The organism is Pantoea sp. SGAir0175 (genome assembly GCF_043547855.1).
Genome location: NZ_CP028082.1, coordinates 112,773 through 228,115, shown reverse-complemented (window position 1 = coordinate 228,115; position 115,343 = coordinate 112,773). Strand labels below are relative to the sequence as shown.

Below are 115,343 nucleotides of genomic sequence, written 5' to 3'. Positions count from 1 at the left end.
CTGATTCCCCCTGTGCCGGCCTGGTACAACCATCCGGCCACGATTGCCGATGTGGAAAATCATATCGTGGGTCGCGTGCTGGATCAGCTTGGCATCGACACTGCTGGCGCCACGCGCTGGCAGGGTTTGCATCCCGCCAGTGATGACCTGACACTCTCAAATTAAGGAACAGCCTATGTCAAACACATCTCCCTCTTCGCACAGCAGTGAGGTTTACGATCTGCGTTCTGCCATTGAACTGCTGAAACAATTTGATGGTGAGTATATTGAGACCGATGAACCGGTGAATCCCGAAGCGGAACTGTCCGGTGTCTATCGTTACGTTGGCGCGGGCGGTACCGTGATGCGTCCCACGCAGACCGGACCGGCGATGGTGTTTAATCACATCAGAGGTTACGACAACTTTCGCGTACTGATTGGTTTGCTGGCTTCACGGCAGCGCGTGGCGCGCCTGCTAGGAGTGCCGAAAGAAAAGCTGGCGCATCTGTTGCGTTCATCGGTACATAACGCCATAGCACCGGTGGAAATAAGCCAGCAGCAGGCAGTTTGTCAGGAAGTGGTGCACCTCGCCACGGATGACGGTTTTGATATCCGCCGCCTGCTGCCCGCGCCAACCAACACGCCTGAAGATGCCGGCCCCTATTTCACCATGGGGATGTGTTATGCCGCCGATCCGGAAACCGGCGAACATGACGTCACTATTCACCGCTTGTGTGTGCAGGGCAAAGATGAGATCTCGATGTACTTTGTGCCGGGCCGCCATCTTGATCAGTTCCGCATTAAGGCTGAGCAGGCGGGCAAAGCGTTGCCGATTACCATCAGTATTGGCGTCGATCCGGCCATCGAAATTGGTGCCTGTTTCGAGCCGCCGACCACACCGCTCGGTTTTGATGAGCTGGCGATAGCCGGGGGCTTGCGCGGTCGGGCGGTTGAGCTGGTTAAGGGTGTCGCCGTTGATGCCCGCGCCATTGCCCATGCAGAGATCGTGATTGAGGGTGAACTGGTGCCGGATTATCGCGTACAGGAAGATCAGCATACCCATAGCGGTAAAGCGATGCCGGAATTCCCGGGTTATACCGGTGAAGCGCAGGCGGCAGTGCCGGTGATTAAAGTCAAAGCCGTGACGCACCGCAAAAATCCCATCCTGCAAACCTGCATCGGACCGAGCGACGAGCACACCAATCTGGCCGGAATCCCGACCGAAGCCAGCATTCTCGATATGGTTGAGCGTGCGTTACCGGGTCTGGTGAAGAATGTACATTGCCCTTCGCCAGGCACCGGGAAATATGTTGCGGTGCTGCAAATCAATAAGCGCGGCCCACAGGATGAGGGACGCCAGCGTCAGGCTGCCCTGCTGGCTTTCTCGGCCTTTTCAGAGCTGAAGCACGTGTTCCTGGTCGATGAAGATGTTGATGTGTTCGACTTAAATGACGTGATTTGGGCGATGACCACGCGTTATCAGGGCGACGCGGATACCATCTTCATTCCCGGCGTGCGCTGTCACCCGCTCGATCCCTCACAGGATCCGGCCTTCAGCAACTCGATTCGCGCTCATGGCATCACCTGTAAAACCATTTTTGACTGTACGGTGCCGTATGACCTGAAACACAACTTCCAGCGCTCGCAGTTTATGGAAGTCGATGTTTCACGCTTCATTCCAGGTTTTAACCGTTAATCACTCACTGCCCGCCAGGCCTGCGCCTGATTGCGTCCGCTATGCTTGGCCTGGTACAACGCCGCATCAGCATGCTCGATCAGGTTGCCGGCCTGATCGTCATGCCAGGTGGTCGCACAGCCCGCGCTGAGCGTCACCTGCGCATCGGGCAGTGCGGAGGCGGCGTGAGGCAGATGCAGGTCAGCAATCACCTGTACTGCCTGACGCGCAATATTCAGCGCCGCCTGCTGATCGGCACCGGCGAGGATGATGGCAAACTCCTCGCCGCCATAGCGCGCGACCATGTCGCTCTGCCGTAGCTTAAGGCGTTTGAGCGCGTCGGCCACCTGGCGTAAACAGTGATCGCCTGCCACGTGCCCGTAGCGATCGTTGTAGTGTTTGAAGTAGTCAATATCCATTAATATCAGTGACACCGGTGCTGATTTTTCCCGCAGATTATGCAAAGCATTCTGCAAAAAGCGGTCAAACTGTCTGCGGTTAGCCAGACCGGTCAGCCCATCGAAAAACGCCAGCTGATCAAGATGATGATTGGCATCGGCGAGGTCGTTTTTTAGTTTGAGCAGCGCTTCCTGATAATGCTGGCTATGCCGAGCCTGACGAATGACAAACAGTCCCAGCAGGATAATCGCGACCAGCAGCGCCACGTTCAGGGAAATATCCTGCAGTCTTCCTTTCACCCAGCGCAGATACAGATTGCGCTTGTCGTAACCGGCCGCGACCACCAGCGGATAGCGTTCTGAGCTGGCGAAGCCGAAGATGCGCACCTGGCCATCCAGCGCCGCGTTCCACTCGCCGCTGCCGCGATCGGCTTTCACCAGCATCTGCTGGAACAGATGGCTGGCGGAGAGACTCTTGCCGATATAGCTGTCGGGCATCGGACGGGCATAAAGCACCGTGCTGTCTGCCAGCATCAGTACCAGCACGTCGCGCGGCCCCAGTTCGTAGTAACTGTAAAAACGGCGGAAATAATCCACTTTAATGGTGGCTAACAGGATGCCTTTGAAATCACGCGCTGCATCGCTGACGCGCAGAGAAACCGGAATAACCAGATCGCCAGTGCTGCGGCTGCGGATCACCGGGCCGATGTGCAAACTGTCACGGCTGTTGTTGCGGTGATAGCGGAAATATTCACGGTCAGAGTTGTTGGTGCCCACCGGCACGCTGCGCGTGGAGGTGGCGATCCAGCATCCCTGCTCATCATAGTAAAACAGCCCATGCAGCTGCGGCAGACGGCTTTGCAGATCGCGCATAATCTGGCTCAGGTTGGCGGCGTTTAGCTTTTCCAGCGGCTGCGCCTGCAGGTCGCGCTGCACTTCACGCAGGGCCAGTTCGGTCTGGAGCACGGTATCTTCCGCCTGACGTGACTGTGACAGGGAAAGATTGACCGCCATCTCTTCCGTCTGGCGCACCGCGCCGTGCCAGTCTTCGCGCAGCGTCCACAGGGTGAGCGCAATGATCGCGCATATCAGCAATCCGCCGGACAGCAAAATACTGCGCAGCAGCGAGGAACCTGAAATGATTGCCGCTTCATTTTTCCTTTTAAACGTCATGTTTCACCCTGTTGCCGTGTTAACGCTAAGTTAAGCACATAATCAGCGACGGGATTTTCAGGATTAAAGACGGTAATGATGTCAGGCGTGGCGATGGCCACTGGACGACGGGTGAATGCTGCATAAATCGCCAGCGATCAGTTCGCCCAACCCTGGATTGAACGCGGCGAACTCAGGCAGGTACTGGGCGAGTGGTCTGCGGTATTTTCAGGACTTCATCTCTATTACGTTAACAATCCCCATATGTCGGCCTCGCTGAGAGCGTTTATTGACCAGTTAAAATCCTTTGTCGCGGCGAGGCGTTGAAATCAGCAAGCGCCATGCTGCTGGTCCCGCCACGAATATTAAATCACGCTAATCATTAACCCTGCTGTCGTTCCGGTTGTTACCGCCGGTATTTTCTCCCCTGTAACGCGCCTTATCCCCTGCCGCCACGCTTTTCTGAAGATCTAAATTTGCAGCAAAAATTTATTCAATCATTAAATTATATTTATTATATTAGCGAAACTTTAATGTGGACTGGTTGAGGATTACAGTGCATTTAACAAGGAAATCAGTGATTAGCAGCGCTATCTCTGATGGCGTACTGACAAAAAGAACCCACAGAATGTGCAGGATACTTAATGGTATCGATCAGCGCATTAGCATTACACCGGCAAGCGGATTGATTGACTTCCTTAAAGGGATGGAGGTGACCAATGAACAGTACCGGCGCAGTGGAATCGTTAAGGAAAAACGCTCAATTTTTCTCTATAACGAAGGGCTGCTGAATCCGGAAAGCACGCTGTTTCTCGCCCGCAAAGGCCAGGATATCCTCGGCACGCTAAGCGTCATCGCCAATCACAATAACCGTTTGCCGTGCAGCAAACTTTTTCGTGAAGAGATGGCCGCCCTGCAGCTGGAAAAGCGCAAAGTGGTAGAGCTTGGCACGCTGTCGGTACGCTATCAGGCAGACAGTGAAAATATTGTGTTTATGCTGTACCTGAAAATCATGATCTACACCATTTTCATTGAACAGGTGGATGACATCTTTATCCAGGTCAAAGAGAAGGTTGCTGCGTTTTACGAGCGCAATTTCCTGTTCAAACAGGTCGGCGGCACCAAAAAGCACCCGGATTACAGTGACCTTAACGCCACGCTGCTGCGCGTGGACGTGAAAAGTATCCGCGACAAAATTTATGAGCAGCAGTGTTATGGCCCGATGGGCTGGCTGCGCATGCTGCGTGAACTTGGTTTACTGCAGCACTACCGCACGCTGAGCCAGCAGTGCCACAGCTGCCCGCGCTTTACGCCAGATCAGCGGGACGCGGAGCTCTATCAATATCTGTGTAATCTGTGACGGTGCCAGCCGTCCCTGCACCGTTTCGATTTTCACACAGATTACTTGCCGGCATGGCTATCCACGTCGTGCTGCAGGAAGAGATCCTGAAGCCATTCGATGAAGACCCTGACTCTGGGTGATAGCTGTCGGTTGCGCGGATACAGGACAGAGACGGGAGACGGTTCAGGTGGAAAGGCTTTGAGCAATTCGACAAGCGCCCCCGTCTTCAGATCATCTTCCACGTGATAACGCGGCACCTGGATGATGCCGAGACCCATGCGCGCCACGGATACAAAGGTATCAGCCGCATTAACGGTAATTGAAGTTTTGATCGTCGTGGTGATGCGCTTGCCGTCCACCCTGAATGCCAGAGGGAGTATGCCGCTGCTGCCCGTGGTGCGAAATCCGATCATCCTGTGGCCGGAATGCAGTTCATCCGGATCCGACGGAAGCCCGAACCGGGAGACGTAACCGGGCGAAGCGACCGTGACCTCTTCCAGCGTGGCGACGCACCGTGCGATCATATCACTGTCCTGCGGCGTTCCGACACGCAAAACACAATCAATTCCCTCACGCACCAGATCGACCAGCCGGTCACCCTCGCTCAGATAGATTTCGATATCAGGATAAGCTTCGAGGAAACAAGGAAGATGCGGCAGAACAAAATGTCTTGCCAGCGTGCCATGAACATCGACACGCAGCAATCCCTTCGGCCGGGCGCCGGCAAACGCCCCCTCGGCATCCTCGATATCGTCCAGTATAGAAACGCAACGCTTGTAATAGGCTTCACCGTCCAGCGTCGGGCTGACGTGACGCGTGGTGCGTTCCAGCAGCTTGATCCCGAGGCGCGACTCAAGTTGCTTAATCGCGTCCGTTACGGTCGAACGTGGCAGGCCGAGATCTTCCGCCGCCCTTGTGAAGCTGCGGCGCGCTACCACACGCGTGAAAACGCGCATCGTATCAATTCTGTCCATGGCATTGTTCGTCATTATCGGATTCTGATACCAGATAGTGACTGATTATACGGAAAAGATACAGTGCTAGAGTTTCTCCGTGTTCAGGCGCGATACCGCGCGAAAATAGGAGAATATCTATGTCTGCTTCAGAGAAAGTTGCAATCGTAACCGGTGCATCCCGCGGAATTGGTGCCGCCATTGCCAGGCAGCTTGCTACGGACGGCTTTGCCATCGTGGTGAACTATGCCGGCAACGCAGAGGCTGCTGCCGCCGTGGTTGAGGAGATCGAAGCCGCCGGTGGCAGAGCCATCACCGCGCAGGCGGACGTTGCTGATGCCAGCCAGGTCAAACGCATGTTCGATTTAACCGAGTCTGCGTTTGGCGCTATTGATGTGCTCGTCAATAATGCCGGCGTAATGATGCTGTCTCCGCTGGCCAGCGCCGACGATCAGAGTTTTAGCAAGCAGATCGACATCAATCTGAAGGGAACGTTTAACACCCTGCGCGAAGCGGCAAACCGCCTGCGTTCTGGGGGACGCATCATCAACTTCTCCACGTCGGTTGTCGGGCTTAAGCTTGAGAATTATGGCATCTATGCCGCGACCAAGGCGGCCGTCGAAACACTGACAACCATCATGTCCAAAGAGATGCGCGGACGCAGCATCACCGTCAATGCCGTCGCGCCCGGTCCGACTGCGACCGACCTCTTCCTCAACGGGAAAAGCGATGAACTGATCGCGCGCATGTCCAAAATGAACCCGCTGGAACGCCTCGGCACCCCTGAGGATATCGCCAGTGTTGTTTCTTTCCTCGCCGGATCACAGGGCAGCTGGATGAACGGACAGATCCTGCGCGCCAATGGCGGAATGGTCTGAGCCGCAAACTGCAGATTGAGTCAAAGGAGTACTGTTATGTCTCAGAAGATTATCCTTGTGACCGGATCGTCAAGCGGCTTCGGTCGCCTGACTGCCGAAGCGCTGGCTCGTGCTGGCCATACCGTTTATGCATCAATGCGGGATATTGCGGGCCGTAATGCCGCAAATGTCCGCCAGTTAAGCGAACTTTCCACGCGGGAGGGAATTGACCTGCGGCCGCTGGAACTTGATGTTCAGAGCGACATATCTGTTGATGCTGCCATTGAAACGGTAATATCCGACGCCGGGAAGCTCGATGTGGTGGTACACAATGCTGGCCACATGATGTTCGGCCCGGCCGAAGCCTTCACGCCAGAGCAGTTCGCCCAGCAATATGACGTTAACGTGCTGGGAACGCAGCGCGTCAACCGGGCCATACTGCCGCATATGCGCTCCCGACGTGAAGGCCTGCTGGTCTGGATATCCAGTTCCAGCGTGACCGGCGGCAAACCGCCCTATCTGGCCCCTTACTTTGCCGCCAAAGCGGCGATGGATACGCTTGCCGTTCAGTATGCGCGCGAGCTCAGCCGATTCGGCATTGAGACGACAATCATCGTGCCGGGAGCCTTTACCAAAGGGACGAACCATTTTGCCCATTCAGGAAGTCCTGCCGACACCGGGCGTGTCGCGGAGTATGAAGCAGGTCCTTATGCCGGATTCGGCGATGTTGTGCAAAAGGCCTTTGCGGGGATAGTGCCGGAGGATGCCGATCCCGCGCGCGTTGCAGCACAGATTGCCGATGTTGTCGGTATGCCTTTTGGTACGCGTCCATTTCGTGTGCATAACGATCCGTCCGAAGACGGCGCGAATATCGGCTTTGCGGTCATCGACCGTTTGCGCGCCGAAATGCTACATCGGGTTGGACTGTCCGATCTTCTGACACCAGCAAAAGCACCGTCGTGTGAAGGATAACAGGCGTGACCGGCGGGATCGCTCGCCGGTCGCTTTAACACGCAAACAGGAGCGCCGGAAATGCACACCGTTGTCATCCTTATCTGTGGCTTTGCGCTATTTGGCATCTTCCTGGCATTTGGATGGCTCTGGCATTTAGAACCTTTTCCCAGTGAGTTAACCACGAAAAGTTTCATCGCCGTCTGGGTGATAATCGCATTCATCAACATGTGGACAGGTATCAACAAAGCCGGCTATGCGTTCAGTGAAGAATTGTCCGTACTGCCGTACGTGTTGCTGCCGCCGGTCATCGCTGCCGGTTTTGTGCTGCTTCTCTGGTAAATTGATTACAAGTAACCAGCAAGCATGACTAATGACGTAAGCTGCTGTTTTAAAGTTAAGTTAACTAACATCGAAACATGATTCGCAGATGGCGATTTATCGCCTGTTTTCGGGTAAACTTACCGGTGATGTTATGGTGAATTTTAAGGATGAAATCCATGAAAATTAGCGAAGAATCACTGCTGGAGTCCGGCTTCAGTCATAAAGATATCCAGAAAATTAAAAATAATACCGAAAATTACGGTGGTTCAATGGGTGATACCATCCAGGATTTGGCAAATCGCTTTATCATAGCGACTTTTGTTGTAACGGGTTGCCTTGCCGTTTTTGTTTTGCTGGTTCTCTTTGGTTCAGCTGAAAACCTTTTCGCTGGCTCTGTCGGGCTACTTTGCGGTATCGCGGTTGCAATATTTGTACAACCGCCGGTGCTTGCCTATAAATCCTGGCGTTATAAAAGAATAAATCGGAGTTAGGTTCAGTTATTCTCAGGGGTCAAAAGGTCAAAAATGACTTTTGCTTTTACACCATAACCAACAATTTTCATCGTTAATTTTGGTTTGCTCATGGTTTCAACTTTTCGGTAATAATCCCGAGGAAGCCATCTGAATAATCGCCACGCACCAGGCTTTCTTGCAAGACCAAAAATACTATAAACACTAGCACTCAAGGTTACTGCATTATAAAATGCCAGCCCTGATTCAGGTTTAAAACCCAGATACTTAGCAGCCTCCATAGAACTGTCTGCAAATATTCCCTCTGATTTGGATTGTTCGCCGTAACGAAGATGGCTGGCCTCTTTTGTGATCCCATTAATACCATCAACAAAAAGTATCGCCCCGGCAAGTATTCCTAAAGGAGTCATTGTCGACATCATGATCATTCCGCCAAACAGCGCTGCACCTGATACCACAATATGAACAGCAGAAATCACATAACCGACAATTTTGTTATTTTCCCGGACGAACTCCACTTTGGCGTAAAGTTTCGCAGTATTCCTGCGCAGCATTTGCCCCTGCTCTGCAAGATTTTCGGTCTCTGCCCTGAGGTTTTCTACGCAGGCCATGCACTCTTCATCAGACTTTGCTCGCCGGGCGATCGAGAACTGCTCTTCAATCACATCCCTTATTTCCTGCACAAACTGGAGTCGTGTAAGTCCATCCCTGATGTGAAACCCGGCTTCACGGTTAGCCGTTTCAATCAGCTTACGGGCTTCAAGATTGACCATCGATTCTGCCCAGGCCCTGTTGCGCCCATTTGAACGCATCATTGCGAGTAGTGCTTCATCCATTTCACAGTTCCTTTGATTAGCCGATGATTCGATAATACTTAATCAGATCCCTCTTTAACATGAGGAGTTATTTTGGGCCGCTGGGTTTACGCCTGTCCAGAATTCCTTAGCGTTAGCTTGCATTCTGTTTAGCCTCAGCCCCTGGTTTGAATAAATGGCGCTAGTTAGCCTTACTGGCACGTTAGCCGAATCAGGCACCATTACATCAATTACTAATAGTATGTTGTAATTAATGGGTGTCATTGCCGCTTACATCTGACATTGCTGCAAATCCGGCTGCAGCTCCTATGCTGTAGGGAGTCATTAACGTGCGGATATGAGGTATGCATGAGTTTACTGTTTAGCGCGACGCAGCTTGGCGAGTTGTCGCTGGAAAATCGCATTGTGATTGCACCGATGTGCCAATACTCAGCGGAAGAAGGTCAGGCAACGGCCTGGCACCGCATTCATCTGGGCCAGCTGGCGCTCTCCGGCGCGGGACTGCTGATTATCGAGGCGACGGCGGTGGAAGCCATTGGCCGTATCACGCCGGGCGACCTGGGGTTATGGGACGACGCCACTGAAGCCGCGCTGGCCAGCGTGCTGGAGGACGTGCGGCGCTACGCTACCCTGCCGATTGGCATTCAGTTGGGTCACGCCGGGCGCAAAGCGTCCTGTGCTGCGCCATGGCAAGGCGGTGCGCAGCTCTCTGAGGAACACGGCGGCTGGCAGACCGTGGCGCCGTCTGCGCAGCCGTTTGCACAGGATGAGCGTCCACCGGCCGCACTCAGCAAACAGGATCTGGCGCAGCTGAAACAGGCCTTTGTTGATAGCGCCCTGCGCGCGGTACGCATCGGCATTCAGCTGGTCGAACTGCATGCTGCGCACGGCTATTTGCTGCACCAGTTTCTGTCGCCGCTCAGCAACCAGCGTGACGATGAATATGGCGGCTCATTAGAGAACCGTCTGCGTTTCCCGCTTGAGGTGTTTAAGGCGCTGCGTGCTGCGCTGCCGGCGGAAATCCCGGTTGGCGTGCGGCTGTCTGCCACCGACTGGATCGAGGGCGGCTGGGATAATCAGCAATCGATTGTTTTCAGCCAGCAGCTCGAAGCCGCAGGCTGCGCCTACATTCACGTCTCCAGCGGGGGCCTGGCACCGCAGCAGCAAATCAGCGTGGGCCCTGGTTATCAGTTGCCGTTCGCCCGCGAGATTCGCCAGCAGGTCTCGATTCCGGTGATTGGCGTGGGGCTAATTACCGAACCGAAACAGGCCGAGCAGGCGCTGCAGGAGCAGGATGCCGATTTGATTGCGCTGGCACGCGCGGTGCTGTATGACCCACGCTGGCCATGGCACGCCGCCGCCGAACTGGGCGCGCAGGCCAAAGCGCCGCCTCAGTACCTGCGTTCCGAACCGCACGGCCTGAAAGGCACATTGATCAGTAACCAGTAATCCGACTGACCGGCAGCCGCCCGGTTGCCGGTTCTGCTCTGGGAAATTTCACAGATTTCAGCCCGTTGTGCGCCTCTGCACGCTTTTCGTTTTATGCTTCTTCTGCCAATCAACCAAAAGGAAGATAAAATGAAATTGCAGCATTATTTACTGGGCGGCGCGCTCTGCGCTTTCAGCGTGAGCGGCCTGGCCGCCGAGATGAAAAATCCCCTGAGCGTGCACGTGCTGAATCTGCAAACCGGTGTACCGACCGCAGGTATTGAGGTCGAGCTGGATAAGCAACAGGGTGAAGAGTGGGTGAAACTGGCGCAGGGCACTACCAACGAACAGGGACGTATTCCGGCGCTTTACCCGGCGGGCCAGAAGGCGCAGACCGGGATTTACCGCGTAATTTTTAAAACCGGTGACTATTACAAAAAAAACAGTCAGCCGACCTTCTTCCCGGAAATCCCGGTGATGTTCAACCTGGATAATGCCGATCAGCACTACCATATTCCACTGCTGCTCAGTCAGTACGGCTACTCCACCTATCGCGGCAACTAAGCAAAAAAGGCGCTGCGGACGGTATATTTATACCAGTACGTTTTGTTGAACCGTTGCCTCGTTAAGCGATTGAATCAGGCAGGAGAATCTCTATTTCGTTGCTCCTGCCCATTACAAGGTAAGCCTGTTTTTTTCGGCTGGTGTGATTGCTATAGCGTGCTGGCTGACGCATTAAAAACTGCCTGACTGCTGAGCTGGGTTCTGTGAAATCCAGCGCTCTGTTTTCACTCTGCTTTCATCGGTTGCCGGGTTAAAGAGCATCATCGTCAAATCCGGCCGGCCTTCAACAGAAAAGGTCGAGAACTCCAGGGCAATCGTCCCCATTTGCGGATGATGCAGCACCTTAAACCCTTCGCCATGCCCGGCCACATCGTTGTTACGCCACAGGCGGGCGAAGTCAGCGCTTTGAGCGGATAGCTCCTCAACCAGTCGATCAATTTCCTCTGAAGCACCCAGGCGCGCGGCATCCGCCCGAAAGGCGTTGACGATGAGACGGGCCACGCCCTCCCAGTCGTCTTGCATCCCCCGCGCTTCCTGATCGGTAAACAGCAGGCGCAGAATATTGCGCCGCGCGGGCGGGAGTTGCCCATAATCCTTCAGCACAACCGTCGCCGGGTGATTCCATGCCACCACATCCCAGGTGGCGGTTTTAATAATCGCCGGAATCGTCAGGCTTTCCAGTACGCGTTGCAGCCGTGGGGTTATGCTATCGGACCGACTTACCCGGTTTTCTGGTGGATGCCCAAACGCGAGGATAAACAGATGATCGCGCTCGGGAGACGTAAGCCGCAGCCCGGCAGCAATGCGGTTCAGTACCTCACGCGAGGGCGCTCCCCCGCGGCCCTGCTCAAGCCAGGTGTACCAGGTCGGGCTGATATTCGCGAGCTGGGCAACTTCTTCGCGGCGCAGGCCCGGCGTACGTCGGCGGCCGGGCAAAAAACCAAACGAAGCCGGGTCAATTGCCAGCCGGCGTGCCCTTAAAAACTCACCCAGCGGATTTTCAGAAAGCAGCGTCATAAATCACCCTGTTAATGTTTATACCCTGATAACCTCACTACTTTAATAGTAAAAGATCCGCGCTTACGCTGTCGCACTAAATCACTCAGGAGACAGGCTATGCGTATTTTTATAACGGGTGCGACGGGCTTTATCGGCTCACGCGTTGTATCGGCCCTGCTGGCTCGCGGCCATCAGGTGACCGGTCTTGTACGTTCAGAAGAAGCGGCTCAGCAGTTAAACGATAAGGGCGCCACAGCCCAGCGCGGTACGCTGGAAGATCCCCAGGCGTGGATTGCCGGCATTGAACAATGTGATGCGGTGATTCACACCGCTTTCGATCATGATTTCAGTCGTTTTGTCGAAAATTGCGAAAAAGACCGCCGCGTTATTCGCGCGATTGGCTCTGTATTGCAGGGCAGTCAGCGTCCGCTGCTCATCACTTCTGGTACCGGAATGGGTGATGACGGCAGCGGCCAGCCCGCTCTTGAGCAGAATTTCAACCCGGCACACCCTAACCCACGCGTCGCCTCGGAGCTGGAAGGCACTAAGCTCCTTGAGTCGGGGATCGATCTACGTGTGGTGCGTTTACCTCAGGTTCACAACACCGAACGTCAGGGATTAATCAGCTATTACATCGCTCTTGCCAGGGAGAAAGGCGCGGCAGCTTATATCGGCGGAGGTGAAAACGCCTGGTGTGCGGCACACGTTGATGACGTGGCCGGGCTGTACGTAAAAGTGCTTGAGCAAGGCGAACGCGGCAAACGGTATCATGCGGTAGCAGAGGAAAGTATTGCCTCACGGCTGATTGCTGAAACCGTAGCAGCAGGCCTGGGTATTCCTGCCGTTTCGCTGAAACCCGATCAGGCCGCGGAGCATTTCGGCTGGTTCGCCGCTTTCGCCAGGCTGGATCTGCGTGCCAGCGGTGCCTGGACGCGTCAGCAGCTCAACTGGCAGCCCAACGGACCGGGTCTTATCGCTGATTTAAGCAGAGTGAATTATTCAACCCAGTCGTAGCCCCAGCGCCGGGTAGCGGCGCAATTCATTGCATAATTTCAACGCTGCGGCGGGTGGATTAGCGCGATAAATCGCGCCGCTACGAGCTGGTGCTGTGACCGTAAGCGGTGCAATTCATCGCACAATTTACAACAGCGCGGTGGCCAGATTCGCGCGATAAATCGCGCCGCTACGAATAGTGTGCAGCCTCACCTCTGAACCCATGGCTCACGCCACTCAGGCCGCAGCAAATTGCGGTAACACACCCAGCCAGCTCAGCGTCCATGCCAGCACATTCAGCACGCCGAAAAGCAGCACCAGACCAATCGCCAGTGGCGTACGCGGCCGATCGGCAAAGCGCTGTTGCGCACGCCGCGCCAGCAGCGCGGGAATAATCACCGCCCACAGCGTGGCAAACAGACCGGCAAAGCCGATAGCGGCGACGAAGCCATGCGGCCACCATAGCGAAGCGAGCAGCGGCGGCAAAAATGTCAGGCAGGCGGTTTGCAGCCGCGCGCGCGGCGAATGCCCCCAGCCGAGGCGGTCGGCGATGAAATCAAACAGGCCTGCCGTCACGCCGAGAAACGAGGCTATCACCGCAAAATGTGAGAACACCGACATCATCAGCGATAACGCGCGCACGTGCAGATGATCGCGCAGCGCGGCCATCAGCGCGGCAATATCTCCGCCCTGCTGCACGATGTCAGGAAACACAGCGCGCGGCAAATTCCCCATGGTGCAGACAATCCAGAACAGGTACAGCGCCAGCGACATCAGCGTGCCCAGCACCAGCGCGCGTGTCACCGGCCACTCGCGGCGCTGATAATAACTCACCAGTCCGGTGATGTTACCGTGATAGCCGAAAGAGGCCAGACAGAACGGCAGCACGCCCAGTGCGTAAGGCCAGTAGCTGTCTCCCGGCGCAGCGGCAGCGAACAGCGAGGGCACGTCTACCTGGGTTAACAGCCCGCCGAACAGCAAAATCAATAGCAGGATTTTTGCCAGCACACAGAACGTCATCAAACGACTGACGCCGGTAGTGCCGAGCCACACCACGGCGGCGACACACAACGTCAGCGCTATTTTGGCCCCGGCGGTTGAGAGCGGCACGCCAAGCTGATTCAGCGAGTGCTGGTAAACCGGACCGCTGGCTGAAATATAAGCGTAGGTGAGAATGCCCAGCACAAACAGAATGCTGAGGCCATTGATGCTGGCCCAGCCGCGCCCAAGTAAATCGCGCGTCAACGTATCGTAGCCCGCGCCCGGCGGATAATGCAGGCTGACACGCATAAACAGCAGCCCGGAGAGCAGCATTGCGCCCCAGCTGATGCCCAGCAGCAGCAGCGCCCAGCCAAACCACGCCCCGGCCATCACAATCGGCAACGTAAACATACCGGCGCCCACTACCGTCCCACAGATGATCATGGCGCCCCACCATACCGAGGGCTGGCGGCGCGCCATTACGCTCTCCGTCATCACACTTTTCCTTGCACAACATAAAGGCGGCGATGATACACGGGATCGGTAACAAATGTGAGGCGCGGCGGTGACTGAGGGGAAGATGGCTGTCAACAGGTGACAATGTCACATAAAGGCGCACCGGTTAGGGTGCGCCAGCCGCGATGTGACGGGATTAACGATAGAAAGCCGGACGTGGCGGCATGGTAATCGGGACAATGTCACCGTTGTTCTGTGCCGCAACACAGGCATCGGCCGCCACGGCGGCGGCATAGCCGTCCCACGCCGACGGGCCTGTCATATTGCCCGACAGCACGTTGTTAATGAAATCCTGCAGCTCAACGTCATAGGCAGCGATAAAACGCTTTTTCCAGTCGGTCAGAATGCCGGTGGAGAGCTGCGCCGCATGACGGGTTTGCACCGACATCGGTTCAGGCAGGCGCGCAATGCCGCTCTCGCCAACCACCTCACACTGTATGTCGTAACCATAGGCGCAGTTCACGAAGATCTCGACATCAATGCGGATGCCCTTCGCGGTTTCCAGCAGCACAATCTGAGGATCCTTCAGGTGCGATGACGCGTGGCGGGTCTTGCGTGGGTAAATCACCTGCGCACTGACGTAATCATCGTTCAGCAGCCAGCGCAGCACGTCGAGTTCATGGATCAGCGTATCGGTGATCGCCATATCGGTGGTATAAGCATCGCCGACCGCCGGATTGCGGTGCGCGCAGTGCAGCATCAGCGGCTCACCCAGGGTGCCGCCGTCGATAACCGCTTTCAGCGCCCGATAGCCGCTGTCGTAGGGGCGCATAAAACCCACCTGCACCAGCTTTTTGCCCGCGGCAATTTCCGCTTCGACAATATTCATACAGCCCTGCGCGGTCACCGCCAGTGGCTTCTCGCAGAATACCGCTTTGCCGGCTTTAATGGCTGCCAGCACAAACTCTTCATGCGTCGGGCCCCATGAGGTGACCAGAATGGCCTGCACCTCCGGCGCGGCGATTAAATCGTGCGCGTTGTCGTAAATCTCCGCCTGCAAACCGAGCTCGCTAATCACCTGCTCACAGTTGTTGCGATTGATATCATTAAGCGCGACCACGCGCGCATGCTGCAGCACCTGGCTGCAGCGACGAATGTGTTCACGGCCGATAGCGCCAGTGCCGATTACACCAATATTGAGTGTCATGCGAGGTTCCTTCAGCAAAATGCCGGATTGGTTAGTGGTTGAGATAATCAATGCTGCTGCGGATTTCGCGCGCAATATCCTCAGCACTCCAGCTCTCCATCACCGAAGAAAACGGCTCGAAAGCATAAACACCGCGATAGCCCATCTCTTCCAGGCGCTGCACCTGCTCGCGGGATTTCAGCAGGTCATCCGCGCTCAGCATGATGCGCTCTTCGTCGGTGAGTTGATGAGTCGGGCGCGCATCCGTTACGCCAGAGAGATGCACCAGGCCGATGTGATTCACGTCTACGCCACCGGCGAAATCCTGTTCGGCGCCTTCGTACAGGTGATGATGGAAGGTATCCAGCACGATGTTGAACGGTACGCCGGCCTGAGCGATAAGCTGCTGCGCCAGCGCGGCGGAGCGCAGTGAGCTCTGCGGAAAACCGAGCGGTTCAACCAGCCCGGCAACACCATATTCGGCAAACAGCGGCGCCAGGGTTTGCAGCGCCTGTACGGTTTGCTCATTACTCACCGACGTCCCATCATTGAGCGGACAGAGCACCAGCGCTTTCGCCCCGGTGGCGCGCGCATCGGCTAACAGCGCGCGCGTTTTTTCCAGCACCGCATCATCTAACTGGTTGAAGGGATACACCGCGTTGATGGTTTCGATCTCAAGCTGATGCTGCGCTGCCAGGCGACGAACTTCCTCACCGCCTGCGCCGTCGGTCACGCTGCCGCTTTTCATATCATTGCGTATTTCAACTTTATTTAATCCCAGCTGTTGCACCAGCGCGAAGAATTCCGCCATGCTGAGATGAGGAGCAATTTTACGGTTAACACAGAATCGGTCACTGCTTATTTTGTAGGTCATGATCTTTCCTGGATAATAATCACTGGGTAAGGTTCTGTTTGCTGCAAGGTACTGACATGCCCTGATAGTAAGGTATCTTTTTTGCCCGCTCTGCGGCTTCTTTGAGTGATTTACATCAGCCTGAGCGCCCTCACATTTAGCCTTTGCCGTCATACAGTTCATAGAAATAGTGTTCGACCTGTTCCAGGCTGCGCCCTTTGGTTTCCGGAATAGCGCGCAGTACAAACAGGGCGCCGCCGATCCCGATCACGGCAAAAGTCAGGAAAGCCCCGGCCAGGCCAAAGGCGGCCAGCAACAGCGGGAAGGCCATGGAAATGGCGAAGTTGGCAATCCACAAGGCAAAAACGGCACCGCCCATGCAAATGCCGCGCATGCGCGCCGGGAAGATTTCCGACAGCAGCAACCAGGTGACCGGTGACAGTGCGCCCTGCTGAAAACATAAAAACATCAGCATTCCGGCCAGTACCAGATAGGCCCGCAGCAGATTAACCGCACCACCGGCGTGATACTCCGGCATTAGCAGGCACACCGTGGCGATAAAGAACAGGCAGGCGGTACAGCCCATCTGCCCTATCAGCACCAGCGGACGACGGCCAACCTTACCGATTATCACGATCCCCACCAGCGTCATGATTACCGAGATCACGCCGTTGGCGATGGTGGCGAACAACGCCGCATCGTTGCTCAGGCCGGTAGCAGTGAGCATGGTTGGCGCGTAGTACATGATGGTGTTCACACCGGTCAGTTGCTGGATGGCGGCAATGCCAATTCCCAGTAAAAACACTTTGCGCAGCCATGGCGTGCGCAGGTCACGCAGGCGACCTTTGCCTTGCTGGCGATGCTCTTCGATGGTCTCTTCGATCTCCTCCAGCTCCCACTCTACGTCCTCCGCCGCCCGGGTTTTCTCCAGCACCCTGCGCGCGGCATCGGTGTTGCCGCGCATGACGTGCCAGCGTGGACTTTCCGGCATAAAGATCATCCCGATCCACAACAGCACGGCGGGTACGGTGGAGATGGCCAGCATCCAGCGCCAGGTATGTTCGCCACCCCAGATTTCATTGAAGGTGGCATTGGAGACATAGGCCAGCAGCTGGCCAGAGACAATCATCAGCTCCTGCAGCGTCACCAGTTGACCGCGTTTATTCGCCGGGGCAATTTCTGCGATATACACCGGCACGGTGGCAGCCGCCCCGCCAACGGCAATACCGAGAAACAGGCGTGACGCAATCATCGTCACCACATCAGGTGCGAAGGCAGAGCCGACCGCGCCGAGGGCAAAAATAAAGGCCAGCGTGATGATGATTTTGCGGCGCCCGAGGGCATCCGCGAAGTGCCCTGCCAGCAGTGCGCCAAAGGCAGCGCCGAACAACAGCGAACTGGTCACCAGCCCGGTAGTGAACGGCGTGAGATGCAAATCACTGCGCATGAACAGCAGCGCACCGGATACCACGCCGGTATCGTAACCAAACAGCAGCCCGCCGAGTGTCGCCACCAGCGCGATGATTTTTACGAAGGGTTCGGTTTTTGTTGTGCTGTTGGGGCCGGACGCGGTGTTGGTGGAGAGATAAAGTTCTTTTTCCATAATACCTCCTGGTAAAAAATGCGTTAGGAAAAGCATCAGAACAAAGCAGCGCGTCCAGGCTATCGGCATTTTTATTTCATGTTAATTTATATTTGAAACCTGCTTTTCAAATTGTGAGTTCAAGCCTTTTGACTGGTTTATTTTGATGGATTTACATCAGCCTAAATAAGGAGAATGGAGATTGGGCGAGGTGGTTATTGAAGCGCAGCAGATCGGCCCCTTTACGCCGGGAGTCGCCACGCTTTGTGATCAATCGCGCAACAACTGCGCAAACCTTCTTGTATGGTAGTCGCTCTTTAACCTCTTCGGGATTTGTCATGGCCTCTTCAACTGTTGCTCAATCTGATACCGCTGAAGCTCACCCTAAATCAGTGATCCGCCGCGTCGCCAGCGCCTCGGCGATAGGCACGGCGGCAGAGTATTACGACTTTTTCGCTTACGGTACGGCAGCGGTACTGTTCTTTGGCCATCTGTTCTTTCCCAGTCACGATCCGCTGGTCAGCACACTCGCTGCCTTCGCCACTTATGCGGTTGGCTTCCTCGCTCGTCCCATTGGCGGCATGGTGTTTGGGCACATCGGCGACAAAGTGGGACGCAAAAAGGCGCTGGTGGCGACCATCCTGATCGTGGGCCTTGGCACGTTCTGCATTGGCCTGTTGCCAACCTACGAAAAAATTGGCGTCTGGGCCCCGGTATTACTGATTGCCATCCGCTTGCTGCAGGGGTTTGGCGTCGGCGGCGAACAGGCGGGCGCGGTATTAATGACGGCCGAATATGCGCAGCCTTCCCGGCGTGGTTTCTTTGCCAGCTGGGTGCAGATTGGTGCTCCGGTCGGGTTTCTGCTGCCGCTGGCGCTGTTCGCTGTGCTTAATGCCGCGCTGAGCGCGGAGCAGATGATGGACTGGGGCTGGCGCGTACCTTTTCTGCTCAGCGCGCTGCTGGTGATTGTCGGCCTGTTTATTCGCCTGCGCATTGATGAATCGCCGGTCTTCGCCGCCATTCGTGAAACCAAAGCGGCAGAATCCAGGCCGTTAAAAGAGGTGCTGCGTGGTAATCCGCGGCTGGTGGTCAGCGGTGTGGCAGCGAAACTGATCGAAGCCTGCGCCTTCGCCCTGTTTACCGTCATCATCCTTGCCTGGGGTAAGGCTAATCAGCTTGATGCCGGCATTTTGATGAACAGCATGATCGTCGCGGTGATCCTCGAAGTCCTGGCGATCCCGCTGATGGGTGCCCTTTCCGACCGCATCGGTCGCAAGCCGGTTTATCTGATCGGCACGCTGCTGATCATGCTCTCGATCGTGCCCTTTTTTCTCGCGCTGGCGCACAACAGCTACTGGCTCACGCAGCTGGCGATGATCGTGGCGCTGACGCTGGGCCACAGCATGTGTTATGCCCCGCAGGCGTCATGGTTCCCCGAACTGTTTCCCACGCACATTCGCTGCAGCGGTATCGCGGTGATCTGGCAGATCGGTTCGCTGATCGGCAGCGGCGTACTCGGACTGGTGGCGGTGAAAATTCTGCAGGTGACCAACGGCCACTGGTATGGTCTGGCGCTGTATGTTGCAGTGCTGGGGATGATTTCATTGTTCGGCCTGCTGCGTCTGCCGGAAACGGCGCCAGGCCGCCGCCAGGGTGAATATCACCCGTGGCAGCAGCATTAACGGTTAACGGCGCGGCAGCGCCACGCACAGCAGGCCGCAGACGATCAATATGACGCCAGCGAGACTGCTCCAGCGGAAGGTTTCATGCAAGGCCGGCAGAGAAATGGCGGCCAGCCACACCAGCACATAGCTCAGACTGAGCAATGGATAGAGCCGGTTGAGCGGCAACAGCCGCAGTGCCAGCAGCCAGCACAGCATTGAGCAGCCGTAGGCGGCCAGTCCGGCGATTAACGGTATCAGGCCGTGCTGCCACGGTAGCGCGGTCCATGTATCCAGCGGTGGCAGCACGAGCATCGCCGTGCGCAGCAGCAACTGCGCCAGCGACACCAGCAGCACGCTGGCCAGCGCCAGCAGCCAGCCCTTCACAGATGGCTCCCCATCAGCGCAACCCCGGCAACGATCGCCAGCGTACCCAGCCACTGCCGCCGCGTGTAGGTCTCACGCCAGATGACGCGCGCCGCCAACGCCACCAGCACAAAATTCAGGCTCAGCATCGGGTAAGCCACGCTGACCGGCACGGTGCGCAACACCACCAGCCACAGCAGCATCGCCGTCCCCAGCAGCAGCAGGCTGAGCACCAGCCAGCCGAACAGGCGGTGCCCGCCGCAGTGGGCCGCCTGTTTCTGGCACAGCTGGGCGGCACAACTGAGCAGGCTTACCAGCAGGATCAGCAGCAGATTCATGGTGTCGCGTTGTAGCCGTAGTAGACCAGCCGTCCCTGCTGATACACATCATCCGGCACCGGCAGATGCGCATCCGCTTGCTTTTCGTCAGAATTTAGCAGCAGCACCAGCGCTACCGGACCCTGTCGGCGATGCAGGCGCAGCCAGTCAGCGAAAGCTTCCCCGTCGACGTAGCGCGTTTTTGCATCGGGATAACCCAGTCCGTACTCCAGCTCACCTTTTTCATCGAAGAAAGTGATATCGCTGCGGCGCAATTCCCATGCGACCGCAGAAGCGATGCCGGAATTGTCCACCACCAGATAGCGGCTCTGCGCCAGCTGAGGCCGAACGGCGCTGACGAAACTCTGCGGCTGTTTGCTGTCACGTACCTTTTGCGGGATAGCCAACCCGACCAGCAGCGCCAATGCCAGCGGGCAAAGCGCAGCCAGTTGCCAGCGGCCTGTTTTCAGGCTTAACCAGCCCATCACCGCCCAGCCGGCAAATGCCAGCGCAGCGCACACTACCCGCAGCAACTCATCGCGCGCGTACACCGGATGGTGCGCCAGCCCCCAGGGTGCCAGCACCACCACGACCAGTAGCGTGGCAACCAGACCAAACAGCAGGTTGATCCAGCCATTTACCGCCAACGCCTGTTTCAGGCGCGCGGTGTTACCGTGCGCATAGTGCGCCATCAACAACGCCAGCGGCGCAAAGCACGGCAGGATATAGGTCGGCAGTTTACCTTTGGCGATGCTAAAGAACAGCAGCGGCAGTACAACCCAGCTAAGTAAATAGATCGCGGCAGCGTGCTGCTGACGCTGACGCCATGCGCCGCTCAGCGCGCCCGGCAGCAGGCCGAGCCACGGTAAACAGCCCGCCACCAACACCGGCAGGTAATACCAGAACGGGGCTTTATGCTGCGCATCGCTCTCCGCGAAGCGCTGAATATGTTCGACCCAGAAGAAGTAGTGCCAGAAATCGCCTTCCTGATGCTGAATGGACAGCGCCCAGGGCGCGCTGATCGCGGCCGCCACCAGCACAGTAAGCGGGCCCCAGCGCAGCAGTTCGCCAAAACGTCGCTGCCAGAGCACCCAGGGCACAATCGCCAGCACCGGCACCGCCAGCGCCAGAAAACCTTTGGTCATGAACCCCATGGCACAGGCCGCGCCGAGCAGCACATACCCCGTCAGCCGCTGTGAGGTACTGTGCGCCTGCGCAGCAAACCAAAAGCTGCACATTGCCGCCACCAGCCACAGCAGCAGAATCGGATCGAGCACGGCATAGGTGCCGATGCCGTAAACCAGCAGCGAGGTAAGAAAGATCACGCTGGCGGTGAGCGCTATTTTGCGGCTGGCGAACATCCGCTTGCCCAGCCAGTAGATCAGCAGTGCACTCAGCGTGGTACAGATAATCGCACCGGCGCGCACGCCAAAATTATTATGCCCAAATAACAGCTGGCCAAAATTATTGATCCAGTAACCGGCAATCGGCTTCTCGAAGTAGCGCAAATCGAAAAAGTGCGGCACCACCCAGTTACCGTTCAGCAGCATCTCGCGGCTGATTTCGGCATAGCGGGTTTCATCCGGCTGCCAGAGATCGCGGAATGGCACTGGGATCAGATAATAGAGAGCAAAAAGCGCTATCAGCAGCACTATGCGGGTGCTGCTGCGCATCGGTGTTTCCATACTTGGGTCCTGTAAAATGTTAACTCTGGCAACCCAGCCAGCCTTCCCGGCCGGCCATGTGCCCGCGCACCACATGGCCCTGCGGCAGCGTACTGAGATCGTCCGGCAGCAGCTCGCTCAGCGGACAAAACCGGATGCCCTGCTGCTGCGCGCGCGTCAGCAGATCGGCAAAGGCGGGCAAACCGACGATGCCTTCAACCTCTGCGTGAATGGTATAGACCGGCGTACCGCTGGCGGCATGCATCTGCGCAAGAATAAAGTCGTTAAACCCCTCCGCGCTGACCTGCTGGCCTACCACTTCATCCCACGTCGGCAGGGTTACCGGAATTTGCACCGTGCCGAAGCTGCCATCGCTGAGGCGCGGAATGAACGGCCCGCTGCCGCGACAGTCGCTGTTATAGCGAAAGCCAAACGGCTGCTTGGCATCCAGTACCCGGCTGTCGGCGCGCCAGCCTGCCACCGCGGAGCAGGTGACACTGTCACCCAAAATGGCTTCCAGCGCCGCTTTACCGCGCGCAATCTGCGCATTCAGCTGTTGTGGCGACCAGACGCCAGCCCAGGTCTGCCAGGCAAAGTGATCCCACGCGTGTAACCCCACTTCATGGTGATCTGCCGTGGCGCGAATAATCGAAGCCAGCCCTTTGCCTATTTCGCGACCCGGCCAGGCGGTACCGGCCAGTAAAATATCCCAGCCGTACAGCGAGGCCGCGCGCGAACGCAGCATTTTCCACAGAAAGCGCGGCTTCATCAGGCGCCACAGGTGGCGCCCCATGTTGTCCGGCCCGACGCTGAAGAAGAAGCTGGCCTGCAGCTGATGCAGGCTGAACTGCTGCAGCAGCGCCGGTACGCCCAGTTGCGTGCCGCGCCAGGTATCGACATCAACACGCAAACCTACTCGCTTCATGGCTTTTCCTGTAGCTCAACGGTGCGCAGGAAGAAGTCCAGCGTATTGTCGATGGTGGTATCCATCGCCACGGTTGGCGTCCAGTCGAGCAGGCGGCGGGCGTTTTTAATCGACGGCTTGCGGTGCTCCACGTCCTGATAGCCTTTGCCGTAATAGCTGCTGCTCTCTACCTCACGGAAACCGGCAAACGGCGGGAAGCGATCGCGCAGCGGGTGGCGCTCAAAGCTGGCCAGCAGGTGTTCCGCCAGCTCTTTAATACTGGCTTCGTTCTCCGGGTTACCAATGTTAACGATCTGGCCATCGCAGTTGTTGTGTTTGTTCTCGATAATGCGGAACAGCGCTTCGATACCGTCGCGAATATCGGTGAAACAGCGCTTCTGCGCGCCACCGTCGATCAGCTTGATCGGCGAGCCTTCCACCAGATTAAGGATCAGCTGGGTGATGGCGCGAGAACTGCCGATACGCGCGGCGTTGAGGTTATCCAGACGTGGTCCCATCCAGTTAAACGGACGGAACAGCGTAAAGCGCAGCCCTTCTTTTTCGCCATAGGCCCACAGCACCCGGTCCAGCAGCTGTTTCGATACCGAATAGATCCAGCGCTGTTTATTGATCGGTCCGACCACCAGGTTGGAGTGATCCTCGTCGAAATGCTGATCGGTGCACATACCGTACACTTCGGAGGTCGACGGGAAAATGATGCGCTTTTTATACTTCACGCAGTCACGAATAATCTTCAGGTTCTCTTCGAAATCCAGCTCGAACACGCGCAGCGGATTACGGGTATATTCGATCGGCGTGGCGATCGCCACCAGCGGCAGCACCACGTCACATTTCTTGATGTGATACTCAATCCATTCAGAGTGGATGCTGATATCCCCTTCGACGAAGTGGAAGCGCGGTTCATCCAGGAAGCGGCTGATGGCATCGGAACCGATGTCCAGGCCATAAACCTCAAAGTTATCATCCTGCAGCAGGCGTTCGGTGAGATGGTTGCCGATAAAGCCGTTTACGCCGAGGATCAGCACCCGCGTGCGGCGTTTCACCGCAGCAACCGGCTGCGAATAAAGCAGCGCACCCGGCACCATGCCCAGACTCTGCGCCAGCTGGCTGCCGTTCATGTAAACACCGTTGTCGCTCTGCCCGGTGACCACTTCGAGCGCGCCCTCGCCGCAGGCAATCAGGAACGGCTCAACTGACAGCACCGTGCCCGGTTTGGCGCTGGGCGCATCCTGGTGAACCCGCCCTTTCCACACCACGAATTTCACCGTGCCGGCATACGCAAACGCACCAGGCCAGGGATCGGTGACTGCACGCACCAGGTTATTCACTTTAGCCGCCGGCAGCTCCCAGTTGATGCGGCCATCCTCCGGCGTGCGGCGACCAACCACGGTCGCTTCCGCGTCGTTCTGCGGCGTGGCGGCAATCTCACCGCGCTTCATCGGCGGCAGCGCGCCTTCCAGCAGTTGGCCGGCGCAGGCCACCAGCTTACGGTGCAGCGTCAGCGCATTATCCTGCGGGTCAATCGCCACGCGCTGCTGCGCCACAATGTCGCCGGCATCGGCACGTTTCACCATGCGGTGCAGCGTTACGCCAGTCTCCGTCTCGCCGTTGACCAGCACCCAGTTAAGCGGCGCACGACCACGGTATTTAGGCAGTAGCGAACCGTGCAGGTTAAACGCGCCGACCCGCGCGCAGTTCAGAATGGTGTCGCTCAGCAGTGCGCGATAGTAAAACGAGAAGATAAAGTCCGGCTGCATGGTGCGGATGCGATCCACCCACAGCGGATGATTAGCATCTTCCGGCGCATAAACCGGAATGCCCTGCTCAGCCGCGAGGCGTGCCACCGAAGGAAACGCATGGCTCTCCGGCGAGGTGTCCGCATGAGTGAAGATGGCACTGATTTCATAGCCTGCGTTCAGCAGCGCAGTGATGCCTGCACAGCCCATTTCGGCATAGGCGAAGACGATAGTTTTCATTGCTTAATTTCCTGTACAGACGGGGCATCTTGTTGCGGATGGATAACACGTTGAATGAAGTAGCGCGGACGGGCGCGTACGTCGTTATAAATACGACCGATGTATTCGCCCAGCAGGCCCATACCGACAAACTGCGCGCCGACAAAAATAAACAGCACGGCAAACAGCATGAACACACCGTCGCCGGCCCAGCTGGCACCGAGGAACAGGCGCAGCACAATCAGGATCAGAGAAAAGGCGAAACCGGCCAGCGCAATTAAGCTGCCGACAATACTCAGCAGACGCAGCGGCGTGGTGGTCAGGCAGGTTACCAGGTCATACATCAGGTTGATCAGCTTCATGAAGCTGTATTTGGAGTCGCCAAACTCACGCTCGGCATGCGTAACCGGCAGTTCAATGGTGCGGCGCGCGAAGGTGTTCGCCAGAATCGGGATAAAGGTGCTGCGTTCGTGGCAGTTGAGCATCGCATCGACAATGTGGCGGCGATAGGCGCGCAGCATGCAGCCATAATCGCCCATGGCTTTGCCGGTCACACGCTGAATCAGGTGGTTGATGGTGCGTGAAGCGCGGCGACGGAACCAGCTGTCCTGACGGTTCTGACGCACGGTGCCGACCACGTCGTAGCCCTGCTGCGCGGCTTTGACCAGGTTGGGGATCTCCTCCGGCGGGTTTTGCAGATCGGCATCCAGCGTAATGATCACATCACCGGAAACATGGCTGAAACCGGCCATAATCGCCGAGTGTTGTCCGTAGTTGCGATTCAGCAGCACGCCGACCACGTGACTGCCCGGCATATCCGCCGCATCGGCGATCATCTGCGCGGAGCGGTCGGCGCTGCCGTCATCCACCAGTAAGATTTCATAGTCAAGGCCGAGCGTGCGGCAGGCAGCGTCGGTACGGCGCACCAGCTCCGGCAGGCTCTGTTCTTCGTTGTACACCGGGATCACCACGGAGACTTTGCGAATCGGTTTTTCTTCCAGCATCTCAGGCTCCCGCAAGGTGGCGTAAGGCAGCAATCACACGCGTTACATCGTCATCGTGCATGTCGGGGAACAGGGGCAGCGAGCAGATACGTTCACTGTTCCATTCGGTGGCCGGCAGCGAGAGCTGCGGATAGCTTTCACGGTAATACTTGTGGGTATGCGCGGCGCGGAAATGCAGGCCGGTGCCAATGTCATGAATTTTCAACTGCTCCATCAGCGCATCGCGACTGATACCGCAGCGCGTTTCGTCCACGCGAATGATAAACAGATGCCACGCATGCTGATGCGGCCACGCCGGCTGCACCAGCGGCAGCAACGGCGTATCTGCCAGCTCGCGCAAATAGCGCTCGGCGATGGCCTCGCGACGTGCATTGATGGCCGGCAACTTTTGCAGCTGCACCAGCGCAATCGCGGCGTTGATGTCTGGCAGGTTGTATTTAAAACCGGGCATGATCACTTCGGCCTGCGGTTTGCGGCCATGGGTATGGCGATCGTAGGCATCGACGCCGAGGCCGTGGAATTTCAGGCTGCGCAGGCGGTCAGCCAGCTGCGCGTCATCGGTCACCACGATGCCACCTTCGGCGCAGGTGATGTTTTTGATGGCGTGCAGCGAAAAGATTGCAGTGCCCTGCTGCCCGACGTGCCGGCCTTTGTAGTAACAACCTACCGCGTGGGCCGCATCTTCAATCAGCGGGATATTGTGGCGCGCGCTGACGGCGCGAAGGGCGTCGATGTCCGCCGGCGCACCGGCATAGTGAACCGGCACGATGGCGCGGGTGCGCGGCGTAATGGCCGCTTCGATCTGTTCTGCGCTCACCATCAGGTTATCGCGATCCACATCGATCATCACCGGCGTGGCGCCCAGCAGCGTAATGATATTGAGCGTGGAAACCCAGGTCAGCGACGGGGTGATCACCTCGTCGCCGGGCTGGATACCCAGTGCCATCAACGTGACGTGCATGCCTGCTGTGGCGGAGCTGACGGCAATGGCGTGCTGGTTGCCGGTGAGCTGGCAAAACGCCTGCTCCAGCGCAGCATTCTGCGGTCCGGTGGTAATCCAGCCCGATGCAAATACCGCCTGCACCGCGGCCAGTTCTTCCTCACCCAATGCCGGGCGCGAAAACGGAAGGAAACTCATAAGATAACCTTACTGTTGTGCCTGAAAACATGCTGAAAAATAAAACAAGCGTTATTGCCGCGCATGACAACCTGATGAAACACGCTGTAACCTTTTGTTTAAACGTTACTTAAACGAGTGCGTTCGCAGTGCTGCTGTCATCTGCGCGCAATAAAACTTAAGCAGGTCTGTTTTATCGCTATAAGAAACCAAAATACGGGGGAAAACTTAACTGAACATTAAATGGCAAAGCGGCACGCTGACTTTTTTACGTGATGTTGAAGATTGGTAGAAGATTGTGCGCCGGGGCCGGAAATCAGCATCGGGTCAGACATCATGGGTCGGCTTGTCGACCCACGACAATTAAAATCGCCATTTTTCAATGGATTAACGAAGAGACTATACTGTTCTTAAGGTTATCCTAAGGTTGGCTGCTTATTCTTCCCTGGGATAGTGACGCCAGAGGCTGGACAGGAGAATGATGATGAGAACCGCGACTGACAGACTTTCACAGGCAGCACTGCGCCGGCATCACATTGGCGTGAAAACAAAAGGATTGCGTTTCCGCGGTGAGCTGTATGTGTTTCGCTATAACGCCGGGCATTACGACGTGTTTCGCAACAGCGAATGGGTGATGTCGCTCGCCACCAGCAATGTGCTGGAAGCCATGCAGCAGTTTAAACAGAGCCAGTAAATTCGCTGGCGCACTGATTGGATTATGATCTGTCTCCACTGGCGTATTGGTTAGAATGTTGCCCGCCTCAGCTGGTCCATCGATTGGATTTTTGCCTGTCTTCGCATCGATTTGGTCATTGCCTGCCCACAGCATTCAGGCATCCCCCGCTTATATCTCCTCTGTTCTCTGGAACCCGCTCGTAAATCCTGCAGCAAATCGCTGCAACGCCGCTTTGCTGCTCGCCACGCCGTCTCCGCCGGCGTATCGTGCCTCTCGCACACCGGCCAGGGTTGGCGACAGATCGCGGTGCGCATCAATGCGCACCCTACAGTTTTTGTAGGGTCGCCATTCATGGCGACCTGTCGTCAAACCGCAAAGAGCTGGTAGCGGCGCGATTTCGCGGTACGCATCAATGCGCACCCTGTGAAACCTGTAGGGTCGCCATTTATGGTGACCTGCCGTCAAACCGCACAAATCCGTAGCGGCGCGATTTCGCGGTGCGCATAAATGCGCACCCTGCGAAACCTGTAGGGTCGCCATTTATGGTGACCTGTCGTCAAGCCGCACAAATCCGTAGCGGCGCGATTTCGCGGTGCGCATCAATGTGCCCCCTACAGTTTTTGTAGGGTCGCCATTCATGGCGACCTGCCATCAAACCGCACAGAACTGATAGCGGCGCGATTTCGCGGTGCGTATAAATGCGCCTCCTGTGAAACCTGTAGGGTCGCCATTTATGGCGACCTGCCGTCAAACCGCACAGAACTGGTAGCGGCGCGATTTATCGCGCAAACAGGTTACGAGGCACCTTTATGGCAACCTGCCGTGCAACCGGGCAAAAAATCGCCCCACGGTAACCGCGCCATGATCTGCACGATCGCCATTGATGGCGACAGAAAAACCCAACGCTGCATGGACAGCAGGAGAAAACCTCATGGAAATTGCCTACTGGTTGATCGGTACACTGCTGGCGCTATGTGTCGGTAGCTTTCTCAACGTGGTCATTTATCGCCTGCCGCAGCAGGTAATGAACCCGCAACCCGGCCTTACCCTGCTGCTGCCGCGCTCGCACTGTCCACACTGCCAGACCACGCTGCGCGCGATCGATATGCTGCCGCTGCTCAGCTGGCTGTTGTTACGCGGACGCTGTCGCTACTGCCACCACCCGGTGAGCCTGCGCTACCCGCTGACGGAGCTGCTCACCGCCGCGATCAGCCTGGCGCTGGCCTGGTTGCTGCCGCCCGATAGCCGCCTGCCTGCCGCCCTGCTGCTCGCCTGGATTCTGCTGGCGCTGACCCTCATCGACATTGAGCATCTGCTGTTGCCGGACGCTATCACCCTTTCACTGCTGTGGCTTGGCCTGCTGTTCAAAGCGCTGCACTGGCTGCCCGGAACGCTGCATGACGCGGTGTTCGGCGCAGTTGCGGGATACAGCGCGCTGTGGCTAGTGGGTGGACTCTATCAGCTGATAAACAAGCGCCCCGGCCTCGGTGGCGGAGACGCCAAACTGCTGGCTGCGCTGGGTGCCTGGCTCGGCTGGGCGCTTTTACCCTTTGTGCTGTTACTGGCTTGCACAGGCGCAATTTTGTTTGTTCTGCTGGCCCGATTAGGCTGGCAACGCGAGCTGTATCACGTGCTGCCCTTTGGTCCGTGGCTGGCACTGGCGGGCATAAGTCTTTTTATTCACACGATTATTTAATCGCCTGTTCATATCGCGGCGCTAAAATAAGTGGCCAGTTTCTGTCCAACGTCCTGATTCCTATATGAAAAGAATAAACAATTCTAAACAAAATTAATCATTGTGATGTGCGTCAAAAGGCTCTATATTGGCCGCGTTTTTTGAGCCACTGATACTTTTTTGTTCAACTAGTCAATCGGCCAGCCTGTTCGAGCCCCGGTTGAAGGAGAGATATGATGACGGATAAAGTCCGTATTGATACTTTTGGTGCCAACTCATTCAACGGAAACAACGACGCATTCTTAGCCCGTCAGGCTGAGTTTGAATCAAACGTCAGGAGTTACCCGCGCAAGTTGCCTTTAGCGATTGCCAAAGCCAATGGCGTGTGGATTACGGATGTTGAAAACAAACAATATCTTGACTGTCTGGCTGGCGCAGGGACGCTGGCACTTGGTCATAACCATCCTGATGTTCTGCAGAGCATCCAAAATGTCATTACCAGCGGCTTGCCGTTACATACTCTTGATCTGACGACGCCTCTGAAAGATCAGTTCTCCGAATCTCTGCTCTCGCTGCTGCCAGGTCAGGGTAAAGAGTACTGCCTGCAGTTCACCGGTCCATCCGGTGCTGATGCCGTTGAAGCGGCGCTGAAGCTGGCGAAAAAAGTCACCGGCCGCAGCGGCGTAATCAGCTTCTCTGGCGGTTACCATGGGATGACGCACGGCGCGCTGTCCGTGACCGGCAACCTGTCGCCGAAAGAAGCGGTTGACGGCATGATGCCAGAAGTGCAGTTCATGCCTTACCCGCACCTGTACCGTTGCCCGCTGGGCCTCGGCGGCGAAGCTGGCGTGAAGGCCCTGACCTACTACTTCGAAAACCTGATCAACGACGTTGAAAGCGGCGTGCGTAAACCTGCGGCCGTGATCCTCGAAGCAGTTCAGGGTGAAGGCGGTGTGAACCCGGCGCCGGTTGAGTGGCTGCAGCGCATCCGCAAAGTGACTCAGGAACACGGCATTCTGCTGATCCTTGACGAAGTCCAGGCTGGCTTTGCCCGTACCGGTAAGTTCTTTGCCTTCGAACACGCGGGCATTGAGCCAGACATCATCGTGATGTCTAAAGCGGTGGGCGGCGGTCTGCCTCTGGCCGTGCTGGGTATCAAAAAGCAGTTTGACGCCTGGTCACCTGGCCACCACACCGGTACCTTCCGCGGCAACCAGCTGGCGATGGCAACCGGTCTGGCGACGCTGAAGATCCTGACCGAGCAGAACATCGCCGGCAAAGTGGCAGAACAGGGTGAATGGCTGAAAGCCCAGCTGAACGCGATGGCGAAACGCTTCCCGGTTATTGGTCACGTACGCGGCCTCGGGATGATGATCGGTATCGAAATCGTTAAGCCACACGAGCCAGCTGACCACATGGGCAGCTTCCCGGCCGACGGCGAACTCTCTGCACTGCTGCAGAAAAAATGCTTCGAAGCCGGTCTGATTCTGGAGCGTGGCGGTCGTCACGGTGCGGTACTGCGCCTGCTGCCATCACTGCTGATCAGCAACGAAGAGCTGGCCGTGTTCCTGGATAAATTTGAGCAGGCGCTGCTGGGCGCTGGCGTCAAACCTGTTTGACTGGAAGAGTAAATGTCTGAAGTAAACCCGATTCTGGCCGCCTCGGCCCCGAGCATTGAGGCGTACCAGCAGGCGATTGCCCAGAGCAGCGCCGCGGTTGTGCAGTGGCTGCAACAGCCTGAGATGTACCAGGGCAAAACGGTTGCCGAACTGCGCGAGCGTATCACGCTCGACTTCAATCCAAACGGCCTGGGCAACCAGGCCGCGATTGAACGTGCGATTGAATATTTCCTCAAAGACAGTCTGGCGGTGCACCATCCGCAGTGCGTTGCGCACCTGCACTGTCCGAGCCTGGTGGTAAGCCAGGCGGCTGAAGTGCTGATCAACGCCACTAACCAGAGCATGGATTCGTGGGATCAGAGCCCTTCTGCCACCATTATTGAAATTAAACTGATTGAGTGGCTGCGTGCGCAGGTTGGCTATCCGGCCGGTGATGCGGGCGTGTTCACCAGCGGCGGTACGCAGAGCAACCTGATGGGCCTGATGCTGGCACGTGACGCTTTCTATGCACGTCAGGGCCATTCCGTGCAGCAGCACGGCATCACTGGCGATCTGCGCAAGATTAAAGTGCTGTGCTCAGAAAACGCCCACTTCTCCGTGCAGAAGAATATGGCGCTGCTGGGCCACGGCTATCAATCTGTGGTGCAGGTGAAATCGGATCAGTTCGCCCGTATGGACGTGAATGACCTGAAAGCCAAACTGGCGCAGGCTCAAGCCAACGGCGAACAGATCCTGGCGATCGTCGCGACGGCAGGCACCACCGATGCCGGCGCCATCGATCCGCTGCGTGAAATCGCAGCCATCGCCGCTGAGCACAACATCTGGGTGCACGTGGACGCGGCCTGGGGCGGTGCGCTGCTGCTGTCTGAAAAGTATCGTCATTACCTGGATGGTCTGGAGCTGGTGGATTCCGTCACCCTCGACTTCCACAAACAATACTTCCAGACCATCAGCTGCGGCGCGTTCCTGCTGAAAGACGCGCGTCACTATGAGCTGATGCGTTATCAGGCAGCTTACCTGAACTCCGAGTTCGATGAAGAAGCCGGCGTGCCGAACCTGGTGTCCAAATCACTGCAGACCACGCGTCGTTTCGATGCGCTGAAACTGTGGATGGGTCTGGAAGCGCTGGGTCAGAAACAGTACGCCGCGATTATCGACCACGGCGTGAGCCTGGCACAGGACGTTGCGCAGTTCGTTGAATCTGAGCCACGTCTGGAGCTGGTAATGCAGCCACAGCTGGCCAGCGTACTGTTCCGCTATCGTCCAGAACAGCTGAGCGACAGCGCGCAGATCGCCCTGTTCAACCAGCGTATCGGCGATGCGCTGCTGGAGTCTGGCCGCGCTAACGTCGGTGTGACCGAGCATGCAGGCGTGACCTGTCTGAAGCTGACTCTGCTGAACCCGACCGTCACGCTGGAAGACATCAAGCTGCTGCTGGCGCTGGTAGAAAAAACTGCTGATCAACTGCTGAGCGCCTGATTAGGCGTGAAGTAAAAAAGCCGCTAACCGGCAACGGTTAGCGGCTTTTTTTATGGGTTACAGACTGATCGCCGCACGCTGGCTCACTGCGGAATGCGCGCAATCACCTTGATTTCAAAATCATAGCCCGCCAGCCAGTTAACGCCCACCGCCGTCCAGTTGGGATAAGGCTCATCGCCGAAGAAGCGCAGCCGTACTTCGTTCACCGTGGCGAACTGCGCTTCCGGATCGGTATGAAACGTAGTGACATCAACCACGTCATCGAAACTGCAACCGGCGGCCTTCAGCACCGCCGCGAGATTGGTAAATGCCTGATTAACCTGACGCGTGAAATCCGGCTCGGCGGTGCCATCATCCCGGCTGCCTACCTGGCCGGAAACAAACAGCAGGTCGCCGGAGCGAATCGCCGCAGAGTATTTATTGATGTTGTACAACGCCTGACGGCCCGCTGGAAAAACAGCATCGCGTTTGTTCATAATCGTACTCCTGAAGATGAGAGAAGAAAGCGGGTTAGCTATGCCCGCTTTCGCTTTAACATACGCCGCGTATGTATTACTATGTTTTACATACGCGGCGTATGTCAATGCAAAATTTAAGGAACAGCGATGGCAGCCAGACGACGGGCAGACCAGGTGGAAGAGACGCGCGGCAAACTGATTGCCGCTGCACGACGCGCGTTTGCGCAGAAAGGTTACAGCGAAGCGTCAATGGATGACCTCACGGCAGCCGCCGGGCTGACGCGCGGTGCGCTGTATCATAATTTCGGCGACAAGAAAGGGTTATTGCAGGCGGTTATTGACCAGATTGATGGTGAGATTCTTGAGCAGATGCGCGCTGCCGGGCAGCAGTATCACACTCGCTGGCACGCGTTTCTGGCGGAAGCCATTACCTATATCGAGATGTCGCTGGAGCCAGAAGTCCAGCGCATCATGCTGCTGGATGGCCCGGCGGTGCTGGGCGATCCGTCGCGCTGGCCTAATCAGACCGCCTGTCTGCGCACCACCGCCGCCATGCTGGCGGAGCTGATTGAGGAAGGTACGGTGAAACCGGTCGATACCGAAGCGGCGGCGCAACTGGTCAACGGCGCCGCGCTCAATGCCGCGCTGTGGATTGCCACTGCCGATGAGCCGGTCGCGGCGCTACCGCGTGCGGTGCAGGCCTTCCGGCTGCTGGTTTCCGGGCTGCTGGTCAACCCGGCGTCGCATTGAGTTCGCGTATCCAGCTGAGAAACGCCTGCAGCGGTGCCGGGATCAGCCGGCGATCGTTGTAATACAGCCACAGGCCGGGAAAGCTGAGCCACCAGTCGGCAAGAATCGGCTGCAGACTGCCGTTGGTCAGTGCTGGCTTCAGCCAGTCCTCAAACAGATAGACCACGCCGGCACCGGCGATGGCCGTTGACACCGTCAGCTCCATCGCCGCACCGATGCTGCAAATCAGCGGTCCCTGCGGCTGTAGCGTGATGCGTTCCGCGCCGCGGCTGAACTCCCATTCGGCCGTCACCCCGGTGGCATAACGACCATACAGACAGCGATGCTGCATCAGGTCGCGCGGATGCTGCGGCGTACCGTAAGCCGCCAGATAGGCCGGCGCCGCGGCCGCCGCAAAGCGCTGCACGCGCGGACCAATCGGCAGCGCCACCATATCCTGCTCCAGATGATCGTCGTAACGGATACCGGCATCGCAGCTGTCGCGAAAAATGTCCTGCACATTACTCTCCGCCACAATCTCCAGCCGGATGTCCGGATAGCGCTGCAAAAATCCCGGCACAATCGCCGGTAATACCAGCCGCGCCGCGCTGACCGGCACGTTCAGCCGCAGCGTGCCGCCCGGCGTGTCACGGAACGTGTTCAGGGCATCCAGCGCCGCATCCACTTCGTTCATGGCGGGCAGCAGCCGTGACATCAGCGCCCGGCCCGCTTCGGTCAATACCACCGTTCGCGTGGTGCGATTGAACAGCCTAACGCCCAGTTGCTGTTCGGCGCGACGCACCGCATCACTCAAACGCGACGGATTGCTGCCGCTCATGCGCGCCGCCTCGCGAAATCCGCCAGCTTTTGCCACCGCCACTACCGCATGCAGCAATGCCATATCCAGCGCCATTGTGCGTCACTCCGTACAGTCTGTCCTGATTTACACGGATAGTCGCACAGCACCGTTGTGATTACAATTTAAACACTATCCGATGAAGGAGGTTTACATGTCACAGGCTACAACTACTTATACGCTGGGCGACCGTCAGGTTGCCCGTCTCGGCTACGGTGCCATGCAGCTGGCCGGTCCCGGCGTATTTGGCCCGCCAAAAGATGAAGCCCGCGCGCTACAGGTGCTGCGCGATGCCGTGGCTGCCGGTGTGAATCACATCGACACCAGTGATTTTTACGGGCCGCACATCACCAATCAGCTGATCAAAAAAGCGCTCTATCCTTACCCCAGCGATCTGCTGCTGGTGACCAAAGTGGGTGCCCGACGTGATGCCAAAGGCGGCTGGCTGCCCGCCAGCACGCCGGAGGAACTGACGCAGGCGGTTGAAGATAACCTGCGCAATCTCGGCCTCGACGTACTGGAGGTCGTCAATTTACGCTCGATGCTGAGCGTTCATGGGCCAGCAGAAGGATCGCTGGAGCCGCAAATCGAGGCGATGATTAAACTGCAGCAGCGTGGCCTGATTCGGCACATTGGCCTGAGCAACGTGACCGCCAGTCAGGTGGCGCAGGCACAGCAGATGACGCCGATTGCCTGCGTACAGAATCTGTATAATCTCGCCAATCGTCAGGATGATGCGCTGATCGACCAGCTGGCCGCACAGGGCATTCCCTACGTGCCGTTCTTTCCGCTCGGCGGTTTTTCGCCGCTGCAGTCGGAACAGCTCAGCGCGGTGGCCAGCACGCTCAACGCCAGTACGCTGCAGGTGGCGCTCGCCTGGCTGTTGCAACGCTCAGATAATATTCTGCTGATTCCCGGCACCTCCTCGCCGCAGCATCTGCAGCAAAATCTGGCCAGCGCGGCGCTGACGCTGAGCCCGGAAGTGATTGCACAACTGGACAGCATTGGTCGGGCGTAAGGCACACGCCGGGGCTATCCCCGCCCGGCGATGCCCGCTTCCACCAGGCAGGCTTTGAGCACACCAAACGCATCCTGACACTGGCGCTCATCCACGCAGGCGTAACCGAGCAGCAGACCGCGTCGCTCCTGCGGATGCATATAGTATTGCGACAGCGGCCGCACCTTCACGCCGCGTCGCAGCGCCAGCGCGGCAATCGCCACATCATCACAGCCCGCGGGCAGATTCAGCACCAGATGCAGCCCGGCTTCATGATTGACCACCGGCATAAAGGCCGCGCCCAGGTAGCGCTCAATCAGCGTCATCATAAAGCGCCGGCGCTGACTATAGAGTTTGCGCATGCGGCGGATATGCGTCATGTAGTGGCCTTTCTGAATAAACTCCGCCAGCGCTCGCTGCACCAGCAGATGCCCGCCGCGATAGAGTTCGGCCGCCGCCACGCGCAGCGGCTGCGCCAGCGCTTTTGGCACCACCAGATAGCCGAGACGCAGCGCGGGATAAAGCGTTTTACTGAAGGTGCCCATATAGATCACCGGCGCATCCGGTTCAAAGCCCTGCAGCGAGGGGAACGGCTGGCCGGCGAAACGAAATTCGCTGTCATAGTCATCTTCCACCAGCCAGCTTTTGTGTTTGCGCGCCAGGTCGAGCAGCTGTCTGCGCCGCTCCAGACTAAGATGCACACCCAGCGGATACTGGTGTGACGGTGTCACAAAAATCATCTTCGGCGCTTTGCTGCGTGGTGCCAGCTCCGGGATAATGCCCTGTTCATCCACCGCTTTGGCCTGAATTTTTAGCCCGTTAATGCGTAACAGGTTGCGCGTGCCCCAGTAGCCTGGCTCCTCGATCCACACCGGATCGCCCGCGTCGCACAGCACGCGCGTCACCAGATCCACCGCCTGATGAATGCCTTCGGTAATGATGATTTGATCGGCGTCGGCACGCACCGAGCGCGCTACGCTGAGATACTCAGCCAGCGCCTGGCGCAGCTGCGGGCAGCCGCCGTTGCTGCTGTAAATCAGCCGCTCGATGTCGGGTTCGCGATTCAGGCGCGACTGAATCTGGCTAAACAACTTATGCGGAAACTCACGCACATCCGGCGCGCCGGGCACAAACGCACCCCACTGATAAGGCGAGGCATTGGCGTGACCGAGCAGCGTGGCGCCGCGTTTTGAAATCGCCGCCGGTTTACTCATCAGGGGTTCACTGAGCGGCAGCGCTGGCGCGCTGTTGAGGCACCCTTCCGGCAGGTTTTCTGCAATCCAGGTGCCGCTGCCGGTGCGCGCGCTGACATATCCCTGCGCGACCAGATTTTCATAAACGTTTAGCACCGTATTACGCGACACCGCCAGCTCGCGCGCTAAATCACGCGTCGCCGGCAGGCGTGAGCCGCGCGGGAAAATGCCCTCTACAATCGCCGCCTGCATGCAGTGCAGCAGGCGCTGCTGCAGCGTGCCTTCCGCGACAAACTGTAGTCGTTCCAATACATGATCGGCGTACAAACTCCGCAATTGGCTCCATCCTTCTCAGTGAAATTGGCTCTGGCAACCGCGCTCAGTGCAGGCATAAATAAGCGTGTTTGTCGTGATTTGTAAAGACGCTTATCGCTAAGGAAAGGTTATGGAAGGTAAAAACAGCCAGTTGCAACAACGCAAAGATGACGCGCTGCCGCGCGGCACCGGTAATCTTTGTCAGTGGTATGTCGATCAGGCCGAAAACGCCACGCTGCGTGACGTTGAGGGCAATAGCTGGATTGATTTTGCTGGCGGCATCGCGGTGCTCAACACCGGCCACCGTCATCCGCGCATCGTGCAGGCCATTGCCGATCAGTTAGCAAAATTCACCCATACCGCGTTCCAGGTCACGCCGTATGAGAGCTATGTGGCGCTGGCGGAACGCATCAATCAGCGGGTGCCAATTGCCGGTAAAGCCAAAACCGCTTTTTTCACCACCGGCGCTGAAGCGGTAGAGAATGCGGTTAAAGTGGCGCGCGCCGCCACCCGTCGTCACGGCATCATCACCTTCGGTAACGCCTTTCACGGCCGCACCTTCATGACCATGGCGATGACCGGCAAAGTGGCCCCTTACAAGCGCGATTTTGGCCCGATGCCGGCCTCGGTGTTTCACGCCCGCTACCCTAACGCGGTGACCGGCATCAGCGTTGAGGACGCTATCGCCAGCCTGCACGACCTGTTCAGCCACGACATCGCGCCGCAGGATGTGGCCGCTATCGTACTGGAACCGGTGCAGGGCGAAGGCGGTTTCCACATCGCGCCGGCAGAGTTTCTTACGCAGCTGCGCGCGCTGGCCGATGAGCACGGCATCCTGCTGATTGCCGATGAGGTACAGAGCGGATTTGCCCGCACCGGCAAGCTGTTTGCCATGGAGCACTACAGCGTCCAGCCCGATCTCATCACCATGGCGAAAAGCCTGGCGGGCGGCATGCCGCTGTCGGCGCTGAGCGGTCGCGCCGACATTATGGATGCGCCCGGTCCGGGTGGGCTGGGCGGTACTTACGCCGGCAATCCGCTGTCGATTGCCGCCGCGCATGCGGTGCTGGATGTCATCGACGAAGAACAGCTGTGCCAGCGCGCCAGCGAACTGGGCGCGACGCTGAGCGAACTGCTGCACCGCGCGCGCCGCGCTAACGCGTCGATTACCGACGTGCGTGCGCTGGGCTCAATGGTAGCCGTGGAGTTTGCCAGCGCGCAGCAGGCGCAGGCGCTGCAGCAACAGGCGATGGCGCGCGGTCTGCTGCTGCTCACCTGTGGCCCGCAGGGTAACGTGATCCGCTTCCTCTATCCGCTCACCATTCCGGATACCCAGTTCCGCCAGGCGCTGGATATTCTCGACAGCCTGCTCAGCCAGCCTTAGCGTTCCACCCATTGTCCGATCGCTTGCCTGCCGCGCGCAGGCAAGTTTCACCTGCATAACAGGCGGGGTCTGCCCTGCCTGAGAGACGATCTGGAGAGATATTGATGACTGCTCAGAATGCCGATGTACTGGCACAAAGCCTGAAACCCCGCCACGTGCGCATGCTGTCGATTGCCGGTGTGATTGGCGCCGGGCTGTTCGTCGGTTCCGGCCATGCGATTGCCGAAGCCGGGCCGGCGGTGCTGCTGGCCTATATCGCCGCCGGCGCGCTGGTGGTGCTGATTATGCGCATGCTGGCGGAGATGGCGGTCGCCTCACCGGACTCCGGTTCCTTCTCCACCTACGCCGACAAATCCCTTGGCCGCTGGGCCGGCTTTACCATCGGCTGGCTTTACTGGTGGTTCTGGGTACTGGTGATCCCGCTGGAGGCCAACGCCGCCGGCACCATTCTGCACGGCTGGTTCCCGCAGGTGGCGGTGTGGGAATACACGCTGGCGATCACCAGCTTCCTGACCATCAGCAACCTGTTCAGCGTGAAAAACTACGGTGAGTTTGAGTTCTGGTTCGCGCTGCTGAAAGTGGTGGCTATCGTCGCCTTTCTTTGTGCCGGCAGCCTGGCGCTGTTTGGCCTGCTGCCCGGCAGCAGCACGCAGGGTATTTCACACCTGTACGACACTCACGGCTTCATGCCTAACGGTATCAGTGCCGTGCTCGCCGCCATTCTTACCACCATGTTCTCTTTCATGGGCACGGAAATCGTCACCATTGCCGCCGCCGAATCTAACGAACCGCGCAAGCAAATCACCCACGCCACCAACTCGGTGATCTGGCGTATCGCGCTGTTTTATCTGCTGTCGATCTTTCTGGTGGTGGCGCTGGTGCCGTGGAATACGCCGTCGCTGATGAAAGCCGGGTCTTACCAGACGGCGATGGAGATGATGAACGTGCCGTATGCCCGGCAGATTGTCGATGTGGTGGTGCTGATCGCGGTATGCAGCTGTCTTAATTCTGCGCTTTATACCGCGTCGCGCATGCTCTATTCCCTGTCGCGTCGTCAGGATGCGCCAGCGGCGGCCTCGCGCACCACGCGCAGCGGCACGCCGTGGGTCGCAGTGCTGATGTCTACCGCCGCAGCATTTCTGGCGGTGATCGCCAACTATCTGGCGCCGAGCGCGGTGTTTGAGTTCCTGCTGGCCAGCTCCGGCGCCATTGCGCTGCTGGTTTATCTGGTCATTGCCGCTTCGCATCTGGTGCTGCGGAAAAAGCGCGAGGCGCGCGGCGAGCAGCTCAGCTATCGCATGTGGCTGTTCCCGGGTCTGACGTGGGCCACCATGGTGTTCATCGTTGGCGTACTGACGTCAATGCTGTTCAATGCGCAGCATCGTTCCGAAATTATCGCCACCGGGCTGTTAACGCTGCTGGTGCTGGTCGCCAGCCAGATAGTGCACCGCAAGCGCGCGGCGCGTAAAAACAGCGAGGAGATGGTAGCGCTGCGTTCGTAACGCTCGCCATGACGGGCACGGAAGCCCGCCGTTACTGCACATCAATACTGATCGACTCATCCGCCACGTTAATCGTCACGGTGCAGTGCGTCCACACCGGCTGCCCTTCAGTCATCTCATGTTCGATAAAGTATTGCTGAAAGTCTTTCAGCGCGGCACTGAGATCGCCAATCGCGCGCGCGTCCGGCTCGAACCAGTCCGGTTCGCCGTTTTCATCAAGGTAGTTAAACTGAAACTGCCCGCCCTCCTCATCGGCAAACAGCTCCGCCTGCACCACCAGCACCTGCGCGCCGTCGGGGCCACAGCTAAAAATGATCTGGCCAATGCGGCGATAAAGGTCTTCGTATTGCATAGTGAGAACTCCTGTAAGATGCGGGAAGCGCGACAGCGCCGCGGCGGCATTCATCTCAGCCAATGTCTTGACATTATGTCTGAGGATCAGAGAATGAACGCCTGCGAATAACGGACTACAAGAAACGGAGTTTATCATAGCCTGTTCAGCGCGTTACCTCTCTGTTACCCACATTAAACGCGTCGCCCGTCTGCTGTCTGCCGTGCTGTTGCTGGCCAGCTGCGCCTCGGAGCCGCCTAAATCGCTGGTCACCCCGTTTCCGTCGCCGACCAAACCTCCTGTTCCGGCCAAACCCACGGAACAGACTGAACCAGTGCGCGGCGTCTGGCTCACTACGGTGTCGCGCCTCGACTGGCCGCCAATATCCTCCGTTACAGCCAGCCCGGCGCTGCGCATTCGCCAGCAGCAGCAGGCACTGACGGCCAAACTGGATAAGCTGCACAGCCTGGGGATCAACACGGTGTTTTTCCAGGTGAAGCCCGATGGCACCGCGCTGTGGCGTTCGCGTATCCTGCCATGGTCCGATACCCTGACCGGCAACATCGGGCAGGATCCGGGTTACGATCCGCTGCAATTTATCCTCGACGAGGCGCACAAACGCGGTATGAAGGTGCATGCGTGGTTTAATCCTTACCGCGTGTCGACCAATACCAAACCTGCGACTGTGACGGCGTTAAACAACACGCTCCAGCTGCAGCCGGCCAGCGTGTTTGTGCTGCATCGCGACTGGATCCGCACCGCCAGCGACCGCTTCGTGCTCGATCCGGGCATTCCGGCGGCGCGCGACTGGATCACCAGCATCGTGGCGGAAGTGGTGTCAAACTACGCCATTGATGGCGTTCAGTTCGATGACTATTTCTACACCGAAACCGCGGCATCGCCGCTCAATGACAGCGCCACCTTCCGCCAGTACGGCGCGGGCTTTGCCAGCAAAGCCGACTGGCGGCGGCACAATACCCAGCTGCTGATCGAACAGGTTTCCCACACGATTAAACAGCTCAAGCCGGGCGTTGAGTTCGGCGTCAGTCCGGCGGGCGTATGGCGTAATCTGTCGCACGATGCGGCCGGCTCCGATACGCGCGGTGCGGCGGCTTATGATGAAGCCTATGCCGACACGCGCCGCTGGGTGCAGCTTGGGCTGCTGGATTATATCGCGCCGCAGCTCTACTGGCCGTTTGCCCGTCAGGCCGCGCGCTATGACGTCCTGGCGCGCTGGTGGGCCAATGTGGTACAGCCAACCCACACCCGGCTATACATTGGCGTGGCGCTGTATAAGGTGGGTGAAGCCTCGAAAAGTGAGCCGGACTGGACGGTTCAGGGCGGCGTTCCCGAACTGAAAAAACAGCTCGATCTGAATGAATCGCTGCCGCACATCGACGGCACCATTCTGTTTCGCGAAGATTATCTTAATCAGCCGCAGACGCAGCAGGCAGTCGATTATTTACGTCAGCGCTGGGGAAAATGATTTATTCAGGCCAGCAGAGGAATACTGCTGGCCTGAAGCGTTAGCGCGGGTTATCCGGATCGAGTAATTCAATACTGCGCGGCACGCCGTTCACGCGGACTTTCAGAAAACGGCGGGTGATCCACTTCCCCACGGCATCCTGCTCCTGCCGTTCAAAAAACGGCCCACGCAGCAGCAGTTCCTTATTATTGTTGTAACCAAAGCCGACATCTTTATTGCCCACCCAGTGCTGCTCAAAGGCGACGACCGGCTGGTTATCCAGTGCCGTGGCTTCTTCCGCACTGCAGGCGGTAAAACTTTTGCGGAAAATAAAACACTGACCGGACTGATAGCGATCGCGCCCGTTGGTTTCCACCAGCGCAATTGAGAAGCCGGTATAGGCCGGAATTTTAACGTACAGTTTGGTGTGTGCGCCTTTGCCCTCAATATGCACCTTAATTACGGGTGAGGAGCCTTCGCTGTGCCAGCTGCCAATGGTGTTATCGTCGTTGCGTGCCTGCAGATAAATATGCGCCACGCCCTCCGGTGTCCGGTAGCTGTAATCGGTTTGCGTTTCCGACTGGGAAACATACTGCGCGCTGCCGAGAATGCGCACGTGAATTTGTGAGGTGGCGTCGGAAAAATTAAATTCTCCGACGTAAAACCATTTCGCATCTTTGCCACGGTTATCCATGTGATGCTGCGAGGTGGTGAAGTCATAGCTCAGCGATCCCTGAATGATCGCGCCGAGATCGGAAATCTCCATCACGCCACGGTCGCCCTCGGCCAGCAGCGTCCATGGCTCAATACCCTCTTTGCTGAAGTCAAAGCCCGCGCTATCGCGGTGCACGCTTTTCTGGATAATCATCGCGCGGCAATAGCCCATTTTCATGGGATTTTGCGTCGATTCAATCACCAGCCCTTCAATGGTCCACTGGCCATTGGTGAGATCGCCGGCAAATTCGGAGTGCTCGATCCAGCCATTGCGAATAAACGATTGCGTACAGCGCGGCAGATCGAATACCGGCTGTCTGGTGCTGCGCTGCAAATTAAAGTTGGAGAGTTCAATCGCGGTCGAGTGATCCCAGGCGCCTTTTTCCCGATCGGACCAGCGCGCATAGACAATACTGCCCTGACAGCCACGTGAATAAAACTGGTCGATTTTACAGTCCAGCGTGTCAATCAGTTCCAGTGCCCGCCCGCCGAGGTAGCGAAACTCCATGCTGCTGACGCGCAGAAACTGGCCACCGATAATACTGTTGGTAAAGAAGCCGACATTATTAAACGCCGTGCCGCCGTCTTCGCCGCTATCAGAACTCATGCCTTTCACCACAAAGCCGGAGATTTCCACATAGCGTGCGCGCACGCTAAAGAAATGGGTTTTGCGCGGTTTCGGTCCCCAGTTAAATTTCAGCGTGGTGGTGGGGAAATAACCGAAGTTGACCGGCGCGCCGGAAATTTTAAAGCGGTTAATCTCTCTGTCGCTGCCCAGCACTTCCGCTAAATCAAAGCCGGACAGGCTGAACTCACCGGCGGTAAAGCGAATGCCCGCGGAGGGTAAAACACGCTGCGACCATTTAAACATGCGGATCACCGCATCAATACAATCGGTGGTGCCATCAGCTATCGCGCCAAAATCCACCACCGTGACCGCGCTATAATCGAGTACCACTCTTTTCCAGCGCTTTTTACCGGACGTCACGAAATTCAGCCCGCCGTCATCGGGCGTGCTGTTGTCGGTGGCATCGTAGACAAACACGCCGCCGCCCATCCGACTGCCACGGCTGTATTCCAGCACCGACGCAATTTCGCCAATCGAAACAGGTTCCTGTTTACGTAAATCGTCAATGGTATGTAATTGAATCACCGTCCCGGTGGCAGATGGTGTGGTAGTGCTGGTGGTGCCAGATGTATTCGCCATGGTGTTCCCCATAAATTATTAACGTAATACGACAGAGCATCAGCAGTATAAGTGATTGAAAATTAATATATTGACCTGTGCCAGGTTATACGGGAGCTTTTCAGCGGGGTGATTTGCCGGAACAGAATAACGATATGATTCCGGAAGGAAAGCGAAGCGACAAAATTACGTTTTACAGATTTATCGCAGAATAATTGTGGTAATCGCCGGTACGAACGTTCTGATTAATTTGACTTACGAAGAAGAATGGCTTGAATTATCGAAATATTTCCCGCGATCATCAGTTTAATTTTTTACGCGAGATAACGCGCCAGTAAAAATTTTCGACTGGCGCGTCGCCGTCAAAATGTCGCGTTCAGGCCAATATTCCAGCTCAGCTGATGATAGGCGCTGTTGCCACCGATCGCTGAAACCCCGGCAAAGGCGTTGACCGTTTCACCCAGCGGCACGCTGGCCCCCAGCGACATATCCAGCCAGTTTTTATCACCGGCGCTGACGCTGCGTACAAAGCCGGTCTGCGTTGACTTCAGCCCGGCGCGCACCGCGTTCTGCGTATCGCCGAACTGGTGGTTATAACTGAGCTGCGCCCACGGATTCACCGGCCACTGTTTGCTGTCGATACGCCAGCCAAGCGCGCCGATTTGCGAATGCAGGGTTTGATCGGAAAAGCGCATAGCGGTACTGCTGTCGCCGTTTTCGCTGTAGCCCCCTGCCCGCACATAATCCAGTGCGTAGCTGGCGACCGGGCCGGTGGAAAGGTGTTCGCCTATCGGCAGATCCCAGCCGGTTTGCACCCGTAGCCCGAGCATTTTTCCGCTGCTACTGCCCTGTTCGGTGCGCGTTGCCGGGCCGATATTGATGCGACGTTCGATGCTGTCAAAATCGAGATCGGCATAGTGCACATCCGCATTGATCCAGCCCTGCTCCAGCAGCGTCAGCTGGCTATACAGCGCCAGCAAATTGCCGCGCAGCTTGTAGTCGTAGTGCGCCGACGGATGCTGGTGCTGCGCGGTGCTCGACAACAGCAGACCTGCCTGCCAGTTATCCGTGAACTGATAGCCTAATCCCAGCGTCAGGCTGCCGGTATTGGCGTCACCGTTGAGCAGGCTATCGCCGCGATAATCAATATGCTGACCGGCATAGCCGCCGAACACGCTAACCTGACCGGCGCTGGCCGGCTGCTGTCGCTGCTGCTGTAAATGGCCGTCGAGGGTGTTCTGCATATCCCGCGACAGCATCAGCGGAGCCCGTGCCAGCGCCGCCACCTGCGCGGGTGCGTCAAGGATCGATTGAATATAGTCGGCGATCATGGCATGTACCGCCGGGCTGGGATGCAGCCGGTCGGCGAACAGATAGGCCTGCGCGTTACTGAAACCGGGTGTTGACGAGGTACATTCGGCGGCAGAGGTGCCAACCGGACAGGCCATCCCCAGCGTATTGCTCAGGCCATAGCGTTGCGGATCGGCAATTACCTCGTTGAACAGGCCGGCGATGTCGGCACGCACAATGTTGCCATTCAGCGCCACCAGCCCGGCCTCTTCCTGCTGGTTATAGCCATCGGAGAGGGCCGTCACCTGCTCGCTGAGCACCTGCCAGGCCGAAAACAGCTGCTGCGCCAGCGCGGCACGCAGCGCCGGGATGGTTGATACCTGTGCGGCGGCCTGATCGAATGCGTCGCGCACCGCCTGCTGGCGCGCAGCTACGTCGGGCGTGGCATGGCTATCCAGCGAGGCAAACGCCGCGACCATCGCCGACTGCGCCGCCGGCCCCAGCACACTCAGCACCGCCTGCACCATGAAAGGCGTGGAGCCAAGCTGCGGCACGTTTGGCACGATTACCGCCCCCGCACCGGCATCCAGCAGGGTTTTGATTTGCGACACCGCCGCGCTGGCGCTGTTGCTGATGGTCTCGCGCGCGGTAAGCGGATTGGTCACCGCCGCCGCGATATCGTTAGCGCCCACCCAGTGAATGTACAGTCCGTTGCTATCTGCGCGGCCGCCGGTGGATTGCAGATAAGCAGCCAGCTGGTCTTGCGTATTGAGGCTGGCATCCAGCGCCGGCACGGTAACGCCGCCGCCCTGTGCATAGTTGCTGCCACCGCGCGACGACGGCTGCAGCGTTTGCCCGAGCTGTGCGGCGAGGATCTCGTCATACAGTGGATGTTGCGCGCCATCATAAGTAAAGCGCCCGACATTACCGCCATCGCTCAGGCTATCGCCGAAAACCGTCAGGTTATCCCACGCCAGGGCGCTAAACGGCACATACAGGCAACTCAATGTGGCAAACGCGACCGCCGATCGCGTCAGGTTGCGACTTTTCATCATTCACTCCGAATCAGGTCAGAAATCATGTCTGACCGCTTAAGGTGCCAGCGCGGCAGGATGCCTTGGCGCAGGGTGAAAACCGCTTAAACAGCGGAAAGGACAGTGATAACAAGGATGCTTAAGGTGTAGTCAGGCAGGCGCGCCTTTACCAGGCAGAGAGCGGAAATTTGCGGGGTGGATCGGCACGTCAGGGATTGCGGGCTGATAATCGCAGCGTGAGGAACGGTGCTTTGAGTGACGAAGCGGCGGCGTTGACTGAAGACGAAATCATTTCGATTGCCGCAGCCAGATAATTCAGCGCCGACAGGGCTGTTGAAAAGCTGTCAATAGCACCCGAACCAGGAACAGAATTTACCTCGAACAACGGGTTTTTCTGCCGCGTCTGAGTAAGCTGGTTATACATCTTTGCTGAGCACGCATCTAAATATCCGCATTCGCCTGGAGCACAAACCTTCATCCTTCATCACTCTATAAGGTCACTGGTTGATCGGATTGGGATTTGCTACCGGACAGAAGGTCGAGGTGATGACTACGCCGGGGCGGATGATTATCCGTTGGCGGCTGAGTGCTGATGCAGGAACAGCGCCTTACAGTCAGATGCGGTGAGGATTTTAGGTCTGACAGGGCTGGAAGTGCAGGTGCTGAACGGCGCGCTGATACTGACAGCGAAAGAGTAAGCACCGCAGCCTCCTGCTGAGCCGGAGGTGGTGGCGCAACTGCGCAAAGCCTGCAAAAAGCTGTCGTCGCGTAAGCAGGAGCAGATAGCGCCGTTTATCCCCGCCGTCAGCACACCGCAGAAGCGGCCATGGCGCAACGGTAAGGTCGAATGGCGGGCGGTGTGAAAGGGTAAAAAAAGATCCCGGCCAATAACCGGGATCTGTGTTGGATCAGTAAAAGTCTTCTTGAGTGAGTTGTTTACCTGTCGGAACCACTTCATCTTTATCAAAAGATAAAAGATATTCTTCGTCGTAAAGTTTTATTGAGTATCCGTACAGTACTCCGTCTTCTTCACTTATTCCCATGACTCCGCCTTTCTTACCGACATACTTTTTATTTTTATCTTTGCAACCAGAAGTTATTTCTATCTCCTGATAAAAACCGATTTTACTTTCCATAAATACGCGCCTTACTTATTTATGTGTGATTTTTCCGTCAAGGGACACATTCAAGTGCGATCCATCTCTTGTCGCCCAGCCAGGCTGAGCTTTCCCTTTGGGTGATAATTGAACATCCCATTCGAAGGCTTGCCCTGCGGTGCGGGAGGGGCCTTTCACCCATTCATTACCAAACTTATCGAGATAACCGTTATTTGGTCCTCCTGGTAACGGATTACTGGAAGAGTAATTGCCATCAGGAACAAACCTTATTTTCCCTTGAGTCGGAAGCTCTACGTATTTTATACGTCCCTTTGTGGACCAGGACTGCGCACCTCCCGCTGTACCGCCGGGGTTAAACGGTGGTTCATCAACATAACTAAGGTTCTTGTCTGTCTTAGCTGTCGGTGACTTGCTGACGGTCAAGGGCTGTTTTATCTCAATACCCTTCATGCCCGCCAGCGCAACAGCAATCGCCTGTGCCTGCATGGCTGAATCATATTGTTCAGCCACTCTGTCCCAGCTTTGCCCGGACTGCTTTGCTATCGCCGTTATCGCCTGATCACGGCTGATGCCTCCCGCATCCAGCCTCTTCAGGACGCTTTCAAGATTTGCAGCGTCCTGCGGGTACAGGTCTTTGTAAATCAGCGAGTAAGTAACCCTGTCGCCGTATTTATCCAGCGCCGTCTGAGCCTGCCTGACCAGCGTCCCACAGGCCGCTCTGCCTCTATTGTTCTATGTACATACATCGTGAATAGCCTGGTCACGGGTTTTATCGGTCTGATTGATACCGGACAGCTTCTGCCGCTCGTCAGGCGTGTTAGTGCCAGCCTTCTCCTTACGCTCCAGGATGGCTTTTCTTTCGGCTTCCTGCACGCTTAGCCAGTTATTCTCAACCGCATTCTTCCCTGCCTGAGCGCCGGCCAGCGCACTGGCGCTAAAGCCGCCGGTCACGCCGCCTGCCAGACCTGCAGCCAGCGTAATCAGTGCACTGATGATCTGCTTATCCGACTCCTGCAGGTCGCTGATCTGTTTACCAGGATACATCGAATGCATGATCAACTGACCCATCAGCTCTCCGCTGACCGCACCGGTCGCGCCTGCTGCCGCGCTGGTTCCTGCCGCCCGTGATCTTATCACACGAACCATTGCACTGGTGTCACGGCCAGAAAGGCAGATCGATGCGATCCGACAGATGCCAATGACGAAGCAATAGTTTATTTCTGAGATTATGGATAACGTGATGGGTAAACGGAGCAGCTAACAGGCGCGGAACTGAGGAGCTCGAACCCCCAGCCTGCTGACCACAAGTAATTAACGAAGAGTTGATTATGGCTGGCACGCATCATAAGCCAGAGGCCGACACGCCCACAACTAAATCAAGACGTTATACCGTGGGATTTATCCGCGATCACCTGCAGCACAGGCTTTGACCGTCCAGCCCCCTCCGCGTTCACTGGATGGCTGAGCTGGGATTTGCGACCAGGCAGAAGATCGAGGGGATCACTGAATCGGGACAGATGATTATCCGGCTGGCAGCAGCTGAGTGATAATGTAAAAATCCCGGCTCAATGGCCAGGATTTCCTTTTAGTTATCTGTATAAGCGGCTATTAGCTTATTTATTTCACACCAAAGTTGACCTTCATTAAATTCACATTCTTGACGAACATTATCTGGGTTATACATATCAGCAATACAAAATACGCTGGAGAGTAACTCACTTAAATTATCATCATCCTGTGCAAGTAATTCATTATCACGTTCTGTTTTCTACTTAATCATATAAGTGTCCACAAAGCAGCCAGCGGTTATGTCCTTGGATATAAAACTGTCAATGTAGCTCTTAAGTGATTGACTCATCTTAAATCTCGTTATCCATAACGTTATCATACTTTTTCGTTTGAGGATCAAGCTTCCATCCACTGACAAAATTACCTGTTTTATCAACCACAACTACATTATTTTTTTGCGGGTTAAAAAATACTTTCAATTCTGGAACTAACAAGTATTTGCCATGTTCATAAGTACTTGTGTTATCTAAATGTGGCGTGGTCTCCGTTAACAGGCCGAAGATGAAGCAGTGACTTAAGGCGTTCCCTGGCGCGCTGAACTACACCGGCGATCTGCCGGTGATCAAGCGCGGGAACGGGCATTATGGGTAGATTTGACGGCTAAAAATAGGAAGATCCCGGCTTGAGAGCCGGGATCATTGATTGCTAATCGTCGTAGCGGAAGTCTATATTTAGTTTCATTTTTTCAACATCCAGAGTCACTTTACATCCATGCCACGCAGGGCGGCCATTGGTCAGATTGTTTTCAATATAGTAGTTGCGAAGCTCTACTAGATAATGAAGGATATCTGTATTCGCCCTTCCACCTGCCGTTAACCATTGAGTTTTATCATCATCATCAAGATAATCATATTCATACTCACAATGATCATTTTCCGGTGACAATTCTGCACGCATAATGATCTTCTTAGCTTTGTCGGGAGCGATACTATATAAAACAGTACCGATATCTTTATAAATCTCTTGATCATTTCTCATTATTTCCCTCCCGGTGCATTTATAAAGGTTTTTTCTATTGGGCGACCACCATTGATAGAGTAGATAACGTTAAAGCTTTCAGGGCGACCACCAGTTCCAGAATAAACGGGATCTATTTTAACATTCACCTGCTTACCCTCTTTCAGGGCAGAAGCCCACGTATTTTCCATTTGTTTCCAGGCACCCTTATTCAGATTACCACTCATTGGAACAATATTAAGCTTCTCACCCATACCACCAAAAATGCTGGCTATCAGGTGACCACCTTCATCCCCTGCAACCCCACATTTACCAGCTTTGCACTGTTGGTATGTATTACGGTCTTTTGTCAATAATGACAGATCTGCTTCAACAGACGCTACCCGGCCATTATTATCGGTCACATACGTTTTATTAGCATCAACTTTATACGTTTTATTTGGCAGGGGATTATTCAGTTATTTACTCCAGTTTCCCTTACTACCTGATACAGCAACGATTTCATCGCTGGCCTTATTGATCAGCTTCGAGGCTTCAGCAAGTTCCCCTTTGTCAGCGCTGTCTCAGCCGCTTTAATGGCCTTGCCCGCCACATCCCCTGCGCCCGGCATCAACCCTACCGCTGCGGCAAGATATTCCAGCGCACTCTGCGCTTCCGCAAAGCTCTTGATATCACCCACCACCGGCACAAAATCTGCACCGGCGGTAAGGGTTTCTTTCAGCGATTCACGCCGCTCGTCGTACATCTTCACCGAGCAGGCTTCCGCGCTTAATCCGGCACAGTTCTCCTTCTTATAGCGCTCGTTTTCCGCCTCAACATACTCACCGGCCTTCTGCTCAAGCGTTTTACCTTCAGACTGCGCCTGCGCTATATCACTCAGCGAGTTATTCTCAACCGCATTCTTCCCTGCCTGAGCGCCGGCCAGCGCACTGGCGCTACTGCCGCCGGTCACGCCGCCGGCCAGACCTGCAGCCAGGGTACTCAGTGCACTGATGATCTGCTTATCCGACTCCTGCAGGTCACTGACCTGTTTACCCGGATACATCGAATGCATGATCAACTGACCCATCAGCTCTCCGCTGACCGCACCGGTCGCACCTGCTGCCGCGCTGTTGCCTGCTGCCCGCGATCGTATCACACGAACCATTGAACGGATGCCAGGGCTGGAAAGGCAGATCGATGCGATCCGGCAACTGCAAATGACGAAGCAGTAATTTGTGGCTGAGATGCTGGACGATGGGATTGTTTAAACAGAGTAGATATCAGACGCGGAGCTCAGGAGCGCCAACACCCCAACCCGCTAACCATAACCAACTATACGAGGTAGTTAATCATGGCTGAGCACGATACTAAGCCACAAGTGAGCATTTCCAGGGCGTTACGGCAGCGATTAGTAAAACGGAGTAATTAACAGACGCGGAACTGAGGTGTTGGAGCACCCCAGCCCGCTGACCATGAGCAACTAAGAAGTAGTTGATCATGGCTGACACGCATCATGAGTCATAGACCCGCACGCCCACAACCGCTGCCTGCGGATTACAGGTTCGGCTACCGGCCTAACCGGGGCCAGCCGAACCCGCTGCCGCAGCTCACCATTAAAGGCCGCTGGCTGGAGCAGCTGGGCTTCACGTCCGGGCAGAAGATCGAGGTGATCACCTGGCCGGGGCAACTGCTCATCCGGCTGGCGAATGAAGGGTAATTAACTGATCTGTGGATTAAAATCCCGGCACTAAGGCCGGGATTTATTGAGTTAAGATTATAAGTAGAGGCTATCATCGTAAGGACTGGCAGCAAGAATTTCTTCAAAATGTTTTCGAGATTTTATTCCCCATTCGATGTTGATTTTGTTCATAAGCTCAATAATCTTTGGAAAATAAATACGCCGACTATCTTTACCAGGAACCCGATTATTTAATTCGTACTCGACTGCTACATCATGTATAAAATCATACATAATCCAATAAAGTAACTCATCTGTTGAATCTGTAACCTTTCTAGAGAACTCATATCCTCTCTCGGAACAGATATAATTATACTTTCCATTTTCAAATGAAATATAAGGCGTTCCATCATCAATAGGTGCTGAGCAAAGGTTAACAGAGTGAACCGGAAAACCTAATATCAAAACCAGCGTATCTATTTTTTTTTGAAGATCATTAATACTCAACAGCATTTCAATTAACCTTCTCAAGATATTTGTTGTCTAACAACCATTGTACATTTACTCGTTCCTGCATATTAGGCAGAATCTGAATACCTCCGCCAGGTTCACCAAAAGCAGGGGCTATTTTCCCTTGCATAACAGGCAACGGTTTTATGACAACGTATTCATGGTACTTATCCGCTAAGGAGCCAGGTGCTAAAGCGCGCTGTTCCTGGGGCGTACCTTGTGGTGCCAAGAAAGAACCATTTGTCTTGCCATACCTATCCAAATGAGTGCCTACAGGAAGCGTTGTTTTAACTGGTTCTTCGGCAAAACCTAATTTTGCAGGCCAGTTCCAGTCTCCGCTTTCATTACGGTATTTATCGTACTGTGACCACCCTGAAGCTTCCTCATCAGCAGCATTTCTATTTGGCTCTGCCGTTCTTCCGGCTGAAGGTTGAGATAGTTTTTTTGCTGAACTCTCTTTTGTCGGTTCCTTAATTACACTCTTCAGCCCGTAAGCACCCGCCAGAGCGGCAGCCAGTTCCTGAGTCTGCATTGCTATATCATAACGGCCTGCTGCTGTTTCCCAGCTCACACCGGACGCCTGTGCTATTGCTGTTATGGCTTGGTCGCGGCTGATACTGCCTGCATCCAGTCCCTGCAAAACACTTTCCAGGTTTTTCACATCCTGTGGATATAAATCCCTGTACAACAATGAGTAGGTCGCATTTTCACCATATTTATTAAATGCTTCCTGAGCCGGGCCAATCAGCGCACCACAGGCTGAACCACCTTTATTACCATCCGTACAGACCGCTTTTATCGCTTCATCACGCGCTTTATCTGTCTGATTAATCGTCGCCAGCTCTTTCGCTTCAGCCGGTGTCAGTTCCTGTTTCAGATAGTCGCGCTTCGTCTCCAGCTGTTTCTTTCTGTCGGCTTCCTGCACGCTCAGCCAGTTATTCTCAACCGCATTCTTCCCTGCCTGAGCGCCGGCCAGCGCACTGGCGCTACTGCCACCGGTCACGCCGCCGGCCAGACCTGCAGCCAGGGTACTCAGTGCACTGATGATCTGCTTATCCGACTCCTGCAGGTCGCTGACCTGTTTACCCGGATACATCGAATGCATGATCAACTGACCCATCAGCTCTCCGCTGACCGCACCGGTCGCGCCTGCTGCCGCGCTGTTGCCTGCCGCCCACGATGTTACCGCACCTACCACTGCATGAGCCATCGCTTTTGCGGCCTGATTGTCAGCGGTATATTTGTGTATCTGCTCGGCCAGATACGGTGCCGCTGCGCCGCTGGCTGCCTGCGCCAGATTGCCACCCGCCAAACCCTGAATCGCCGCAGTCGCCGCCTGAATCCCTTTCTGGATATCGCTGCCGGTGCCCCAGAGTGCCATGGCCTTCTTATAATCACTGCTGTTTTCCAGCGCTTCCTGATACGCTTTCTTTTTAGCCGCAGGCGCGTCGGCATCCGGCTGGTTTATGTTGTTTTTTGCCAGTTCCTTCTTACCTGCTTCCGTCGCCTCAATCTGCCCCTGCGTCCGGGCGATATCCGCAACCTGGCTGCCTATTTCACCGATCAGCTGAGCCGTCTGCAGGCGTTTCTGCTCCTTCTCTTTGTCGAAAATCGGGCTGATGCTGTCATTAGCGTGCTCGGTGTCGCGGCTAAGTGCAGCAACATCCTGCTGCTGATTTGCCTGGTCGCGCACCACTATCGTTCCCTGGGCAACGGCTGACTGCGTGGTTCCCTCTGCGTGGCCACTGCTGCCTGCGCCCGCCAGCATACTGGTGGCCATGTTCCCTTTGAACTGGCCGCTGAAGTTGCCTGTCGAACTGAGGCCAATCCCCTGGTGCTGGGTTTTATAATCTGCCTGATTATGCAGGTCCGTGAAGCCCAGCGTACCGGTATCAAGATGGTTTTTATCCGCGTCAGCCTGGCTGGCTATCACCGCACCATTGAGCTGGGTGTGACTGCCAACGGTAATATCAAACCCGCCCTGACCGGCATAAATGCCGCTTTGCTCCAGCACACTGTCGTAATTGCTGTGCATTTTATCCTGGCTGGCGTTGATATAACCGGAACCGGTCATTGAGCCAAAAGTGAAACTGCCGCCGGCACCAAAACTGATCTGCTTCGAATCATAGTTATCGCTATCCTGCAGACTGGTAATAGACAGGTTGCGACCAATGTCAGCAGTCACGCTGTTACCGTTAACCAGCGCGCCAGTCAAAGTGGTGTCACGACCGCTACGGATGTCGACAGCACCGCCGCTGTCGAGGGTGGTTTCGCTCCAGGCGATGCCATTCCCCTTTTCATGGCCTTTCGCCCCGTTAACGCTGGCGAAAATACTCAGTCCTGCGCTGCCACTGCCCACGCCGAAACTTAGCCCGATACCGCCACCGCTGCTGCTGTTTTTACCGCTGGTTTGTTGCGTGCTTGCTACGCCCGTCAGGTTGATGTCGTTCGCTGCGTGCAGTGACGTATCACCACCAGCCTTGAGCTGGCTACCGGCAATCAGCAAATCACCGCTGTTGGCATTAGTGCCTTTACCGGTGGCATCAATACTGAGGTTTTTCCCGGCATTCAGCGTAGAACCGCTGACGGCGTCGGACTCCTGATGCTGCTGAGATTTTGATTTTTGAGTGGTCAGCGAAATACTGATGCCAACACCATTGTTAGGATCGCCATTGGCCTGCGCAAGCTGGCTTGCCTGGTTCGCCTGAACACCGGAAAGCACCGCTTTGGTTGCCTGTAATGCGGCCAGACGGCCATCGCTCTCTTTTTTGGCGGACTGTGCGGCAGAGACAGCACTGTTCACCGCCTCGGCTACTGCGCCTGAAAGCGCCAGCGTCAGTCCACTGGTGCGCTGCTCAAAACGTTCGTCGCGCGTACGTACATCGTGGCCGGGCGTGATTGCTACGCTGTCACCTTTCAGGGCCATGTTGCCGCCGGCAATCAAATCCGCCCCCTGCACCTGCAACTGCTGGCCTGCGGTGATTGAAACGTTCCCGCCGATGCTGCCAACGGTACTGACACTCTGGCTTTGCGTCGTGCCTTTTTCCTTAAGATCGTGGAGTGATTTACTGCTGCCGATGCTGATACCCAGCCCACCGGTTCCCATCAGGCCGCTTTTTTTCGTCTCGGAGAAGCGCCAGCTCGACTCCGTGTTGGTAGCAGCAGAGATCCCGACATTGTTACCGGCGCTGAGCGCCACGTTATCATCACCCGCGACCTGCGATCCTTTTACCAGCAGATCGTGACCCGCGCTCACGGAGATATTGTTGCCACTGAGCAACGTGCCTTTTTCGTGCGTAGCGCTGTCTTCCTGAATGGTGTGGGTGGTCTTCTTGCTGAACAGACCTTTTTTGGTTTTCGTCTCTTCGCGATAGTTATAATCGCTTTCGGTGGCCGTAGTGAGGTTAATATCATGCCCGGCGCGCGCGGCGATATCCTGTTTTGCCGTAATCTCACTGGCTGCGCTGTTGATGTCATTCCCTGCGGCCAGCACGATATTACCGCCACTGCTGATTTCGCTGCCGGTTTGACGAACCTGCTCGTTGATCGTCACTTTTTTGCCGCCCCGGCTCTCGCTGTATACGCGACTCTGCTGGGCATTCAGGTTCAGATCGCGCCCTGCGCTCAGGGAAGCGTTTAAATCGGCCATCAGCTGCGCTGCCTGCGAGTTAATATCGCGACCGGCGCTCAACGCTAAATTTCCGCTGCTCTGGATGGTACTGCGCGTAGCGTTAATGCTGTCGTTTTTGCTATTGCCCTGCGTCTGATGGCTACTGTTATCCAGCGTATTCAGATTGATATCATTTGCGGCGGCCAGCGTCGTATCGCCTTTTGACACCAGCGTGGTGCCGCTCAGATTCAGGTCGTGACCGGCACGCGCGGTGAGATCGCCACCCGCGCTTACGCTACCGTCCTGGCTGGAGGTCACCACCGCGCTGCTATTTTTATTAAGGCGATCGGTATGCAGCGCATTGGCGGCGATATTGATATCGCCCCGCGCACCCAGCTGTAAATCACCGCCAGCAGCGAGCGTCGCACCCGTGTTATTGATGTTGCCACCCGCGCTGAGGCTGGCATTTTTGCTGGCTGAGATACTGGCCACATCCCCTAACTGGGTATCACTGAAGCTTAACTCGGGCGCATTTTTGATGCCTTTAAGCACCAGGCTGCTCCACTGCTGAGCCTGCGTAACGTTATTGATGTTTCCCGCCGCCGATGCGAGCGAAACGGTTTCGGCCGAAATCGATGCACCGATATTATTAATATCGCCAATCGCATTCAGTTGCAGATCGCCGCCCGAAGCCAGTAAACCAGCGTGCAGGTTATTCAGTGAGCTATTGCTGTTGGCTGACAGCAGCGTCTCGGCTTTAATAGTACTACCGTCGTTATTGATCTGCCCGGCATCCAGTTTCACCGCCTGACCAGCAATCACGCTACCTGCCGCGATCTCACTGTCGCCTGGCGCCAGATAGAGTTTCGGAGCCAGCACGGTTTGACCATTAACCGTGGTTTTTTCCCACCACACAATACTCGTGGTCAGGGCCGCCACCTGTTCCGGCGAAAGGCTAACCCCCAGTTGCAGGCCCAGGCCCGCCTGTTGCCGGGCCGCGCTGTCCATCAGGTATTGCATCTGCTGCAGATCGGAGCCGGTACCAGCCACATAGCGATGCCCGGTCTGGCTCAATATGGCGTTACTTACGTAGCGGGTATCGAACGCGGCATCACCGAGGAATTTATAATCCTTATCGGGTGTAAGCTGCAGACGATTCAGCAGATAGGCAGAACCGAGGAATTTATCTTTGTCGGTATAGATTGCCGCCGTTTCGACTCGAGGGCTGCTGCTCAGCGCCGGTTGCGTTACCGCCTGAGCCGATTGTTGAACTGCCCCGGAAGTCGGGTTCCTGAGAAACGCATTGAGGCCATCAAACAGGCTGCCGTCGGTTTTACCGACCTCTGCCAGCTGTGGGTTAGTGGTAATCAGGTAGGGACTGGCAGGATCTTTACTGGCGACAAACAGGCCGTTGTTACCGGCAGGCAGTGGATAATCAGTTAACGCCGCGCCCTGATTACCTATTTGCTGTAGCGCGCCTGTCAGCGCATCCTTCCACTGCGGAGACCCGACGGCGAGAGTTTGCACGGCGGCAAGCTGCTGGTTCTGCACGCCACCTACGGATTGCAGTGGCGCAGTTCCTGCGATACCCGGTTTGCTAATAGCATGCACCATGCTGCCAGCGTTAGCCACGGTATCCGTATTGCTCAGGTTATTCGTAAAACGCGCGCTGACGTTGCCGCCAGCCTGAATCACGGCACGCAGACCTTCGCCCGTCTGGATGGTTTCATAAACGGGTGCGCCCTGCAGGGTATAAACCACCTCGGAGCCCAGGCCGTCACGGTATTTAACGCCATGAGATTGACCGTTCCGAAGATCGCTAATCACTTTAGGCGATGTATTATCAGAGCCTGTGACGCCTGTATATTTGTAGAGCAAATATTGTTTTTCAATGCTGTTCTGCCAGGACTGATTGTTGAGGTTTGTTCCCAATAAATTAATGTCCTGACCTGCCAGTAAATTACTGGCGTTATTATCTAAAGAGTCAGCTGAGACGATAAGGTTTCGGTTTGCAGCAATACGCCCGGCGCCGCCATTAGAGTAAGCACTGGTGACTGTAGATCCCACAAGAAATTGGCGCGATGCAGCATCGATTTTTGGTGCCAGACTGGTGAACGGAACTGATATTGTCCCTCCGTTTCCATTACCGCGGCTGCCACCTATCTCCTCGTATTCCGTACCTTTATAGATGCCAATTTCATCATCATTCAGCTGACCGAGTTTCATCTTGATGGTAGCTTGTCCAAGACCCGCAGGCGCATCGGTCGCTGCCTGGTAGGAAATCGAATGACTAATCCCCTCACGCTGATTCAGCAGATGCCCGGTACGGATGGTGATATCTCCGAGCGAGGTTTCAATGTTGCCTGAGGTATTGATCACTTCATCGCTGGCGTTACCCGCCGCATCACGCTGCAGCCACAGGTTATTATTCGCCAGGATATCGCCACGATTATTTTGAATGCTGCTGGCCAGCAGTTGCATATTATTCCCGGCATACAGCAGCGCACGGTTTTCTATCCGGCTGCCTGCTGTCATCAGCAAATTCCCTGCTGTCCCGACGAAGCCATAATTCACTAACTGGCCGCGACTGGTGAGACGCATATCCCCGCCAGCCTGGACGCTTCCGCTATCATTAAGCGTCATGTTGCTGGCATCGACGTTCAACGCGCCGCTGCCGCTGCGTAGCTGACCATTATTGATGAAATTATTGCTGCTGAGTTGCAGACTGTTGCCCTGCAGCGTCCCCAGAACGGTGAGATCGCCTTGTGTACTGAGATTCAGCGCTTTACCCGCTGCCAGCGTGCCGCTCTGCGTGAACCCCGATCCCAGTTGCAGGGTCATATTGCCCAGCGCCAGCAGACTGCCGGCCGCATTCAGCACCGGCGTATTGAGGGTCAGATCGCCTGCGCTATAGAGTTTGCCGGTTGCCTGGTTATCAGCATTCTGTAAGGTCAGGGCCAGCGCACGGCTGGCGAATACGCTACCGCTGTTGTGCAACACACCGCCGCGCACCTGTAAATTATCGCCCTGCAGCTGTCCCTGATTGGTCATCTGGCTGGCATTCACCAGGCTATCACCCAGACCGGTAAAAGTCCCGCTGTTCACCAGGTTGTTACCACTGTAAGCCAGCCCCTGCGCCTGCACCAGGCCGCTATTCAGTACCGTCGGTGCCGACAGCGTCAATGGACCACCGGTAAGCAATCTGCCCGTGTTATTCAGGCTGTCGCTTAGCGTTATCGTCGTAATGCCATCGCCCTGAATCTGTCCCTGGTTCAGTAAAGATTGCGCGTTGAGTTGCAGAGCACCCTGGCTGCGCAGAACCCCGCCCTGATTCGCAATCGCCTGTTCAACGTCGCCACTCAGGTTCTGCTGGGCATACAGCTGACCACGGTTAGTCAGGTTGCCGCTGTTTATCACCAGATTTTTGGCTTCGATATCACCGGCACTATCAATCGAGCCCGCTTTCAGGGTGCTGGTTCCCGCGCTCAGCAAAGCAGCGCCTTTTAGCTGCTGCAACTGTCCGCTGAGGTTGGCTGTCAGCTCGTCTGTTGCTGTAGCACTTCCCTGATTAAGCAGCGAATTACCCTGCAGCTGCAGATTTTTTGCCGACCATTTGCCTTCATTGTTCAGGCTCGCCGCCTGAATGGCCGCCAGACCACTGGAAACGATATTACCCTGCGCCAGCGTGTGCAGGTTGCCGGTCGACGTAAGGCTGGTGCGCACTGCGGACTGGATGCTGCCATTGACATCAATCTGGCTGGCACGGGCATCAATGCTGTTCGCCTGCCAGCTGCCCTGCTGGTTAATACGTTGCGCATTCACGTTCAACGCGCCCTGAGTCAGTAACCGGCCCGACTGGGCATCGGTCAGATCCTGCTGTAATTGCAACACCAGGGATTTCAAGCCGATCAGATTGCCGCTGTTGCTTACACTGTCCGCCTGAATCGCCAGCGTATCGCCCTGCATCTGACCCTGATTACGCAACTGCGAGCCTGTCAGCGAAAGTTGTTCACCACTCAACAGCTTGCCACTGTTATTAAGCTCGCGACTTTGCAGCGTAGCGGCGCTGTCCGACAACAGGCTACCTGCGTTGTCCAGCGTCTGCTGCAACGCAACATCAAGCCCTTTGCTGCCGAGGGCGATACCGCTGTTATTCAGCGTATTGCCGCGCAGTTGCAGCGAGCTGCCCTGCAAACGTCCGGCATTTTGTGTGCTTCCAGCGTCCACTTTCAGCGCACCGCCTGACAGAATTTGCCCGGATTGCAGGTTATTGAGCGCATCACTGCGCAGCGTGACCGATTGATTGCCCTGCATCAGCCCACTGTTAGTCAGTTGTTCGGTATCAAGTTCGAGGGTTTGTCCACTGAGGTTACCTGCGTTGCTCAGCGCGGAAGTGTTCAGCGTCAACCCATCTGAGGCCAGCAGTGAGCCCTCAGGCGCGTTATCGAGCGTGTTTTTCACGCTGATATCCAGCGTTCGTGCAGAGGTTTTCCCCTGGTTGCGCCATGCATCGCTGCGGATCGCCATCGCGCCCAGCGCGTTAAGAGTGCCCTGCTGCTGTAATGAGTCAGCGGTCAGATCCAGGCGATTATTGGCGCTCAGCGTGCCCGCATTATTGATAATGTCTGCGGCAATGGTCAGATCCTGCGCGCCGGTCTGCGCCCGGTTGTTGAGCGTACCCGCCTGCAAAGTCAGCTGGCCGGGTGTAAACCACTGGCCAGCCAGATCGGCCTGGTCGGCAACGTTGAGCGCGATGGCGCTTTTGCCCTGTGTGCGCGCGTTATCACCACTGCTTAACTGTTGCGAATTCAGTGTCAGGGCCTGGTCGGCGGAAAGCGTGCCGTTCAGATCAATATTTTGCCCATTGAGCTGAATATTTTGCTCACTGGTCTGTAACGAACCTGCGCGGGTCGTCAGTTTTTCTGACTGGAAATCGAGGTTGTGCTTCGCGCTCAGCGTTCCACCGAGGTCAGCCTGGCTGGAGTGCACCCGCAGAGCGCCGTCTGTCAAGGTGTTACTGCCATCGCCAGCGGTAAACTGATCCGCATTCAGCGTTAAGTCGCCCTGCGCGCCCAGCAGACCGTTGTTATCCAGCTTGCCGACATCCAGCAACTGCCCGGCGCCAGATTGTGCCGTACCGTTATTTGTTAATACGCGGCCAGAAAGCGTTTGCTGGCCGAGCGATTGCAGCAGACCCGCGTTGGTCAGATGATCAAAACTAAAGTGCGTATTACCATTCGCCGCCAGCGTACCGCTATTGACGAAGTCAGTTGCACTGAAAGCCAGCTCGCGCCCGGCAATCAGCGTGCCAGCCCACTGGCTTTGATCATTAACCTGTAATGCAATGTCATTACCGGCGGATAGCTTGCCCTCATTGAGAGCGTTGAGGCGGTCTGCACGTAAAGTGACATTGCCACCCGCACGGCTTTGTCCATCCAGCTGCTGCTGTGCGCTGGTCAGGCTAAGGTCCTGCTGAGCCGTGAGCATTCCGGTTTTGCTCAGGTGCAAGGCACCACCGCTCAGCTGAACATTATCTCCGTCCAGCTGACCACCGATCGTAGCCTGCTGGCTGGAAGTCAGTGAGACGTCGCCGTCACTGTGCAGCCTGCCTGTGCTGCCAAGCGTGAGGGTATCGCCGTTTAACATCAGGCTACCGCCGCTGGCAATCTCGCCTTGCAGTATTTGCTGACGGGCGCTGAGATTAATGTTGCGCTGGCTGCTAAGCCGGGCGTCTGCTGCGGTTTGCAATGAGGTGCTGCTTAGCGTCAGGCCGTTTTTACCGCTTACAGAACCGTTCAGGGTGAAATCGCCACCCGCTAAATTCAGCTCTTCACCGGCGAGTAAAGTCCCCGTTGCGCCATTCAGCGCCTGCTGCGTGGCACTGATATGCAGCGCACGCGAAGACCCGATCAATCCCTGATTGTCCAGCGATGCAGTGCTGAGCGTTTGCCCGCCTGCCGACTGTAAGCGTCCCTGGTTGCGTAAGGTATTTGCCGTAATAGTCTGGTTTTTCTGCGCCTGAATCAGGCCGTTATTCTTCAGCGTCTGCGCCGTCACACTGATGTCACCGTTAGCTGCAACGGTACTGTTTTGATCTGCCGTGACGTCGCTTGCTGCCAGGCGCAGATTACCGCCACTGGTCAGTTTATTGTTACGCAGCTGCACATTGCCCTGGCTGTTCAGCGCTACGTCACCGGTCGCCTGTTGCGTCCCCTGCAGCTGCATATCGCGGGCATTCGCGAGCAGCTTGCCGCTGGCGCTGGCATTCCCCAGTGTCAGGGTGCCATTCGCGTTTAACGTGATATCACCCTGGTTGGCCAGCAGGTTACCGATGTTGACCCCGACGCCTTTGTCGCTCGACACCAGATGAATCCGGTTAGCGTACATGCCGCCAAGCGCACCGGTATCGACCGCCACCGACGGCACTGGCCCTTCTCCGGCGATTGGCGTAACCGAACCGTCCTGCGCAACGCGGTTGGCACCCGCCGTGATAGCGAGATCGCTGGCATGAATATCCGCATTAATTTTGGTGGCGCGCGCAATGAGCGATACCGCATCAGCGCGGCTGCCATCCAGCCCTTTGCCCTCAACCGTCACATCGCCTTTGGTGACTTCCAGCGCGGCAAGATTGCCGCTGGCATCCAGCTGCGGTTTTCCGGTGGTGAGCGTGACGTTGGGCGTATTAATAAAGCCACAGCCGTTACAGGTTATGCCGTAAGGGTTGGCCACGATCACATTCGCGGCTTTACCCGCGACTTCGGTATAGCCCTGCAACTGCGAACGATTAGCTCCCACCACTTCATTGATGATCGCCCGGGCTTCGTGCCCGGCTTGCAGGTTAGGGTTATTCTGGATCAGTCCGCCCAGTTGCGTCTGGGTAAGTTGCCCGCTGGCATTATTGAGAATCAGCCCCTGCTGACCGACGTTGTACTGCTGGTACTGGTTATGGGAAATACCTGCCTGATTCGGCGTGGCGATATTGACCACCGGCACGCCGTTACCCGCGGCATCCATGCGCGTGCCCGGCGTAACCGGGGTAATTTCCGCGGCCACAACCGGCAGCAGTGGCTGTACCGCCACCAGATAACAAATGAAGTAGCTCAGCGCGCGACGAAACGGGGAAACCGGTTGACGATCATCCATAATCATTGCCTCTTAAAAAACCAGCCCGACCCGGGCATAAATGCTAACGTGATCCGGTTGCAGATAGCCGGGATAACTGAGCGGAAAACCAACCGTGTATTGGGTATAAAAGAAACGGCTGCGGGTGCTGATCCCCACTGCGCTGCCCCATATCGTGCCAACAGACTCGCGGTTCTGCGCATCGCTCTTCAGCCAGCCGCCGTCCACCGCCGCCAGGGCGCTGACGTCACCGACCAACGGCAAGGTGAACAGGGTGTAATCCAGTTCATTACGCAAATAGCCACCCGCGTCGCCTGACAGGTATTGTTCTTTGAAACCCCTGACTGAGCTTTCGCCGCCGAGCGTCAGGCGTTCGCTGCCGTATAACCGATCCGGTGACCACTGGCCGTATACGCTGCTGAGCCACCATAACTTGTCCGAAACCGGTCGCTGAAAGCTGCCGCTCAGGCTCCACTTGCGAAACTGCGCCCGCGGTAAGTCCCCGCTTTTGTCGGCATCACTTTCCGCATCAAACCACGGCATACCGCGGCTAAAGGTTGGGTTGAGCGTTGCCACGCCACCGAACACCTTTTGCGTATGGTTGAATCCGATCTGGGTACTGGTGATTTTGCGACTGCTACTCTGCAACAGGGTATTGTTGAGATAGTTGTGACTGGTGTAGTGATTCAGGCCGAGCTGCAAACTGGTTTTGATTTCACCGTTGCGAAACAGCACCCATGAGCCATTCAGGCGATGCGCAATATTGTCGCCGTTACTCAGCCAGGTGAAACCATTGTTATCAAAATGACTGTGATAACTGCTCCAGCTATAGCTGTAGTCGAGCAGGCCGTAGCCATACGGCACGCTGACACCCGCCTGCACATTCTGCGCGTCACGCCACTCGCTGAATGCGCTGCTGCGACCGCCGCTGATAAACCAGCGATCCGCCAGCCCTAACAGGTTGTTGCCGGTCAGCGATGCGGTTAACTGACCGACACCGGTGCTTTTTTGTCCGCTATTATCAAATCCCAGCGCGGCGCTGAGCGGAAATTCTGCCGCTGTCGTCAGGTTCACCACTGAATAACCGGGCTGCGGCGCAGGCTGAATTTCAATCTGTACCGGGGTGCGGCGCAGGCGATTAATTTGCTCCATACCCTGCTCAATATCGCGCAGGTTAAGTATTTTTCCTTCAATATGAGGAAAAACCATCTTTAACATCGCCGGCTGCGCCCCGTCGAGGCGAATAGCGAATAGTTTTCCTTCCAGCACCGGAATAATTAACTGCCCATGCGACAGATCCTGTTCGGCTAAAAACGCCCGGCTGGTAATGTAACCACGTTGCATATACCAGTCAGAGACCGCATGTACCAGCGCATTAATTTCACTCAAATTCAGACAGCGATTGATATAAGGTGCCGTCAGCGCCTGTTGCTGACGATCGGATATCAGCGTGACGTGCTGCAGACGGATATGCTGGATCGGAAAACAGGGGCCGGGGCCCGCCGGGGAGGCGTCCGGCGCATTCAGCGGTGCCACAGCATGCCATAGTGCATCGCGCTGCTGCTGATCCTGTTCCAGTCGCTGCTGTTGTTGGTTTTGCAGATAATCGTGGTCGCCGGGTGTCAAAGGGGCAGCGATAATCTGGCCTGACGCTATAATAATAGACAGCGCCAGCAATATCCTTATTTTTGCCATCATCAAAGACTTAAGTAAAATTAATTGTAAAGGTTTTGTAAGCTTCTGTGCGCAGAATATCACCTAAACAATCAGAGAGTTCCGCTTAATATTAAAAGACAATAAATTTCGCAAAGTTTTAATTACGCGAAAAAAACAGTTCTCCTTAACACAAATAGACAACAGAAAATTAGCAGGAGATTTTGATTCATTAACACAAAGCGATGGCGGCATGACCCCCGCATAAGCAGACCGAATGATATGAGATCATGTCAGCGATAAATCAGTGCCGTATTGATAAGCGCCACGGCAATCTGCGCTGACGCCGCAGTGCCGGGTCATTTAACCGGTCACAACGCTCTTCTTTTACCTTAACGTCATGGCTAACGGTTTTGCTGGCTGAGCGTTGCCGCTGTGCCACCGCATCTGCTGAATTCATACCCCGATTAATCAAAAAACGAGCACCGCACCGCCACACCACGGTGCACCGTGGCGCTTTTTGCACCAGTAAATCTCATAATCTGTGCTTATTACGGCATCAAATTTCCTGCTGAATCAAAGCCTCACGATTCTGGCATGCGGGTTGCTAAGCCTTTGGTAGAGATGTTGGACCAATTAAGGCATAGCGATGCATGACCCGGCTGAACTCCATCCCATCATTCCCACGCGCAGCGATACGCTGATTCTTGATGCGCTCACGCGCTACATGGCGCATGCCGGCGCGCAGCCGGGCAGTCGCCTGCCGCCAGAACGCGAGCTGGCGGAGAAACTGGGCGTCAGCCGTAATACGGTGCGCGAGGCGCTCAAGCGCTGGGAAGCACTCGGCATCATTGTGCGCAAAAAAGGCAGCGGCACTTTTCTGCAGGCGGAAGTCGGTCTGCATGACAGCTTTCTCTCTCTGCGCTTTAAAAACGACTCCGCCAACATGCTTCATGCGCTGGAAGTGCGCCGCATCATTGAGTCCGAATCCTGCGTGCTGGCCGCGCAGCGCGCCAGCGCCGACGACCTGCTGGAAATCGAACGGCGGCTGGAAGAGATGGAGCGTGTGCACCTGGCTATCGGTTCCGCCGGGCCGGAGGATTGGGCTTTCCACACCAGCATCTACCGCGCCGCCGGCAATCCGCTGCTGTTGCAGATGCTTAACGGCGTCTACGACACGCTGCACGCCTTTTTCGAATCCCCGCCGGAGCAGGCGCTGTTTTCAGACTCGTTTCCCCTGCACCGTGAACTGTTTAACGCCATCCGCGCCCGCGACAGCCAGGCCGCGCGCGCCCTTTGCCACCAGATTCTTGATATCACCGAACGCGACATGAAGGACGTGATCCATGCCAAACGCTAAACCTACTGCGCAACAGACACTGCTGACCCACGACCAGCGCCATGAACAGGGCGCCGTAACGCCACCGATTTATCAGTCCTCGCTGTTTACCTTCAGCGATTACGACAGCATGATCGCCCGCTTTCGCGGTGAGAGCGACCAGCCGCTCTATTCCCGCGTTGATAATCCGACGGTCAAAGCGCTACAGGATAAAGTTGCCGCGCTGGAAGGCGGTGACGCCTGCCTCGCCTTTGCCAGCGGCATGGCCGCCATCAGCAACGCGATTTTGAGTGTGGTTCAGCCAGGCGCGAAAGTGGTCTGCGTTAATCATGTCTATCCCGATACTTACCGCTTTTTGCGCGGCTTTTGTCAGCGTTTCGGTATCACGACGCAGTTTGTTGATGGCGACGATGAAGCGGCGATAGCCGCCGCGCTGCCCGGCGCCAGCCTGCTCTATCTGGAAAGTCCTTCCAGCTGGGTGATGAGTGAACAGAACCTGCGCCAGCTGGCCACGCTGGCGCGCGATGCAGGCGTCGTCACGTTGATTGATAACAGCTGGGCTTCGCCCATATTCCAGCAGCCGCTGCTGTGTGGTATCGACATCGTGGTGCACTCCGCCTCGAAGTACATCAGCGGCCACAGCGATGTGGTGGCCGGCCTGGTGATTGCCAGCCACCAGCACATCAACAACATTGCCCGTCACATTAGTCCGTTCCTTGGCGGCAAACTGTCTGCGAACGAAGCGTCTTTGCTGATGCGTGGCCTGCGCACGCTGCCGCTGCGCATGAAGCAGCATCAGCAAAGCGCCCTGCAGTTGGCGGAAAAGCTGCGTGATCATCCGCAGGTCAGCGCGGTTTGCCATCCCGGGCTCAATCCCCCTGAATGGTCCACGCTGCGCGGTTACAGCGGGCTGTTTTCCTTTGCCGTGACCGAACAGGTCGACATACCGCAATTCTGCAACGCCCTGCAACTGTTCCATATGGGCGTCAGCTGGGGAGGTTTCGAGAGCCTGGTGATGCCGGCGATTTCGGTTATTAATCAGGCCAGTGAATTTAATTCAGCCCAGGATTTTGGTGTCTCGCCGCGCCTGATCCGTATCTCTGTTGGCCTCGAAGAGACCGACGATCTTTGGACCGATCTGAATCAGGCACTTGCTGCCGCCACTCACCGTTAATCACGCTCCGGAGAACCAGCCATGACAACACGTTTCGCCCTGAAAGCCCTGGTACTCGCCGTGGGTTTAGGCAGCGCCTTTTGCAGCCTCGCCGCCAAACTCACCGTGGTGGAAGTTATTACCAGCCCACCACGTACCGCGCTACTGCAAAAAATGCTCGACGAATACAAGACGCAGCATCCTGGGACCGAGATTGAGCTGATTTCGCTGCCGTGGGGTCAGGCATTTGAAAAACTGGGCACCATGTTACAGAGCGGACAGGTACCGGATGTGGTGGAGATGCCCGATACCTGGCAAGGCTTATACGCCAGCAACAATATGCTGGAAGATCTTGAACCCCGCCTGAAAAGCTGGCCTGAAAGCGCCCAGCTGACGGACAAAACGCTGGCAATGGCGCGGGCCGCGAACGGCAAAGCCACCATGGTACCGTACGGTTTTTATCTGCGAGCGCTGTTCTGGAATAAAAAGCTGTTTAAGCAGGCAGGACTGAGTGAACCGCCAAAAACAATGGAAGAGTTTGCCAGCGACGCGAAGCGTATTAGTCAGTCAGGTAACGGTATCAGCGGCTACTGCATGCGCGGCGGTGTCGGGGGAACCAATGCGTGGATGATGTTTATGGCGGCGATGAACGGTTCGCCTGCCTTCTTTGATAAAGACGGCAACAGTACCTTAACCCAGCCGGGGGCGATAAAGGGAGCACAACTGCTGGTCGATTTGTATCAGCAAGGTGGCGCGCCCAAAGACAGCGTGAACTGGGGCTTTAACGAGATTGTCTCGGGCTTCTATTCCGGCAAATGCGCGATGCTCGATCAGGATCCGGACGCGCTGATCGCGATTAAAAATAGCATGGCGGCTGAGGATTTTGCTGTGGCGCCCATGCCGGTCGGACCGTCCGGTAAAGCCTTCCCTACCATCGGCTATACCGGCTGGGCAATGTTCAAACAGGGTAAACAAAACGATATCGCCTGGCCGCTGATTACCTTCCTCAGTAATAAAACCAACAACCTGGCGTGGGCGAAGTTTGTCGGCACCCTACCCATCTATAAAGGTGCGGAACAGGACCCGTTCTATCAGACGCCGCAGTTTGCCGGCTGGTTTAAGGAGCTGAACGATCCAAATTATGTGCCGCTCACCATGCCGACCCACCTTAAAGGCTGGGGCTACTTCAATTCGGTGATTGTGAAAGAGAGCAGCCAGGAGACGTTACTGGGCGAAAACGACACCAAAGATATGGTGCAGGACTGGGCCAGCTATCTGAGTAAAGAGCAAAAAGCCTGGCTCGCCAGCCAGTAATCCCGCGTAAACCGGAGCCCTGAAATGATGCCTGAAATCTCTCTTCCTGCCAGACCGGCGCGCCGCCGCTGGCGCTGGACCCGGCTTGCTGAGCCATGGTGGTATCTGTCACCGGGCCTGTTGCTGATCGCCCTGTTCATCTTCGTGCCGATGGCGATCGGCATTTCTTACGCTTTTCAGAGCATGAACCTGCTCAATCCGCTGGAGAGCGGCTGGGTTGGCTGGGCGAACTTTGCGCAGATGCTCGACGATCGCCGCTTCTTTCGCGCACTCGGCCATACCCTTAACTGGACGCTGAGTTCGCTGCTGCTGCAGTTCTTTTTCGGCCTCGCGCTGGCGCTGCTGCTTAACCGCGAGTTTCGCTTTCGCCGCTGGGTGCAGGCGCTGGTGTTTTTACCGTGGGCGGTGCCGGCGTTTCTTTCCGGCCTGACCTGGTCCTGGCTGTTCAACCCGGTTGTAGGTCCGCTGCCACAGTGGCTCAGCGACGTGGGCATTCTCAGCGAACCTTACAATATTCTTTCCGATCCGCAACTGGCGATGTGGGGGCCGGTGATTGCTAACGTCTGGTTCGGCATCCCGTTTTTTGCCATCACTCTACTGGCGGCACTGCAGTCGATTCCCAAAGATTTGTATGAAGCGGCAGCCATAGACGGTGCCAGCGGCTGGCAGCAGTTTCGCCGTGTCACCCTGCCGTTTCTCGCCCCGATGATCGCCATTACCGTGATGCTGCGTACCATCTGGATCGCTAACTTTGCCGATTTGATCGTGGTGATGACCGACGGCGGTCCGGCCGGTTCAACCTCGATTCTTTCCAGTTACATCTTCACCACCGCTTATCGCAAACTGGATTTTGGTTATGCCTCGGCGATGGCGGTGTGTCTGTTACTGCTGATGACCTGTTATGCGCTGGTATTGCTGCGCATCCGCCATCAGTTACTTAAGTAAGGAGTCCGCATGCGCCTGTTACCGTTGATCGGTCATCGTCTCAGCATCGCCGCCTATTTGCTGTTTGCGCTGTTTCCGTTGTACTGGATCATTAAAATTGCCGTCACGCCGGACAGGTTACTGTTCAGTCAGGGCGTGACGCTGTTACCTGGCGGTTTCACCCTGAGCCACTTTGCCAAGGTATTGACCGACAGTGATTTCCCCACGTTTTTTATTAACAGTCTCATTGTCTCCTGCAGCACTGCCGCGCTGACCACCTTGATTGCTGCGGCTGCCGGCTATGCCTTTTCCCGCTTTCAGTTTCGCGGCAAGATGGTGATGGCGGCCCTGCTGCTGTTTACCCAGATGTTTCCGCTGGTGATGATCATTGCGCCGATTTACCGGGTGATGGCCCCGCTGGGACTGACGAATAGTCTGCTGGGGCTGATTCTGATTTACAGCGCCTTTAATGTCCCGTTCGCCACCTTCCTGATGCAGTCATTTTTTGATGCCATCCCTAAAGATCTCGAAGAGTCCGCCATGCTGGAAGGCTGCACCCGCTTTCAGGCGCTGTACCGCGTGCTGATGCCGCTGACGCTGCCCGGCATGGCGGCGACGCTCGGCTTCGTTTTCACCGCCGCGTGGAGTGAGTTGCTGTTCTCACTGATGTTGATCAACAAAAACGAAGTCATGACCTTTCCGGTCGGGCTGCTCAGTTTCGTCTCCAAATTCGCCGTTTCGTGGGGCGAAATGATGGCTGCCGCCGTGCTGGCGTTAATTCCAGCCTGTCTGTTCTTCGCTTTCATTCAACGCTACCTGGTTCAGGGACTCACCGCCGGTGCGGTTAAGGGGTAAATAATGGCTGAAATTACGCTGGCGCAAATTGAAAAGCGCTATGGCAACGTTGAGGTTCTGCGCGACATCAATCTGACCATTAAAGATGGTGAGTTCGTGGTGCTGGTCGGCCCGTCCGGCTGTGGTAAATCCACCCTGCTGCGCACCATTGCCGGCCTGGAGTTAGCGACGGGCGGCAATATCCATATCGGCAGTCAGCTGATGAACGAGGTGGCGCCGAAAGACCGCGATATTTCGATGGTGTTCCAGAGCTATGCGCTCTATCCGCATCTGACGGTCGCGCGCAACATGGGCTTCAGCCTTGAAATTCAGAAACGACCGCGTGCTGAGATTGAGGAGAAAGTCCGGCGAGCGGCGGAGATTCTCAGCCTGACACACCTGCTTGATCGCCGGCCAAAAGAGCTGTCGGGTGGACAACGGCAGCGCGTGGCGATGGGCCGCGCCATTGTGCGTCAGCCGCAGGTGTTTCTGTTTGATGAGCCGCTTTCCAACCTCGATGCGCAACTGCGCGGCCAGATGCGCGTGGAGATCAAAAAGCTGCATCAGCAAATGAACAACACCATCGTTTATGTTACCCACGATCAGGTTGAGGCCATGACACTGGCTGACCGCATCGTGGTGCTCAATCACGGCGTTATTCAGCAGGTGGGCACACCGCTGGAGCTGTACGACACACCGGCCAATAAGTTTGTCGCCAGTTTTATCGGTTCACCGTCGATGAATTTTATCAACGGCGTGATGACCCCCAGCGGCGTGCGTATCAGCGACAGCGCTCAGTTGCCCCTGAATACGCACTGGGCGGCACAGGCCGCTGGCCGTGACGTCATTTACGGCATCCGTCCGGAAAACATCAGCCTGGCGCAGCCGGGTGAGCAGCATGCGCTGCCCCTTGAAGTGTCGCTGGTGGAGCCGACCGGCCTGTCCGAACTGATTCACGGTTCACTGTTTGGCCACCCGCTGATGCTGTTTACCACCCAGCGTTCCGGCGCGCGCGCCGGTGATATTTTACCGGTCACACTGGACAGCGAACGTGCGATGCTGTTCGACGCCGCATCACAGCGCCGCCTGTAATTGCACGTTTAAGGTGGTCATTTACGTTCAAAACGACCAGCGCACCCCGGCATTGTAGCGCCAGCCTTTGACGCCGTTGCCGGCAATCTCTTTGCGGTAATCCGCCTCGGCATACAGCGCCACCTTGTTGATGAGGGTCGCCGTGCCGCCGAGGCCGACGTCCCACATCTGGCCAAATTTGCCGCTGCTGAAGCTCTGGCTCAGGTCACTGTCGCTGGTGCCGACCCTGACCTGCGCCGTACCGCCCCAGCCGCGATAATAGTTAGCGCGCAGATACGGCGTGTACTGGTTCTGACTGCTGTCCTGCCAGCTGCGCGCCACACGTGCGCCGAGCCGGCCAATGGTTTGATCGTAATCGTTATAGGAGACGCGCGCGCCGTCAGCATCGGTAAAACTGTCCATGTTCATTCGCAGCCAGCTAACCTGTGCCTGCGGTTCCAGGCGCACATCACCCGCCAGCATCAGCGGATAGCCAGACTCGACTGATGCCGTCCAGCCTTGCCCTTTGGGTTTAGCGACCGCTTTCTGCCGCGCAATGTCGGTTTCGCCACGGTAGCCGCTCCAGCTCAGCGAACCATCTACATACCAGCCACTGCTGCGCAGCCAGGTGCCATAAAGTGACAACGTATCGCTATCAAAGCTGGTGGAGCTGTACCCGTCAGCGGCATGCGGGCGAATGCGCGTGTTGCCGCGCGTATAGGCGACGCCGCCACGTACGCTATCTTCAGCGCCATCGGCGCGCAGCAAATTGCCGCCCAGCTGTACGGCGCTGTAGTTGAGGTCGAAGTCATAACCCCAGGCGTCCAGGCCGCGATTGCTTCGATACTGCAAATCCGAACCGAGGTAGCGGATAAACATCTCTGCGTTGTCTGCCGGCTGCTGGCGCAGTTCGCCGAGACGCTTATGCAGATCGTCAGTGACTGCCAGCGAGTAGTACGCCAGCCCGACCGGTGCGGAGATCCAGGACGGTACCTGCGGCGTAACCGCCGGACGCACCGCCTTAACCGCACTGCCCGCCTGCGGCTGGCACAGCGAGCCATCGCTGCAGATGAAATTGTTTGCCAGACGATAGTCCCATACGTTGCCGCCTGCGCTGCTGCCCGGTGCAAAGCTGTACAGGCCATACTGCCACGGCCCGGCTGCCACATAGCCATTGCTCAGCCTGAAGCTGTCGGCACTGGCGCTGCCGGTCACCTGCGCCAGCGAAACGCCTTCGCTAGCGGCAATAACGTTGTCACGATTAGTGTCCAGCAGCCCGCCGCCCTGCAGGCGGTCATCCACCCAGGTGGTGCCGCTGGCGTTACCGTTAACAAGCAGCACGTCGCTGTGGGTGGCTGTCGAATTGAGTTTCAGGCGGCCCTGCGCGGAGGCCAGACTACCTTCGATGGTCAGGGTATTTGCCGCCACATTGCCACCGTTGGTCAGGTCGAGCGTGCCGGCATTATTCACTACCAGCGAATCATTGCTGGCCCCCTGCAGCCGCGCGTTGACGCCATCGCCGGCGAACAGCGTGGACCCGGCATCGATATTAATGGTGCTGTGCGCCAGTTTAATGTTGTCGCTCAGCGTCCACTGCGTATCGATGAAGTTCAGCGTGCTCCAGCCCGCGCCGAGGTTGGTGCCTTTAGTGAGATCGTCCTGCCGGAACGAACCGCCGCGCGCATTGAGCTGGCTGAGGTTCAGCGTGCTATCCGCGCCGCCGCTGGTGATATGGCGGGTCTGGTTCAGGCTGATAGCCTGCACTGTCGCCTGATTGGCACTGCCGTCACCCATACTCAGGCCGCCATCCAGCGTGCCGCCCGTAACCAGCAGCGTATCGCTGCCGTTGCCGGTGTTCACTTCGCCCGTGACTTTGCCCGCCAGCAGTGCCACCACATCACGGGTCGCGCCGCCCGCCACTACCACCTGATCGGCGTACGGCGCATCCAGCGTGCCCTGGTTGATAAACACCGTCTCGCCGCCGCGCAGATCAATAAGCGGTGCGACGCGGCTTTGTGAACGGATGGTGCCCTGGTTGATCACCTGGCTGGCGCTGCGGGTGACAATCGCCGAACCGCCATCGGCATCGCGGATATCAATCAGGCCCTGAGCAATCACCCGTCCACGGGTGTTGGCACGCACGCCGGTGCCGCTGCCGTTGACTTCAATGCGGTAGTCGCGCCCAATCACTAAATCGTTGCCCGTGGTCGATCCATCTGCATTTTCAAAACGATAGCCGGTACCGCCTGCGCCGACGTGAATCTGCGCGCTACCCGCCGGATCGAACGAGGTGGCAGAGCGGATGCCGGTGCCACCGTTAGCCTCGAAGCGCACATTACTCAGCGAAATATCACTGATGCCGGCGCGATTGTTCAGCGCAGTGCCGCTGCCGTAAGCGCCGATGATGATGTCGTTGGCTTCAAAGCGCTGCGCACCGCTGTCGAGCAGCAAACCGTCGGCTTTGCCGTAAGCCGCCAGCGTGCTGGCCCCCTGGCCGTCGCCGTAAATTTTCATCGCGCCGCCGGAGCCCACGCGCAGCGCAGCGGTGCCGTCATTCACGCGTAAAGTGCTGTCGAGCGGTACATACTGGCCATAACCGCTGCTGACATCCACGCCGGTGCCGCTGGCGACGCTAACCGTGCCGCGGTTGATAAAGTTACCGCCATCGTGCACCCGGGCCCCGGTACTGTTGCGGCCACGTAAATCCACTACGCCCTGCTGCTGATTAAACAGGCGCGCGTCGCCGCTGACATCAAACGCCGTGGCGTTGCGCCCGGTGCCGGTGATGAGCGAGGCGGCGTAGACCTCGGTGCCATCGCCCGTCGCCCGCGCGCCGAGGGTGTTTTTGCCATTCAGCGCGATAAGGCTGGTAATGATCCCCTGCGCGCGATCGCTGGCGCGCAGCACGGTGGCACCCTTACCGGTGACCTGATAAACATCGGTGCTGGATACCAGCGCATCCGTCCCGCTGGCCACGATGCCGGTGCTGTCACTGCCGCTCAGCGTGACGTTGCCAAAGCCCTGGTTGTACAGCCACGCGCCGTTGCGGATTTCATACAGCGTCGAGTTACGACTGCTGACATCAACCGGGCTGCCGTTGACGATCAGGCGTGAGCCGGGATCAAAAGCCTGATAGCCGATCTGCTGTGCGTCGTGGAACACCACACGGCTGTTCGCGCCCAGCGTAATACGACCGCCGGCAAAGGCTTTCGCACCGACCACGTTATCGCCGTACAGATTAATCGTGCCGTTCTGGTTAATCCGCCCCAGCTGGTGATACGAGACCGCACCGAAGGTGGTGGTTTGCTGGGTGCTCTGACCGCTGTAGAGATTAAGCGTGCCGCTATTGTTAATCTCCGTCAGGGTTTTGCCGTCGCCGGCGCCCGGATAGCCATCGGCGAACAGCGCGCGGCCGTTGCGCAAAATGTTGATATCGCCGCGGTTGTCGACCGTTGCGCCATACTGCGCGTAGATACCCGTTACGCCTTCCCCCCGCAGGGAGATAGCGCCGCGATTCACCAGCCGCGCATGATTCATCACGGTAAACGGCTGCTGGTTATTGGCGCGGCCGTCTATCGCTGCCTGATTGATCAATAAAGTGTTCGGGTCGAACTGCGTATTAGGGTTAACAACGTTACCCTGCAGCGTATAGCGATTACCGTCAGCGATGGCGACGCGGGCATCAGACCCGTTGAGGTGAATACGCGTTGCGGCATCAATGGTAGCGCGGGCGCCATCAGTAATGGTCAGCCCGCTGGCAAAGCTGGCGATGTTCAGCGTCGCGCCGTGGGTAGTAATGTCGGTGCCGGCACCGCTGCCGTACACACCGGTCGCAAACGGGCTGTTCATCGACAAAGTCAGGCCGCGCCCGTCAAAATCCGCGCCCTGCTCGACGCGAAAAATCGTGCCGTTCCACACGGAGGCGCTGTAGCGGCCGTTGGCCGGCAGATTAATGCGCGCATCCGGGCCGATACGGTAGAAACTGATCTGTCCGCTATCCAGCATGCTGTCGCTGCCGCTGGAGGTGGGAATGGCGCGGGCACTAACGTTGACCGTTGCCTGGCCTTCAGCACGAATCCCGATGCCCGCTTTGCCGCTGAGCCGGATTGGGCCGGTGATATCGGCACTGGCGTGACCGCCCGGTTCGCCAGTTACCCACACCGCCGTATTGTTGGTGCCGCCAAAGCGGTCGGCGTCACCCGCCACGTTGATCGCCCCGCTGGAGAAGGCGTGCGCCTGATTGCCCGCCGTGGCGATCACTTTCAGGCCGGTGCTGTTATAGCCATTCAGATTGAGGGTACCGCGGTTGCCCACCTGGCCGCCGCTGCCGGAATCCATCGCCAGCATGGCGATATTTTCGCGCGGTAGCGCCTGCGCCATACCGTTGACGTCGATAACACCGTTATTCAGTGACACCGCGTTGGGCCCGGCCTCGATGCGCATGCCAACGGCGTTCTCGACTTTTGAGCCGATAACAATACGGCCATCATTGATGGCACGCGAGTCGAGCAGGCCGGAAATGGCGCTGATGCCACCGCCGAGGCTGACCGCGACATCCTGCGTGACGTCGCCCTTGTGATTTTGCGGTGTGCGACCGAGATAAATCGTGCCATCGCGCGCGTTGACGAAGCTACCCTCGCCGCTGAAACTCACCGCCGCTGCTGAGGAGCCGTTCGCCACATCGTGAATGCCGATGTTAATATTGCCGTGATTGACCGCGCTGCTGCTGCCGAGGAATAAGCCGGCGGTGCCCCACGGCGCATCCCCGATATGCACATTGAGCACGCCGTTATTGCGGAAGTCGCTGTCATAAATCGCTGACACCGCCGTGCCCGCATAGCCGAGAGAGTCTTCTGCCACGCCGCGCCCATTGGCGGCATTAAAAAAGCCACTGTTGATGACGCCATTATTGATACCGCGCGCGCCGCTGACCAGCTCCAGCGCGCCCGCTTCGGATGAGAGCGCGTTACTGGTCGCCAGTTTTCCGGCGATAATCGCCGTTGCACCGTTGCTGGCGCGCATCACGGCGCTGGCGCTGTTGGCCACTTCCAGCGTTTTGCCGCGATTGATTTTCACACTGGCTTTCGCGCCATCGGCACTCAGCACCACCTGATCGCCGAGTGCGGTAGCCACTTCATTATCGTAATTACCGGTGCTCATGCGGTAAACCACACGACCGTCGCGCAGGCTGAACGCCTGGTTCAGCGCGGCGTTATAACTTTCCGGGCTCAGGTTGCCGCCGCTAATCTGGTCAATCAGCCAGTCGTTATAGTTCCGCAATTCATTGAGATTACTGACGTAGTACGCGTTGCTGCTGCCATCCTTGAGCGTGACATCAAACAGACCGGCGTAGGTCACCACGCCTCCGGCATCAAATGCCAGCCGATCGCCACCGTACGGCGGCGTGGCGGCGGTAAAGCGGATACGGTTATTGCTGTCCCAGTTAATCTGGCCGTTATTACTGCTGGCAAATAACTGACTCTGTTTGGCAGCCATTGACCAGCGATTGGTGCTGGCGTTAGCGGCTGCGCCTTGCTGACCAATATTGATATTTAACCGGCCATTAGTGACTGTCGCCACGCGCGCATCAATATATTGTTTATCGTTCACATCATAATAATCTGGCACTACCGTAGCGCCATTAATTTCCGCCGGCGCAATCATTTCCGCACTATTATAAACCTGATAGACACGATAACTGCCTGTTTCTTCATCCGGAATACCAATAGCGTAATTTTGTGCGCCGAGTTGCAGGCGGGGCTCGCCGATTAAATTGTCATTAATAATACGCCCAACCTTTTGTAGTTCACCCAGCGTGACGCTGCTCATGCCACTTTCTCCCACGGTAAAGCGCGGCACGCCGCTTAGCGTCTGGGTGGAACCATTACATAAGCAATAAGCGCCGACTTTATTGTCGTTGCGCTCGGGAGTGAAGGGTTTTAATACCACCGCCGATACCGGTGTGGCAGGCAGCATTAAGCCCTGCGCAGCAAGCAGGCTCAGTAACAAAGGATTTAATTTAAACACACTATTTTCCTCACCAGAGAAAAGACAAATGCCGCACAGCGAATGCGCAGTGCGGAGAAATAGCGAAGCGAAATATATTGTCGTAATAGCTTACGGCTGGAAATCTGTTGAAATGAGTATTACCGCGTTCAGGTTAAAACGTCCAGTTTGACTTAAGGAATTGTGATGACGGCGATAAGCTTTAGGAATTGCGCTAACGGCTTGAGATAATTATCTGGAACTAAAAATGCAGAGAATGGCAAAAATCAGATGGCGGGAAATAATACCCGGCACGCCAGTGGCGGCCGGGCATGATGACAATTACAGTCGCGCTTCGACCGGCACCGCCACTTTTTTATCTTTCGGCTTGAGGCCAAACATGAATGAGGCGAAGCGTGAACGTTTGACGATAGCGTAACACACCGCGCTCAGCGCAATGCCGAGGGCAAAATCGATCAGGACATACAGGACTGACAGGTTATCCGGTAACCAGACATCCAGCAGCCATGAGAAAATGATCACCACCGGATAGTGCAGCAAATAGATGATCAGCGCGGAATCCACAATCGCCGTCAGAATGCGACTCTCTTTCACGTTGATGCGTTCGAAGCTAAACACCAGCCAGTAGGACAGCATCACCGACAGCACGCTGCCCAGCATCACCGGCACATATTTCATCACCCCGGTGATGTGGTTGTGCGCGACAACATAGCAGGCGGCCCACACCGCCAGCACCAGCGCGGCCACCAGCCAGCCATTCATCAGTTTACTGTTGGCGTACCGGGCAATTTTCTCGCGGTTGACGTATAACGCAAAACCGGCGGTGTAGTAGACGAGGAAGCGTGCGGTCACCGGGATGAGCTCGACAAATTCACCGCGGCCTTTCACCAGGAACTTCAGCACGAAGCAGGCGTTACCCAGAATCACCAGTGTGGCGATCAGCATTGGCAACGACATTTTGCCCAACTGACGGGCGCTCCACTGATAAAACGCGCCGGGTACCAGCAGCGACATCACCGACAGCGACACGAGGAACCACAGGTGGTGCATCATGGTATAGCTGTTTAGCCAGCCTTCGAGGCTCAGCGGGGTGTTATTCATCTGTCCCGCGATAAAATACATCAGCGGCGGAATAAACAGATAGGCTGATATCAGCGGAATCAGGACGCGCTTACGGCGATTATCCGTAAAGAATTTCTGCCCTTTTCGCAAAATAATCAGTGCGGAGAACATGCCCGAAAGAAAGAAGAACACTTCCATCCTGAAGGTGTGCACCATGCTCAGCAGTGCCGTGAATATTTCCGAGGGATCGCGCTGCGCGACATAATACCAGCCATTCTCTCCCGGCAAACTCCGTGAGGCGTGTAATAACACCCCTTCCAGAATTAGGCCGGCACGCAGCAGATCCAGGCCAATATTACGGCTGGATAAAAAGGATTCTGTTTTCACATTGCACATCCTGAAATGAGTTGTAACGCAATCATAATGATTCAGTCAGAATGCTAACACCGGATTAATCTGTATACATTATGTTTAGAAACGTTTCGGAATTTCGCCATAGTGTAAAGAATGCCACTGTGCAATGGCCATAAAGCTTAAGCCAGAATGTTCTGATGGTAAAAGTTATCGTCAGGCAGCGCATATTCGCAGCTAACCGCCGGAAAAGCAGCGAAAACCCGCTCCTTTACAACAGGTTGTGGATTATCCGGTTCGACTCGCAGTGCGAAAATTCGCTAATCAAACTGCGTTATGTCCTGAAGCAACCATGATGTTTTAAGCAGGCGTCACTGCGGGATTTTCTGGCTGAAGGGTGACTGTTGGGTAAGGTTTGTTTTTATGTCGCTGTATTTAAATAACTTTTATTCAGCGAGCAGCTTTTTTCTCAGAGTTGGCCTAATTTTCACCCCGCAACCGTGCTTTCGGATTGTTGACCCGCAATCTCCCCTGTTAAGGTAATTCGCTTACGGTAAACAACCGATTCTCCATGTAACCTTGAGTATCAAAAGGCGGAAATTTGTTATGCAACGAGCGCTATCTGGCATCGTCACTTTGCTGATTACCACAGCCTGTCTGTGCAATACCGCATTCGCCGAAAGCGGCAAGCCCGATAATAACTTTATTATTGAAGCCTATGGCGGTTCCAGTACGCGCGGTGCCATGGCGATAAAGGAAAATGGCAAATTGCGCGCAATTTATATTAAAGACAATGAGATTGCTCTGATTAACCAGTGGCTACAGGAGAAGTATGGCGATGGCATTCGCGTAGTGAATAAAGGCGCGTCCTCATCGCAGGCCATGGACCTGTTAAATGGCAAATATTTCTACAAGAATAATAAAAGCTGGCGCGAAGAGATGAAGAAATCGCCGGCAAAAATCATTTTGCTGAATTTTGCCACCAACGATGCACGCCATTTCCATTTCCGCGATATAGAAAAGGATTACCAGGTTAGCCCGGATAAATATACCCAAGTGATGACACAGCTGATTACTATTGCCCGTGAAGAGGGTAAGCAGGTGATATTACAGGAGCCGCACCCGATTTGTGGCCGCGCGGAGAAATGGCACGTTGCACCTTACGTCACCAAACTGGACGCGCTGGCTAAAGCAGAATCGGTGCCGCTGGCGCGTCAGTATCAGCGCATACAGCAGATGAAAGACTGGCAGTCGCTGATGTCACCCGATTGTATTCATCCGTCCGAACAGCTGTACCGCATGAAAGCAGAGGAAACGTTTTCGGTGCTGGTCTCCCACTTTAATACCGAGCTGGCTGCTGCCGGGCATGGCAAAAACCCGGATGGCGAGCAGGTGGCGAAACGCTAAGCCGGTGATTGGCTGACCGGTGAAAACGGCTTAACGCGACAGTGTAGCGGCATATTAACGGTAGTCTTTACCACCACGCTGTGTTATCCCTCGGGTTGTCGCGGAGGGATAACAATGAATATCAGTTTACTGAGCCAGTGTCCGCAGTTGCTGGATACGGTGGCAGCTATGCTTCATCAGGAGTGGTCCGGGTTTTCTCACTGGCGCGACCGGAGCGCCATTCGTCAGCGCCTGCTGATGCGCAACGCGCAGCCGGCAAAAACGTTTACGCTGGTCGCGTTGAATGCAGAAAATGAAGTGCTTGCCACCGCCAGCACGATTCTTCACGAGCTTGATGACATCTATGAACGCCAGTTCTGGATGGGCGAAGTACTGACTGTCGCGGCACACCGCGGTAAAGGCGTGGCCTCTGCTCTGGTATTGCGTTTAATTGAAGAAGCTCGCCAGCGCCACATGCCAGAGTTGTGGCTGTATACGCCGGATCAGCAGGCGTTTTACCGTCGCTATGGCTGGCAGGAAATCGAGCAGCGCATCGTGTCGTCAGAACAGGTTAGCGTGATGCGAAGGGAAATCTTTTAAGGAAAAGAAACAGAGGCAATTGTGCTCCCCGATGAAGTTGTAATTCTTTGTTTTAACGATGCTTTGATTTAAAACGATTCTTGTATGGTCGTATGTTGGCTACACAAGTATTCCCTGGTCGCCATAAATAGCGACCCTACAGGTTAATTGCACGGTTTTGTAATGTGTTTTAGGTCGCCATAAATGGCGACCCTACAGGGTAACGGCACTGTTTTGTAGGGTGCGCATTGATGCGCACCGGCATTAACAGGGTGATTTTTAAACTGAACGGCATTGCACGCTTTATGGCGGCCCGTTTTACGCTGGCGGCTGTCCCGGGCGTGATTAACTTACCTGGGCGATTGCTGGCTCAGCTTCTGCGGTGCCGCTGCGCCGTTCCGCGCCAGCGAAGCCGCTCGGCGTCTGGCCGGTGAAGCGGGTGAAAGCGATGCTGAAGGCGCTGGCAGAGCGGTAACCCACCCGTTCAGCCACGTCGGCTACAGACAGGCGACTGCTGCGCAGCAGATTTTTCGCCAGCGCCATGCGCCACGTCAGCAGATACGCCATCGGCGCCATGCCCACTGCATCGCGAAAACGTACGAAAAACGCCGAGCGCGATAGCGCCGCGTGTTTCGCCAGCTGGGGCACCGTCCAGCCATGGGCAGGCCTGGCGTGGATGGCGCGAATCGCCCCGGCCAGCCGCTCATCGGCCAGTCCCCGCATCACGCCAGGCGATGCATTCGCCGCTGGCATTGCGCGCAACGCCTCGATCAGCAGTAATTCCAGCAAACGTTCCAGCACGATCTGCCGTGCCGGACGCTGTGCATGGCACTCATCCCTGACCAGCTGCACCAGCGTGGTCAGACGCGATGCGCCACGCACATGAATAAACTGTGGCAGCAACGAGACAATCAATCCCGCGTCGGGTGCGGCAAACTGGCAGTAACCAATCAGCGTCTGAACCTCGGCTGGCTGCTGCCGATCGCCAAGCCACACTTCGCCCGGCGCAAGCATCTCCGGCATAGAATCAGGCGCATCTGCTGCCGGTGGCTGCTCGCTGGTCATGCAAAACTCCCACGCAGCCGGAATCAGGACAAAATCCCCCTGCTCAAGCGCAACCGGAGAATGACCTTTTATTTCCAGCCGGCTGCGCCCCTCCAGCACCACGCAGTAAAACGGCTGGCCGGTCTCACTGCGCTGCACACGCCATAATCCATTGGCACGCGCGCGTTTGGAATAAGCGGCCCCGGGCTGTAACAGTGACACCATTTCGGCGAGCGGATCGATCATAATGGACTCCTGCAAATGAAACCAGGACTGTACGTTGTAGTGAGTCCGGTAGTGGTACTCTATAGTGAGCTCTTACCCAACGCAATGCAGGAGTGAACCATGAAAACCATTTTAATCACCGGCTGCTCTTCTGGTTTTGGTCATGCTACCGCGCTCTGGTTTCTGGAGCGCGGCTGGAAAGTCATCGCCACCATGCGCACCCCGCGCGCCGAACTGTTTCCTGAATCCGCCCATCTGCGCCTGCTGCCACTGGATGTCACCGATGCCGCCAGCATCAGGCAAACGCTGGCTGAAGCAGGAGAGATTGATGTGCTGGTCAACAATGCCGGCATCGGTTTATTAACTTCGCTGGAAGGCGCGCCGATGTCCTCGGTGCGGGAAGTGTTCGAAACAAACACGCTGGGCACCATCGCCATGACGCAGGCGGTCATCCCGCAGTTCCGTGCGAAAAACAGCGGCATGGTGATCAATGTGACCTCGACGGTAACGCTGAAATCCCTGCCGCTGCTGGCGGTTTATACCGGCAGCAAAGCGGCAGTCAACGCCTTTACCGAGTCGCTGGCGCTGGAACTGCAGCCCTTTAATGTTCAGGTGAGACTGGTATTACCCGGGCTGGCACCCACCACCGACTTCGGCAAAAACGCCCGGCCGCGCATGGAAAACACCTTGCTTGAGCCTTACCAGCCGATGTTTGATGGCATCATCGCCGGCATGCAGCAGCCCCAGCCAACCACTAAAGCACAGGACGTTGCCGCTGCCGTGTGGCGTGCCGCGACCGATCCCGCCGCACCGATGCGCATCCCGGCCGGAGAAGATGCCGAAGCCTCGATGAAGCAATACGGTTAGCGATCTTTACGCTGGGCCAGCGCCTGCAGTGCCGCCAGACCGTCGCGCGTCAGCCAGCTTTGCAACGGGGCAAACAACGGTTCAGGCAGCGCCTCAGGCGCGAACCAGTGCCAGCCTGCGCACTTATCCGGTTCCCGCAGCTGCGGCTCGCCGCTGGCGTCCGACGCCACCATCAGCAGCGTAATATAGTGCCGGTTGACCGCCGGAAACACATCGCTGACGAAGGCGCCGTTGTGTACGCTGTGCAGCTGTAAACCGGTCTCCTCCAGCACTTCCCGCCGCGCACAGGCTTCCGGGGATTCACCAAACTCCAGATGGCCGCCCGGCGCCGACCAGTCACCGGCACCGTGGCTGCCTTTACGCTGGCCGAGCAACAGCTTGCCATCGCGGAAAATTAATACGCCAACACCGACCTGCGGGGACATCATTGCTCCTGATTTATCGATCCTCTCACTCTGCACGGTTTATAAAACAGCGTATTCCGTCTGACAATGGTTTCCTGCCGTTATCGCTGGGGTTTGAGTCGCAGCGCCATCAACATCAGTAGCAGCACGCCCGCCGCCATGATCTGCCACGCACTGTCGAGTGATGCCGCGCGGTCGCGCACAATGCCGGCCATCAGCGGCATCAGCGCGGCCAGTATATAGCCGCCGCCCTGCACGAACGACAGCAGCGCAGTGGCTTCTTCCGGCGTACGGGCATGATCAAGCGTGACGATCAGCGATAGCGGAAACAGCGCACCAATCCCCAATCCCAGCAGCAGCGTCGGTAACCAGGCGCGTTCGCCGCCCAGCCACAGCAGTGCGATCAGCCCCAGCAGGATGGAAGCCAGCACCAGCAGCAGCGGCCAGCGGCGATCGCGGCAGCGATGAATCAGTGCGGAGAGCATAAATCCGGCGGCGACTTCGGTCAGGGTTAATGCGCCCAGCACGTAGCCGCTCTGTGCCGGCAGCCAGCCGTGTTGCATGTAAAATGGCGGCAGCCACGCCAGCACCAGCGTGTAAGCACCGGTGCCGATGCCAAAAAACAGCATCAACAGCCAGGCGCGCCGCGTGCGGTGTACGCCGCCGGCCGGTGGCGTGTTTACTCTCGTGGTCACAGGCTGCAGGCGCAGCCACAGAATCAATGCGATCAGCGCCGGTAGCGACGGCAGCATCAGGGCGATCGTCAGTCCGGCATGGCTGGCGAGCGGCGCGGCGCTGGCTGCGGCCACTGCAGCTCCGGCCATAATACCGGTGGTGAACAGTGCCATTAGCGTACCGGCACGCGAGGCGAAGTGACGCTTGATGAGCGCGGGCATCAGCGCCTGAATCAGCCCGATGCCGCAGCCCGCCAGCAGCGCGCTGGCGGTTAGCATGGTGGCACTGTGATCAACGCCACGCGCGCCACCCGCGAGCACCAGCACTATCAGGCCAGCGGTAATGCCGCGCGCTTCACCCAGCCTGCGCAGCAGCAGCGGCCCGGCCAGCGCCGCCAGCCCCATCATAATGACCGGCAGCGTCGTCAGTAGGCTCAGCTGCGTGGCACTGAGCCCTGCATCGTGCTGCAGTTGCAGGAACAGCGGTCCGATGGCCGCCATCACCGGACGCAAATTCAGCGCCACCACAAAAACCAGTAAAGCAAACATGCCAATAGCAGGTAAGGTACGATTCACATTCTGTCTCCATACGCCAAAGTATCTTAACGTTAAGATACTTTGCGGAAGAACGATAGCGGGTGCGCACAAAGCGACACATTGCCCGCCGTGAACTGATGAGAATTAACATGACTGACCACGTAGATTTTGTCGTTGCGCAATGGGCCAGCGCCATGCCGGAGCTGGACGCCTCTTCCATGGCGATTTTTGGCCGCATGCTGCGCCTGATGAAGCATCTGGCGAAAAAGCGCGCTGAGGCGCTGGCGCCCTTTGGTTTTCGCGATGGCGAATTTGATGTACTGGCTACGTTGCGGCGTGCCGGCGCACCTTACCGCCTGTCGCCCACGCAGCTCTACAAATCGCTGCTGGTCACCTCCGGTGCCATGACCAACCGGCTTAACCGGCTGGAAGAAGAGGGATTGATTGCGCGTGTTGCCGATGCCGATGATAAGCGCAGCACGCTGGTGATGCTGACGCCGGCCGGCCTGGCAAAGATTGAGCAGGCGCTGCAGGTGCATACGCAAACGCAGAATGCGCTGCTGGCCACGCTGGACGATCGGCAGCAGCAGCAGCTTGCCGCCCTGCTGCGTCAGCTGTTGCAGACAGCCGAACAGTAAGCCGGACGGGATGTGGCAAAAAATGAATTAATTCAGCGCGTTTTTCGCTATGTTAAGCATCCCACACCGCTTATTTTCGGACTGGCTATGCGTAACAAATATGCCCCTGCGCAAATCTTTATTCACTGGCTGACGCTGGTACTGGTGGCCACCGCTTACTGCACCATGGAGTTTCGCGGCTTATTTACGCGCGGATCCTGGCAAGGCTACACCATGATCGTCGGACATTTCAGCGCCGGCAGTTGTGTACTGTTGCTGATGCTGTCACGCATTGTGCTGCGTTTTCGCCATCGCAGCCCGAAAATCGAACCCCAGCCGCCACACTGGCAAACCGGACTGGCGCATCTGATGCATCTGGCGATCTATCTGTTCTTTATCGTGCTGCCGATTCTCGGCATCCTTTCGCGCTTCTACATGGGCCGTAACTGGTGGATTTTCGCGATTCCGATGCCGGTCAGCGCCAGCCCGGATCCCGATTTTGCCGATATGCTGAGCGACTGGCACGAAACCCTCGCGCCATACGGCTACTGGCTGATTGGTCTGCACGCGGCGGCCGCGCTGGTGCATCATTATCTGATTAAAGACAATACGTTGCTGCGCATGATGCCGTCACGGCGAAACGGATGAAAGGAATAAGACGGTCGCCTGATGTGGCGACCGTCCTGATTTACGCGGCGTGCCGGCGATCGGTCACCGACCTCAGCTGAGGTGAAAACGTCCCACGGTATGCGCCAGCTGTGCCGCCTGGTCTTCCAGCGAACTGGCGGCGGCTGACATCTGCTGGACCAGCGCGGCGTTCTGCTGGGTGGTGCCATCCATCTCGTTCACCGCGATCGTTACCTGGCTGATGCCGCGCGCCTGCTCGTCTGACGCGGTAACAATCTCGCCGATAATAGTGCGCACCGAGTTTACCGCCTGCGTCATCTCCTGCATGGTTTTACCGGCATCCTGCACCAGCTGCACACCGCTGCCGACGCGCTGCCCGGACTCTTCAATCAGCGCAGCGATATCCTTCACCGCATTGGCGCTGCGCTGTGCCAGATTACGCACTTCCGACGCCACCACGGCAAAACCGCGTCCCTGTTCCCCGGCGCGCGCCGCTTCAACCGCGGCGTTGAGCGCCAGAATGTTGGTCTGGAAGGCGATGCTGTTGATAATGGCGGTGATGTCGCCGATTTTCTTCGCGCTGTCGTCGATTTGCGCCATGGTCTGCACTACCTGGCCCACCAGTGACTCACCGCGGCTGGCGATGTGCGTGGCGTTATCGGTCAGCGTCGTCGCCTGATGCGCGTTAGCAGCGTTGTGTTTCACCGTCGCGGTAATCTGCTCCATGCTGGCGGCAGTTTGTTCCAGCGCGGCCGCCTGCTCTTCGGTACGTGACGCGAGGTTGAGGTTGCCGCTGGCGATTTCACCTGCGCCCTGGCGCACCGACGCGCTGGCATCCTGAATCTGCCCGACAATCTCGCGCAGCTGGTTTTGCATGGTGTGCAAGGCGAAGAACAGACTGCTGCTGTCGCGCGCTTTCAGCGGGATAGCGTTATCCAGTTTGCCATCGGCCACAGCCAGCGCAATGGTGGCTGCGGTCAGTGGCTCACCGCCAATCGGCTTCAGCACTTTGCGACTAAATACCAGCCCAAGCAGTGCGCACACCACCAGGATGCTAATCACCATTAAAATCACCGCGTTAATCAGCTGACGGTGCGCCGCTTCCATGACTTTGCTCACCGGGGCCACCACGCCGAGATACCATTTCTGATCGCTGTTACCGATCACCACAGGCCGCCAGGCTACCAGCGCATCCTCGCCCAGAATAGCGTCATGCTGTTCGGTGACCGTGCTGCTGAAATTATGCGTGTCGCCCTTCCAGGCTTTGCTGGTCTGGCTTTTGTCCGGATAAGACACCACATTCCCCGCGCTGGAGAGCAGCATGGCGTAACCGCTGCCTTCCCACGGTTTGATGCTGTTCACTTTTTCCTGCAGTGACGCCAGTGAGATATCGGACGTCACCACGCCCCACAGTTTGCCCTGGCTGATAATTGGCGCGGCCACCGAGGTCAGCAGCGTTGGCACACCGTTATAGGCATAGCTATAAGGTTCGATCAGCGTATCTTTCTGGCTTTTCTGCGGCAGCAAATAGTAATCGCCCTGGCCTGGCGTAAAGATTGAGGTCAGCGGATGCAGGGCAAAATTGCCACCCTGGTCGCGATCGACGAAATAGGCGTAACGTCCTTTAGGTGCCGCGCCAGCCTGAGAGGCAAACTCAGCATCGCGTCCGTCAAATGCGTTTTCTTCGAAGATGACCGAAATAGAGAGATAGTCCGGATTATCACGCAGTGCAGAGACCAGCAGCTTATCGGCCACTTTGCGGTCCTGCACGCCGGCAGCCGGCAGGGCAATCAGACTGTGGCCGAGGTTGTGAGCGACATCTCGTGCGTAACTCAGCTCCTGCTGGATTTGCAGAGCCTGACTCTGCGCAATCTGCTGTAAGTAACTTTCCGCCAGCGATTTTTGCTCATTGCTGGACTGCCAGCTGAGCACGCCGATAGTCACGGCGAAGCCGAGGGTGATGGTTAAGGCGCCCGTCAGCAGCATTTGTGTGCGGGTGCTCATTTTTTTCTTATTAGATACGGTTGTGGCCATGTCGGCGCTCCTGGTGTTGACACTTTATTACTGAAAAAGAATCACGCCCTGTGCACCTGCATCCCTGTAATCACTCTATCGGCGCACAATCCGGGAACTTGATGGCCTGGCAGGTCCGATCAGAAAACCATCAACCGCCGTTGTGGCGTTGAGTCGCCATTAAAAACGCTAAGATGATGCAGTAAAAAAGAGGGAATTTGATCTGGCGCAAGATCGCCACTTCGTTGTGCTGTCAGGTTATTGCGTACGGGCGCAACGCGCCGCATAACAAGAGGAATGCAACATGGCAGGTAAATTGAGTCTGGCAGGGTTAATGGTGGTCTGGCTGGTGTATGTGGCGTGGATGGTCAGTTACTACTCAGGCACCTTCTCTCTTTTCACGCACTGATCCTTAGCACGGATCCCAGGCCAGCACAGAGGCTGGCCCGGATTCAGCAGCAGTGCAAAGCGAACGCGCTGTTCCTCAGGCGGCTTTGACCGCACGCACCTTCTTCTCTTTTTCCGGCGCAGCGGTATCGCTGTCGTCAGCAGCGGTTTCGCCGCTGTCTTTCACCGCGTCCGGCAGTTTGCTGGTGCGCAGAATGTGTTGCACCGCGTCTTTCTGTTCGGCCAGCAGCATACCCAGCGCTTCGGCCTGGGCCTCATCCATCGCTGGCTGATGTTGCTGCAGCCAGTCGGTGAACGCGTCGGCCATATCGAGCATCTTGTCCCATGCATCTGCGTCTTTTTTATTGGCAAACGTCATCTTCTCTTCACCCTTTCTGACCACAACATATTTGGTTTCGACTGCCATGATGCACCTCATTTACTGTGTTTATATACAGTATATTTCATTCAGCTTTTTTAGCCAACGATTTTCTGCTTGCCGTTTAAGCCAGCAGCTCTTCGAGGAAGGTTGCCAGCGCTTTGCGCGGATCGTCCTCTTCAGACACGATCATTTCAATGCCCCACTGCCCCAGTACCTCTTTCGCCACCGGATTATTACGGTTGGTGAACAGGTAGGATTTAGGCCGTGCGGTCGCCAGCCCGGTGCGGCCCCACATCTTGGTCAGGCGATAAAACAGCAGGCGGATATTGAAATCGCTGATGCTGTAGCCAACAAACAGCACGGAGTTACCCATAACATCATGGGTCAGTTTGATATCCAGCGGCGAGTCAAAATAGAGCCGCTCGAAGTAGCTGCTCTCATCCAGCACGATGGAGGTATCATCGTCAAAATCGCCATGAAGTTTAATAATATGGCGCTTATCTTCAGTCAGCGACACCAGATCGGCGGCATTAGCGACCTTGCTATACGGCACATTGTGCGCTTCATGCGCCATCTCCAGCCAGCGGTCGTAATTGGTGGTATAGATGCGCGAGAAATTGCCCTGGGTGATCATGGTGTGAATTTCAGAGCTGCGCACGTCGATGTCCGGACGGTGCCACTCGCGATCCATCCAGCTGCGCAGCGGGCCGAGCGAGCCTTTGCGCTGTTTGTAATACTCCGCCAGCGACAAATGGGTGCCGTAGGTATTGAAGATTTTCGGATCGTAGCCCAGCTCATTAGCCAGATGTGCAATCAGCTCGTGCCACTCCGGCAGTCCGAGATTGCGTGAAATGCCCGCACCGGCGAACAGAATCAGTTTGCCGGCATCGTAAGCACGTTTGAGTTCCGGTTTCATGCCAGTCCCCGCGAAGTTTTCAGAAAGGTGGCAAAGCGATCCAGCGCCAGGCGGCGCATCGAGATTTCGTTTTTCAGTTCGCCCATTTCAGCGAATGTCTGGGTGTGCCCTTCCGGGATAAACACGCAGTCCCACTGAAACTCACGCGGCCCCGCCGGCTCCCGGGCAATGGTGCCGCGCAGCTGGCCTTCAAACTGGTACATTTTGCGCCCGTCACAGTAGCCGAGGACGGTTTTGGCGGTCACGCCCGGGCTGTCCAGTCCGTTCACCAGTTTGGTAAAGCGTTCTGCGTTCAGCCGGCTCCAGAAGATGCGCGTCAGACCGGCGGGCAGGCCATTGAGCCCATCCAGATATAGGCCGGTATGCTCGACAAACAGCGGGCGGCCAATGATTGAAAAGGCTTTAGTCAGTTTGTCACGAACCAGCTCCACCTCATTTTCGGTCTGAATCTCTTCAATACGGCGCGCAATGGGCACCACTTCGACACCCACCGGCTCAAGGATGGTACGCACCTCGGCCAGCTTGAGTTCATTAGCAGATAAGAAACGAATTTTCATTGCAATCAGTATGTTGAAAGTGGGTTAGTCCAACCTGGTGACACGTATCCGGCTGCGGTTCCGGCTGTTATTGTCCGGCACGCTGTCGCCGCGCCGCGTGGTCATTCTACTCTGCGGCGACGTCACTGGCGAGGAACAATCGGGTCGCGCTGCGCGCGCCTTCGCCGGTATAGCGCATCGCTTATCGCTGGCGGCGTTAAATATTGCGCCTGAATGCGTTAATAGCGCTATTTGACGCCGCTTATGTCAAATATAAAAATCCGCGCTTAACGCGCAAATAATCTGAAAACAATTATGACAGTCGTCTCGCTTAAATATATTATGTGGCGTTTACACCTTCACGCGTCATGACAATAAAACCCGGAACCGTTTATGAACCCTTTGTTGAGTTCAGCCTGGTCGCGCATCCGTAATCTGCCCTTCATTCTGCAGGGTGATAGCCCGGAAAAAAAGCTCCGCCTGACGCTGCTGATTGCCGGCGTCGCCAGTATCGTGGCCGGTATCTTTATGGCAACACTGAATTTCAGTCGCGGTCATCATGACATTGGCTGTCTGTATATCGCCAGTATAGCGCTGGGGGGCTACATCATCATCGGCGCCTTCAGCGACCGGCTGGAGCGGCATCTGGCGGTCATTACCCATGCGTTATTATTTACCATCATCGTGCTGTTGCTGGTGGATAATCACCACGCTGCCGGCAAGCGTTCAGAATATAACTATCTGGTGGCCTTGATCGTCGGTTCGGCACTGGTGTTGCGCCAGCAATCCTTTTATCTGAGTAAAATATTTCCGCTGCTGTGCCTGCTGTGTTATCTGTTTTTTGTCACCACCGGTCTGATCTGGGAAAATAATCGTTTTCATCTCAATATTCCGCAGGAAGCCGTTTTTACCGTTTTCAATTGTGCAGTGCCGGTGACGGCACTGCTGTCGACCGTGTTTACCTATGGCGGCAATTATTCCGCCACCGATCTTATCAAGCGCGAACTCGCGTCCGCCATCGAGCGCCAGCAGCTGGAGCTCTATTACCAGCCGCAGGTCGATGGCGACAAAAATCTCATCGGTTTTGAAGCGCTGCTGCGCTGGAAGCACCCGGAGAAAGGCTTTATCTCGCCGGAGGTGTTTATTCCGGTAGCCGAAAAAAGCGGGCTGATTATTGATATTGGCAAGTGGGTCCTGGAGCGCATGCTGCAGCAAATCGTCGAGTGGGATCGCGTGCTGCGACTGCCTCCGCTGGTGTTTTCCATCAATATCAGCCCGCTGCAGTTGATGCACCGCGACTTCACCCATGACACGCTGCTGACGCTGTCGCATTACAAAATCCGTCCCGAGCGGCTGAAGTTTGAAATTACCGAGACCACCTTTATTTACGATCAGCAGCGCATTGGCGATGTCATTAACCACTTCAGCCAGTTAGGGATCAAATGGGCGATCGACGATTTCGGCGTCGGTTACTCTTCGCTTAAGTCGCTGAGTGATTTCGCTATTGATGATATTAAGATTGATAAATCCCTGATCATGCATATTTTTGAAAACGAATCGGCGGCGATTGTGGTGCAAAAGACCATTGAGCTGTCGCGCGCGATGGGGCTGAACGTGCTGGCAGAAGGGATTGAGAGCGAGGAGTATTTCGAGCACCTGCGCAATAAGGGCTGCCATTTATTCCAGGGCTACCATTTTGCCCGCCCGCTGCCCGCCGCCGAAGCATTGCAGTGGATAAAAAAAGCAGGATAAACCGGGCGAGCCTTCATTTTTTAAGCCGGTGCGCAGCAATGCGCACCCTACGAAAGCCCGTGCGAGCTGTAGGGTCGCCATTTATGGTGACCACACCGTGCGCCTGACCACACCGCCCTAATTCTCCTGATAAACGATGCCCGGCGGATTAACCTGCGAAATCTCCACTGCCTCGCCCTCTTCACCCCATCTTGCCAGCACCTGGTGATACTGGCCGCCAGCGATAGCGCCGTTGATCGCCTGCTGCAGCGCGACGTCCAGGCCATTGCCCTTCTTCGTGGTGACCGCCACCCAGGCGCGAAACGGTCCGTGCCCGACAATTTTGGTTTGCCCGCGCGAAGCCACTTTCCACGCCGCCATGGCCTGCGGCCCGAATGACGCATCGGCCCGGCCAGAGAGCAGCGCCAGCGTGGCGGAGGCATCATCGTTGAGATAAATCGGCTGCACCGGGGCCAGGCCCTGCGCCCGATTCTTCTCATCCCAGCTCAGTAAGATTCGCTCCTGATTGGTGCCGGAGCCCACGATAATCCGTTTGCCGGCCACGTCTTCCCGGCGACGAATTGCGCTGATTTTACTGTCCGCTTTCACCGCGAAGGCGTGGTTATCCGCGCGATAGGTGGCGAAATCAAACTTCTGCTTGCGCTCCTCGGTCACCGCGATATTAAACATCGCCACATCATAGCGCCCTGCCGTGATGCCCAGCGGCCAGTCCTCCCACGCCGCCGGCACCAGCCTGAGTTTCAGACCGAGGCTGTCGGCCAGCAGGCGCGCAATGTCCGGGTCGCTGCCGATCAGCGTTTTATTATTGGACGCCCAGAGGCCAATCGGCGGTGAATTATTGGCTGAAGTGGCGACGGTTAAATAGCCGGGGTGAACAAAATGAAATCCTGCGGGGATCTTCGCGATCGCCTGCGGATTGGCCGCCATGGTGATCGGCGTTTCGTTGTGACTGGCGTCCAGCTGTTGCGCACCTGTCGCGGGTGCCGCCAGCACCGCACCCGCCAGCGCGACTATGATCACTTGCTTCATTACAGCACCCTGGCGAGGAAACGTTTGGTGCGCTCATGACGCGGCTGATTCAGCACCTGCTGGCTGCTGCCCTGCTCAACCACGCGACCGTCAACCATAAACACCACGTTATCCGCCACTTCACGCGCAAAGCCGATCTCGTGCGTGACAATTACCAGCGTGGTGCCGGATCGCGCCAGTTTTTTAATCACATCCAGCACTTCGCCCACCAGTTCCGGGTCGAGCGCCGAAGTCGGCTCATCAAATAGCATCACGCGCGGGTTGAGCATCAGCGCACGCGCAATCGCAATGCGCTGCTGCTGACCGCCAGAGAGATGCCGCGGCCAGGCATCGGCTTTGTGCCGCAGGCCGACCACATCCAGCAGCTCACCGGCGCGATCGATCGCTGCCCGGCGCGACAGCTGACGATGGGCAATCGGCGCTTCAATCAGATTTTCCAGCACCGTCAGGTGCGGAAACAGATTGAAGTTCTGGAACACATAGCCGACGTTGATGCGCTGCCGCAAAATCGCCTTCTCTTTCAGCTCATAGAGTTTATCGCCGCGCCGCTGATAGCCGATGTAATCGCCATCGATCTGAATAAAGCCTTCATCCACGCGCTCCAGATGATTGATGGTGCGCAGCAGCGTCGATTTGCCAGAACCGGACGGTCCGAGGATCACCGTCACCGAACCGGGAGCCAGCTCAAGCGACACATCATCGAGCGCTTTATGCCGGCCAAACGTCTTGCTGACGCCGGTAATACTGATGGCGCCGGTGGTATGCAGATAGCGGTAATCAATGGCTTCGGACATGAGGCAGCTCCTCGTTGACGGCAGGGTTCACGCTGCGGTTGCGCCACTGGCGCCAGCGCGAAGGTTGCGGTTCACGCGTGACGCTGCGTGCCAGCCAGCGCTCGACGCTGTGCTGCAGCAGCGACAGCACGGTGGTGATGATCAGATACCAGGCGGCTCCGACCATCAGCAGCGGGATCACCTGCTGGGTGCGGTTGTAGATCATCTGGATGGTGTAAAACAGCTCGGGCATCGCCAGCACGTACACCATTGAGGTGCCCTTGGCGAGGCTGATGATCTCATTAAAGGTGGTGGGAATAATCGCGCGCAGCGCCTGCGGCAGAATGATGCGAAACGTGCGGCGCGACGACGATAATCCCAGCGCCGAAGCGGCTTCAAACTGACCGTGATCGACGCCGAGAAACCCGCCGCGAATAATCTCCGCGCTATACGCGCTCTGCACCAGCGTCAGGCCAATCACCGCCGCCGGGAACTGGCCGAGCACGTTGATGGTCTGGAAGTGCCCCCACGACAGGGCGGTGAACGGAATACCGAACGACAGCGTGTCGTACAGGTACGAGAAGTTATACAGAATGATCAGCACCACAATCAGCGGCAGCGAGCGAAACAGCCAGATATAGCCAAACGCCAGCGTGCTCAGCAGCCACGATGACGAGAGCCGCGCCAGGGCCAGCAGGCCGCCGAATATCAGGCTCAGCAGCGTGCCGCACAGCGTCAGCAGCAGCGTTTGTCCCAGGCCATTAAGGATCACCGGATCGAAAAACCAGCGGGCAAACACGCTCCACTCCCAGCGCGGATTAAAAGCCACGGAATCGATCACCGCCGCAAGGATAAACAGCGCGATGATGGCACCGACGGTACGCGCCGGATAGCGTGCGGGCACCACGGTCAAAGGTTGTTGCTTACTCATGGTGGCTCTCCTTAGCTGGCCTGCGCCACGTTGTGCACATCAATCACTTTGAGAAAACGCAGCCGGCCATCGTGCGGCGGCTGGCCGTAAATCTCCATATCTTCGCGCAGCTCAAACTGCGGCTGATAGCCGTGGCCGATATACAGCTGCACCGCTTCCGGCTGACGAAAACCAGTGGTGAGAAACACGCGCTGATAGCCTGCGCGCAGCGCCCGGCGCTCCAGCTCCTGCAGGATCAGCAGTGCCAGTCCCTGACGGCGCAGGTCACGCCGCGTCCAGATGCGCTTGAGTTCGGCGGTGGTAGCATCCCACGGTTTGTAGGCGCCCATGGCGATGATCTCACCGTCGCGCTCCAGCACGATGAACAGCCCGTGCGGCGGCAGATACCACTCGGTCAGCTCAACTTCATTGTGTTTCCTGAAGAAATCGCCGTAGCGTGCTGCATATTCACCAAACAGACCGTCAAGAATCGGCTGCAGCTCCGGCGCTTCCGGTGACACTTCGCGGAAAAATTGCTGGCTCATGCCGCCTCCTTAATCGCCCAGCCCGGGCGGATTGATCTCGGAACGATCCAGACGCTCCACGCCTTCACCCCAGCGGTTCAGCACCTTGTCGTAGTCACCGTTTTTGATCACGCCATTGAGTGCGGTGTTAATTGGCTGCACCAGCCCGTTGTCTTTCTTCACTGTCACCGCGATGTGCGCCGCCTTCGGCCAGCCGCCGTCCACGCTACCCACCAGCCGGGTCTTTTTGGTCAGCGCCGCTTTCCATGCGCCAATCACGTTAGGGCCGAAGTAAGCGTCGGCGCGCCCGGCCTGTAGCGCCAGCGTCTGCGCAGCGTCATCTTTGGTATAAACCGGTGTGAAAGGCTTCAGTCCCTTAGCCTGATTCTCTTTATCCCAGGACAGCAGGATGGCCTCCTGATTGGTGCCGGAGCCGACGATGATGCGCAGGCCGGCGATATCTTCTGCCTTGCTCAGCGAGGTAATCGGGCTGCTGGTTTTCACATAGAAGCCCAGCGAATCTTTGCGGTAGGTGGCAAAATCAAAACGCTGTTTACGATCTTTGGTCACCGTCACGTTGGTGATCGCCGCGTCATATTTGCCCGATGCCACGCCCAGCGGCCAGTCTTCCCACGAGGTGGGCACGATGTTGAGCTTCAGCCCGAGGCTGTCGGCCACCAGACGCGCGATATCCACCTCACTGCCCAGCAGCGTTTTATTGTCGTCGCTGAATACCGTGAGCGGCGGCGAGTTGAGTGCCGCAACCGCCACGGTGAACGATCCCGGCACAGCAAATTTGTGGCCCGCCGGTATTTGCGCCACGGCGACAGGATTCTCTGGCGTGTTGATGGGCGTTTTATTGGCGGCAAGGCTCACCTGCTGACCATTAACGGCCACGTCCTCGGCCAGTGCCGCACTGCTCAGGCTCAGTAACAGCAGCACAATCAGGGATTTTCTCTGCATAGCGTGTTTTCTCATCGTTATTGTGGTGTGAACTGGTTGAGCGGCTGTTTCACACCAAAGCTGGCGCGCAGCGTGCTGCCCGGGTATTCACGACGCGTCAGGCCGCGCGCCTGGAGAACCGGAATAACCTGATCAACAAAACGCTCGAAGGTGTCCGGCGTGCCGCCCTGGATAATGAAACCGTCAGTGGCTTCGGTTTCGAACCACAGCTGCAGACCATCCGCCACCTGCTGTGGCGTGCCGTGAAACAGCGGACGCGGCGTCGCGGCTTCCAGCGCGGCCTGGCGCAGCGTATGGCCGTGTTCGCGCGTTTTGCGTTTGATTTCGTCAGTGGTGCTACGGAAGCTGTTCTGGCCAATATCGCCAATGTCCGGGAACGGCTGGTCGAGCGGATACTGCGAGAAGTCGTGATGGTCAAAGAAGCGACCAAGGTAGTTGAGTGCATCCTCAATCGAGACCAGCGCCGCGGTGGTCTGGTACTGGCGCTCGACGTCTGCGTCATCCTCCCCCACGATCACGCTAACGCCCTGGAAAATGTGCAGATCGCCCGGTTCACGCCCGTTCGCCACCAGCTGCTGCTTCACATCCCGGTAGAACGCCTGCGCCTCTTCGCGCGTTGGCTGATGGGTGAAGATGGCGTCAGCATGACGCGCCGCCAGCTTGCGGCCATCTTCCGAGGCGCCCGCCTGAAAGATAATCGGTCGGCCCTGCGGCGTGCGCTCAATGTTCAGCGGCCCCTGTACCTGGAAAAAATCACCGTGATGATTCAGCGTGTGCAGTTTGTCAGGCGCATAGAACTGACCGCTGGCTTTGTTGCGCACAAACGCGCCCTCTTCCCAGGAATCCCACAATCCTTTCACTACCTGCAGGTATTCGTCGGCGATGCGGTAGCGCAGCGCATGCTCGGGATGCTGCTGACGCGAAAAGTTTTTTGCCGAGCCCTCCAGCGGCGATGTCACCACATTCCAGCCCGCGCGCCCGCCGCTGAGATGATCGAGACTGGCGAACTGGCGGGCGACGGTGAACGGCTCACTGTAGGAGGTGGACACCGTACCGACCAGGCCGAGATGCTCGGTGACGCCGGCCAGCGCCGACAGCAGCGTCAGCGGTTCGAAGCGGTTAAGAAAGTGCGGGATCGATTTCTCATTGATGAACAGGCCATCGGCGACAAACAGGAAATCCAGTTTGCCAGCCTCGGCTTTACGGGCGATACGGCGGGCGTAATCAAAACTGATGCTGGCATCCGCCTGCGCCGCCGGATGACGCCAGGCGGACATGTTGCCGGATGCGCCGTGCAGAATGGTGCCGAGGCGCAGTTGTCTTGCAGTCATAATCGTCTCTCTTTGCTCATGGCGCAGCCTGCCGGCGATAGCCTTATCGCCGTACAGCGCTGCCAGAAATGGAAGGAAATCAGTTAAGGATGGCGTCGCGACATCGCGCGTTTAGCTGCTGCAATGCCTGTTGCGCCAGCTGACTAAAGTAGTGTGCTGCCGGGGCGATCAGCGCTTCATCGGGGTTGAAGCCACCGTGATGCAGGCCAAATTCACTGGCGCTGCCAATGCTGACAAACGCGCCCGGGAGCTGCTGCAGGTAATAAGCGAAATCTTCACCGCCAAGGTGCAGCTCAGCCTGTTGCACCTGATAACCCACCTGCTGCGCCACCTGACTGGCAAACTGTGCCCAGTGGGCGTCGTTCTCCAGTACCGGCGGCCCCGGATGCCAGCTAAAGGTGGCCGTGGCACCGCTGGCGGCGGCGATATTGACCACCACCTCGCGCGCACGCTGCTCCAGCTGCGCGCGCACCTGTTTATCGTGCGTGCGCACCGTGCCGCCAAATTCCGCTTCAGCCGTCTGCTGACCGTCGTGCCTGTGTGCATCAATCCGCGTGACGCTCAGCACCAGACTGTCCAGCGTATTAAAGCTGCGGCTGGTGAGGGATTGCAGCGCCTGAATAATCTGGCTGGCGACCAGGATGCTGTTTACGTCCGTGCGGGTGCTGTGCACGCGCACCACAAATTTATCGGCGTTGGCATAAAACGCACCGCTGCGCGTGGCAAAGGTGCCCGTGGGCAAACCCGGTTCGTTGTGCATGCCAAAAATCGCCTGTACCTGATCCAGCACCCCCGCATCGATGAACTGCCGCGCGCCCTGGGCAATCTCTTCCGCCGGCTGGAACAGGATGCGCACCCGCCCCGCTAGCTGAGCTTCCCGTGTTTTCAGCTGCAGCGTGGCACCCAGTATCACTGCACTGTGCACATCGTGACCGCAGGCGTGCATGACGCCGGCTTGCCGTGAACGAAAAGGCAGCCCGGTGGCTTCATGGATCGGTAATGCATCGATATCGGCACGCAGGGCGATCAGGGGCGCGCCCTGACCCACTTCCGCCACCACGCCGGTGTGCAGCGGATAATCCAGCAGGCGCACGTCAGCCTGCTGCAGCCAGCGGCGCAGCCGCGCGCTGGTTTCCACTTCATGACCGGAGAGTTCCGGCCAGCTGTGCAGCTCGCGCCGCCAGTCAATCAGCTGCTGTTCGCTTACTATCGTCACAGGACCTCCCGGTCAGGCGCTAACCAGACGATGCGTCGCCAGCAGTTCGAGGGATTTCACCCGCGCCTGCTCCTCCGCCACCGGCGTATCAATAACAAACTCTTCAATGCCGTAGCGCTGGTGCAGCGCATCAAGCTGCGCGTGCACCTGTGCCGCGGTCCCTTTCAGCAGCGACGGCGTGCGTGGCTCAATCACGTAGTCACTGAACCCGCCCTGACGCACATAGCGCTCAGCCTGTTCAATGCTGCCGACGTTAACGCTCTGTCCACCCGTCACGCTGACGTGATAAATGCGCAGTGTGTCGACCAGCAGGTCAGCTTCTGCCGGCGAATCCGCCACCACCACCTGCACCGCCACCAGCGCACGCTGACCCTGACTGTGCTGGCGATAGCTGTTCAGCACCTGCGCCATCAGTTGCGGATCGCCGTTGTGGTGTGCGGCGAACACCAGCTGCCAGCCGAGCTCTGCCGCCAGTCGGGCGCTCGCTTCGCTGGCCCCGAGCAGAAAGCGATTGGCCGGACGCGGCGGCTGCGGCGTGGCGCGCAGGATCTCCTCATCCCCCACCGGCGGCACACTGAGCCAGCTATCCAGCAGCGCCAGCTGTTCGGCAAAGCTGCCTTTCTCCTGCTGGCGCACCCCCAATTGCAGCGCGCGGGTGGAAAGCGGCAGTCCGCCGGGCGCTTTCCCCACGCCCAGGTCGATACGTCCAGGTGCCAGCGCAGCCAGCAGGTTGAAGTTTTCCGCCACTTTATAAGGGCTGTAGTGCTGCAACATCACGCCGCCGGAACCCACGCGGATATGCCGGGTCTGGCCAATGATCCAGGCAATCAACAATTCCGGCGAAGGACTCGCCAGCTGGTCGCTGTTGTGGTGTTCCGCCAGCCAGAAGCGGTGATAACCCCAGGCTTCCGCGCGCTGAGCCAGCTGCAGTGTGCGATGCAGGGCCTGCGTGGCGCTCTCACCTGCTGCAATCGGTGATTTGTCGAGCAAACTCAGTCGGTATGACATGCGCCTGTTCCTTATTTCGATGAATAGGGTTGCGATGAATATGGCGCTTAGTGTGGCGGGGAGATTTATATTTCGTAAAACAACTAAATCGGCAAAGCGATTCAGGAAATGAGAAATAGTCATAATACTGGTGGATGAAAGCCTGATTTTTCGTAAAGCGGATTTCGCTTTCTGTCGGGTTAACATTACGCGAGCCGGTAATGATCCGCAGCAGCAATAACCTCAGTGCAGGTTTTCAGGTTGAGAAAAAACAATTTTTATCGAGCCAGGAAAACAACCCGGTAATTGCGGCATAAAATTAATTCTCCGCTTTTGTTATTTTCGCAAAAGCTTAGTCCAATTCATTGGTTCAACTCACGGGTTGCACATTTGATGATGATTTCAGCCCACCGGGCACTTGATAACAAAGGAAATCATCATGAAGACGCATTTTCACTTGCGGGCGCTGAGCTTAGCCCTGCTGACAGGGATATTTAGCGCCCACGCGGCGGAGACGCCGGTCAAAGGCGGCACGCTGATTTATCTGGAACAGCAGGCACATACCAATCTTTATCCGCCGGCCGGGGGTTTTTATCCCAACGGCGGCATTCTTAATCAGATCACCGACAAACTGACGTGGCAAAATCCGAAAACGCTGCAGGTGGAACCGTGGATTGCCGAAAGCTGGAGCAGCAACGCGGATAAAACGGAATACACCTTTAAAATTCGTCCTGGCGTCACCTTTTCCGATGGCACGCCGCTGGATGCGAATGCCGTGGCGAAAAACTTTGATACTTACGGACTCGGTAATAAAGCCCAGCGCCTGCCGGTGTCTGAAGTGATTAATAATTACGAACGCAGCGAAGTGATTGATCCCCAGACGGTGAAGTTTTATTTCAAACAGCCCTCACCTGGATTTTTACAGGGCACGGCCACCATTGGCTCCGGACTGGTTTCGCTCAGCACGCTGCAGCGCAGTTTCGATCAACTCGGCGATGCGCGCCATATTATTGGCTCCGGGCCATTTGTGGTCAGCGATGAAAAGCTCGGGCGGGAAGTGGATTTAACCGCGCGCAAAGATTACCAGTGGGGACCGAAAAACAGCACCCAGCAGGGACCGGCGAATCTGGCTGGCATCAAATTTATCGTCACACCGGAAGATAGCGTGCGCATCGGCGCGCTGCTGGCCGGTCAGGCCGATTTTATTCGCCAGGTGCAGGCGTATGACGAAAAACAGGCGCAGCAGCAGGCGTTCCCGGTTTACGCTGCGCCGACGCGTGGCGTCAACGACAGCATCAGCTTCCGCCCGGATAACCCGCTGGTCAGCGATCTGCGCGTACGTCAGGCGCTGTTGCACGCGACCAACGCGCAGCAGGTGGTGCAAACGCTGTTTTCACCTAACTATCCGCAGGCCACCTCGGTACTCGCCGCCTCGGCCGCCGGATATGTCAACCTCGCGGACAAACTGAAATACGATCCCGCCCGCGCCAGGCAACTGCTTGATGAGGCTGGCTGGCAGCCCGGCAGCGACGGCATCCGCGCCAAAGCGGGGCAAAAGCTGGCCCTGACCGTGTATGAATCGCTGCCGCAGCCGCAGAACAAAGAAGTGCTGCAGCTGGTGGCCCAGCAGTGGCGTCAGGTTGGCGTCCAGCTCACGGTGAAAGCCGGTGACGCCGGCAGCCGCACGCTGGACAACCTCGATCCGCTAAAAACCCCGCTCACGGTCTCGGAAGTGGGCCGCGCCGACCCGGACGTGGTGAAGAGCATGTTTTATCCCGCCAACCGCGATGCGCTGCTGCAAAAAGGCGGCTCCAGCGACAAAGTCCGGCATTTCCGTGACGACCAACTCAACAAGCTTTTGGTGGCGATCTCGGCCGAAGTCGATCCGGCGAAACGTCTGGCGCTCACCGGAGACGCCCAACGTTATCTGCTGGATCAGGCTTATGTGATCCCGATCTTTGAAGAGCCGCAGGTGTTTGCCGGCGCGCCGTGGCTGAAGGGCGTGAGCTTTGAAGCCGTAGGCCGACCGTCGTTCTACGGCGCATGGCTGGAAAAACATTGAGAGGATGATGATGCGACACTCAATGCTGCATAGAGCGGGACAAAGCCTGCTGGTGTTATGGGCGGCGTTTACCCTGTCGTTTCTGCTGCTGCAGGTGCTGCCGGGCGATGCGGTGCTGATCAAGTTCCAGAATCCGGATCTGGGTCTCAGCCCGCAGCAAATTGCAGAGATGCGGCAGGCCTACGGTGCCGATAGCCCGATCTGGCAGCAGTATCTGCATACGCTGCTGGCGATGCTGCGCGGTGACTTTGGCTACTCGGTGCAGGCAGGTGTGCCGGTCAGCGATCTGCTGCGCAGCAATCTGCCCGCCACGCTGCAGCTGGCGCTGGCGGGATTTGCCGTTGCCTGCGTGGTCGCCTTCGCACTGGCGGCGCTGGCGCGACTGCCGGCGCTGTGCCTGCTGCGTACGCTATTGCAGTCGCTGCCGGCACTGTTTATTTCGCTGCCGACGTTCTGGCTTGGCATCGCGCTGATTCAGCTGTTCTCCTTTCAACTGCGCTGGATTCCGGTGATCAACCCATCGCCCCTGCAGGGACTGATTCTGCCGGTGCTGACTGTCGCCGTGCCCATCTCCGCCCCGCTGGCCCAGATTCTGCTGCGCAGCATCGATCAGGTTGCTACTCAGCCGTTTGTCGCCGTGGCCCGCGCCAAAGGTGCCAGCGCACAACACGTGCTGTGGCGCCATATCATGCGCAACGCGCTGCTGCCGGTGCTCAATGTGGCCGGTTTGCTGCTGGGGGAACTGATCGCGGGCGCGCTGATTACCGAAACCGTGTTCGGCTTAAGCGGCATCGGCCAGCTGACCCAGCAGGCGGTCAACAATCAGGATGTGGCGGTGTTACAGGCGGTAGTAATGATCTCCGCACTGGCGTTTGTACTGATCAATCTGCTGGTCGATCTGCTGATGCCGCTGTTCGACCCACGTCTGCAAACCGTAGCCGGAGGAAATTCATGAGTCTGGTCGATTACTCTACCGCGCGTCAGGGACAGCCGGCCTTGCGGCGCGATCGTGCCCGTCGCCTGCAGCCCGGCTTGTGGCTGGCATGGACGGTGCTGGCGCTGGCGTTTGTGGCGGCCGTGGCACCGCAGCTGTTTACCCACTATAGCCCGACCGAAGGTATTGCCGGCGCGCAGCGCTTAGCGCCGCACAGCGCGCACTGGCTCGGCACCGATCAACTTGGACGCGACCTGCTGGCGCGCATCGTCTATGGTGCCTCGCAGTCGCTCTCTGCGGCGGTCGCGGCGGTGGCGATGGGGCTCACTGGCGGAACCGCGCTGGGCGTCCTGGCCGGGGCCGTGGGCGGCCGCGGTGAACAGGCACTGATGCGACTGGTTGATGTGCTGCTTTCAATCCCGGCGCTGCTGCTGTCATTAAGCCTGCTGATCCTGCTGGGTTTTGGCACCGTGCACGCTGCGCTGGCGGTGGGCATCGCCTCGATTGCCAGTTTTGCCCGGCTGGCGCGCGGCGAAGTGGTGCGGGTACGCCGCAGTGAATATGTGGAAGCGGCTTATGGCAGTGGCGGCCGTTTCTGGCAGGTACTGTGGCGCCACATTGTCCCCAACTCGCTGACCGCGGTGATTGCCTTCGCCGCGCTGCAGTTTGGTCAGGCCATTCTGGCGCTCTCAACCCTCAGCTTTCTCGGCTATGGCACGCCGCCACCGACCCCCGAATGGGGTTTGCTGATCGCCGAAGGCCGCAACTATCTGGCTACCGCGTGGTGGCTGACTACCTTTCCCGGCGTGGTGGTGGTCGCCGTGGTGCTGGCGGCGAATCGCGTCAGCCGTCAGCTGGCAGGAGGTGACGCATGACAGCGCTATTGAGCGTGGAAAACCTCAGCCTCAGCTATCGCCAGCGCGGCGTGTGGCGTGAAGTGGTACATAACGTGAGCTTTTCCCTGCAGCCGGGCGAAATGGTGGCGCTGGTCGGTGAATCCGGCTCAGGCAAAACCACCACGGCCCAGGCGATTATCGGTCTGCTGGCGGACAATGCCCGGCGCGATAGCGGTAAAATTTTGCTGAACGGCACCGATATCGCCGGCTGGTCATCCCGGCGCATGGACAGCGTGCGCGGCGTACATATCAGCCTGGTGCCGCAGGATCCCGGTAATTCGCTTAATCCGGTGAAGACCATTGGCGATCAGGTTGGCGAGATCCTGCAGCTGCATCAGAAGCTTAGCCGGACCGCGCGCCAGCAGCGCGTGCTGGAGCTGCTGCAAAAAGTTGGACTGAGCCATCCTGAGCAGCGCCTGCATCAATATCCGCATCAGCTCTCTGGCGGGATGAAGCAGCGCGTGCTGATTGCCATCGCGCTCGCCCTGCAACCACAGTTGATCATCGCCGATGAGCCGACCAGTGCGCTGGATGTCACGGTGCAAAAGCGCATTCTCGATCTGCTCGACCAGCTACGCCGTGAGTTCGCCACCGCCGTGCTGTTTGTCACCCACGACCTGGCGCTGGCCGCGGAACGCGCGGACCGTCTGCTGGTGTTTCGTCACGGCGAGATCCAGGAACAGGGAAGCGCAGCGACGCTGGTCAGCGCGCCACAGCATCCTTATACCCGCCAGCTATTACAGGACGCGGTGCCCGACGCTACCGCTCTGCCTTATCCGTCCGCAGCCCGTTTTTCCACACCGGCGATTCAGCTCAACGCCATCGATAAACAGTTTGCGCTTGGCAGGCAGCAGACGCTGACGGTGGCGAAAGCGGTCAGCCTGACGGTGCCACGCGGCACGACGCACGCGCTGGTGGGTGAATCCGGCTCCGGCAAAACCACGCTGGCGCGCATTCTGCTTGGCTTTGAACGCGCCGATCGCGGCAAAGTGGTGATCGACGGCATTGATGCCAGCAGCCTGCGCGGCGAAGCGCTGCGCCAGCTACGGCGCAAAATCCAGTTTGTATACCAGAATCCGTTCGCCTCGCTCGATCCGCGCCAGACGCTGTTTAACATCATTGAAGAACCGCTGCGCAACTTTGGCTCGCTCAGCGCCGCCGCACGCCAGCAGCGGGTGCACGAAGTGGCGCAGCGGGTGGCACTGCCGCTGGAACTGCTGACGCGCAAGCCGCGCGAGCTGTCTGGCGGCCAGCGTCAGCGCGTCGCCATCGCACGGGCGTTGATCCCGCAACCGGCGATCCTGGTGCTGGATGAGGCAACGTCGGCGCTGGACGTCACGGTGCAGGCGCAGATTCTGCAGCTGCTGCAACAGTTGCAGCGCGAGCTGGGCCTCACCTATCTGTTTATCACCCACGATTTGGCCACCGTACGACGACTGGCACACAGCGTTACCGTGCTGCGCGCCGGCGAAGTGGTTGAACAAGGTGACACCGTCACACTGTTCAATGCGCCGCAGCATCCCTACACCCGCGCGTTGATTGACGCCATTCCGGTTTTCCGTCCGCTGATTAAGGAGTCTGCATGACGCGCAAACGCATCGGTTTTTTTACCCGCCTGCTCGACGACACCACGGCGCAACAGCGCTACCGGCTGGCGACGGAACAAATTCAGCACGCTGAACGCTGCGGATTTGACAGTGCCTGGATCGCGCAGCACCACTTTCATGAAAAAGAAGGCGGGCTGCCCTCACCGCTGGTGTTTCTTGCCCACGTGGCCGCGCACACCCGTCATATCCGCCTCGGCACCGGCATCATCACCCTGCCGCTGGAAAATGCCCTGCGCGTGGCCGAAGACGCGGCGGTGCTGGACCTGCTGAGCGACGGACGACTGGAGGTGGGGCTCGGCTCCGGCGGCACGCCAACCTCATTTTTGCCGTTTGGCCTGACCAGCGAACAGCGCGCCGGCGTGTTTGCCGACCAGTTGCATACGCTGCTCAGCGCGTGGCGCGGCGACACGCTGGCCCATCCGGACAATCATCTCTATCCGCCGGCGCCCACGCTGGCGCAGCGCGTGTGGATCGCCACCTTTTCCGTTGCAGGCGCGACGCGTGCCGGCCAGGCCGGTCACGGGCTGATGTTATCGCGCACCCAGCCGCGGCCGGCGGGTCAGCCGGACCTGTCGCTGCAGCAGCTGCAAAACCCGATGATCGATGCTTATCTCGCGGCGCTGCCGTCGGGCGTGGCGCCCCGCATCCTGGCTTCACGCACCGCGTTTGTTGCCGACTCGAACGACTACGCGCGCCGCCTTGCCGCGCCCGGTCTGCAACGCCAGGCAGAGCAGTTTCGCAAGGCGGGCCACGACATCACCGGCAGCACTCTGGAGAGCCACGCGCGCCAGTTCGATGCACATATCGGCGATGCGGACGCGGTGCTGGCTTCGCTGCTGGCCGACAGCACGCTGACGCGCGCCACCGACATCACCTTCCAGGTGCACTCTATTGATCCGCCGCACGCCGATACGCTGCGTTCGGTGGCGTTAATTGCTGAACATATTGCCCCCACGCTGCGTGCGCTGGGTACCGCTTAACAGGAGAAAACCATGTCTCAGGCTACAGATTTACTGGCGGCGCTGGCCGATATCGACCCGGCTGCGCAACTGGCAGAGGCGCGCAACGTGCGTCAGGCCGCGACCCGACACGCTCAGGGCAGCTATGAGGTGCTGTTTGGCGAGGATGACGACGATTTCCCGCTGGCGCAGCGCTACGCGCTCGCCGGGCAGGTCGCCGGCTGGCACGGCGTCACGTCATTGCAGGCACACTATCAGCAGCAATCCAGCGCCCCCCCGGCAGATGCGCGCTTTGCCGCCGGTCGCGCCTTTGCTGAGCTGCTGAGCCTGCATCCGGTCGACGCCACACCGCAACAACTGACCACGCTGCGCCATGCCGGCTGGACGCCGCGCGGCATCGTCACGCTGGCGCAGCTGGTGGGATTTGTCAGCTTTCAGAGTCGCCTGCTGACCGGCCTGCGCCTGCTGAGCGGTGAAACATCGCGCGCGCAGCCGCATGCGGTGGCCGGCAAATGGCATAGCGCCCCGCTTACGGCCAGCGGTCAGACTGCGCTCACTGCGTTTACCCAGCAGGAGCTGGGCTGGGAGCCGTGGCTGGCAGCCAAACCGCTCAGCGAGTTTACAGCGGAAGAACAGGCGACGCTGGCAAAAAACGGTCATAGCGAGTCCGACTATTTCCGTCTGCTGGCGCGCAATCTGCCGCTGCTGGAACAACGCACGCTGACGGATAAAGGCATCTTTTATACGCCGGGCGGTTTGCCTCGCGCCGAGCGTGAACTGGCGGCTACGGTAGTGAGTAAAGTCAACGGCTGCATTTACTGCGCGTCCGTGCATGCCCGCAAAGCCAGTCAGCTGTCAAAAGATGAGACTGCGGTGCAGAAACTCCTGAATGTCGCGCCGGGTGCCGAGCTGGCACACGGCCAGTCCGCGCGCTGGGCGGCGATTATCGATTTTGTCGCCACCTTATCGCTAACCCCGGTCGCCAGCAGCCAGACCCAGCTGCAGGCGCTGCGCGAGCACGGGCTGGATACGCTGCAGCTGCTGGACCTGATCCAGTCCGCCGCGTTTTTTGCCTGGGCCAACCGCCTGATGCTAACGCTGGGCGAACCTTTCTTACCCGAACAGCCGCAGGGATGACCATGACACACACGTTATCTGCCACACCGGCAGCGTTTACTGACCATTTTCAAATCACCATTCACGGCAAAGGCGCTCACGCTGCACGTCCACATGAGGGCATCGACAGTATCGTTACCGGCAGCCACATCGTCAGCGCGCTGGCGGCCGCCGGCCTGAATGTCACCCGCTTTCAGGGTGGCAACAGCTGGAACGTGCTGCCGCCAGAGGTCGTCGTGGAAGGTGTGCTGCACAGCGAGGATGCCAGCGCGCGCCAGCGGTCATCGGCGCAGGCCGCGACGCTGGTCAGCCATATTGCCCGGGCGTTCGGCGCCGAAGCGCAGCTCGCCTGGCAACCGCAACGCGAAGCCGAACGCAGCGCGACATCGCGGTCATCGTAATGATGCGAACCAGGAGGCAGATAATGGCGATACCGGTACCCGTTCCACAGCTCGATCATGCAGTGATCAATGTTGCCGATCGGCTGGATGACGCCAGCGCGCTGTATCGCCGGCTCGGTTTCCAGCTCACGCCACGCGGCCATCATTCGCTGGGCTCCAGTAATCATCTGGCGGTGTTTGGTGATAATTATCTGGAACTGCTGGGCTATGAAGCCGGGCGTGCGCACCGGCGTCAGGATATCTGGCAGGCACCGGCGGGCCTGAGCGGTCTGGTATGGAAAACCGGCGATGCCGATGCAGTGTGGCGCTATCTCGAAAGTCAGGATATTGATGGCGATCCCGCCGCCAGTTTTTACCGGCCGGTGCAGTTGCCGGATGGTAGCGCACAGCAGGCGCGTTTTCGCACCGTTCGCCTGCGCCCCGCACTGGTGCCAAACGGACGCAGTTTTTTCTGCCAGCATGAGACACCGCAGGCGGTCTGGCAGACAATGTGGCAGCAGCATCCCAACGCGGTGACCGACATTATTGAGTTTGTGGTGGTGGCCCAGGATCCGGCAGCCGCCGCGCTGCCCTACAGTCGTTTATTTGGTGCCGATAAGCTCACCGCCTGCCAGCAGGGCGCGTTTGTGCTGAAAGCGGGCGTGGCCACCGTGCGCTTTGCCGCTGCGCACTATGTGACGCAGCGCTTTACCGGCCTGCCGCCCGATTATGACGGCAGTGCGCGTATGGCCGCGCTGACGCTACGCAGCAGCGACTTACGCAGGGTGAAAGCCAGCCTGCTGCTGGGCGATGTGCCTTTTCGCGAAGAGTCGGATGCCATCGTGGTCAGCGCGGAACAGGCCAGCGGCGTGGCGCTGCGGTTTCAGCTATGAAAGCATTGTCGGAGTAGATTGCCTGCTGACGACCTGGCAAGCGAACCAGATCTTAATCTCATCGCTTACTGTAGAAATAGAAACACGACAACAGGCCGTTATTAAAACGGCCTGTTGCAATGACTATGACGCCTGATTTGCAGCGTATAATTTATTATTTATACACTGTTGCCGTACCCTGTATTTTCTTGCCTTCTTTGCCGGAGGTGATCACAAAATATTTACCCCCCATCTCATCGGCCTTTTTCGAGATTTCAGCCATGGCCTCTGCCGGTGAACTGTATTCATTATTGGTACTAACCTTACCAACTTCCTGATACTGCTTAGCCTCTTCTTTAGTAATCTCCTGCGCTGCCAGAGCCGATAAAGAGAAAGTTGACGCCACCAGCAATGACATTATTGCTACCGTAATTTTTTTCATAAATCACCCCAGATTAATTGATTCCATCCCGTTCCGGATGGCCTTTTAAGGCTTAGGTGAGCCATAAAAATAACGCAAACCTGAACGCTGAAAAATATGACCCGCCTCGTAAAAAATAACCAGCCCCTTTCAGCCCACAGAAAATTTATTCATATATTACAATATATTAAGTTATTTTAAGCTTATTCAAAATAAGAAATTCCCTAGACGAAATGCGGAGCAGTGCGATACAGCAGAAAAAAATCACTCTGCCGCTCACATTTTTAAAATAGCACTTGGCATTCCAGTTATGAGCCGCTATGGTTGCTACATAACCAGATACACAGCCTGCTCATTTTTTGCATTTTTATACCTTGGTTACTTATATCCTCTCGCACACCGCATATTTTTCGCCTGCACGCAGCCTGCGTGCAGCGGGCCACGCTTTAATAAAAACTATTTAAAATCACAGATAATCAGACTGACTGAGCACCGCCATTCCGCACCGGGAAATAGCTATCAAAAAGATGCGTTTATTCATCTGCCGTCCTTTCAGGGTAAGGAGGAAATAACCGTCTGCGCAGCACTTATTCGGTCGGAAAAATTCTGACCTGGTCGGAATACAATTATCGGAGTGCAGAAATGTCCAGATTACCTTTTAGCAAGTCACTATTAGCGTCCATGCTATCTGTGGCCTGCTGTTCCTGGAGCGCCCATGCGGCTCCTCAATCCCCGACGCCCTCTACCGCGCCCGAGCAAAATTCGGGCAAGCCTAACATCGTGGTGATTTTTGGCGATGACATTGGCTACTGGAACATCAGTTCCTATAACCAGGGTACCATGGGATACAAAACGCCCAACATCGACAGTATTGCCGCCGAGGGCGCCAAATTCACCTCGTATTACGCCGAGCAAAGCTCCACCGCCGGACGCTCGTCGTTTATCACCGGGCAGATGCCGTTCCGCACCGGCATGAGTAAAGTCGGTATGCCAGGTGCGCCGCAGGGCCTGCAGAAAGAAGATCCGACCATTGCCTCGATCCTGAAACAGCTCGGCTATGCCACCGGTCAGTTTGGTAAAAACCATCTGGGCGATCGCAATGAATTCCTGCCTACCGCACACGGTTTCGACGAGTTCTTTGGCAATCTGTATCACCTGAACGCCGAAGAAGAACCGGAGAACCCGGACTATCCGAAAGATCCTGAGTACCGTAAACAGTTCGGTCCGCGCGGCGTCATTAAAGCCAGCGCGGATGGCAAGGTTGAAGATACCGGGCCACTGAACGTGAAACGTATGGGCACGGTGGATGAAGAGTTCCTCGCCGCCAACAACGATTTCATGGAGCGTCAGGTCAAAGCGGGCAAACCGTTTTTTACCTGGTTCAACACCACGCGCATGCACAACAAAACGCACATTAAACCGCAGGATCAGGGCGTGACCGGCCTCGGCGACTACGCGGACGGCATGGTTGAGCACGATAAAATGATCGGCGAGGTGCTGAAGAAAATTAAAGACCTGGGTATCGAAGATAACACCATCGTGATTTACACCACCGACAACGGTCCGATGATCGCCACCTGGCCTGATGCCGGCATGACGCCATTCCGCGGTGAGAAAAATACCGGCTGGGAGGGCGGGTTCCGCGTCCCCGCGATGATCAAATGGCCGGGGCATATTAAGCCCGGCACGATGATCAACGATATTTTCGGCAGCAACGACTGGTTCCCGACGCTGGTTGCCGCAGCGGGCGTGCCGGATATCAAACAGCAGCTGCTGAAAGGCTATAAGACCAGCGCCATGACCTACAAAGTGCATCTGGACGGTTACAACCAGCTGGATTTCCTGCAGGGCAAAGGGCCCGACCAGCGTAATGAGTTCTTCTACTGGAGCGATGACGGCGATCTGTTAGCGATGCGCTACGGTCGCTGGAAAGCGCATTTCATGATTCAGGAACACACCGGCCTCGACCTGTGGAAATATCCGTTCGTTAAACTGCGCACGCCACTGATCTTCGACCTGGAGATCGACCCGCTGGAGCGCGGTGACAGCGGTATGGATTACAACCACTGGTTCTATGACCGTCTGTTCCTGCTGGGTGGCGCGCAGAAATATGCCGCAGAAATGCTGCAAAGCTTCAAAGAGTTCCCGCCTCGTCAGAAACCCGGATCTTTCACCGTTTCGGATGTGCAGAAACTGATTGACGAAGGCAGCCCGGCCACCAACTGAGTTATCACTCACAGCCGGGCACGCCGTGCCCGGTATTCGGAGGCATTGATGAAATACAGCACCACACTGCCGGTTCGCCCGTTGCCCTCGGCGGAAAAATACAACGGCATCGGCCCGGCGTATAAACGCCGCTTTCACGTAATGGCCAAACCCACCGGCTCGCGCTGCAATATCGACTGCAACTACTGTTTTTACCTGCATAAAGAGCAGCTGCTGCAGCAGGATCATCACAGCGGCATGTCCGATGAAGTGCTGGAAAACTATATTCGCCAGTACATTGATAGTCAGGATGGCGATCAGGTGGTGTTCTCGTGGCAAGGCGGTGAACCGACGCTGATGGGGTTGCCGTGGTTCGAAAAGGTGGTGGCGCTGCAGCAAAAGTATCAGAAGCCAGGACAACGCATCGAGAATGATCTGCAAACCAATGGCATCCTGCTGAACGATAGCTGGGCGCGCTTTCTGAAGCAGCATCACTTTCTGGTCGGGCTGTCGATTGATGGCCCGCGCGAGTTGCACGATCGCTATCGCGTAACACGCAGCGGTAAACCGACTTTCGACAAAGTGATGGCGGGTGTGGCGGCGCTGCAACGCCACGGCGTACCGTTCAACGCGCTGGTCACGGTCAACCGGACCAATGCACGCTTTCCGCTGCAGGTGTACCGCTTTCTCACGCGCGAACTGGGCGCGACCTATCTGCAATTCAATCCCTGCGTCGAGCCGGTCGATTTTACCCAAACCGCGCCGCAGTTCTGGCGCGATGACAGCATCCCGGTGAGCGGTTCCCGCCGCGCGCGGCCGGGCGATCTCGACTCGGTGGTGACCGACTGGTCGGTCGATCCCGATGACTGGGGACGCTTTCTCATCGCCGTGTTTGAGGAGTGGGTCAACAACGATTTAGGGCGCGTGCAGGTTAACCTGTTTGAAACGGCAGTGGCGCAAACCCTGGGCCTGCCGGGCCAGATCTGCGTGACCTCAGAGTTCTGCGGCAAGGGTCTCGCCATTGAAAAAAACGGTGATATCTATGCCTGCGATCACTACGTCTATCCGGAGTATCAGCTGGGCAATATTGCCAATACTAAACTGGCGCACCTGGCGTTTTCCGAACGGCAAAAAGCGTTTGGCCTCGGGAAACGCGACACCCTGCCCGCCGTCTGCAAACGCTGTCCTTACCTCAAATTATGCTGGGGCGAATGCCCGAAAAACCGCATCGTGCGTAGCGCTGAGGGTGAACCCGGCCTTAACTATCTCTGTCCCGGCATCAAAGCGTTTTTTTCCTATGCTCAGCCGATCCTGGTGGGTATCGCCACGCTGCTTGAGCGGGAAAAACAGGGAGTGACGCAATGACCCTGCGGCAACGGTTTCTCGACCTGGAAGCGAGCATGAACCAGCAGGTGCTGGGTCAGCCAGAGCTGGTGCGCATGCTGATTATCGCGCTGCTATGCGACGGCCACGTTCTGCTGGAAGGACTGCCCGGACTGGCCAAAACCCGTGCGGTGCGTGAGCTGGCGCGCCACATTGAAGGCGACTTCAGCCGTATTCAGTTCACACCGGATCTGCTGCCCTCGGATATCACCGGCAGCGAAATTTATCAGCAACACGCCACGCGTGAAGAGGAGCAGTTTCGTTTCCGGCCAGGCCCGGTGTTCGGCAACCTGATTCTGGCCGATGAGATCAACCGCGCCTCGGCCCGCGTGCAGTCGGCGTTGCTGGAAGCCATGGAGGAGCGTCATGTCACGGTGGCGGGCAACAGCTGGCCGCTGCCCGGCGTGTTTATGGTGCTGGCGACGCAGAACCCGGTCGATCAGGAAGGCACCTGGCCTCTGCCGGAAGCGCAGCTGGATCGCTTCCTGATGAAAGTGCTGGTGCACTATCCCTCGAAAGAGAATGAACAGCGCGTGATGCAGCTGGTGCGCGCCGAACAGCAGGCAAAATATCGCGAACAGGACACCCCTGCCGTCAGCGCCGCTGTGCCGCCGCTGGTGAAAATCAGCCAGGCGGACATCGGGCGCTGCTGGCAGGCCATCTCCGACATTTACGTCGCGCCCACGGTGGAAGATTACATCGTCTCGCTGGTGGAAATGACGCGCCAGCCGCAGCAGGTCAGCGACACCTTTGCCAGCTATGTGGCGCTGGGTATCAGCCCGCGCGGCACGCTGGCACTGGACCGCGCCGGGCGTGCGCAGGCGTGGCTCGAAGGGCGCGATGCGGTGTTGCCGGACGATATTCAGCGCATTGCCCCGGCGGTGCTGCGGCATCGTCTGCTGCTGAGTTATCAGGCCAGCGCCGACCAGGTGACAGCCGATGATGTGGTGCGCATGCTGCTGGATGCGGTGGTCGCATGACGGATACCGCACTGGCCGTCACCCTGCCCGGCCTGCTGGCGCTGGCGGGTGCAGCGCAGCAGCTGCGCAATCCGCCGGCTCAGCTGCCGCCCGGCGCGATGGCCGGCGAGCGCGTGTCGCGTCAGCAGGGACGCGGACTCAATTTTGACAGCCTGCGCCGCTATCAGCCGGGCGATGATGTGCGGCTGATCGACTGGCAGGCCACCGCGCGTCTGCGCACACCCTGGGTGCGGTTGTATAACGAAGAGCGCGAGCGGCCGGTATATCTGCTGGTTGATCAGCGCCTGGACATGTATTTCGCCACGCGCGGGCTGACTAAATCGGTTGCCGCCGCTCATCTGGCAGCGCTGCTGGCGTGGCGTAGCTGGCACGATGGCGATCGTCTCGGGGCCGCCGTGTTCAGCGATGATACCCTAAGGTTGCAGCGCTGCCGCTCGCCGAAACTCGCCCTGGCGCCGTGCCTGAATGACCTGCATCAAATGAATAATCAGCTGCCGGCGCGCTATCCGCAGGAGCCCGCCAGCAGTCTGCCACTCCATCAGGTGCTGCAACGTATCCGGGCGCAGGTGCCTGCCGGAAGCTGGCTGGCACTGATCAGCGATTTCCACGATCTTGACGCTCAGAGTGACGCGCTGCTGGCGGCGCTGGCGCGCCGGTGTGATATCACCGCCTTTGTGCTGCTCGACGATCTGCATCTGCGGCTTCCGCATCAGGGCTATCTCGCCGCGCATTACCAGCATCAGCACGTTACGCTGCCGCTTTCGCCCGCGTTGCGTCAGCAGATTAGCGAGCGGGTCACCGCCCGGCTGGCACAGCAGCAGACGCGACTGCTGCGGCTCGGCATCCGCGTGCAGCACATTGTGGTGAGTGAACCGTTATTGCGTCAGCTGACGCAGGGAGACGAGCATGCTGGAAAAAGGCTTTAGCGTTCCGCCACTGCTGCAGCCTGACCTGCCGCCCGCGATATCCTGGCTGCCGCTGCCTGCGGGCTGGTGGTGGCTGGCAGGCGCGTTAGCGGCCCTGCTTGTGCTGCTGGCGCTGTGGCGCACAGCGCGCTGGCGGCGCAATCGCTGGCGGCGTGAAGCGCGTCAGGTTTTACGTCACGACAACAGCATTGATAGCTGGCTGCGGCTGATTAAGCGGGTGCGGCTGGTGCACCAGCCGCGTGCTCAGGTCAGTGAACTGAGCCTCAGCCAGTTACTGCAGGAGCTACCGCTGGATGCCGCGACCTATCAGCGGCTGTTTGACGGTTACTGCCAGCCGGACAATAGCCTGTCGCCTGATGAAATGCAGCGCCTGCGCAGCCAGCTGCGGCGCTGGCTGGAGGCACTGCCCGATGTCTGAACTGCTTACCCGCTTCGATTTTGCCTGGCCGTGGGTCTGGCTCCTGCTGCCGCTGCCGCTGCTGACGCGCTTTCTGCTACCACCACGCCAGCCGGTCAGCGAAGAGGTGCGCGTGCCGTTCCTGCCGGAACTGGTGAGGGAGTTGCGTCTGGAGAATGCCCCTCCGGCCAGCCGCTGGCCTCAGACGCTGCTGTTCTGGCTGGTGTGGCTGCTGTTACTGGCCGCGCTGGCGCGCCCTGAGCTGCTGTTGCCACCGCAGCTACAGCATAAGCCGATGCGCAATGTGGTGCTGGTGCTGGATGTTTCCGGTTCGATGGCGAAAAACGACGCCGGCGCGGGCACCACTCGCCTGCAGGCGGTGCAGCGCTCGGTGCACAATTTTGTGCTCCAGCGAACCCGCGATCGCATCGGGCTGGTGATTTTTGCCAGTCAGGCGTGGCCGTTTGCGCCGATCAGCGCCGATAAGCAGGCACTGCTAGCGCGCATCAACCAGCTGGCACCCGGCATGGTGGGCCAGCAAACCGCCATCGGCGATGCGCTGGGGGTAGCGGTCAAACTGCTGGACAGCAGCCTGGAACAGGACGCCAGCCGCATGGTGATTTTACTTACCGACGGCAACGATACCGCTTCACAGCTGCCGCCCGCCCTCGCTGCGCAGCTGGCAGCAGAGCATCAGGTGCAGGTTGATACCATTGCCTTTGGCGATCTCAACGCCAGCGGCGAGGACAAAGTCGATAGCGCGCTGATGCAGGATATTGCCCGCATCACCGGCGGCAGCGCGTTTCAGGCGGCTACCTCAGGCAGCGCACTGCAACGTGTCTGGCAATCCATTGACGCCCAAACTCCGGCGCAGGTGGCGACGCTCGGTCTGTCGTTTACACGCCCGCTGTTTGCCTGGCCGCTCGGCGCGGCGCTGGCGCTGTTAACCGCGGCGTTGTTGCTGGCGCGCCTGCGGGAGCGTGCAGCATGAATGGCTTTCATTTTATGCACCCGTGGTGGCTGTGCGGGCTGCTGGTTTGTCTGGCACTGGCGTGGCTATTGCGCGCGCCGCGCAGCGCCTGGCAGCGCATTATGACAGCGCCGTTTCACGCCCTGATTACCGGTAAGCGACTGCAGCGGCTGTCACCCGTACCGTGGCTGCTGGCGCTCGGCGTGCTGGCGCTGGCAGGGCCGTCATGGCAGAAGGCGTTACCGGGCGGCGTTACGCCGCAAAGTAACGTGATGGTGATTCTGCAACAGGATCTCAGCATGCTGGCGCAGGATCTCCCGCCCGACCGGCATCAGCGCATGCAGCATAAGATCGCTCAGCTGATGCAGCAGATGCCGGGTAGCCACTTTGGCCTTGTGGTGTATCGCGGCGGTGCCTGGCTGACCACGCCGCT

97 protein-coding genes and 2 pseudogenes (2 of these 99 cut by a window edge) are annotated in these 115,343 nt (G+C 57.3%); 49 read left to right on the top strand and 50 right to left on the bottom strand.

The window, feature by feature from the left end; genetic code table 11:
* Both C1N56_RS20375 and C1N56_RS20370 read left to right on the top strand, forming a co-directional pair.
* Window positions 1–165, top strand: the 3' portion of a protein-coding gene (locus C1N56_RS20375; protein ID WP_394517669.1) for a UbiX family flavin prenyltransferase. The gene continues 429 nt to the left of window position 1, outside the view; the window shows 165 of its 594 coding nt (coding positions 430–594); its start codon lies beyond the left edge, outside the window; its stop codon occupies window positions 163–165.
* 10 nt (window positions 166–175) lie between these two features.
* Complete coding sequence (locus C1N56_RS20370) at window positions 176–1,675, top strand: UbiD family decarboxylase (protein WP_262264973.1); 1,500 nt, start codon at window positions 176–178, stop codon at window positions 1,673–1,675.
* Here C1N56_RS20370 and C1N56_RS20365 read toward each other — a convergent pair.
* On the bottom strand, window positions 1,672–3,225 hold the full coding sequence (locus tag C1N56_RS20365; protein ID WP_394517668.1) for a diguanylate cyclase: 1,554 nt from the start codon (window positions 3,223–3,225) through the stop codon (window positions 1,672–1,674). The genes C1N56_RS20370 and C1N56_RS20365 overlap by 4 nt on opposite strands.
* 691 nt (window positions 3,226–3,916) lie before the next feature.
* Here C1N56_RS20365 and C1N56_RS20360 point away from each other — a divergent pair.
* Entirely contained in the window at window positions 3,917–4,564 is a 648-nt protein-coding gene (locus C1N56_RS20360; RefSeq protein WP_155519933.1) for an N-acyl amino acid synthase FeeM domain-containing protein, read from the top strand.
* Window positions 4,565–4,605: 41 nt separating this feature from the next.
* On the opposite strand, the gene C1N56_RS20355 is transcribed toward C1N56_RS20360, so the two are convergent.
* Complete coding sequence (locus C1N56_RS20355; protein WP_394517724.1) at window positions 4,606–5,520, bottom strand: LysR family transcriptional regulator; 915 nt, start codon at window positions 5,518–5,520, stop codon at window positions 4,606–4,608.
* Window positions 5,521–5,639: 119 nt separating this feature from the next.
* On the opposite strand from C1N56_RS20355, the gene C1N56_RS20350 reads away from it, so the two are divergent.
* The 4 genes from C1N56_RS20350 to C1N56_RS20335 all read left to right on the top strand — a co-directional run bounded on the left by C1N56_RS20350 (window position 5,640) and on the right by C1N56_RS20335 (window position 8,122).
* A complete protein-coding gene (locus C1N56_RS20350) occupies window positions 5,640–6,377 on the top strand; it encodes an SDR family oxidoreductase (protein ID WP_394517667.1) in 738 nt (245 codons plus the stop codon).
* Between the two features lie 36 nt (window positions 6,378–6,413).
* The gene (locus C1N56_RS20345; protein WP_394517666.1) at window positions 6,414–7,328 is read left to right on the top strand and encodes an SDR family oxidoreductase; all 915 of its coding nucleotides are present in this window, start codon (window positions 6,414–6,416) and stop codon (window positions 7,326–7,328) included.
* Between the two features lie 60 nt (window positions 7,329–7,388).
* A complete protein-coding gene (locus C1N56_RS20340) occupies window positions 7,389–7,649 on the top strand; it encodes a hypothetical protein (protein WP_125311794.1) in 261 nt (86 codons plus the stop codon).
* Between the two features lie 158 nt (window positions 7,650–7,807).
* Entirely contained in the window at window positions 7,808–8,122 is a 315-nt protein-coding gene (locus C1N56_RS20335; protein ID WP_241798227.1) for a hypothetical protein, read from the top strand.
* 2 nt (window positions 8,123–8,124) lie between these two features.
* Here the strand turns inward: C1N56_RS20335 and C1N56_RS20330 are convergent, their stop codons facing one another.
* Entirely contained in the window at window positions 8,125–8,937 is an 813-nt protein-coding gene (locus C1N56_RS20330) for a DUF4225 domain-containing protein (RefSeq protein ID WP_394516479.1), read from the bottom strand.
* Window positions 8,938–9,264: 327 nt separating this feature from the next.
* Between C1N56_RS20330 and C1N56_RS20325 the strand changes: the two genes are divergently transcribed.
* Together C1N56_RS20325 and uraH are read left to right on the top strand one after the other, a co-directional pair.
* The gene (locus C1N56_RS20325) at window positions 9,265–10,365 is read left to right on the top strand and encodes an NADH:flavin oxidoreductase/NADH oxidase (protein WP_394517665.1); all 1,101 of its coding nucleotides are present in this window, start codon (window positions 9,265–9,267) and stop codon (window positions 10,363–10,365) included.
* Between the two features lie 129 nt (window positions 10,366–10,494).
* Window positions 10,495–10,908 (top strand): hydroxyisourate hydrolase, encoded by a 414-nt coding sequence (uraH, locus tag C1N56_RS20320; RefSeq protein WP_394517664.1) that lies wholly within the window; start codon window positions 10,495–10,497, stop codon window positions 10,906–10,908.
* 171 nt (window positions 10,909–11,079) lie between these two features.
* On the opposite strand, the gene C1N56_RS20315 is transcribed toward uraH, so the two are convergent.
* Entirely contained in the window at window positions 11,080–11,925 is an 846-nt protein-coding gene (locus C1N56_RS20315) for a helix-turn-helix transcriptional regulator (RefSeq protein WP_394517663.1), read from the bottom strand.
* A gap of 99 nt (window positions 11,926–12,024) precedes the next feature.
* Here C1N56_RS20315 and C1N56_RS20310 point away from each other — a divergent pair, with 99 nt between their 5' ends.
* A complete protein-coding gene (locus C1N56_RS20310; RefSeq protein ID WP_394517662.1) occupies window positions 12,025–12,921 on the top strand; it encodes an SDR family oxidoreductase in 897 nt (298 codons plus the stop codon).
* A gap of 216 nt (window positions 12,922–13,137) precedes the next feature.
* Here C1N56_RS20310 and C1N56_RS20305 read toward each other — a convergent pair whose 3' ends face one another.
* The 4 genes from C1N56_RS20305 to C1N56_RS20290 form a co-directional block, all read right to left on the bottom strand.
* Complete coding sequence (locus tag C1N56_RS20305; protein ID WP_394517661.1) at window positions 13,138–14,376, bottom strand: aromatic amino acid transporter; 1,239 nt, start codon at window positions 14,374–14,376, stop codon at window positions 13,138–13,140.
* A gap of 157 nt (window positions 14,377–14,533) precedes the next feature.
* A complete protein-coding gene (locus tag C1N56_RS20300; protein WP_058770196.1) occupies window positions 14,534–15,544 on the bottom strand; it encodes a Gfo/Idh/MocA family protein in 1,011 nt (336 codons plus the stop codon).
* 31 nt (window positions 15,545–15,575) lie between these two features.
* Window positions 15,576–16,397 (bottom strand): TIM barrel protein, encoded by an 822-nt coding sequence (locus tag C1N56_RS20295; RefSeq protein ID WP_394517660.1) that lies wholly within the window; start codon window positions 16,395–16,397, stop codon window positions 15,576–15,578.
* Between the two features lie 136 nt (window positions 16,398–16,533).
* Window positions 16,534–17,979, bottom strand: coding sequence for a sugar porter family MFS transporter (locus tag C1N56_RS20290; protein WP_211727305.1), 1,446 nt, complete (start codon window positions 17,977–17,979; stop codon window positions 16,534–16,536).
* 317 nt (window positions 17,980–18,296) lie between these two features.
* Here C1N56_RS20290 and C1N56_RS20285 point away from each other — a divergent pair, with 317 nt between their 5' ends.
* A complete protein-coding gene (locus C1N56_RS20285) occupies window positions 18,297–19,640 on the top strand; it encodes an MFS transporter (protein WP_394517659.1) in 1,344 nt (447 codons plus the stop codon).
* Between the two features lie 3 nt (window positions 19,641–19,643).
* Here C1N56_RS20285 and arnF read toward each other — a convergent pair whose 3' ends face one another.
* Genes arnF through arnB form a run of 7 tightly spaced genes read right to left on the bottom strand, consistent with a single transcriptional unit; the run spans window position 19,644 to window position 26,988 of the window.
* Window positions 19,644–20,006: a 4-amino-4-deoxy-L-arabinose-phosphoundecaprenol flippase subunit ArnF gene (gene arnF / locus C1N56_RS20280; protein WP_394517658.1), complete on the bottom strand. Its 363-nt coding sequence runs from the start codon at window positions 20,004–20,006 to the stop codon at window positions 19,644–19,646.
* Window positions 20,003–20,323, bottom strand: a complete 321-nt coding sequence (arnE, locus tag C1N56_RS20275; protein WP_283342316.1) for a 4-amino-4-deoxy-L-arabinose-phosphoundecaprenol flippase subunit ArnE — start codon at window positions 20,321–20,323, stop codon at window positions 20,003–20,005. The genes arnF and arnE overlap by 4 nt, the downstream gene beginning before the upstream one ends.
* Entirely contained in the window at window positions 20,320–21,975 is a 1,656-nt protein-coding gene (gene arnT, locus C1N56_RS20270) for a lipid IV(A) 4-amino-4-deoxy-L-arabinosyltransferase (RefSeq protein ID WP_394517723.1), read from the bottom strand. The genes arnE and arnT overlap by 4 nt, the downstream gene beginning before the upstream one ends.
* 31 nt (window positions 21,976–22,006) lie before the next feature.
* Complete coding sequence (arnD, locus tag C1N56_RS20265; RefSeq protein WP_394517657.1) at window positions 22,007–22,891, bottom strand: 4-deoxy-4-formamido-L-arabinose-phosphoundecaprenol deformylase; 885 nt, start codon at window positions 22,889–22,891, stop codon at window positions 22,007–22,009.
* Window positions 22,888–24,867, bottom strand: a complete 1,980-nt coding sequence (gene arnA, locus C1N56_RS20260; RefSeq protein ID WP_021509380.1) for a bifunctional UDP-4-amino-4-deoxy-L-arabinose formyltransferase/UDP-glucuronic acid oxidase ArnA — start codon at window positions 24,865–24,867, stop codon at window positions 22,888–22,890. The genes arnD and arnA overlap by 4 nt, the downstream gene beginning before the upstream one ends.
* Complete coding sequence (gene arnC / locus C1N56_RS20255; RefSeq protein ID WP_021509379.1) at window positions 24,864–25,850, bottom strand: undecaprenyl-phosphate 4-deoxy-4-formamido-L-arabinose transferase; 987 nt, start codon at window positions 25,848–25,850, stop codon at window positions 24,864–24,866. Before arnC ends, arnA begins: the two co-directional genes overlap by 4 nt.
* A gap of 1 nt (window position 25,851) precedes the next feature.
* Window positions 25,852–26,988: a UDP-4-amino-4-deoxy-L-arabinose aminotransferase gene (arnB, locus tag C1N56_RS20250; protein ID WP_394517656.1), complete on the bottom strand. Its 1,137-nt coding sequence runs from the start codon at window positions 26,986–26,988 to the stop codon at window positions 25,852–25,854.
* A gap of 457 nt (window positions 26,989–27,445) precedes the next feature.
* Here arnB and C1N56_RS20245 point away from each other — a divergent pair, with 457 nt between their 5' ends.
* From C1N56_RS20245 to C1N56_RS20230, 4 genes are all read left to right on the top strand, one after another.
* The gene (locus C1N56_RS20245; protein WP_227746467.1) at window positions 27,446–27,661 is read left to right on the top strand and encodes a hypothetical protein; all 216 of its coding nucleotides are present in this window, start codon (window positions 27,446–27,448) and stop codon (window positions 27,659–27,661) included.
* A 913-nt stretch (window positions 27,662–28,574) separates the two neighbouring features.
* The gene (locus C1N56_RS20240) at window positions 28,575–29,339 is read left to right on the top strand and encodes a prepilin peptidase (protein ID WP_394517655.1); all 765 of its coding nucleotides are present in this window, start codon (window positions 28,575–28,577) and stop codon (window positions 29,337–29,339) included.
* A gap of 215 nt (window positions 29,340–29,554) precedes the next feature.
* On the top strand, window positions 29,555–30,937 hold the full coding sequence (locus C1N56_RS20235) for a diaminobutyrate--2-oxoglutarate transaminase (protein WP_176428146.1): 1,383 nt from the start codon (window positions 29,555–29,557) through the stop codon (window positions 30,935–30,937).
* 12 nt (window positions 30,938–30,949) lie between these two features.
* Window positions 30,950–32,416, top strand: a complete 1,467-nt coding sequence (locus C1N56_RS20230) for a pyridoxal phosphate-dependent decarboxylase family protein (protein ID WP_394517654.1) — start codon at window positions 30,950–30,952, stop codon at window positions 32,414–32,416.
* A gap of 83 nt (window positions 32,417–32,499) precedes the next feature.
* Here C1N56_RS20230 and C1N56_RS20225 read toward each other — a convergent pair whose 3' ends face one another.
* Window positions 32,500–32,892 (bottom strand): RidA family protein, encoded by a 393-nt coding sequence (locus C1N56_RS20225; RefSeq protein WP_058770208.1) that lies wholly within the window; start codon window positions 32,890–32,892, stop codon window positions 32,500–32,502.
* Window positions 32,893–33,021: 129 nt separating this feature from the next.
* Here C1N56_RS20225 and C1N56_RS20220 point away from each other — a divergent pair, with 129 nt between their 5' ends.
* A complete protein-coding gene (locus tag C1N56_RS20220; protein WP_150360293.1) occupies window positions 33,022–33,624 on the top strand; it encodes a TetR/AcrR family transcriptional regulator in 603 nt (200 codons plus the stop codon).
* On the opposite strand, the gene C1N56_RS20215 is transcribed toward C1N56_RS20220, so the two are convergent.
* Window positions 33,605–34,516, bottom strand: coding sequence for a LysR substrate-binding domain-containing protein (locus C1N56_RS20215; RefSeq protein ID WP_394517653.1), 912 nt, complete (start codon window positions 34,514–34,516; stop codon window positions 33,605–33,607). The genes C1N56_RS20220 and C1N56_RS20215 overlap by 20 nt on opposite strands.
* Before the next feature lie 97 nt (window positions 34,517–34,613).
* On the opposite strand from C1N56_RS20215, the gene C1N56_RS20210 reads away from it, so the two are divergent.
* Window positions 34,614–35,477, top strand: a complete 864-nt coding sequence (locus C1N56_RS20210; protein ID WP_166710369.1) for an aldo/keto reductase family oxidoreductase — start codon at window positions 34,614–34,616, stop codon at window positions 35,475–35,477.
* A 14-nt stretch (window positions 35,478–35,491) separates the two neighbouring features.
* On the opposite strand, the gene C1N56_RS20205 is transcribed toward C1N56_RS20210, so the two are convergent.
* Window positions 35,492–36,985 carry a MocR-like pyridoxine biosynthesis transcription factor PdxR gene (locus C1N56_RS20205; protein WP_193718014.1) on the bottom strand — a complete coding sequence of 498 codons (1,494 nt, stop codon included), beginning with the start codon at window positions 36,983–36,985 and terminating at the stop codon, window positions 35,492–35,494.
* A 109-nt stretch (window positions 36,986–37,094) separates the two neighbouring features.
* On the opposite strand from C1N56_RS20205, the gene gabT reads away from it, so the two are divergent.
* Both gabT and gabP read left to right on the top strand, forming a co-directional pair.
* Window positions 37,095–38,348 (top strand): 4-aminobutyrate--2-oxoglutarate transaminase, encoded by a 1,254-nt coding sequence (gene gabT, locus C1N56_RS20200; protein ID WP_394517652.1) that lies wholly within the window; start codon window positions 37,095–37,097, stop codon window positions 38,346–38,348.
* Window positions 38,349–38,452: 104 nt separating this feature from the next.
* Complete coding sequence (gene gabP / locus C1N56_RS20195) at window positions 38,453–39,850, top strand: GABA permease (RefSeq protein WP_021509088.1); 1,398 nt, start codon at window positions 38,453–38,455, stop codon at window positions 39,848–39,850.
* Window positions 39,851–39,881: 31 nt separating this feature from the next.
* Here the strand turns inward: gabP and C1N56_RS20190 are convergent, their stop codons facing one another.
* Complete coding sequence (locus C1N56_RS20190; protein ID WP_058759124.1) at window positions 39,882–40,202, bottom strand: hypothetical protein; 321 nt, start codon at window positions 40,200–40,202, stop codon at window positions 39,882–39,884.
* 172 nt (window positions 40,203–40,374) lie between these two features.
* Here C1N56_RS20190 and C1N56_RS20185 point away from each other — a divergent pair, with 172 nt between their 5' ends.
* Window positions 40,375–41,667, top strand: coding sequence for a glycoside hydrolase family 10 protein (locus C1N56_RS20185; protein WP_394517722.1), 1,293 nt, complete (start codon window positions 40,375–40,377; stop codon window positions 41,665–41,667).
* 40 nt (window positions 41,668–41,707) lie between these two features.
* On the opposite strand, the gene C1N56_RS20180 is transcribed toward C1N56_RS20185, so the two are convergent.
* From C1N56_RS20180 to C1N56_RS20170, 3 genes are all read right to left on the bottom strand, one after another.
* Window positions 41,708–43,567 (bottom strand): hypothetical protein, encoded by a 1,860-nt coding sequence (locus C1N56_RS20180; protein ID WP_021509086.1) that lies wholly within the window; start codon window positions 43,565–43,567, stop codon window positions 41,708–41,710.
* A 341-nt stretch (window positions 43,568–43,908) separates the two neighbouring features.
* Window positions 43,909–45,891, bottom strand: a complete 1,983-nt coding sequence (locus C1N56_RS20175) for an autotransporter outer membrane beta-barrel domain-containing protein (protein WP_394517651.1) — start codon at window positions 45,889–45,891, stop codon at window positions 43,909–43,911.
* Between the two features lie 187 nt (window positions 45,892–46,078).
* Complete coding sequence (locus C1N56_RS20170) at window positions 46,079–46,294, bottom strand: hypothetical protein (RefSeq protein ID WP_104187378.1); 216 nt, start codon at window positions 46,292–46,294, stop codon at window positions 46,079–46,081.
* A gap of 301 nt (window positions 46,295–46,595) precedes the next feature.
* On the opposite strand from C1N56_RS20170, the gene C1N56_RS20165 reads away from it, so the two are divergent.
* The gene (locus C1N56_RS20165) at window positions 46,596–46,733 is read left to right on the top strand and encodes a SymE family type I addiction module toxin (protein WP_164861077.1); all 138 of its coding nucleotides are present in this window, start codon (window positions 46,596–46,598) and stop codon (window positions 46,731–46,733) included.
* Between the two features lie 45 nt (window positions 46,734–46,778).
* Here the strand turns inward: C1N56_RS20165 and C1N56_RS20160 are convergent, their stop codons facing one another.
* From C1N56_RS20160 to C1N56_RS20130, 7 genes and pseudogenes are all read right to left on the bottom strand, one after another.
* Window positions 46,779–47,006: an Imm31 family immunity protein gene (locus C1N56_RS20160; RefSeq protein ID WP_104187380.1), complete on the bottom strand. Its 228-nt coding sequence runs from the start codon at window positions 47,004–47,006 to the stop codon at window positions 46,779–46,781.
* Window positions 47,007–47,021: 15 nt separating this feature from the next.
* Window positions 47,022–47,498 carry a polymorphic toxin type 17 domain-containing protein gene (locus C1N56_RS20155; protein WP_199189140.1) on the bottom strand — a complete coding sequence of 159 codons (477 nt, stop codon included), beginning with the start codon at window positions 47,496–47,498 and terminating at the stop codon, window positions 47,022–47,024.
* 222 nt (window positions 47,499–47,720) lie between these two features.
* Window positions 47,721–48,056, bottom strand: a complete 336-nt coding sequence (locus tag C1N56_RS20150; RefSeq protein WP_233209800.1) for a VENN motif pre-toxin domain-containing protein — start codon at window positions 48,054–48,056, stop codon at window positions 47,721–47,723.
* A 517-nt stretch (window positions 48,057–48,573) separates the two neighbouring features.
* Window positions 48,574–48,696 (bottom strand): annotated as a pseudogene (locus C1N56_RS20145) (colicin immunity domain-containing protein); the annotation flags it as partial.
* A 151-nt stretch (window positions 48,697–48,847) separates the two neighbouring features.
* Window positions 48,848–49,051, bottom strand: coding sequence for a colicin D domain-containing protein (locus C1N56_RS20140; protein ID WP_168715004.1), 204 nt, complete (start codon window positions 49,049–49,051; stop codon window positions 48,848–48,850).
* Window positions 49,052–49,202: 151 nt separating this feature from the next.
* Complete coding sequence (locus tag C1N56_RS20135) at window positions 49,203–49,535, bottom strand: hypothetical protein (protein WP_058775901.1); 333 nt, start codon at window positions 49,533–49,535, stop codon at window positions 49,203–49,205.
* A pseudogene (locus tag C1N56_RS20130) lies at window positions 49,535–50,634 on the bottom strand (DNA/RNA non-specific endonuclease); the annotation flags it as partial. The gene C1N56_RS20135 and the pseudogene C1N56_RS20130, both read right to left, overlap by 1 nt.
* A 375-nt stretch (window positions 50,635–51,009) precedes the next feature.
* Here C1N56_RS20130 and C1N56_RS20125 point away from each other — a divergent pair.
* Entirely contained in the window at window positions 51,010–51,213 is a 204-nt protein-coding gene (locus C1N56_RS20125; RefSeq protein ID WP_104187388.1) for a SymE family type I addiction module toxin, read from the top strand.
* A gap of 57 nt (window positions 51,214–51,270) precedes the next feature.
* On the opposite strand, the gene C1N56_RS20120 is transcribed toward C1N56_RS20125, so the two are convergent.
* The 3 genes from C1N56_RS20120 to C1N56_RS20110 are packed head-to-tail and all read right to left on the bottom strand — an operon-like array spanning window position 51,271 to window position 64,114.
* Window positions 51,271–51,687: an Imm63 family immunity protein gene (locus tag C1N56_RS20120; RefSeq protein WP_104187390.1), complete on the bottom strand. Its 417-nt coding sequence runs from the start codon at window positions 51,685–51,687 to the stop codon at window positions 51,271–51,273.
* Window position 51,688: 1 nt separating this feature from the next.
* Window positions 51,689–62,437, bottom strand: a complete 10,749-nt coding sequence (locus C1N56_RS20115) for a hemagglutinin repeat-containing protein (RefSeq protein ID WP_394517650.1) — start codon at window positions 62,435–62,437, stop codon at window positions 51,689–51,691.
* A 12-nt stretch (window positions 62,438–62,449) separates the two neighbouring features.
* The gene (locus C1N56_RS20110) at window positions 62,450–64,114 is read right to left on the bottom strand and encodes a ShlB/FhaC/HecB family hemolysin secretion/activation protein (protein WP_127834921.1); all 1,665 of its coding nucleotides are present in this window, start codon (window positions 64,112–64,114) and stop codon (window positions 62,450–62,452) included.
* A 604-nt stretch (window positions 64,115–64,718) separates the two neighbouring features.
* Here C1N56_RS20110 and C1N56_RS20105 point away from each other — a divergent pair.
* From C1N56_RS20105 to C1N56_RS20080, 6 genes are read left to right on the top strand one after another with little or no spacing between them, the layout of a single operon-like run.
* Window positions 64,719–65,429 (top strand): FadR/GntR family transcriptional regulator, encoded by a 711-nt coding sequence (locus C1N56_RS20105; RefSeq protein WP_021509083.1) that lies wholly within the window; start codon window positions 64,719–64,721, stop codon window positions 65,427–65,429.
* Window positions 65,416–66,582 carry a PLP-dependent transferase gene (locus C1N56_RS20100; RefSeq protein ID WP_394517649.1) on the top strand — a complete coding sequence of 389 codons (1,167 nt, stop codon included), beginning with the start codon at window positions 65,416–65,418 and terminating at the stop codon, window positions 66,580–66,582. The genes C1N56_RS20105 and C1N56_RS20100 overlap by 14 nt, the downstream gene beginning before the upstream one ends.
* A 21-nt stretch (window positions 66,583–66,603) precedes the next feature.
* Complete coding sequence (locus C1N56_RS20095) at window positions 66,604–67,875, top strand: ABC transporter substrate-binding protein (protein ID WP_104093323.1); 1,272 nt, start codon at window positions 66,604–66,606, stop codon at window positions 67,873–67,875.
* Window positions 67,876–67,899: 24 nt separating this feature from the next.
* The gene (locus C1N56_RS20090) at window positions 67,900–68,820 is read left to right on the top strand and encodes a carbohydrate ABC transporter permease (RefSeq protein WP_394517648.1); all 921 of its coding nucleotides are present in this window, start codon (window positions 67,900–67,902) and stop codon (window positions 68,818–68,820) included.
* 9 nt (window positions 68,821–68,829) lie between these two features.
* Window positions 68,830–69,654, top strand: a complete 825-nt coding sequence (locus C1N56_RS20085; protein WP_021509079.1) for a carbohydrate ABC transporter permease — start codon at window positions 68,830–68,832, stop codon at window positions 69,652–69,654.
* Window positions 69,655–69,657: 3 nt separating this feature from the next.
* The gene (locus C1N56_RS20080) at window positions 69,658–70,725 is read left to right on the top strand and encodes an ABC transporter ATP-binding protein (protein ID WP_088517298.1); all 1,068 of its coding nucleotides are present in this window, start codon (window positions 69,658–69,660) and stop codon (window positions 70,723–70,725) included.
* 27 nt (window positions 70,726–70,752) lie between these two features.
* On the opposite strand, the gene C1N56_RS20075 is transcribed toward C1N56_RS20080, so the two are convergent.
* Together C1N56_RS20075 and C1N56_RS20070 are read right to left on the bottom strand one after the other, a co-directional pair.
* Entirely contained in the window at window positions 70,753–76,731 is a 5,979-nt protein-coding gene (locus tag C1N56_RS20075; protein WP_394517647.1) for an autotransporter outer membrane beta-barrel domain-containing protein, read from the bottom strand.
* A gap of 300 nt (window positions 76,732–77,031) precedes the next feature.
* Window positions 77,032–78,168, bottom strand: coding sequence for an acyltransferase family protein (locus C1N56_RS20070; protein WP_211075112.1), 1,137 nt, complete (start codon window positions 78,166–78,168; stop codon window positions 77,032–77,034).
* 561 nt (window positions 78,169–78,729) lie between these two features.
* Here C1N56_RS20070 and C1N56_RS20065 point away from each other — a divergent pair.
* Entirely contained in the window at window positions 78,730–79,530 is an 801-nt protein-coding gene (locus C1N56_RS20065) for an SGNH/GDSL hydrolase family protein (protein ID WP_262258222.1), read from the top strand.
* Window positions 79,531–79,644: 114 nt separating this feature from the next.
* Window positions 79,645–80,109, top strand: a complete 465-nt coding sequence (locus C1N56_RS20060) for a GNAT family N-acetyltransferase (RefSeq protein ID WP_394517646.1) — start codon at window positions 79,645–79,647, stop codon at window positions 80,107–80,109.
* Between the two features lie 324 nt (window positions 80,110–80,433).
* On the opposite strand, the gene C1N56_RS20055 is transcribed toward C1N56_RS20060, so the two are convergent.
* Window positions 80,434–81,378, bottom strand: coding sequence for an AraC family transcriptional regulator (locus tag C1N56_RS20055; RefSeq protein WP_394517645.1), 945 nt, complete (start codon window positions 81,376–81,378; stop codon window positions 80,434–80,436).
* 99 nt (window positions 81,379–81,477) lie between these two features.
* Between C1N56_RS20055 and C1N56_RS20050 the strand changes: the two genes are divergently transcribed.
* The gene (locus C1N56_RS20050; RefSeq protein ID WP_021509071.1) at window positions 81,478–82,224 is read left to right on the top strand and encodes an SDR family oxidoreductase; all 747 of its coding nucleotides are present in this window, start codon (window positions 81,478–81,480) and stop codon (window positions 82,222–82,224) included.
* On the opposite strand, the gene C1N56_RS20045 is transcribed toward C1N56_RS20050, so the two are convergent.
* Together C1N56_RS20045 and C1N56_RS20040 are read right to left on the bottom strand one after the other, a co-directional pair.
* Window positions 82,221–82,649 carry a nucleotide triphosphate diphosphatase NUDT15 gene (locus C1N56_RS20045; RefSeq protein ID WP_215481419.1) on the bottom strand — a complete coding sequence of 143 codons (429 nt, stop codon included), beginning with the start codon at window positions 82,647–82,649 and terminating at the stop codon, window positions 82,221–82,223. The genes C1N56_RS20050 and C1N56_RS20045 overlap by 4 nt on opposite strands.
* A gap of 80 nt (window positions 82,650–82,729) precedes the next feature.
* Window positions 82,730–83,878: an MFS transporter gene (locus tag C1N56_RS20040; RefSeq protein WP_394517644.1), complete on the bottom strand. Its 1,149-nt coding sequence runs from the start codon at window positions 83,876–83,878 to the stop codon at window positions 82,730–82,732.
* A 110-nt stretch (window positions 83,879–83,988) separates the two neighbouring features.
* Here C1N56_RS20040 and C1N56_RS20035 point away from each other — a divergent pair, with 110 nt between their 5' ends.
* Both C1N56_RS20035 and cybB read left to right on the top strand, forming a co-directional pair.
* On the top strand, window positions 83,989–84,477 hold the full coding sequence (locus tag C1N56_RS20035; RefSeq protein WP_141495935.1) for a MarR family winged helix-turn-helix transcriptional regulator: 489 nt from the start codon (window positions 83,989–83,991) through the stop codon (window positions 84,475–84,477).
* Between the two features lie 87 nt (window positions 84,478–84,564).
* Window positions 84,565–85,104: a cytochrome b561 gene (gene cybB, locus C1N56_RS20030; RefSeq protein WP_031280003.1), complete on the top strand. Its 540-nt coding sequence runs from the start codon at window positions 84,565–84,567 to the stop codon at window positions 85,102–85,104.
* A 72-nt stretch (window positions 85,105–85,176) separates the two neighbouring features.
* Here the strand turns inward: cybB and C1N56_RS20025 are convergent, their stop codons facing one another.
* The 4 genes from C1N56_RS20025 to C1N56_RS20010 all read right to left on the bottom strand — a co-directional run bounded on the left by C1N56_RS20025 (window position 85,177) and on the right by C1N56_RS20010 (window position 89,338).
* Complete coding sequence (locus C1N56_RS20025; RefSeq protein WP_021509066.1) at window positions 85,177–87,117, bottom strand: methyl-accepting chemotaxis protein; 1,941 nt, start codon at window positions 87,115–87,117, stop codon at window positions 85,177–85,179.
* Between the two features lie 463 nt (window positions 87,118–87,580).
* A complete protein-coding gene (locus C1N56_RS20020; RefSeq protein ID WP_058775925.1) occupies window positions 87,581–87,910 on the bottom strand; it encodes a YebG family protein in 330 nt (109 codons plus the stop codon).
* Window positions 87,911–87,986: 76 nt separating this feature from the next.
* Window positions 87,987–88,781 carry an SIR2 family protein gene (locus C1N56_RS20015; RefSeq protein ID WP_010618046.1) on the bottom strand — a complete coding sequence of 265 codons (795 nt, stop codon included), beginning with the start codon at window positions 88,779–88,781 and terminating at the stop codon, window positions 87,987–87,989.
* Window positions 88,778–89,338, bottom strand: coding sequence for a non-canonical purine NTP pyrophosphatase (locus tag C1N56_RS20010; RefSeq protein ID WP_010618047.1), 561 nt, complete (start codon window positions 89,336–89,338; stop codon window positions 88,778–88,780). The genes C1N56_RS20015 and C1N56_RS20010 overlap by 4 nt, the downstream gene beginning before the upstream one ends.
* A gap of 372 nt (window positions 89,339–89,710) precedes the next feature.
* Here C1N56_RS20010 and C1N56_RS20005 point away from each other — a divergent pair, with 372 nt between their 5' ends.
* Window positions 89,711–91,069, top strand: coding sequence for a putative bifunctional diguanylate cyclase/phosphodiesterase (locus C1N56_RS20005; protein WP_132463059.1), 1,359 nt, complete (start codon window positions 89,711–89,713; stop codon window positions 91,067–91,069).
* A gap of 117 nt (window positions 91,070–91,186) precedes the next feature.
* On the opposite strand, the gene C1N56_RS20000 is transcribed toward C1N56_RS20005, so the two are convergent.
* The 8 genes from C1N56_RS20000 to C1N56_RS19965 all read right to left on the bottom strand — a co-directional run bounded on the left by C1N56_RS20000 (window position 91,187) and on the right by C1N56_RS19965 (window position 98,823).
* A complete protein-coding gene (locus tag C1N56_RS20000; protein ID WP_394517643.1) occupies window positions 91,187–92,098 on the bottom strand; it encodes an ABC transporter substrate-binding protein in 912 nt (303 codons plus the stop codon).
* Window positions 92,098–92,892: an amino acid ABC transporter ATP-binding protein gene (locus C1N56_RS19995; RefSeq protein WP_058770231.1), complete on the bottom strand. Its 795-nt coding sequence runs from the start codon at window positions 92,890–92,892 to the stop codon at window positions 92,098–92,100. The genes C1N56_RS20000 and C1N56_RS19995 overlap by 1 nt, the downstream gene beginning before the upstream one ends.
* Window positions 92,876–93,802 (bottom strand): amino acid ABC transporter permease, encoded by a 927-nt coding sequence (locus C1N56_RS19990; RefSeq protein ID WP_394517642.1) that lies wholly within the window; start codon window positions 93,800–93,802, stop codon window positions 92,876–92,878. Before C1N56_RS19990 ends, C1N56_RS19995 begins: the two co-directional genes overlap by 17 nt.
* A gap of 11 nt (window positions 93,803–93,813) precedes the next feature.
* Entirely contained in the window at window positions 93,814–94,326 is a 513-nt protein-coding gene (locus tag C1N56_RS19985; RefSeq protein WP_283342332.1) for a GNAT family N-acetyltransferase, read from the bottom strand.
* Between the two features lie 9 nt (window positions 94,327–94,335).
* Complete coding sequence (locus C1N56_RS19980) at window positions 94,336–95,268, bottom strand: ABC transporter substrate-binding protein (protein WP_394517641.1); 933 nt, start codon at window positions 95,266–95,268, stop codon at window positions 94,336–94,338.
* 17 nt (window positions 95,269–95,285) lie between these two features.
* A complete protein-coding gene (locus tag C1N56_RS19975) occupies window positions 95,286–96,599 on the bottom strand; it encodes an LLM class flavin-dependent oxidoreductase (protein ID WP_394517640.1) in 1,314 nt (437 codons plus the stop codon).
* 79 nt (window positions 96,600–96,678) lie between these two features.
* On the bottom strand, window positions 96,679–97,815 hold the full coding sequence (locus C1N56_RS19970) for an amidohydrolase (protein ID WP_215481275.1): 1,137 nt from the start codon (window positions 97,813–97,815) through the stop codon (window positions 96,679–96,681).
* 12 nt (window positions 97,816–97,827) lie between these two features.
* Window positions 97,828–98,823 (bottom strand): MsnO8 family LLM class oxidoreductase, encoded by a 996-nt coding sequence (locus C1N56_RS19965; protein ID WP_058781525.1) that lies wholly within the window; start codon window positions 98,821–98,823, stop codon window positions 97,828–97,830.
* 418 nt (window positions 98,824–99,241) lie between these two features.
* Between C1N56_RS19965 and C1N56_RS19960 the strand changes: the two genes are divergently transcribed.
* Genes C1N56_RS19960 through C1N56_RS19925 form a run of 8 tightly spaced genes read left to right on the top strand, consistent with a single transcriptional unit; the run spans window position 99,242 to window position 107,649 of the window.
* Entirely contained in the window at window positions 99,242–100,864 is a 1,623-nt protein-coding gene (locus C1N56_RS19960) for a TIGR04028 family ABC transporter substrate-binding protein (protein ID WP_104093335.1), read from the top strand.
* Window positions 100,865–100,874: 10 nt separating this feature from the next.
* Complete coding sequence (locus C1N56_RS19955; RefSeq protein ID WP_394517721.1) at window positions 100,875–101,819, top strand: ABC transporter permease; 945 nt, start codon at window positions 100,875–100,877, stop codon at window positions 101,817–101,819.
* Entirely contained in the window at window positions 101,816–102,673 is an 858-nt protein-coding gene (locus C1N56_RS19950; protein WP_150360323.1) for an ABC transporter permease, read from the top strand. Before C1N56_RS19955 ends, C1N56_RS19950 begins: the two co-directional genes overlap by 4 nt.
* Window positions 102,670–104,280, top strand: coding sequence for a dipeptide ABC transporter ATP-binding protein (locus C1N56_RS19945; protein WP_215481272.1), 1,611 nt, complete (start codon window positions 102,670–102,672; stop codon window positions 104,278–104,280). The genes C1N56_RS19950 and C1N56_RS19945 overlap by 4 nt, the downstream gene beginning before the upstream one ends.
* The gene (locus C1N56_RS19940; RefSeq protein ID WP_394517639.1) at window positions 104,277–105,281 is read left to right on the top strand and encodes a putative FMN-dependent luciferase-like monooxygenase; all 1,005 of its coding nucleotides are present in this window, start codon (window positions 104,277–104,279) and stop codon (window positions 105,279–105,281) included. Before C1N56_RS19945 ends, C1N56_RS19940 begins: the two co-directional genes overlap by 4 nt.
* Window positions 105,282–105,293: 12 nt before the next feature.
* Entirely contained in the window at window positions 105,294–106,397 is a 1,104-nt protein-coding gene (locus C1N56_RS19935) for an alkylhydroperoxidase domain protein (RefSeq protein WP_059012116.1), read from the top strand.
* 2 nt (window positions 106,398–106,399) lie between these two features.
* Complete coding sequence (locus C1N56_RS19930) at window positions 106,400–106,777, top strand: peptidase dimerization domain-containing protein (RefSeq protein ID WP_394517638.1); 378 nt, start codon at window positions 106,400–106,402, stop codon at window positions 106,775–106,777.
* Between the two features lie 23 nt (window positions 106,778–106,800).
* On the top strand, window positions 106,801–107,649 hold the full coding sequence (locus C1N56_RS19925) for a VOC family protein (RefSeq protein WP_394517637.1): 849 nt from the start codon (window positions 106,801–106,803) through the stop codon (window positions 107,647–107,649).
* A 154-nt stretch (window positions 107,650–107,803) separates the two neighbouring features.
* On the opposite strand, the gene C1N56_RS19920 is transcribed toward C1N56_RS19925, so the two are convergent.
* Window positions 107,804–108,070 (bottom strand): YdgH/BhsA/McbA-like domain containing protein, encoded by a 267-nt coding sequence (locus tag C1N56_RS19920; protein ID WP_058770242.1) that lies wholly within the window; start codon window positions 108,068–108,070, stop codon window positions 107,804–107,806.
* 660 nt (window positions 108,071–108,730) lie between these two features.
* Between C1N56_RS19920 and C1N56_RS19915 the strand changes: the two genes are divergently transcribed.
* The 7 genes in view from C1N56_RS19915 to C1N56_RS19885 are tightly spaced (at most 48 nt apart) and all read left to right on the top strand, a layout consistent with a single transcriptional unit that may run on beyond the window.
* Entirely contained in the window at window positions 108,731–110,275 is a 1,545-nt protein-coding gene (locus C1N56_RS19915) for an arylsulfatase (protein WP_394517720.1), read from the top strand.
* Between the two features lie 48 nt (window positions 110,276–110,323).
* A complete protein-coding gene (locus C1N56_RS19910; protein WP_166710413.1) occupies window positions 110,324–111,619 on the top strand; it encodes an anaerobic sulfatase maturase in 1,296 nt (431 codons plus the stop codon).
* The gene (locus tag C1N56_RS19905) at window positions 111,616–112,617 is read left to right on the top strand and encodes an AAA family ATPase (RefSeq protein ID WP_150058957.1); all 1,002 of its coding nucleotides are present in this window, start codon (window positions 111,616–111,618) and stop codon (window positions 112,615–112,617) included. The genes C1N56_RS19910 and C1N56_RS19905 overlap by 4 nt, the downstream gene beginning before the upstream one ends.
* The gene (locus tag C1N56_RS19900; RefSeq protein WP_215481266.1) at window positions 112,614–113,543 is read left to right on the top strand and encodes a DUF58 domain-containing protein; all 930 of its coding nucleotides are present in this window, start codon (window positions 112,614–112,616) and stop codon (window positions 113,541–113,543) included. Before C1N56_RS19905 ends, C1N56_RS19900 begins: the two co-directional genes overlap by 4 nt.
* The gene (locus C1N56_RS19895; RefSeq protein WP_215481265.1) at window positions 113,524–113,961 is read left to right on the top strand and encodes a DUF4381 family protein; all 438 of its coding nucleotides are present in this window, start codon (window positions 113,524–113,526) and stop codon (window positions 113,959–113,961) included. The genes C1N56_RS19900 and C1N56_RS19895 overlap by 20 nt, the downstream gene beginning before the upstream one ends.
* Entirely contained in the window at window positions 113,954–114,931 is a 978-nt protein-coding gene (locus tag C1N56_RS19890; protein ID WP_215481264.1) for a VWA domain-containing protein, read from the top strand. The genes C1N56_RS19895 and C1N56_RS19890 overlap by 8 nt, the downstream gene beginning before the upstream one ends.
* A protein-coding gene (locus C1N56_RS19885; protein ID WP_394517636.1) for a VWA domain-containing protein crosses the window boundary here: on the top strand, window positions 114,928–115,343 show its beginning. It continues 1,084 nt past the right edge of the window; only the first 416 of its 1,500 coding nucleotides appear in the window; it begins with the start codon at window positions 114,928–114,930; the stop codon falls past the right edge of the window. Before C1N56_RS19890 ends, C1N56_RS19885 begins: the two co-directional genes overlap by 4 nt.

What these genes read in the sequence shown, in the direction of transcription:
- C1N56_RS20370 (WP_262264973.1), top strand. Translation starts at nt 176, where the DNA reads ATGTCAAACACATCTCCCTCTTCGCACAGCAGTGAGGTTTACGATCTG.
- C1N56_RS20365 (WP_394517668.1), bottom strand. Translation starts at nt 3,225, where the DNA reads ATGACGTTTAAAAGGAAAAATGAAGCGGCAATCATTTCAGGTTCCTCG.
- C1N56_RS20355 (WP_394517724.1), bottom strand. Translation starts at nt 5,520, where the DNA reads ATGGACAGAATTGATACGATGCGCGTTTTCACGCGTGTGGTAGCGCGC.
- C1N56_RS20350 (WP_394517667.1), top strand. Translation starts at nt 5,640, where the DNA reads ATGTCTGCTTCAGAGAAAGTTGCAATCGTAACCGGTGCATCCCGCGGA.
- C1N56_RS20345 (WP_394517666.1), top strand. Translation starts at nt 6,414, where the DNA reads ATGTCTCAGAAGATTATCCTTGTGACCGGATCGTCAAGCGGCTTCGGT.
- C1N56_RS20340 (WP_125311794.1), top strand. Translation starts at nt 7,389, where the DNA reads ATGCACACCGTTGTCATCCTTATCTGTGGCTTTGCGCTATTTGGCATC.
- C1N56_RS20335 (WP_241798227.1), top strand. Translation starts at nt 7,808, where the DNA reads ATGAAAATTAGCGAAGAATCACTGCTGGAGTCCGGCTTCAGTCATAAA.
- C1N56_RS20330 (WP_394516479.1), bottom strand. Translation starts at nt 8,937, where the DNA reads ATGGATGAAGCACTACTCGCAATGATGCGTTCAAATGGGCGCAACAGG.
- C1N56_RS20325 (WP_394517665.1), top strand. Translation starts at nt 9,265, where the DNA reads ATGAGTTTACTGTTTAGCGCGACGCAGCTTGGCGAGTTGTCGCTGGAA.
- uraH (WP_394517664.1), top strand. Translation starts at nt 10,495, where the DNA reads ATGAAATTGCAGCATTATTTACTGGGCGGCGCGCTCTGCGCTTTCAGC.
- C1N56_RS20315 (WP_394517663.1), bottom strand. Translation starts at nt 11,925, where the DNA reads ATGACGCTGCTTTCTGAAAATCCGCTGGGTGAGTTTTTAAGGGCACGC.
- C1N56_RS20310 (WP_394517662.1), top strand. Translation starts at nt 12,025, where the DNA reads ATGCGTATTTTTATAACGGGTGCGACGGGCTTTATCGGCTCACGCGTT.
- C1N56_RS20305 (WP_394517661.1), bottom strand. Translation starts at nt 14,376, where the DNA reads ATGACGGAGAGCGTAATGGCGCGCCGCCAGCCCTCGGTATGGTGGGGC.
- C1N56_RS20300 (WP_058770196.1), bottom strand. Translation starts at nt 15,544, where the DNA reads ATGACACTCAATATTGGTGTAATCGGCACTGGCGCTATCGGCCGTGAA.
- C1N56_RS20295 (WP_394517660.1), bottom strand. Translation starts at nt 16,397, where the DNA reads ATGACCTACAAAATAAGCAGTGACCGATTCTGTGTTAACCGTAAAATT.
- C1N56_RS20290 (WP_211727305.1), bottom strand. Translation starts at nt 17,979, where the DNA reads ATGGAAAAAGAACTTTATCTCTCCACCAACACCGCGTCCGGCCCCAAC.
- C1N56_RS20285 (WP_394517659.1), top strand. Translation starts at nt 18,297, where the DNA reads ATGGCCTCTTCAACTGTTGCTCAATCTGATACCGCTGAAGCTCACCCT.
- arnE (WP_283342316.1), bottom strand. Translation starts at nt 20,323, where the DNA reads ATGAATCTGCTGCTGATCCTGCTGGTAAGCCTGCTCAGTTGTGCCGCC.
- arnT (WP_394517723.1), bottom strand. Translation starts at nt 21,975, where the DNA reads ATGCGCAGCAGCACCCGCATAGTGCTGCTGATAGCGCTTTTTGCTCTC.
- arnD (WP_394517657.1), bottom strand. Translation starts at nt 22,891, where the DNA reads ATGAAGCGAGTAGGTTTGCGTGTTGATGTCGATACCTGGCGCGGCACG.
- arnA (WP_021509380.1), bottom strand. Translation starts at nt 24,867, where the DNA reads ATGAAAACTATCGTCTTCGCCTATGCCGAAATGGGCTGTGCAGGCATC.
- arnC (WP_021509379.1), bottom strand. Translation starts at nt 25,850, where the DNA reads ATGCTGGAAGAAAAACCGATTCGCAAAGTCTCCGTGGTGATCCCGGTG.
- arnB (WP_394517656.1), bottom strand. Translation starts at nt 26,988, where the DNA reads ATGAGTTTCCTTCCGTTTTCGCGCCCGGCATTGGGTGAGGAAGAACTG.
- C1N56_RS20245 (WP_227746467.1), top strand. Translation starts at nt 27,446, where the DNA reads ATGATGATGAGAACCGCGACTGACAGACTTTCACAGGCAGCACTGCGC.
- C1N56_RS20240 (WP_394517655.1), top strand. Translation starts at nt 28,575, where the DNA reads ATGGAAATTGCCTACTGGTTGATCGGTACACTGCTGGCGCTATGTGTC.
- C1N56_RS20235 (WP_176428146.1), top strand. Translation starts at nt 29,555, where the DNA reads ATGACGGATAAAGTCCGTATTGATACTTTTGGTGCCAACTCATTCAAC.
- C1N56_RS20230 (WP_394517654.1), top strand. Translation starts at nt 30,950, where the DNA reads ATGTCTGAAGTAAACCCGATTCTGGCCGCCTCGGCCCCGAGCATTGAG.
- C1N56_RS20225 (WP_058770208.1), bottom strand. Translation starts at nt 32,892, where the DNA reads ATGAACAAACGCGATGCTGTTTTTCCAGCGGGCCGTCAGGCGTTGTAC.
- C1N56_RS20220 (WP_150360293.1), top strand. Translation starts at nt 33,022, where the DNA reads ATGGCAGCCAGACGACGGGCAGACCAGGTGGAAGAGACGCGCGGCAAA.
- C1N56_RS20215 (WP_394517653.1), bottom strand. Translation starts at nt 34,516, where the DNA reads ATGGCGCTGGATATGGCATTGCTGCATGCGGTAGTGGCGGTGGCAAAA.
- C1N56_RS20210 (WP_166710369.1), top strand. Translation starts at nt 34,614, where the DNA reads ATGTCACAGGCTACAACTACTTATACGCTGGGCGACCGTCAGGTTGCC.
- gabT (WP_394517652.1), top strand. Translation starts at nt 37,095, where the DNA reads ATGGAAGGTAAAAACAGCCAGTTGCAACAACGCAAAGATGACGCGCTG.
- gabP (WP_021509088.1), top strand. Translation starts at nt 38,453, where the DNA reads ATGACTGCTCAGAATGCCGATGTACTGGCACAAAGCCTGAAACCCCGC.
- C1N56_RS20190 (WP_058759124.1), bottom strand. Translation starts at nt 40,202, where the DNA reads ATGCAATACGAAGACCTTTATCGCCGCATTGGCCAGATCATTTTTAGC.
- C1N56_RS20180 (WP_021509086.1), bottom strand. Translation starts at nt 43,567, where the DNA reads ATGGCGAATACATCTGGCACCACCAGCACTACCACACCATCTGCCACC.
- C1N56_RS20175 (WP_394517651.1), bottom strand. Translation starts at nt 45,891, where the DNA reads ATGATGAAAAGTCGCAACCTGACGCGATCGGCGGTCGCGTTTGCCACA.
- C1N56_RS20170 (WP_104187378.1), bottom strand. Translation starts at nt 46,294, where the DNA reads ATGTATAACCAGCTTACTCAGACGCGGCAGAAAAACCCGTTGTTCGAG.
- C1N56_RS20160 (WP_104187380.1), bottom strand. Translation starts at nt 47,006, where the DNA reads ATGGAAAGTAAAATCGGTTTTTATCAGGAGATAGAAATAACTTCTGGT.
- C1N56_RS20150 (WP_233209800.1), bottom strand. Translation starts at nt 48,056, where the DNA reads ATGGGTCAGTTGATCATGCATTCGATGTATCCTGGTAAACAGATCAGC.
- C1N56_RS20135 (WP_058775901.1), bottom strand. Translation starts at nt 49,535, where the DNA reads ATGAGAAATGATCAAGAGATTTATAAAGATATCGGTACTGTTTTATAT.
- C1N56_RS20125 (WP_104187388.1), top strand. Translation starts at nt 51,010, where the DNA reads ATGAGTCATAGACCCGCACGCCCACAACCGCTGCCTGCGGATTACAGG.
- C1N56_RS20120 (WP_104187390.1), bottom strand. Translation starts at nt 51,687, where the DNA reads ATGCTGTTGAGTATTAATGATCTTCAAAAAAAAATAGATACGCTGGTT.
- C1N56_RS20115 (WP_394517650.1), bottom strand. Translation starts at nt 62,437, where the DNA reads ATGGATGATCGTCAACCGGTTTCCCCGTTTCGTCGCGCGCTGAGCTAC.
- C1N56_RS20110 (WP_127834921.1), bottom strand. Translation starts at nt 64,114, where the DNA reads ATGATGGCAAAAATAAGGATATTGCTGGCGCTGTCTATTATTATAGCG.
- C1N56_RS20105 (WP_021509083.1), top strand. Translation starts at nt 64,719, where the DNA reads ATGCATGACCCGGCTGAACTCCATCCCATCATTCCCACGCGCAGCGAT.
- C1N56_RS20100 (WP_394517649.1), top strand. Translation starts at nt 65,416, where the DNA reads ATGCCAAACGCTAAACCTACTGCGCAACAGACACTGCTGACCCACGAC.
- C1N56_RS20095 (WP_104093323.1), top strand. Translation starts at nt 66,604, where the DNA reads ATGACAACACGTTTCGCCCTGAAAGCCCTGGTACTCGCCGTGGGTTTA.
- C1N56_RS20090 (WP_394517648.1), top strand. Translation starts at nt 67,900, where the DNA reads ATGATGCCTGAAATCTCTCTTCCTGCCAGACCGGCGCGCCGCCGCTGG.
- C1N56_RS20085 (WP_021509079.1), top strand. Translation starts at nt 68,830, where the DNA reads ATGCGCCTGTTACCGTTGATCGGTCATCGTCTCAGCATCGCCGCCTAT.
- C1N56_RS20080 (WP_088517298.1), top strand. Translation starts at nt 69,658, where the DNA reads ATGGCTGAAATTACGCTGGCGCAAATTGAAAAGCGCTATGGCAACGTT.
- C1N56_RS20070 (WP_211075112.1), bottom strand. Translation starts at nt 78,168, where the DNA reads ATGTGCAATGTGAAAACAGAATCCTTTTTATCCAGCCGTAATATTGGC.
- C1N56_RS20065 (WP_262258222.1), top strand. Translation starts at nt 78,730, where the DNA reads ATGCAACGAGCGCTATCTGGCATCGTCACTTTGCTGATTACCACAGCC.
- C1N56_RS20060 (WP_394517646.1), top strand. Translation starts at nt 79,645, where the DNA reads ATGAATATCAGTTTACTGAGCCAGTGTCCGCAGTTGCTGGATACGGTG.
- C1N56_RS20055 (WP_394517645.1), bottom strand. Translation starts at nt 81,378, where the DNA reads ATGATCGATCCGCTCGCCGAAATGGTGTCACTGTTACAGCCCGGGGCC.
- C1N56_RS20050 (WP_021509071.1), top strand. Translation starts at nt 81,478, where the DNA reads ATGAAAACCATTTTAATCACCGGCTGCTCTTCTGGTTTTGGTCATGCT.
- C1N56_RS20045 (WP_215481419.1), bottom strand. Translation starts at nt 82,649, where the DNA reads ATGTCCCCGCAGGTCGGTGTTGGCGTATTAATTTTCCGCGATGGCAAG.
- C1N56_RS20035 (WP_141495935.1), top strand. Translation starts at nt 83,989, where the DNA reads ATGACTGACCACGTAGATTTTGTCGTTGCGCAATGGGCCAGCGCCATG.
- cybB (WP_031280003.1), top strand. Translation starts at nt 84,565, where the DNA reads ATGCGTAACAAATATGCCCCTGCGCAAATCTTTATTCACTGGCTGACG.
- C1N56_RS20025 (WP_021509066.1), bottom strand. Translation starts at nt 87,117, where the DNA reads ATGGCCACAACCGTATCTAATAAGAAAAAAATGAGCACCCGCACACAA.
- C1N56_RS20020 (WP_058775925.1), bottom strand. Translation starts at nt 87,910, where the DNA reads ATGGCAGTCGAAACCAAATATGTTGTGGTCAGAAAGGGTGAAGAGAAG.
- C1N56_RS20015 (WP_010618046.1), bottom strand. Translation starts at nt 88,781, where the DNA reads ATGAAACCGGAACTCAAACGTGCTTACGATGCCGGCAAACTGATTCTG.
- C1N56_RS20010 (WP_010618047.1), bottom strand. Translation starts at nt 89,338, where the DNA reads ATGAAAATTCGTTTCTTATCTGCTAATGAACTCAAGCTGGCCGAGGTG.
- C1N56_RS20005 (WP_132463059.1), top strand. Translation starts at nt 89,711, where the DNA reads ATGAACCCTTTGTTGAGTTCAGCCTGGTCGCGCATCCGTAATCTGCCC.
- C1N56_RS20000 (WP_394517643.1), bottom strand. Translation starts at nt 92,098, where the DNA reads ATGAAGCAAGTGATCATAGTCGCGCTGGCGGGTGCGGTGCTGGCGGCA.
- C1N56_RS19995 (WP_058770231.1), bottom strand. Translation starts at nt 92,892, where the DNA reads ATGTCCGAAGCCATTGATTACCGCTATCTGCATACCACCGGCGCCATC.
- C1N56_RS19990 (WP_394517642.1), bottom strand. Translation starts at nt 93,802, where the DNA reads ATGAGTAAGCAACAACCTTTGACCGTGGTGCCCGCACGCTATCCGGCG.
- C1N56_RS19985 (WP_283342332.1), bottom strand. Translation starts at nt 94,326, where the DNA reads ATGAGCCAGCAATTTTTCCGCGAAGTGTCACCGGAAGCGCCGGAGCTG.
- C1N56_RS19980 (WP_394517641.1), bottom strand. Translation starts at nt 95,268, where the DNA reads ATGCAGAGAAAATCCCTGATTGTGCTGCTGTTACTGAGCCTGAGCAGT.
- C1N56_RS19975 (WP_394517640.1), bottom strand. Translation starts at nt 96,599, where the DNA reads ATGACTGCAAGACAACTGCGCCTCGGCACCATTCTGCACGGCGCATCC.
- C1N56_RS19965 (WP_058781525.1), bottom strand. Translation starts at nt 98,823, where the DNA reads ATGTCATACCGACTGAGTTTGCTCGACAAATCACCGATTGCAGCAGGT.
- C1N56_RS19960 (WP_104093335.1), top strand. Translation starts at nt 99,242, where the DNA reads ATGAAGACGCATTTTCACTTGCGGGCGCTGAGCTTAGCCCTGCTGACA.
- C1N56_RS19955 (WP_394517721.1), top strand. Translation starts at nt 100,875, where the DNA reads ATGCGACACTCAATGCTGCATAGAGCGGGACAAAGCCTGCTGGTGTTA.
- C1N56_RS19950 (WP_150360323.1), top strand. Translation starts at nt 101,816, where the DNA reads ATGAGTCTGGTCGATTACTCTACCGCGCGTCAGGGACAGCCGGCCTTG.
- C1N56_RS19945 (WP_215481272.1), top strand. Translation starts at nt 102,670, where the DNA reads ATGACAGCGCTATTGAGCGTGGAAAACCTCAGCCTCAGCTATCGCCAG.
- C1N56_RS19940 (WP_394517639.1), top strand. Translation starts at nt 104,277, where the DNA reads ATGACGCGCAAACGCATCGGTTTTTTTACCCGCCTGCTCGACGACACC.
- C1N56_RS19935 (WP_059012116.1), top strand. Translation starts at nt 105,294, where the DNA reads ATGTCTCAGGCTACAGATTTACTGGCGGCGCTGGCCGATATCGACCCG.
- C1N56_RS19930 (WP_394517638.1), top strand. Translation starts at nt 106,400, where the DNA reads ATGACACACACGTTATCTGCCACACCGGCAGCGTTTACTGACCATTTT.
- C1N56_RS19925 (WP_394517637.1), top strand. Translation starts at nt 106,801, where the DNA reads ATGGCGATACCGGTACCCGTTCCACAGCTCGATCATGCAGTGATCAAT.
- C1N56_RS19920 (WP_058770242.1), bottom strand. Translation starts at nt 108,070, where the DNA reads ATGAAAAAAATTACGGTAGCAATAATGTCATTGCTGGTGGCGTCAACT.
- C1N56_RS19915 (WP_394517720.1), top strand. Translation starts at nt 108,731, where the DNA reads ATGCTATCTGTGGCCTGCTGTTCCTGGAGCGCCCATGCGGCTCCTCAA.
- C1N56_RS19910 (WP_166710413.1), top strand. Translation starts at nt 110,324, where the DNA reads ATGAAATACAGCACCACACTGCCGGTTCGCCCGTTGCCCTCGGCGGAA.
- C1N56_RS19905 (WP_150058957.1), top strand. Translation starts at nt 111,616, where the DNA reads ATGACCCTGCGGCAACGGTTTCTCGACCTGGAAGCGAGCATGAACCAG.
- C1N56_RS19900 (WP_215481266.1), top strand. Translation starts at nt 112,614, where the DNA reads ATGACGGATACCGCACTGGCCGTCACCCTGCCCGGCCTGCTGGCGCTG.
- C1N56_RS19895 (WP_215481265.1), top strand. Translation starts at nt 113,524, where the DNA reads ATGCTGGAAAAAGGCTTTAGCGTTCCGCCACTGCTGCAGCCTGACCTG.
- C1N56_RS19890 (WP_215481264.1), top strand. Translation starts at nt 113,954, where the DNA reads ATGTCTGAACTGCTTACCCGCTTCGATTTTGCCTGGCCGTGGGTCTGG.